The following is a 95205-nucleotide window of genomic DNA, read 5'->3' as shown; positions in this document are numbered from 1 at the left end:
TGGTTTGAAATATCTACTTCAATGCAGTCTAAACCTAGTGATAATCCAATTCCCCGATATTTCATATAAGACTCTTTTAAGGTCTAGAGCCTCCAAAAATAAGATACGCCATCATTGTAAGGAAGAGATGATATTTTTTTATATTCATTTTTGGTAAAGTAATTTTTACTTATCTCAAGATGAGAAATAGACATTTCTGGAAATGAAATAATCGCAAGATTTCTGATTTTTTCAATATCTACACCAACGTCACTTGTTTGACTTACGGCTACTGCAACAGCATCGAGAGTATGTGATATATTGAAATACAATGGTTTTTGTAATTCCGGATAAATAATAATGGGTTTGCCATAGCTGTTTTTGGTGAATTTCCAACTTTTTCTGCTAATGTTTGGATAGAGTTTTTGCAAAGCTGATTTTAATATTTTTCGGGAGGTGATGTAGTTGTTTTTGTCTTGTTTTATTTTTATTTTATTATATGATTCTAACTCATCGCTATTTAAGTAATGGCGATAGTCAAGAATTCCATCGTGATTAAAGTCATGAGTTTTTGCAATAAACAAAGATGTTTCCATATTATATAATTTCCATTTTATGGGCTATATAAATAGCATTCTTTATATTTTTGGCATTTATTTTACGTACGATGTTATGAGAGTGAAATTTTACTGTATTAATTGAGATGTTAAACTTTTCAGATATTTCGGTGCAGCTATATCCTTGCGATAACAAATATATAACTTCCACTTCACGCTTTGATAATTTATATACATCCATATAACCCCCAGTATCTTTGCTAAGATGCCATATTGTATATTTTTTGACTACTTAAATCCATTGTCAAAAATAGAATGTCCCAACACTCAGAGCTGGCAAAGGCGTACGCGCTGAACCAGTGGCAGGCGCTGACGTACTATGCAGAAGATGGCTGGGTGGAAGCGGATAACAACATCACTGAGAATGCTGTTTTCTGGCCACTGCAAAAGTTTAAGCAGTGCGAAACGAGGCTGATAAATATACCCCAAGCCTTGTTCACCGGCAGCGTATTGATCGTTGGATACTCCAGTCATGCTTTAGTCCCTGAGTCGATTGAGCTTTTAACTGAACGGCTAAAATGACTCACGAAAGCAACGAGCTGCCATTCAACGTTCGGCGTTAGATATCAACATCATCTGTATTGGCTTAAAACACTACCACTGCGTCAATTGGATGAATAGAAAAAGTAAGTACTTAGGGATGAAAAGTTTGAAGTGGCTGACGTTCAGCACCGAGATTTACCTTACTGATTAGGTATTTAGTAATCTGAATGGAAAACAGCGCTCGGTTAAGTAAAGACAGTAGGGATGTGAATAACGGGAATTGACGGACTCCAGTAAGATCGCTTAACCTATCTATGTTGTATCGTCGTCCTCGGGCGACCATCCAATGTCTCAGCACTCTGTGAGAGGCGCCTTCGGGTGAGTGCCATCCAATGTTTCATGTGACCTGTGAGAAACGCCTTCGGGTGGTCACAATATCCTCGTAGCCTGGAAGAGGATGCCCATGTGGCGGTACCTCCGTTTACCCTTTGAGAACGGAGATCACGATTGTGATGAAGGTTCATTAACGACTCAACCGCGCCAGTCCTGGTACGGTTCTTTTCACTAATAACGTATGTGTTACGTCTTTCAGCTATAAAGCTCGCCAAGGCGAGGTTTTACGCTTCAACGTTTTGATTATTTTATCTTTTTCGACGTGTTGCTGACGATGCGACTTTTGAACGCACGTATAAGGCCATTTGGTACATTTGGCCGCTTACGTGAGTCTCATTAGGAGCAGAGGAGCGCGCGTCACTTGTGAAGTGGCGAAGACACTACCAAGTGACGCGCGTAGCGCATAACGTCTCAAACCACGCACGACGTGGCTTTCAACGTTTTACTACCATCTGACCAACATGTAGTCCGTGTCAGTACGGTCTTAAACACTCATTCACTTCAACGTAATTACGACGGGAAATCCGTTTTGAACGTTTCACTATCTAAAAAGGAGGAAATCGACTCGGTATCGATGGCGACACTACGAACAGTAGTGTTGGAGGCAGCTTGACGAAAGTCAGCTCTGCATAAGCAGCAAACAGATCAGAGATCTGGGGTGCCTCGCAAGAACTCAACATTTCGCCGCCCCGATGCACAGATACCAGTCGAGACGCAGGAAGCGCAAAAGCAACCGTGTCGTCGGGGTTGAAATTACTGGGGTACAGATCCGTCTGCTTCTTTTAAAGCAGAAGGACGTGTATCCCATTGGAGATGTTAAGATGTCCAGATTCGGTAAACAGCTGGGAAAACAACTTGTCACGCTAGCTCGTCAGGGACGAGGGAGTTTTAAAACCGTTGCTGACCGTTCCAGAATTGCAGACCGTTTTTCTGAACGTCTGGCAAAGTTGAATATTCAAATTCGTGATGTAAAACACATTAAAACGACCCATATCGAAAAGTACATTCATAGCCGGAAGGCTGAAAATATATCGCTTCGCACATTACAAAACGAGATGGCAGCAGTGCGTTCAATCATGTCAGTTGCGGGCCGGAATAAGCTTGCTGATCCCCATCATGAGAAATTGAGCAACCAGGCTCTCGGGATTTCAGGTGCTAACCGTGATGGGACAAAAGCTCCTATTTCGGATGAAAAATTAACTGCTGTCATAAATTACGTCTTAAAAAAAGATGCAGGGGTAGCATTGGGTGTTCAGTTGTCTCGCTATGTAGGTTTGCGAACGGAAGAAACTGTTCAGTCAGCAAAGTCATTAAAAACATGGCGGCAGGCTTTAATTAATGGCGATGAGCGTGTTCGGGTTGTGTTTGGCACGAAAGGAGGTCGCCCTCGCGATACAACTATTTTTAATCGTGAGAAGGTTTTATCTATTTTAGATGCTGCAATAAAGCATTGTGATGACCATAATGGAAAATTGATTGATAAACCTTCATTGCATACAGCAATAGAACGTTATCGAAATATTGTTCGTGAGGCAGGAATGACAGGGAAAGATGCTCCCCATAGTTTGCGATACGCGTATTCACGCGATGCGGTGACTCATCATGTTAAAAATGGAATGAGTCGTGTAGAAGCAGAGGCATTGGTATCGATGGATTTGGGCCATGGTGATGGCCGAGGACGTTATATTAAGCAAGTCTATTTTAAAGGTGATGTGGAGTAACGGATTAATTGCATTTAGTATGCGGGATTTTATTAATTTAAAATTTTCTCAACGGTATACGTGAATATGATGGTTCGTACATAAGGTCGCAGCTCTCACAGGGCTGCGACCTCAAAATGATAATGGTACTGAGATGTTACGTTATTAGGATAATAGGAAAAATTAATCCAAAAACAGGTGCGCATGGCCTCTTGACAGATCAGCGATTTGCTCGGAAAATAAACATGCTTACTCGTTGTCTTCGGACAACCAGCCAATGCTTCAGCACTCTGTGAGAAGCGCCTTCGGGTGAGTGCCAACCAAAGTTTCAGCGGTCTGTGAGAAACGCCTTCGGGCGACTGCGAATATCCTCGTAGCCTGAAAGAGGAAGCCCCAGTGGCGGTAACCCTGTTTAACCTTTGAGAACAGGGATCACTTAACGGTGATGAAGGTATTGACCGATGTCATAACGACTGCGGTTGCTGCAATCTGATCCCCCGGGGAAATACCTTTCCCTTGGGAGCGGTGTTTCCCTTTTTTACAGGAGAAACACCATGTCTGTTTTTACTTCTTCAGTTGTTCCTGATTTCTTCTCAACCCTGCACCGTGTCAAATCGGCTGTCCAGCGAATACCTTTTCGCATGGCGCCGCCGCGTTTTACTGACTGGTACGTCAATGCAGCAGGTAATTTTGCCGTTCGCGCGCATGTTATCTGCAGTGATGATGGTTCGGTCAGCGCGTTACTGACGCTGCGCAAAGGTTGGTACAAAGGCGAATATACCTACGCAAGCACCCACGTTGTGCTGTCTTGCAAGCATACCGAGCGCAGAAAAGCTTACCGACTCGCCAGCCAACATGCTGAGCATTTGGCCAGACTGCGTTACCGCTTTTAGAGCGGTCGGTTTACCCACTTAATACCCTGACGGGGATTTACACCCGTTATGGGGATAAATCCCTCGGCATTTTATGGAGGATTTATCGATGCATACCCCGTTACCCAACGTACTTGACGTGAAAACCGCGCTTGATGCGTTTCATTTCCTTTGCCTGGTGGAAGGCAAGCTCATGAGTATCCGGGCTTGCCAGCGTCTGGGACTGGGTCTTGAACGTGAAGACCCCACTGAGCTGAATGATGTGGAAAATGCCGTTATCAATGCGGGTGAGGCCTTTGGGGGTTTCCTGCTGGTCATGCAGTACGGCTATATATCGACACTTTCCGCTAACGGGCAAGCGCTTATGGCTCGTCTGGATACACTGAGCAAAGATATTTACGCGTCTTATTGGGCGCAGGCCGTGGAGCAAGGCAAGCGCGATGTCGAAGCCGACATTGCGATTGGCGAGCTCGAGGTTTGGTGATCGGCACGGCAGCCTGACAGACACACACCCTGACGGGGATTTATTCCCGTCCGGGGGATAAATCCCCCCAATTTTTTGTTACCGGAGGATTTATCGTGAGTATGAACGTTTATTTTGTCGCATCACCGTCCCAGGACGCATGGATTGATTTCACCCTGGCGGTGACCGAGGTGTTCTGGTTGTTGCCTGAAGAGGCCCGGCCAGAAGGTATCACGGAAGCCGGTCAGCTGTTTGATGGCATGATCTTCGAAACGGCCGGTTTACGTGTATCACCGGTAGCAGAGGTAAATATCCCGATGCAACCGATGCCTTACGTCGAAGAACGTGTGGGGTTCTTTCAGCGCCCTGATTTTTTTCACCGACTGGTTCTGATACTGATTCATAACCTGTGCCCTGGCTCTGTACGGATAGAGCGGAACGACTCCAGACTTTCCAAAAATCCAGGATGGGAGTTGCCACTACTCTGGTTGCGCCACCACCTTAAACGCCCGGAACTTCTTGCTCCGGGTGAAGTGGATGAGGCGGCACTGGCTGATGACTCCATTCTTTACCATTTGGAAGGGTATAGCAGTCATAACGATGATCCCGATGAATTGCTTTGTCGCTGGCGCGTTATTGTCGGCATGGATGAAGTGCTGGCCGTGCGTCTGAATCAGGCGCATTCGGCGGCATAGTCGCGATTTTTTGATTCACCCGGCAGGGCTTCCCTGCAGGGGAGCTCCTGTCCGTATACCGAGAGGAGTGACCCATGGGGCTTGATATCAACTTTTTCCGTCAGCGTAAGGCTGACTATCCAATGTTGCCGGTAAACGGCGACTGGACACCCGTCGGTGACTGGGTGCCGTGTTCACCAGCGTGGCTGGAGGACGGCGGTGATTGTGCGCAGGCGCCGCGAATATACAACCACAAAACGTGTAACCACTACCATCCGCCGCTGCTGGTTCACACCTGTCATTTTCGCGGGTTTACTGCGTTGATGCATTGGGTGGACAACAGTGTCGGGGAGGTCACAAGCGGTGAGCTGATGGCGTTCGACCGCAACGACGTCCAGATGCTGGATTTGTGTCTGTCGCGGCTGAATGAAGCGAACTGCCATGAAGAGTTTCCTTCTGAATCGCGTGACTACGGCGGTATTTACTGGACGCAGGTCGATTTACTGAGGGAGTACGTTAACAGCGTTCTTGCCGGTTTTGATTTCAGTCTGGACCACCTTTACTTCCGGGCTTCGTGGTAACACCACCCACTGACCATAACGTTTCATTTCCCTGGAGGGGCTTTCCCTCCCGGGGAAGTCCGTCTCCGCAACTCAGGAGACTTATCATGTTGCATTTTAACCCTGCAGAACTGCGCGCCGTGGTGGCTGAAGTGCGCGCCAATCAGTGTGCGCTGGTGTTGGCCAAGGATAATGGCGTCTATCTGATGCCGGCCGTGGGCGAACGAAACGCCACCGGCCGTATCAAACACCTGGCGTATGCCGACGGGTGTCATCCTGACAAGGATGAGGCCTGGTATGAAACGTCCCGGCAGCTTGCCGGCGGCGACGACTTTGGCGAGGAGCTGGTGCTGAACGACAGTTGTATCGAACGAATACTGTCGCAAGGCCATGAGCTCTGGATCCACCTGTTACCCGAAACGGTCTATATGCACGTTGCCACGGTTAACTGGGTGTGTGTCGCCGATTATCGCCGGGTGACCGCGCGCATGCTGCAGCTGGCCGAGGTCCATTACTCGGTCTGCGTCAGCCAGGATGAGTTTAAACACTGGCGTGAGCGGGCCATCAACCTGCTGGCCACGGCCTGTCATACCGATTGCAAAAGGGCAAAACCCGCCGATCGGGCTGATTACCTGGCTCTGTTCGAACGGCTGAAACAGCGTGTTGACACAGTGAATCCGAAAGGGGCGCTGCGTTACCCCGCGCTCTAACCACTTTTCCTGTCCCCTGGGGCGTATTCTTCGCCGCCAGGGGAGGAATGCGCCTTTTTCATTGAGGAGCATTCCATGAAGAAAACATCACCATCACGCCGGCCGGCAAAAGCCCGTCGCGAACGACCAGACCTGTACCAACAGGTCACGGACAGTATCATCGGCGCCATTGAGCGTGGCACCTTACCCTGGCGCAAACCCTGGCGAACTGACCGGAAGCGGATTTATACCACCGGGTCGGTCATGCCACAGAACGGCACGACGGGGTACCATTATAGCGGCGTAAACGTGCTGCTCTTGTGGATAGCTGCGGAAGAGCGCGGTTTTCACTCCAATCGCTGGCTGACTTATAAACAGGCGGAAGCCGTCGGTGGCCATGTACGTGCCGGCGAGACGGCAACCCTGGCTGTGGTATTCAAACCCTGGGATAAGCAGGTGGAGGATGCTGATGGTCGGCAGCTGTTTGACGAAGAGGGGAAACCGCTGAAAACGCGAATACCCATGCTGAAGCCGCTGTACCTGTTTAACGTTACCCAATGCGACAACCTCCCGGAGACGGTTGTCGGCGTTATGCCGACAACCGAGACGGATGAGGGGGATGCGTTGGTTGATGCGAAAACGCAGGCTCAGGTTAACACCCTCGTTGAGGCCTGCGGTGTTCGGGTTGAACAGGTCTACCAGGACAGGGCGTTTTACTCCCCGCTCCGGGACCAGATTGTTCTGCCACAGGCTCAACAATTTCGGACTGAGGCGGATTACTGGTCAACGTTATTGCATGAACTGGTGCACAGCACCGGCCATGCTAAACGGCTTAACCGGGTAGGGATCACGTCTTCTTCCCGACGGTTCGGTGACCCGGTGTACGCGTTCGAAGAACTGGTGGCGGAGTTGGGCAGTGCCTTTATGTGCGCGCAGCTTGGCGTCTTTGGCGACGTCCAGCACGACAGCTACCTCGATAATTGGCTCAAGGTATTGCGTGAGGATAAGCGCGCGCTCTTTCGGGCGGCAAAACAGGCCCGTGAGGCATCAGAGTTTTTGCTGAAGCCCCTGGCGGACCCGGTGACAACCGATCCAGCCGTTGCGGCATGAGGAGTCTGGTGATGACGATTGAACAACGTTACTGGCAGACCATTGCCGGCAGGTTACTGGCCAAATATTTTGGCCTGGCGTTAAACGATACCGATCTGTGTGAAGCGGAGTGCGTGATGGCTTTACAGGAAGCGGGAGTGCGGCCGTTTGAGGCGATCAACAACCTGGTGGATAAATACCACCTGGTACGCCTCGGCGCCAATCCCTTTACCTCATCATCACCGTATCTGCGCCAGGTGGAAGAGCTGGGCGTGATCGGTGAAACAGAACAGGAGATAACCGGTGACTAAAGCCACCAACAAGGGGCTGCAGATAACCGTTGATCCTGAGATTGCCAGCGAGCTGGCCTACATGCTGAAGCTTCAGCAGACCTGTGGCGCCGCTGTTCAGCTTGAGAATGTCGAGGGCCTGATCCATTACATTCTGGCGAGTATCGCCGATGGTAGCCGACGTCCGGGCTCGTGGGAGCGCGGAATATTGTTACAGCTGGGATTGGTCGTTAATGGCGACGAACATCAGGTATACCGGGCTCACTATGGCGAGCAAGACCACTAAGTGCTGGGCAGTATCATCGTCCTGGCCATCATGAGGTAACACCTAACCCAACGGGGGAGACTTTCCCCCGTTGGGGAAAGCTCCCTCTTTTTCTTGTAAGAAGAGGAGAACGACCATGTCGAACTGGTGCAATAACCGTTTAGTGATCACTGGCCAATCCGTTTTTGTGGATGAACTGCAGCAATGGGTCAATGGCCATGTTGTTCCTGACTACCGTCATGCGATCCAACAAAGCTGCCGGCTGTTCCTGGCAGGCTACGCCGGCATACTGAAGCCGGCGACGACAAAACCCGGTGTTTATGTGCCTTATCCGGCACTGTTAACGCAGCCGGGGATTGCATCGCCTCAGAACCTGGCCTTTGAACACTGGTTCGGATTGCTGAAGGCGGATGTGCCGTTAACGGGTGAGAACATTCGCCTGATAGAGAGACTCTACCGTCAGTCGGGTATCGATGCGGTGAAATGGGAGAACATCCCCAACGTGGCGAAGGAACGTATGGCGGATGTACTGTCGCGCCAATATGCGGACTGGTTCGGACTGGTGGGGGTAGGCTCTGACATCGATGCCGGCATCTGCTGGGAACGTTTGGGCGTGATGCCCGAGTATACCGCGCCATGCGATATGCTGATGTTGATCCCGACGCGTCTGGCGACCGAACTGAATGGCTCAGGCGGGCTGCTGCGTGATGTGCCGACCACCACTGATCTCTATGGTCGGCAATACGGCGTCGAGTGGCCGGCCGGCCATAATGTCGGTTGCGTACGTGATGGCATCAACACGTTGACGGTACACTTCGATTCTCCGTGGTACCCGCCGGCCGGCGAGGTTATTGGGAGAGTGTCTGAGTTGTTCAGCTGCCAGGTGGAGCATGCCTGGTATATGTCCGATGCGGAACGCAGCGGTTACGATCGCTACGACCGTGGTGAGCATGTTGACGGTGGACGAATAGCGGCTGAAGGTGGGGCGGGTGAGGTGATCCAGCTGACCTACGCCGACAAGGATTCTGTGCCGTTGTCACCGAATGCAGCCGCCGGCTAATCACCGTCTTTTGTTGAAGCACTAACGTATGGCCACCGGTATCCCGGTGGCCTTTTTTTCCCGTGGGGGAGTTCTCCCACTGCGGGTGAACTCCCTTTATTAATGGAGTTCACCATGCTGACGTTTACTGAAGCACAAAACCAATTCATCGGCCTCTTTGGCCAAACGGCACGCTACCATCACCGGTACAAGGTCTTTTCTGACTTTGTTCAGTGCAGCGCGATAGCAATACACAACCGCTTTTGTCCGGACGAGGCGCTGGAGAAGCAGTACATGTCGCTCATCAAAGGGTATGAACGTGAGGATGTTGAACGCCTGGCGCACCTACTTGCTCTGGTCCGAATAGCACTGGCCGCTAAACCTTGTGATTTTTTGGGCATGGCTTTCATGAACCTGGAACTCGGTGATAAACATCGTGGGCAGTTTTTTACGCCCTGGAGTGTGGCATCCATGATGGCCAAAGTGCAATTCACCGGACTGGAGCAACGGTTGTTGACCCAACCGTTCGTGACGATCAGTGAGCCTGCGTGTGGTGCCGGCGCCATGATGATCGCGGCCGCAGTCGAGATTCAGGCGTTGGGGTATATGCCTTCACAGCATATGTGGGTTTCCTGCGTTGATATCGATGTGGTAGCGATGTCGATGGCATATATTCAGTTGTCTTCGCTTGGCATTCCTGGAGAGATTGTGTTGGGGAATGCACTGGCGGATGAACGGCGATTGGTGATGTGTACCCCGATGCATTGGTTAGAACAATGGCAACTTCGATTACAGACGCTTAGAGAGTTTAAAGCGATTAGTTGACAACAATCGCCCCTGACTGGGGCGATTATCTTCAATACGTATTAATTAAGAGGCCTGTTTTACGAGGCGGTATTATTGGCCAAGACTGATTCTATAGCTTTTTTGATATCATTTAATCTGACCGGTTTAGTTAAAATAGCCACATCTTTGATTGGGCTTTCACTCGTATATGCACTAATAAATATGAAAGGCGTATTTTTATTTGGTCCTTTATTCTCTTTGACTCTTTTATATAAGTCATCACCTGTCATTATAGGCATCTGCAGATCGCTCAAAACAAGATCGAATGATTTTCGATATAATTTCTCCAAAGCCCGCTCTGGGGAGGTCGTATACTCGACTGTAAACTCATGCTGAAGAATTGACACCAATGATTCACAGGCCATTTCGTTATCATCGATAATTAAAACCCTGATCTCTTTGGCTGAAAAAATGATATTATCCATATCGGCGGGAATGACCGTTTCTTCATGTTTTGAAAACTCAATGGGTAATGAAACAGTAAATGTGCTCCCTTTACCCACCTCACTCTCTACATCAATAGTCCCGTTCATGGCTTTAACAACACCGTGGACAATGGCCAATCCCATCCCAAAGCCTGGAACCTTGTTATCGCCGCCAACCCTGATGAACGGAAAGAAGATTGTATCAATTTTATCTTTCGGAATACCCCGACCCGTGTCTCTTACCGTAATGACCAGTCTGGACTTGTCGCGGATGACTGCGCTTATCTGTACATTTCCATTCTCAGTATACTTTATAGCATTGGTGACAATGTTCTCTATGATTTGCATAATCCTGGAGGGATCGCTTTTTACATATATATTTTCAATTCCATCTATGCTTACATTGATGTTTTCCTTGTTCAAAATAGTGATGCTTTGCTCAACAGTATCATGCACGAGCTTGTGTAAGTTGAATGATGAGATTTTTATTTCAACATTGCCATTGTCAACTTTGGCAAACTCAGCGAGGTCTTTCATTTGACGTTCCATTTTCATGGCAGCATTCTCTAATCGCTCAAAGTGAGAGAATGCTACGACGTCTTTTTGCTGGGTAATCACCTCCACCGATGAGATTATTGCCTGAAGTGAAGTTCTCAATTCGTGACCTAATACACCAAGGAATGCATTCTTGTTGTTAAATGATTTCTTCTCGGACTCCAGCTGCTTGTTAATGGATTTTACCTGCCGATATGAAACGAAAAGCATCAATGAAAAAATAACGTACAGGATGGCAATGGGAAACCGCATCGAATTGGCTTTGTTAATATAATCCTGCTGTATAATGTCTCTTTGCCTGACTTCAGCATGGTCCGAGATAACGATGAGATCTTTGTTGTCCAGACCTATTAACTCAATGATTTCAAGCAGGTTCGAGTAGTTCGTGTTTTTCTTTTTTAATTCGATATCGATTTTCTCAAGATTTGAATGTATTTGTTCAACCGTTCTAGCATACCCAGCTTCGTCATATAAATATCTGGTCGATATACTTTTATGGAGCAGTACATTAGAGCTTGAGAAAAGAATATCCAATTCTTTTTGCAACTCGTCTTTGTCATCGATCCCTAGCCGTAACTGGTGTTCAATTTTGGCATTAAATCCAGCCAGTCGGATAGCAAACTTTGCAATTGCCCAGGCATAGTTTTCTTGTGGACCCGCTGAGTTAATATTATGGCGCGTGGAAAAGTATTGCTCATACATCCACACAAATCCACCTGTTAGCACAAGGAAAACCAATAAGTATTGAATGATGAGCTTTTTTAGTTTCATTTATCTAGTACCGTTATGCCGCTTACCTGCCAGATATGACGAGCCTGATAAACGGGCGTATTGAGTTTACCGTAAAACTTGTCCATGGGGTAAATGACGAAGTACGGGCCAAAGTCTCTAACTTTCAATTGTTTCCCATCCATTTTATTTGCCAGCAGCATATCGAATTCCTCGACGTCAGAGACCGGAATGTCAACCCAGTAATCATTTAATGCCCTCATTCTTAAAGTTTTCCCACGTGCGCCGACCACATTTAACAAATCTTTGAATTTTACACCTTCGAAATCCACGACGTGACCCAACTCAGTCCAGGATGTTGTTGTTTTTATGTGGTGTTTTTCCAGTGTGTTAAATTCCGCCTCTGTCAAAATGTATCCTGCTCCATAATTTCTGTGGGTTATATCTCCGTCAATATAGATATCTCCTGTTTTCGAGAAAGAAGGGAGGGAAATGAATAAAGTAACTAAGCAGAATATTCCGGATAACATCAATTTACGCATAATAAACCTCAAACTCCTTATTGATTAAGTCAAGTAAGCGTACATTTTCACTGTTATGAACGCCCTCTGTTTCATTATTTCCTATGTAAATGGATTTACAGTTTTTATAGTATAAGCTACGAAGCTCAGGTTTCACTGTGGTGAATATACACGTGGTGGGCGTGTTAAATCCTGCGCCAATGTGTAAGGCTGCTGAGTCACATGTGTAAAGATGCTTCGCATTTTTAATGATGGAGGCAAAGGAAACGGTGTTTTTTGACAATCCTGTGATATTCGTATAGTTTTCATGGCTGATTTCACTGAAACCAAGGACTTTAACTCTGAACCTTCCACTCAGATAAGAGATGATGTTCCTGTGGTATCGCGTGGGGATGCTTCTTATCTTTGTGCTTGCATATGGACAGAAGAGTACATACTCACCCAGGTTCAGATCTTCAATGGGCGAGTACCTGAGCCAGGCATTACTTTTTAATGAGGTTGAAACCTGGCTGTGCTCGACACCCAGATTCCTTAAAAAGAAATCGTGCATCTCCAATGTATCAAAACCTTTCCAGTACAACTGATTTCCTATATCTATAACGAGGTCTGCGCCTGAAAAACTGGTAATGTCAAACGGCATATAGGAAATGTCATCTATAATATGCTTCGCGAGCGTATAAATTTCATTTACATAGTCAGGACAATTTTCGGGGCGAATGACTCTGATTGCAATTCTTGGATTGATTTTCTTTATTGCATGTAGGGCAGATATTCCAACAACTGAGTCACCTAGCGTTACGCCTAACCCATTGATGACAGTCAGGCTTTTGACCTTTGAATAGTCTACGGAAACTTCATTGATTGAGTTATTGAAAATCGTAGGGTTGTTCAGTGGGGAAAGATCACCACAGGGGCTTTCTTTACTCACTCCATAGGGCGATACGATGTATCTTCCGTCCAGCAATAGACTGCCTGTATACGTCAACAAATAATCATCCATAATCATTCACTCAGGGAAATGTTTATCCACCAATGACTTTATTACACTGGCTTTTATCGGTTTTTCGTGAGGGCCAGTGATATCATAATCATTTATTGCGCTGGCGATCTCACTATCTACAATTCCAGGCAGTTGCCCGGTAAGAACCAGTATCATAGCGTTATTATTCTCTGTCTTCCTTATCTCTTTTATCGTATTGAAAGCGGTTTTTTCCCCAACGACCCAATCCAGGATGTATGCATCATAAGGGGTGTTTATCAGACGTTCTTCTAATGACTCAATGTCATAAAATGCATCAACAAGATATTCATTATTGGCAATTATTTCTTTGAGACTGTCTACAATGTTTTTGTCATCATCAAGAATTGCGATTCGGTGTTTTTTTAGACTCTGCTTTTGAGGGTAGAGTTGAATTATATCAATGTTGCGCTTCGACTCAAACAATACATCGTCCTTTATATCGTTAGTGTGAAAAACAACCCATTCATCGTTGATTTTCACGGCTGAGTATTCAGTTGCATCATTGGTTTTTACTTCGGATAAATATATTTTGCATTTAACATGGGTCTTGCCATCATTCCAGACGGCATCATGCACTTCATTTATTGAATAATTATAGATGTCGAAGAAGTCACTCGTTGTCATACCGATAGAGTCAACTACTTTAACCAGTTGCGATACCTCCCAATTTGATGCGCCGCTCATCTTTTTCTGTGCTGCAGCTATGGTGATCTCCAGAACGCGGCTGGTGTGGCTAATATGCTTTTGTTTTGGAATGCCTTTCATCGTCATCGCTTTGGCAATGACTTCCCCCAGGGCAGTTTTATTGTTGATTGCCATCTCCCACCTTCAGCCTGTTTCGGTTTAAAAAACAGCCATCATTGTACACTCAAAGTTGTTTTTTTCAATAAAGCTGCACTCTGTAATGTCTCAAAATGATTTAAATAATCGCCATAGTGTCATTTGTATTGACAGAGAGTCACATTGGTTGTTAAAAAGAAGTCTGAGTGTGGAGGCTCGCGGTGCTTAACTGAGGCTTCTAAGCGTTATGTTCATCTCCTTTCGGGAGAGCATAACGCTCAGGTGATGCTATAGCGCACAACACCAGAGAAAGCGCCCACTCAGCGTTTGGGGGTATAACCAAACGATGCGGAGGGATGCGCAAAAATCATGAGGGTGGACTTTTCATGTGTAGATGCATTTTGTGAATCGTCGGAACGCCCCGTAATAAAATCACCTGATATTTGTTGTTCTTGGCACCAGGGAAACCTGATAAAAACACAATAAAACAATAGATTGTTAGCTTTGGGGTTGCCTTCGGAGGTATAGGCTTCCCCACTGTTTTGCCCTAAGAGACTCCAGCAATGAGGGGTTGATAGCTGTCTATCAACCTGAACACGGCTGACTGCGGGAATCTATTTCTTTCGGGAAAAGGTTTTTCTGTGGTACTGGCCGTACTGACCTGCGCAGGATAAGCGCCGGTCAAGTTTTACGGAGTGCTGCTTATGTCTTATTGTGATACACCTGAACAGGCCGCCATCATTGGTTGGTCCGGCCATCGCCTGGTGGTCAGGGCGTTTGCCGGCACCGGTAAAACGTCTACATTGGTCCGTTTTGCCCAGGCAAACCCGGATTGCAGGATGCTTTATCTTGCCTATAACCGTGCAGTCAGGGATGAGGCTGAGCAAAAATTCCCGTTTAACGTTGAATGTAAGACGTCGCATCAGCTGGCCTGGCCTAACTTCGGGCGCCATTATCAGCGGCGGTTGACAGCTAACCTGCGGATCACTGACGTTGCTCGCCAACTCAATACCCGCTATTGGCCGCTGGCACGCACATCTATCACGACCTTTAACGCTTTCCTCTGCAGTGGGGATGGCGAATTGGGTTTGCAACACTTGCCTGATGAAGACTCACGCAGTGGTTTGTCGCCAGATAAAATCCTGGCAGCGGCGCAATTGCTCTGGCGTGAGTCTGCACGCCAAGATGGTACTTTCCCTGTCACCCATGACGTTTACCTCAAGCTGTATCAGCTCTCTCAGCCCGACCTTTCCAAACGCTGGCAGACGCTCCTGTTTGACGAGGGGCAAGACGCGAATCCGGTGACGCAGTCACTGGTACTGGCGCAGGGTTGTAATGTGGTGTTGGTTGGCGACCGGCATCAACAAATCTACCGATTCCGTGGCGCGGAAAATGCCCTCGATGCTCCTGAGTTGGCCGATGCGGACCAACTTTACCTGACACACAGTTTCCGTTTTGGTCCTGCCGTGGCCCAGGTGGCCAATATGCTGCTTGCGCGGCAAGGCGAAACGCTATCTGTGGTCGGGGAGGGGGGAAACGACAGGGTTGTTGGGTGCATACCTGATGACGTGAAGGGTCAGCCTGTTGCCATATTGAGCCGAACGGTGGCTGGGGTCATCGGCGCTGCGCTGGATGCCAGCCTGGCAGGGAAGAAGGTCTACTGGGTTGGGGGTATCAGCGGCTACAAAACGGAAGAACTGGAAGATCTGTACTGGTTTTCGGCGGACATGCCTGAGCGAATGCAATCTCCGCGGCTGGCGCGAGAATACCGCAACTTTGAGGAATTTGAGTCGGTTGCCAGAGCTACCCGGGATGTTGAAATGAACCAAGGCCTCCGGTTACTCGAACAGTACTTCCCGCTGCCACAAAAGCTGCAGGTGATGCGTGAGCATGCAGTGACTGATGAATGCCAGGCTCAGGTAACCGTTTCGACGGCGCATCGAAGCAAAGGGCTGGAGTGGTCTGTGGTGGTGTTGAATCATGATTTTGCCGATATCACAGATCCCCTGATGGCCGACTGCGAACGTACCGATGAAACCAACCTGCTGTATGTCGCTGTGACCCGGGCCCGGCAAACGCTGGTACTGAATGAATTGCTCCAGATGTTGATGGACAGCGAGGGTAATGATATCGCCGGAGGCCTGGCATGCTGAAGGCTATCAAAGAACTGCTGGTTGGAACCCGGGTTATGCCGGCAAATCCAACGGCAAGCATTTCAGCCTCTCAATGTCCTGTAGGTTATTTTATGCCGGCATCCGCAGAGCAGCTTTTGAGCACGGCCTCTCGTCAGCAGTGTTTGCAGCAGCTGTGGGAGAACAGCGCACTGCCCAAAGATCTCTATGAACATTTCTATCTGCAACCCTTGAAGCAGCTTGTTACGCTGATGCAGGTACTTCCGGCCTCGTCCCAGGGGGAGTATGCCAGGGAAGGAGGGCTGGTCGATGTTACCCTGCAGACGACGACGTATGCGGTTCGACTGGCCAAGGGGTACATGTTGCCCCCAGGGGCTGCGCCTGAAGAACAATCCGCCCAGAATGTGCAGTGGAATGTCGTGGTGTTTTATGCAGCTCTATGGCACTACCTGCCGCTGTTGAGCCAGCTGCAGGGTGAGTTCCAAAGTGGCCGTGCCTGGTTACCTGGTTTGACGGTACCGGGTGAACCTTACCGTTTTCGCTTCAGAGCCACTCCGTCAGCCTCTACCCTGGCCAGCAGTCAGAGCGCAATGATTGCGGCACGACTGCTGCCTGAAGAGCTTATTGAATGGCTGTCAACATTACCGGCTGCGATACATTCGTTGATGACGATATCGTCCAGGCAACCGAGCACATTACCTGCAATTGACGACATTATTCTGGAGGCAGCCAAACTGGCTCGTGGCGATGGTTTGTCCGTATCGCTTTTGCCGATATCCAACTCCGACACATTGGCAATAACCTTACAGTCAGTGGCGCCGGCGACAGAACATATCACTTCTTCAGTACCCGAGACTGATTTGCAAAGCGCAGTCAGCAGTACCCATCCTCCACTCGCTCAGGAGCAACTGCCGGCAGAGACATTAGATCAGCCCAACGAAAATGCACCGTTAGTCACGGAAGTGTTACTTAGCTCGGCCCTGGATGCGCCGGCTAACGATAAGCCTTTGGCTGAGAGGGTCCTGGCACCAGAAACGGTGGCTGGTGTAGAAGAAGATATGCAGGCTCTGTTGTCTTTAATGGCGGTTGAGATGTCTGCTCCGGGGAACCGGTCTGAACAGGAACTCGGGGACGCCCCTCACGAAGATGAAGGCCCACTGCTTGCCGATAATCCTGCGCTTACTGCTGAAGTGACTCAGGCAGTTGAAGCTGCAGAACTAAACCAGGAGTCAGACGCCATTGATGATATCGCTTCGGAAGCGGCATTTTCAACTCCCGAATTTTGTGTCCCTCAAACTACAGATCTCGCTTCTTCGCAATCACAGAAACTGAGTATTGAAGGCGATGAGGGGATAACTCGCGGAGAAGTCTTTTGGCGTTGGTTAGTCGATGGGCTCAATTCTAATCAGATCCTCATCAACACTGTAGAGGCGAGGGTTCATCTTGTTTCTGGTTTTGTTTTTATCACTGTGCCTGGGATTTTTTATTTGTATTTGAAGCAGTTTGGTTTGGATGGTTCTAAACGAGAGGCTCTCCAGGAGGATTTTGAACGTCTGGATATACATCGACGAATAAAGGGTAAGCGATTTTATTTTGCTCACCTGTATGAAACATCAGAACATACAGGGGCATTTAAACGAACCAAAGGTTACCTCGTTAAAGCAAGTTTGCTCTATCGAGGGGGGAACCTACCTGACGACAGTCCGGTGCTGGTGATCCCTTAACAGGGATTAATCGTGTCTTGCGGTCATATTAAGTTCGCAGGACTTCTATTTATGCTAGGGAGATATCATGCATATACCACGTGTAATGGATTGGGATACTTTGCTCGAAGAGTATTTTTTCTCAAAGGCGTTACGTCCAGAAACTGAAAAAAGTTATCGTCGTGTAGTCGCCGTTTTCAGGAAATTTATTGGATATGACACGTTACCGGATGAAGTTACGAACCGAGAGCTGATTTTGTGGCGTAGAGATATGCTGGGAAGAGGAATTACCACGAGTACCTGGAATAATAAGGCTCGCCATTTGCGGGCGATTTACAATCAGGGAATAAAGAAAAAATGGTTAAATATAGAGGAGAATCCCTTAAACGAAACGCAAGTACCACCGGGTAGTAAGCGTAAAAAAATACTGAATCGTGATCAGTTGGTCAGGATTAATCTGGTGTTAGAGCAATTTGAAGAGCGCGAAAAACATCAAGTGGGCAAAAGTCGCTCATGTGCTCTCTTTCCTGTTTGGTATTGGCGGACAGTTATCGATATTTTGCGTTCGACGGGGATGAGACAAAACCAGTTATTGCATATACGAGTGATGGACGTTGATCTTGAGGCAAACTCGATGTTGCTGTGTAAAGAAGGGAGTAAAACGCATCGCGAGTGGTTAGTTCCTATCGTCACTTTTGTTCGGGACCGCATGCGAATACTTGTTGAGCGCGCAATAGAACAGGGGGCCGAACCTGCTGATTACCTGTTCGATGTGGCGCGATTCTTGGCGCCATTGGGTGAGGTTGACTCCGAGCCGGCAATACAACCTGTCCGCTCGTTTTTCACCAGACTAACAAAAGAGTGTGGTTTTAAGGTAAGTCCACATCGGTTCAGGCATACACTGGCGACTGAGATGATGAAGTCACCTGATCGTAATTTGGCAATGGTTAAAGGTCTGCTGGGACACCGAAGTGTCAGTACAACGATGGAGTATGTTGAACTGGATTTAAAGATTACAGGGCAAGCACTTGAGAATGAATTGTCACTGTATATGGATGTCGCGCCCAACGTTAAAGACGGGCGCAGACACGCCTTGACATAACTTTAACAAGCTGTAAAAATCACCAGTGATCGAGAAAAGGACGCCTGTGGGCAAACACAGGCATCCCTTTTAAGAGGAACCTAGTTATTAACATCGAGTGTGCAAATTCGAAAAACACTGCGATATCAACCTGCTAGTTCCTTTGTTCCGCCCGTTAAAGGGGTTACCTCTAACCAGCGTGCTTTCATGCAGAATTAGTGGTGCCCGGACTCGGAATCGAACCAAGGACACGGGGATTTTCAATCCCCTGCTCTACCGACTGAGCTATCCGGGCAACGGGGCGCATTAAACCGTATTGGCCGGATGGCGTCAATCGCTTTCTGTCACAAAGCCGATCGGTTGCTCTATTTTCAGGCAGATAACCAAAAGGGGAGTGGCGCAGGGAGCCAACGCTACTCAATAAATATGCATATAAAACGTGTATTTATACCACTTTAAAATGCGTGATTTCTTGTTTTTAAATTAAATAACAATTAGTTATGCTTGGTTCAATAGGCGTTCAATCAAGACGATTCTTGCTTGAACCCCGCAACGAATCATGCAATCATTGCGCAAATTTTAGCACTCTCCGTTCCCTGACGGTGTTCCCGCTTCTTATAAGCCAGAGGGTTATTGGCATGACTGGTTTTGTTGCTCAAGCGCTGCTGAGCACCAGACATCTGACGCCGTCACCGTTCCGTCGTTGTTTCCTCCGCACGTCCTCCGCCCGAATACGCCTGCCGGCCATGCGGTAAGGCCGCCTGATGCTCGCTGTTAGGCATGCGTAAAGCCAGCGCTTCTGCCCTGATTTTACTGATGCCTGTCGGATGCTGCCAAGACCAGTTCCCCCGATAGCCGCCTGATGATCCCCCGATCATGAGCCGGTCACGCACGCCGCTTATGCTGCCGTGCCCGGGTATCGCTTTTACCGGGATAACCGCGTTATCTCATTACCGTGCCGGTGGCACACCCTCATCCTTCACCGTTTGAGAGTCAGCATGATGAAAGAATTGAAAATCGCGACCAGCGCCAGCCTGGTCGCCACCATTGAGACGCTGCGCCAGATCGTGCGCGTAGAGCAGACGGACTACACCGACGTGGCGGCGGTGGTGGTGTCGGTCGCCGACGTGGACGCCGGCATTCTGGCGCGCTTGCAGGCGACGGGGTTCGATATTCCGACCTTCGTGGCGGTGGAAGGGGACGAGCATCTTTCCCCGGATTATCTGCCGTTTGTCAGCGGGGTCTTCGCGCTGCTGGCCGGCGCCAGCAAGCCATTCTACATGGCGCAGCTGGAGGCCGCCGCAGACGCCTACGAGCAGGCGCTGCTGCCGCCGTTCTTCAAAACGCTGAAGACCTACGTCGAGATGGAAAACTCGACCTTTGCGTGCCCGGGGCATCAGGGCGGAGAGTTCTTCCGCAAACACCCGGCCGGCCGGCAGTTCTTCGATTTCTACGGTGAAACCCTGTTCCGTTCCGATATGTGCAACGCCGACGTCAAGCTGGGCGATCTGCTGATCCACGAAGGATCGGCCAAGGATGCGCAAAAGCACGCGGCGCGGGTGTTCAACGCCGATAAAACCTACTTCGTGCTCAACGGCACCTCGGCGGCCAACAAGGTGGTGACCAACGCGCTGCTGACCCGTGGCGATCTGGTGCTGTTCGATCGCAACAACCATAAATCCAACCACCACGGGGCGCTGATCCAGGCCGGCGCTACGCCGGTCTATCTGGAAACCGCCCGCAACCCGTTCGGCTTTATCGGCGGTATCGATGCGCACTGCTTCGATGAACGCTACCTGCGCGAGCAGATCCGCGAAGTGGCGCCGGAGAAAGCCGCAGCGGCACGGCCGTTCCGGCTGGCGATCATTCAGCTCGGTACCTACGACGGCACTATTTACAACGCTCGCCAGGTGATCGACACCATCGGCCACCTGTGCGATTACATCCTGTTCGACTCCGCCTGGGTGGGCTACGAAGGCTTTATTCCGATGCTGAAAGAGTGCTCGCCGCTGCTGCTGGAGCTGGACGAGCACGATCCGGGCATTTTTGTCACCCAGTCGGTGCATAAACAGCAGGCGGGGTTCTCGCAGACCTCGCAGATCCACAAGAAAGACGACCATATCAAAGGGCAGAAGCGCCACTGCAACCATAAGCATCTGAACAATGCGTTCATGCTGCATGCGTCGACCAGCCCGTTCTATCCGCTGTTCGCCGCGCTGGACGTCAACGCCAAGATGCATGCCGGCGCCGCCGGACGTCGCATGTGGATGGACTGCGTCAAGCTGGGCATCGAGACGCGTAAACAGCTGCTCACGCGCTGCTCGCAGCTGAAGCCGTTTATTCCGCTGCAGGTGGCGGGCAAGGACTGGCAGGATTACGATACCGATCTGATTGCCAACGACGCGCGTTTCTTCACCTTCGTACCGGGGGAAACGTGGCACGGCTTCGAAGGCTATGCCCAGGATCAGTATCTGGTGGATCCGTGCAAGTTGCTGCTGACCACGCCGGGGATTGACGCCGCGACTGGCCAATACACCGAGTTCGGCGTGCCGGCCACCATTCTGGCCAACTTCCTGCGCGAGAACGGCATCGTGCCGGAGAAGTGCGATCTCAACTCGATTCTGTTCCTGCTGACTCCGGCGGAAAACCCGGCCAAGATGGAACAGCTGGTGGAGATGCTGGCGCAGTTCGAGCGCTATGTTGCAGAAGACGCGCCGCTGAGCGTGGTGCTGCCAACGGTATACCGCAAGAACGAGCAGCGCTATCGTGGCTACAGCATTCGCCGGCTGTGCCAGGAGATGCACGATCTGTACGTCAGCTTCGACGTCAAGCAGCTGCAAAAAGAGATGTTCCGCCAGGATCATTTCCCGCCGGTGGTGATGAACCCGCAGGACGCCAACGTGGAGTTTATCCGCGACAACGTCGAGCTGGTGCCGATCGGCCAGGCGGAAGGGCGCATCGCGGCGGAGGGGGCCTTGCCGTACCCGCCGGGCGTGCTGTGCGTGGTGCCGGGCGAAGTGTGGGGCGGCGCGGTGCAGCGCTATTTCCTGGCGCTGGAAGAGGGCATCAACCGCCTGCCGGGCTTCTCGCCGGAGCTGCAGGGGGTCTACATCGAGAAAAAAGATCACGGCTGGAAGCGCATCTTCGGCTATATGATCAAGCCATAGAAAAAGGGCCGGTTCGCACCGGCCCTTCTCATTTATCCACGCGGGAAGCGTTACTTTCTGCGGTAGCTCTTCTGCGCGGTATTTACTTTCACCAGATAGCGGCGCGACTCGGCGGCCGGGTGCTTGGTGGTCAGCGTTTGGTACACGTCGCCCGGCTGCATGCCGTTGATGATGCCCACCGCACGCGTTCTGTCGCTGGAGAACACCCGCAGCACGCTGCCTGCGCCGCCGTTGTAAGCGGTGATCACCGCATAGCGGCGCGAGGTCGGGTTCTGAATGCCGCCCAGGTAGTTGTTCTGCAGGATAGCCAGATAGGCGGTGCCGGTGTCGATGTTGTTCTCCGGATCGAACAGGTAGCTGCGGCTCGGGGTGCCCCATTTGCCGCGCATCTGGAACACATCCTTACCGGCGGTGTGCTGCACCACCTGCATCAGGCCCAGCGCGTCCGAACCGCTCACCGCATACGGGTTGAAGCTCGATTCGGTCTGCATGATAGCCAGGATCAGCGACTCGTCCACGCCGTATTTTTCCGACGCCTTGCGCACCATCGGCAGGTATTTGTGCGCACGTTTGTCCAGGTGGTTCGGCACCAGCTGGATGGTGACCGAGTAGATCACGTGCAGGCCGGAGGTGCGTTTTTGCAGCTTGGTCTGCAGCAGGTAATCGGCGAAGTGCGCCGCGCGCCATTCCCAGCGGATCGGCGCGCCCTTGTTATCCAGCACTTGGCCGTACAGGAACGGCTCTTTGCTGATCTGGATATCGTTGGCGTCGGAATAGAGGTCGATCGAACCCGGATCGTCACCCATCAGCAGCGTGCTGATGATCGCCTGGCGCAGGTGCGCAGCCGGATCGGTGGTGGCGATGGTCTCGATGGTAATGGCGCCGGTGTCGAAGTTGATGTGGCTGCGGGTTTGGTATTGGTCGGTATATTTAACGTAGTCTTTCGGCCCGGCGATCAGAACTTCATTCAGACCCCAGATGTTCTCGATGTTGTGGGCAAATTGGCCCATCAGAATGTCGAAGCCGTTGGTATCTTTGATCCAGGCTTCGTTGATTTCTTCACTTTTTTTGCCGGAACAGGAGATCAGCAAAGGCGCTATTACGAGCAAAGCTAAAATTTTCTTCATCTTAAAGCCGTTTGGAAGAAGTATAAGAGGATTGAAGCGGGCCAGCGCCTGGCCCCAACAGCATTATTCGCTCGGCGGCGTATAGCCTTCGATGTGTACGTCGTGCCCTTCGAACAGGAACTTGATCATTTCCTCTTCCAGCAGCTTGCGGTCATCCACGTTCATCATGTTCAACTTCTTCTCGTTGATCAGCATGGTCTGCTTCTTCATCCACTCGCCCCAGGCTTCCTTGGAGATCTCGTTGTAGATGCGCTTGCCGACGTCGCCGGGATAAAGCTGGAAGTCCTGGCCTTCGGCGTCGCGCTGCAGGAAAGTACAAAAAATGGTGCGGCTCATGCTAATTCCTCATCGATGGCGCTATCGCCATATAAGTTTTGTTGGATCGGGGGCTGCTTCGCCAGCTGTTGCAACAGGCGATCTACCGGCGCTGCCAGCCCGACCGACGGCGGCTGCGCTAAGTTATACCAGAGACCCGCGCCCTCATCCATGCCGCTGCCCGCCGCGTCGAGCGACAGCCACATCGGCACGATATCGAGATGGAAATGGCTGAACGTGTGGCGAAACGCGGTCAGCTGTTCCAGGCGCTTGCCTTTCAGACCGCGCTGCTGCAGCCAGAGTTCCAAATCCACGCGCGCGCTGAACTGCGGGAAGCAGAACAGGCCGCCCCACAGGCCCACCGCCGGGCGCTGTTCCAGCCACACGCGGTCGCCGTATTGCAGCAATAAGAAGTAGGCGGTTTTTTCCGGCAGGGTCTGTTTGGGTTTCTTGCCGGGATAGTTGGCCCAGCTGTGATTGGCGTAAGACAGGCAGCCGACGTTGAGCGGGCAGAGCTCGCACTTGGGCTTGGAGCGAGTGCAGACCATGGCGCCCAGATCCATCATCGCCTGGTTGAACTGGCCGACGCCCTGCGCCGGGGTCACCTCTTCGCTGATTTTCCACAGCCGGTTTTCGACCTCTTTCTTGCCCGGCCAGCCTTCCACTGCGTAGCAGCGGGCCAGCACGCGCTTCACGTTGCCGTCGAGGATCGGATAGTGTTGGCCCAGCGCCAACGACAACACCGCGCCGGCGGTAGAGCGGCCGACGCCCGGTAAATCGGCGATTTCTGCGAAGGTTGTCGGGAACTCGCCGCCGTGCTGTGAGACAATGGTCTGCGCAGCCTTGTGCAGGTTACGGGCGCGGGCGTAATAGCCGAGACCGGTCCACAGATGCAGCACTTCGTCCAGCGGGGCCTCCGCCAGCGCGCGCACGTTAGGAAAACGGGCCATAAAGCGCTGAAAATAAGGAATGACGGTGGCAACCTGGGTCTGTTGCAACATCACCTCGGAGAGCCATACTTGATAGGCGGTTTTCTCCAGCTGCCATGGCAGGGTCTTGCGGCCGTAGCGCTGGTACCAGTCAAGCACCACCTGTGCGAATTGTTGTGCTTGCATCATGAGCAGCGTCGTTATCCGGCAGAAAATGAAGCGAGATTGCAGCATAGAGTCATGATGCTGTAAACCGGAACTTTCCGACGCCGCACGGCGGGTACAGAAGATGAACACTTGCTAAACCAATGTATCTTTGCATAATGCGCGTTTCCCTAATTGGCAGCCAAACAGACAGAAAGCACTATGATTAATGACGTCATCTCCCCGGAATTTGATGAGAACGGCCGCGCGATGCGCCGTATCCGCAGTTTTGTCCGCCGCCAGGGGCGGCTGACCAAAGGCCAGCAGCACGCGCTGGAGAACTATTGGCCGGTGATGGGCGTGGAGTATCAGACTGACGCTGTCGATCTCACCGCGCTGTTTGGCCGCGAAGCGCCGACGGTGCTGGAGATCGGTTTTGGCATGGGCGCCTCGCTGGTGACCATGGCGGGTAACAACCCGCAGCAGAACTTTTTAGGGATCGAAGTGCACTCGCCGGGCGTGGGCGCCTGCCTGGCCGACGCCCACGAGGCGAAGCTGAGCAACCTGCGCGTGATGTGCCACGATGCGGTTGAAGTGCTGGAAAACATGATCCCGGACGGCTCGCTGGACATGGTGCAGCTGTTCTTCCCCGATCCGTGGCACAAGGCGCGCCACAACAAGCGCCGCATCGTGCAAACGCCGTTTGTCGAACTGGTGCTGCGCAAGCTGAAGACCGGCGGCGTCTTCCACATGGCCACCGATTGGCAACCTTATGCGGAACATATGTTAGAGGTTATGAACGGAGTCGCAGGCTACCGTAATCTTTCCAGCGATAATGATTACGTGCCGCGTCCGGATTCGCGCCCACTGACGAAATTTGAATTACGCGGCCAGCGCCTGGGACATGGCGTTTGGGACTTGATGTTTGAGAGGAAAGAATAATGGCTAAGAACCGCAGTCGTCGTTTACGTAAAAAGTTGCACATTGAAGAATTTCAGGAGCTGGGTTTCTCCGTAGCCTGGCGCTTCGCCGAAGGCACGTCGGTGGAAGACATCGACAGCACGCTGGATACCTTCATCGATGAAGTGATCGAGCCGAACGGCCTGGCGTTTGACGGCAGCGGCTACCTGCAGTGGGAAGGTCTGATCTGCCTGCAGAAGATCGGCCACTGCACCGACGAGCAGCGCGAGCTGGTGAAAAACTGGCTGGAAGCGCGCAAACTGACCGACATTAAGGTCAGCGATCTGTTCGATATCTGGTGGGATTGATCGCGCTTGCCCGATGAGCGCGGCTTCGCGCCGCTTATTTCCCCCTAAATAATTGGATTTGCATCACGGCGGCAAGAGTGTGAGTCCCCAGGAGCTTACTTCAGTAAGTGACTGGGGTGAAAAATCTGCCGGGAGCAGATTTAAACGCTGCTTGCAGCGGCCCCGAAGGGGTGAGGCCCACGGATGGGCCGAGTAACTGCGCAGCCAACACAGATGCGGATTCAAGTATGACGGGGATGGATTTAAGGTGCCTTAACGGCGCCTTTGTTTTGCCCGGAGTGTGACCGAGGTGGTAACAACATTGGATAACGCGCTGCTGGAGGAGATCCTGCAACAGGTGCGCCCGCTGATTGGCCAGGGGAAAGTGGCCGACTACATCCCGGCGTTGGCGGAAGTGCCCGCCGATCGGCTGGCGATCGCCGTCTGCACGGTGGACGGCGAACTGTTCCAGGCCGGCGACGCCGCGGAGCGCTTCTCCATTCAGTCGATCTCCAAAGTGCTGAGCCTGACGCTGGCGCTGACGCGCTATCAGGAGCCTGAGATCTGGCGGCGCGTCGGCAAAGAGCCTTCCGGCCTGCCGTTCAACTCGCTGCTGCAGCTGGAGATGGAGCAGGGTAAACCGCGTAATCCGTTTATCAACCCCGGCGCACTGGTGGTGTGCGACATGCTGCAAACTCGGCTCAGCGCCCCCAAGCAGCGCATGCTGGAGGTGGTGCGCCAGCTGGCCGGCGAAGACGACCTGGCCTATGACCTGCGGGTGGCGCGCTCCGAGTTCGAACACTCCGATCGCAATGCGGCCATCGCCTATCTGATGAAGTCGTTCGGCAACTTCGAGAACGATGTGATTACCGTGCTGCAAACCTATTTCCACTACTGCGCGCTGCGCATGAGCTGCGTGGAGCTGGCGCGCAGCTTCGTCTATCTGGCCAATCACGGCCGCGATCTCAGCGGCGAGGCGGTGATCAGCCCGCTGCAGGCCCGGCAGATCAACGCCCTGATGATGACCAGCGGCATGTACGACGGCGCCGGCGAATTCGCCTATCGGGTGGGGATGCCGGGCAAGTCCGGCGTGGGCGGCGGCATCGTGGCCATCGTGCCGGACGAGCTGTCGATCGTCGTCTGGTCGCCGGAGCTGGATGCCTCCGGCAACTCACTGGCGGGAACTGCGGCGCTGGAACTGTTGTCTCAACGTATCGGTCGTTCGATTTTTTAATCCCAATCTGGATGGGAGTCAGGAGAAGCTATGTTGAAGAAAACCGGGTTAGCCTTACTGCTGCTGGCGGCGACTGCCGCACAGGCCCACGCCGAGTACCAATGCAGCGTTAAACCCCAGGATGATGTGATCATCAGCCCGCAGAGCGTGCAGGTGAAAGGCGCCAGCGGCGACCTGCAAATTTCGCCGGATGGCGACGTGATCCGCAACGGCCAGGCGCTGAGCCTGAGCGACAGCCAGCGGCAGAAAGCCTTCAGTTACCAGAGCGCCTTGCGCAAGCAGCTGCCGTGGATCGACGACGGCGCGCAGAAGCACCTGGAGAAAGCCCGCTCGGCGCTGGATAAGGTGATCGTCAAAGAGCTGGGCAGCAACAGTAACGTGCGCAACCGGCTGACCACCCTGAATGGCCAACTGAAACAGCAGATGAACCGCATCATCGAACACCGCAGCGACGGTCTGACCTTCCACCACCAGGCGATTGACCAGGTGGAACAGGACGGCCGCAACATCGTGCAGCAGAGCATGGGCGGGGTGCTGCAGGACAGCCTGAACGAGATGGGCGTCAAACAGGCCGCCAACAGCGGCGGCAACCCGCTGCAGGCGATCATGGGCAACCTGGGCGGCTTGCAGAAGGCGATCCAGAACGAATGGAACAACCAGGAGCAGGACTTCCAGAACTTCGGTCATGACGTGTGCAACCGCGTCACCGCACTGGAAACCCAGCGCAAGGATCTGCTGAAGGCGTTGAAGTAACGGATAGGCATAGCCGCCGTGCGTTCTTTGACCTCACGACGGCTATCTGAGAAACTGGCTAAACTATAATCAATCGGCAAAAGGATTTTGCATTGATGCCAGTGATATTCCGTTATAAAGGCTATAGGTTCTTTTTTTATTCAAATGAGGGTGACCCGCTTGAGCCGCCGCATGTTCATATCAGAGACGCTGAGGCTGAAGCGAAATTTTGGTTGGTTCCTGGCGTGCAGTTGGCGCGTAATGATGGCTTTAACGCCAGAACGCTAAAAGAGTTGGCTGGTCTGGTTGATACCTATCAGGCATTGTTTTTGGAGGCTTGGCATGAGTATTTCGGCTAAACGCGTCAGCTTTGACGATACGACGATGTGGGTCGAACTAAGTGACGCCAGAATTATTGGCGTGCCGCTGGCCTGGTTTCCCCGTTTGTTGAACGCGACGGAAGAACAGCGGGTGGGGTATGAGCTCAGCGCTCGCGGCATCCATTGGGACGCGTTGGACGAGGATGTTTCCGTTGAGGGATTGCTGAAGGGGCGTGGCGACGTGACGCACCGCCCTCATAATGCCGCCGAACATGAAAAAAAGCGCTGGTCATTCAGCGCTTTTTTTTTACTCGTCGTCCGCCAGGAACAGTTCCAGCAGCGAGTTGAGGAACAGTTTGCCCTTCTCGGTAATTTGCCAATGCTCCGCGGTTTCTTCCAGATAGCCTTTGGCCAGCGCTTCGTCCAGCTGCGGGCGAATGACGCTTTCCGCCAGCCCGGTGTAGTTGACGAAGTCGGCGCGCGGCGCGGCTTCCAACAGGCGGAAGCGGTTCATGAAGAACTCGAACGGCCGATCCGCCGCCGCCACCTCATGCTGCTTGTCCATGTAGTCGCCGCGCATAAAGCCGCGCGGGTGCTTGGTCTTGGCGGTGCGCAGGATGCGCCCGTCGCTGAAGGTCACCTTGCCGTGCGCGCCGCAGCCGATCCCCAGATAGTCGCCGAAGCGCCAGTAGTTGAGGTTGTGCTGGCATTGGAAGCCCGGCTTGGCGTAGGCCGAGGTTTCATACTGTTGATAGCCGGCGGCGCTCAGCAGCTGGTGGCCGCGTTCGAAGATGTCCCACAGCGCGTCGTCGTCCGGCAAAACCGGCGGGCGCGAGCTGAACAGGGTGTTCGGCTCGATGGTCAGCTGATACCACGATAGGTGCGGCGGATTGAGGGCGATCGCCTGGCGCAAATCGTCCAGCGCCTCTTCCAGCGACTGATCCGGCAGGCCGTGCATCAGATCGAGGTTGAAGCTGCGCAGGCCAAGGCCGGTCGCCAGCGTCGCCGCGCGTTTGGCCTCTTCCGGGCCGTGGATGCGCCCCAGGCGGGTCAGCTTCTCGGCGCTGAAGCTTTGCACCCCAATGGAGATGCGGTTGACGCCGGCGCGCTGGTAGCCGCTGAAGCGATCGGCCTCGACGGTGCCGGGGTTGGCCTCCATGGTGATTTCGGCGTCGTCGGCGACGTGAATGCGCGCCCGCACGCCGTCCAGCAAGGCCTGCATCGCCTCGGCGCTCAGCAGGCTGGGGGTGCCCCCGCCGATGAAGATGGTGCTTATCTCCCGGCCGCCTGCCAGCGGCAGGTCGGCATCCAGATCCGCCAACAGATGATCGACGTACTCCTGATGCGGCACGTCCCCCTTCAGCGTATGGGAGTTGAAGTCGCAGTACGGGCATTTCTGCACGCACCACGGGATGTGGATGTAGAGACTCAGCGGAGGCAGCTTAAGCATTGCGCATGGCTTCCAACATCAGCTTCAGCGCCTTGCCGCGGTGCGAAATCGCCCGCTTCTCGTCGCGGCTCAGCTCGGCGGCGGTGCGGCCCAGCTCCGGTACGTAGAAGACCGGATCGTAACCGAAGCCACCTTCACCGGCGGCCTGTTCGGTGATTTCGCCGGCCCAACTGCCGTGGAACACCAGCGGCGTCGGGTCTGCCGCATGGCGCAGATAGACCAGCACGCAATGGAATTGAGCGCCGCGCTTGCCCGGCGCCACGTCTTTCAACGCCGCCAGCAGCTTATCGAGGTTCTGCCGATCGTCGGCGTCTTCACCGGCATAGCGTGCAGAGTAGATGCCCGGCGCGCCGCCCAGCGCGTCGACCGCCAGACCGGAGTCGTCGGCGATCGCCGGCAGGCCGGTGACCTGTGCCGCATGGCGCGCTTTGAGAATGGCGTTTTCAATAAACGTCAGCCCGGTTTCTTCGGCGGATTCCACGCCCAGATCGGTTTGCGCGACCACGTCCAGGCCGAAATCGGCCAACAGGTCGGCAAGTTCGCGCACTTTGCCCGGGTTACCGGTGGCAAGAACGACTTTTTGCATAATGACTACCTTGAAAATTATTCGATGAGCGCCGCGACCACGGCGGGGATCTGTTGCGGATTCACGATGCGTAACTGTTTATGCCGCCCCAGTTCGCCTTTCTCGATGGTGACGTTGCTTTTCGCCACTTTGAACTGCTTGGCGATAAACTTGATCAAATGGGCGTTGGCTTGGCCGTCGACCGGCGGGGCGGTGATGGCGACTTTTAGTTCGTCGCCATGCAAGCCGATAATTTGGTCGCGGCTGGCTTTCGGCTGAATATATAGCCTGATCGCCAGCCCGTCCAGCACCGGAGTGACGGCACTCACAGCAGGAACCAGATCTCGCCGAACAGATCCATGCCCAGGTAGTTGATCAGATAGAGGATCAGGATCACCACCATGGCGGAAAAGTCGATACCGCCCATCGCCGGAATGATGCGACGGATCGGCGCCATCAACGGTTCGGTCAGCTGGTACATCACGTAGTCGATCGGGCTGCGGCCCTGGCTTACCCAGCTCATCAGCGCACGAATGATCATCACCCAGAAGATCAGGTAGCCGGCGGACTTGACCAGCGAGATCAGGCCGAACAGCAGGTTATACGGGCTGAGCGATATCGCGCCGCCCTGGATCAGCAGCAGCAGCGGGTACTTGATGGTCATCAAAAGGAACGCCAGCAGCAGAGAAGCACTGTCGATGGGCCCCAGCGATGGGATGATGCGGCGCAGCGGGCCGACCACCGGTTGGGTGATCTTCACCACAAACTGCGAGAACGGGTTATAAAAATCGGTGCGCGTCCATTGCATCCAAATGCGCAGCAACAGCACCATCACGTACAGATCAATAACGGTCTTGACCAGGAAAGTCAGCGTTAGCATGAAGTGGTCCTTCTCCTTAACTCATGGTTATTTAAAATAATTTTTCCATTTCTTGCGCACGAGAAACGGCGGCCTGCATTGCTTGCGCCACGGTTTCCGGCAGTTGGCGTTCGTTGAACACCCGCAGCGCTTCGGCGGTGGTGCCGCCTTTGGAAGTCACCTGCTCGCGCAGCGTGCCCAGCGGCGTATCCGGGTTGGCTTCCACCAAGGCGGCAGCACCGGAAGCGGCCTGCTGCACCAGATCGCGCGCGGTCTGGCTGTCGAAGCCCATGCGTTCGGCCTCTTTTTGCATCGCTTCCATAAACAGGAAGAAATAAGCCGGGGCGCTGCCCGCGGCGGCGATCACGCCGTTGATGCCATTTTCGTCATCTACCCAGCAAACTTTACCGACCGACGCCATTAAATCGCCGGTGTAGTCGCGATCCTGTTGGCTGACCTGCGCCGGCGCGTACAGCCCGCTCATGCCCTTGCCGACCAGCGACGGGGTGTTGGGCATGATGCGCACGATGTCCAGTTGGTCGCCGAGCAGCTGATAGAAACGGCTGACCTGAATACCGGCGGCGATCGACAGCACCAGTTTGCCGCCGAAATCGACCTGTTCGCGCAGCGGCTGACACACGTCGGCCATCATCTGCGGTTTGACCGCCAGCACCACCACCTCGGCTTCACGCGCGCAGGCGACGTTGTCGCCGCTGCTGACGATGCCGTAGTCCGCCGCCAGCGCGTCACGGTTTTTCGCCGAAGGGGCGCAGACGCTGATGGATTTGGCCGGATAGCCGCCCGCCACCAGGCCGGCGATGATTGCACGCGCCATGTTGCCGGCGCCGATAAAGGTAATCTTGCGATGTTGCATCAAATCCCTCGTCTGTTTGTCAGGCCTGCGAGTAGTCGCGGGCGCCAAAAATTGCGGTGCCGATGCGCACCAGGGTGCTGCCTGCGGCAATCGCTGCCGCCATATCGTCCGTCATGCCCATCGACAGCGTATCGGCCTGCGGATAACGCTGGCGCAGGGCGAGAAAGGCGTCGTTCATCTGGTTGAATACCGCCAACTGCCGCTGGTAATCCGCTTCCGGCGCCGGGATGGCCATCAGGCCGCGCAGCGTCAGGTTCGGCAGCGCAGCGAGCGCCTCGGCCAGCGCTGGCAGTTCGCTTAATGCAATGCCGGATTTGCTCTGCTCATCGCTGATGTTGATTTGAATCAGCACGTTGAGCGGCGGCAGGTCGGCCGGGCGCTGATCGCTCAGGCGCTGGGCGATGCGCAGCCGATCCACGGTATGACACCAGGCGAAATGTTCCGCCACCAGCCGACTCTTATTGGATTGCAGCGGGCCGATAAAGTGCCACACCAACTCACCGCCCTGCGGCGACTCGGCGAAATGCCGGATCTTGTCTACCCCTTCCTGCACGTAGTTCTCGCCGAAGGCGCGCTGGCCGGCGGCGATGGCTTCTTCGATCGCCGCCACAGGTTTGGTTTTGCTGACTGCAAGCAGAGCAACTTCTTCCGGCGCCCGTGCGCAGTTTTGCGCGGCGGCCGCGATGCGGTTTCTGACATCCTGCAGGTTCTGTTGGATAGTGCTCATTATTGACCCGGGAGAGTGATATGGATATCGATGAATTCGTGGCCCTTAGTGTAAAGCATAATGCTTCCGATCTGCACCTTTGTGCCGGTCATCCGCCGATGTTGCGCATCGACGGTGAACTGCAGCCGCTGGCGGCGGCGCAAACGCTGACGGCGCAAGGCGCGCAGGCCCTCTGCGATGGATTGCTGAATGCGCAGCAGCGCGAGAGCCTGCGGCGGCTGGGGCAGGTCGATCTGGCGTTGCACAGGCCGGGCGGGGAGCGGTTGCGCGCCAACATTTTTCAACAAAGCGCGGGGATTTCTCTCGCGTTGCGGCGCATTGCCGGGCAATCGCCTTCGCTTGCCGAGCTGGCAGCGCCGGCCATCGTGCCGGCGCTGCTGCGGCGCGACGATGGGCTTCTCCTGGTCACCGGCGCCACCGGCAGCGGCAAGTCCACCACGCTGGCAGCGATGATCGACGAGATCAACCGGCACCAGCAGCGGCACATTTTGACGCTGGAGGATCCGATTGAATTCCTGCACCGCAGCCGGCGATCGCTGATCCAGCAGCGGGAGATCGGCCGCGACAGCCACAGCTTTGATGCGGCGTTGCGCGCCGCGCTGCGCGAAGATCCTGATGTGATCCTGCTGGGCGAGCTGCGCGATACCACCACCATCCGGCTGGCGCTCACCGCGGCGGAGACCGGCCACCTGGTGCTGGCGACGCTGCACACCCGCAGCGCGTCGCAGGCAGTGGAACGGTTAGTGGACGTGTTTCCGGCGGAAGAAAAACCCTATGTGCGCGCCCAGCTGGCCGGCAGTCTGCAGGCGGTGATCGCGCAAAAGCTGATGAGGCGGCCCGGCGGCGGACGCGTGGCGATCTTCGAAGTGCTGACGGCGACGGCGGCGGTCAGCAACCTGATCCGCGAAGGGAAAACGCATCAGTTGGCGAGCGTGTTGCAAACCGGCGCACAGTCCGGCATGCAAACCTTTGAGCAAGGTTTGCAGCAGCGGATTGACGCCGGTGTGTTGGGGGACTGTGCGGGGGAGGGAACGGGTGTTTAGCCCAGCTGCCGTTCGAACCAGCTCTCGAGGATCACTACCGCGGAGGCGGAATCCACGCTGCCTTTATCAAGGGCGCGGAAGCCGCCGCGGTCGAACAGGTTGGCGCGCGCTTCCACGGTGCTCAGGCGCTCGTCATGCAGATCGATCTGGATGCCGAAGCGGCCGTGCAGGCGGTTGGCGAACTTGCGCGCCTGGGCAGTAACGGGTTGTTCGGTGCCGTCCATGTTCAGCGGCAGGCCGACCACCACCAAATCCGGCTGCCACTCCTTCAGCAGTTTTTCAATTTTCAGCCAGTCCGGCGAGCCGTCCTGCGCTTTGAAGGCCGGCAGGGCGCGGGCGCTGCCGGTCAACTCCTGGCCGATGGCCGCGCCAATGCTTTTGGTGCCGAAGTCGAAGGCGATAATGGTGCGGTTGCTCATCAGGCGTGTCCTGCGTGGTTGGCGATGCTGCGAATGTCGATACCCAATAGGTTCCCCGCCTCGCGCCAGCGGCTGGCGATCGGCGTGCGGAACAAAATGTCGGTGTTGGCTTCGATGGTCAGCCAGGCGTTTTCCAATACTTCCTGCTCCAACTGGCCCTTTTCCCAGCCCGCATAACCCAGCGCCACCAGCACGTCGTCCGGTTGCTCTGGCGTGCCGAGCGTTTCCAGCACGTCTTTCGAGGTGGTGATCATGGTGTTGGGCGAAATTTGAATGCTGGCGCCGAAGCCGTGGCGCGGCGTATGCAGGATAAACCCGCGATCGTCCGCCAGGGGGCCGCCGGCGAACACCGGCTTGTCCAGGCTGATGGCCGGATCGCGCGCAGGCGGCATGATCTTCAGCTTGCTCAGCACCGTGGCTACCGTGAACTGCTCCACCGGTTTATTGATCACCAAACCCATGGCGCCTTCTTCATTGTGCTCGCAAATGTAAATCACCGAGCGCTTGAAGCGAGGATCCTGCAGCGTTGGCATGGCGATCAGAAAATGGTGCTGTAAATTCATGGCGTTAGTATAAGGTAATCAATGGGTGAGAAAATAAACAGCCGCCAGTATGCGGCTATACCCGCCGCCTTTCAAGCCGCTGCCGGAAAGGCGGGCTTTGGCGGGCGCGATACAGGATAGCGGGCGGCATGCCGCCCGCATGACGCATTACTTCGCCGCCAGGCGCTTTTCAATCGCGTCCATCAGCATGCCGGTAATCGAAATCGGGAATGCCGCCTCGATCTCGCGCGCGCAGGTTGGGCTGGTCACGTTGATTTCGGTCAGGCGATCGCCGATCACGTCCAGGCCGACGAAGATCAGCCCTTTCTCTTTCAGCGTCGGGGCGACGGTACGGGCGATTTTCCAGTCGCTCTCGCTCAGTGGACGCGCTTCGCCGCGGCCGCCGGCCGCCAGGTTGCCGCGGGTCTCGCCCTGCGCCGGAATGCGCGCCAGGCAGTAAGGCACCGGCTCGCCGTCCACCACCAGGATGCGCTTGTCGCCGTCCTTGATCGCCGGCAGGAAGTTCTGCGCCATGCAGAAACGGCTGCCGTGTTCGGTCAGGGTTTCGATGATCACCGACAGGTTAGGATCGTCCTGCTTCACGCGGAAGATAGACGCGCCGCCCATGCCGTCCAGCGGTTTCAGGATGATGTCGCCGTGCTGTTGGTGGAATTTGCGGATGTGTGCGGCGCTGCGGCTGACCAGCGTATCCGGCGTCAGCTCAGGGAACCAGGCGGTGAACAGCTTCTCGTTGCAGTCGCGCAGGCTTTGCGGCTTGTTGACCACCAGCGTGCCTTTGACTTCGGCGCGCTCCAGAATGTAGGTCGCGTAGATGTATTCGGTATCGAACGGCGGATCCTTGCGCATCAGGATCACGTCCAGATCGTGCAGCGCCAGATCCTGCTCGGCGCCGAAGCTGAACCAGCTCTCCTTGTCTTCCTTCACGCTCAGCAGGCGGGTACGGGCGCGCCCGTCGCCGGCGTGCAGATAGAGATCGTTCATCTCCATGTAGTGCAATTCGTAACCGCGGCGCTGCGCTTCGAGCAGCATGGCGAAGCTGGTGTCTTTCTTGATGTTGATGGAATCGATAGGATCCATCACGATGCCGAGCTTAATCATCTTTTCTCCTTTAACCCAGGTCGCCGAAGCGGACCTGCAGAGCGGTAATGGCGGTGAGCGCTGTGGTTTCGGTACGCAGAACGCGTGGTCCCAGCAGAATATCAGTAAATCCGTGGTCGGTGGTCATGGCGATTTCGTCGGCGGACAAACCGCCTTCCGGGCCGATCAGCAGGCGGACGCGGTCTACCGGCTGCGGCAGCGTGTTGATGCTGTGGCTGGCGCGCGGATGTAGGTTGAGCTTCAGGCTGCCGTCCTGCTCGGCGCACCAGGCCTCCAGCGACATCGCCTCGCGGATTTCGGGAATGCGGTTGCGGCCGCACTGCTCGCAGGCGGCGATGGCGATCTTTTGCCATTGCTGGATTTTCTTCGCCAGACGCTCGCCGTCCAACTTGACGCCGCAGCGCTCGGAAAACAGCGGGGTGATGACGTTGACGCCCAGCTCGATGGATTTCTGGATGGTGAACTCCATCTTCTCGCCGCGCGAGATCACCTGGCCCAGATGCAGGTTGAGCGGCGATTCGATGTCCTCCACGCGGCCGTCGCCGAGGCGCACCAGCACGCTCTTTTTGTCCACCCGGACTATCTCGGCGTCGAACACCTGGTTGCTGCCGTCGAACAGCTGCAGCGCCTGGCCGGCGCTCATGCGCAGCACGCGCCCGACGTGGTTGGCGGCGTCCTCGCTGAGGGCGATCTCCGCCCGATCGGTCAACGGCTGCGGATGGTAAATGCGGGGTATGCGCATGGGTAGTCTGATCCTGACGAAACGGCGCCGCGGGTTGGCGGCGCCATGAAAGATAAAGGCTATAGTAGGTTAGCTTTTCCGCTGCTGACAAGCCTGTTGAATATAGGGGTTGTGGTTGCCCTGCACCTTGGCGATACGTGCTTCACGCTGACATTCCCATTGGCTCACCGGATATTGCCGGTTCCACACCTCGAACAGCTGGGTTTGCTGGCGTGACAGCCGCAGCTGGTAGCGATCGCGCATGTAGAAGTAGGTGCGGGCAATGGCGCCGCGGGCGCGGGCGGGCGGCTCCGCCTGTTTATTCTTGAAGTCCACCTTCATTGGGCATTGCCCGTACTGGCCTGCGCCGCCGTTCCATTGGCTGTACATGAAGTTGTTGCGGTCGCCGTTCACTTCGCCGATCGCCGGCTGCAGGTTGTGCAGATCGGTTTCTATCTGGCGATAGGTGGCGTCCTTGTTGCAATTTTTGCGCCCGCCGTCCTGCCAACACTGCAGCTGGTGACCGAACTGCCAGGCCGGCACTACGTGTTCCCATTCGATGCGCTGTGCGCGCTGGGCGTTTTTACGCACCTGATAGCCGCAGCCGGCGAGATCCGGGATGCCCTTCTTGCCCTGCCAGTCGATGCGGCAGCCGCAGTAAAAGCTGCCCGGCGCATCCTGATTAATCTTGACCGCCGCCGCTTTGGCCTGAGAGAAGTTATTGATGCCGTGCGCCTGTACGGCGCCTGCGGCGAAAACCGCCATAAACAAAATTCTGCGAAGCATATTCCAAAACAGCTCAAAATTGGAAAAGCAGGCAGGGTAACGGAACTTGCCGGCAGTGGCAAATGGCGATATTTGCTTGTTTTAACGTATAAATCGTTTAACTAAATGTTCTCGCTAGCAAGAAATTTCAGTTTTTCGCCGCACCGGCGGCAGCGGTATTCGCTTTCGCCGCGCAGCACGCGGTTATGGCGGCGAATGGTGAGCTGGTGCTGTCCGCAGCCGCAGCGGTAGGGGAAGGTTTTGCTTTGCACCGAGGCGGTTTCGAAACGGTGAGTGCGGCTGGCGGGGGTCAGCAGTACGCTTTCCATCATCCAGCGCCATTCGCGGCCGTGCGGCGCCACCCGGCCGAATTGGCGAAACACCAGCAGGTGCGCCAGCTCGTGCGGCACCACTTCATCGATAAACGGCTGTTGGTTTTCCAGCAGCAGCACCGGGTTCAGACGGATTTCCCAGCTTTGCAGCCAGGCGGTGCCCGCGCTGGTGCCGCGTTGCTGATAGACGATGCTGGGTTCGGGGAACTCGACGGCAAAATGCTGGCGTGCCAACTGCAGCTTTTCTCGCAGGCAGCGCATCACCGCTTGTTGCAGCGCGATGGGGATTCTTGGTTTGTTCATTGCGGCCTAGCTTAAGCAATGGCACGGCGGCTGACAATATGCCCCGGCCTAAATCCGCATCCGACGCTTTCTTGGCGCTGTGCGCCGGTTTTTCGCCACATTGATAAGACGATCGCCGCCGATGGATTGTAATCAATGTGTTAACTGCGGGATAATAAAGCGTGCATGATGAGCCTGTACCCGCAGTTCTCACCGAGCAAGGTTGAAACGCCGCCTGTGGTAATCCCTTACGCAAAGAACGGTTATTTTGCGATTTGGCGCAATAACTGACTGATTAAAAATACGTAAGGTGGAGGCAGTTTTTTGACAAGGCGCCGAGCCGTGCGCCGCAAGTGTGAATTTAACGCAGCTGATGTTGCAAGTGAGAGATCAATGTCGAATAAACCGTTCCACTATCAAGATCCGTTCCCGCTGAAGAAAGACGATACCGAATACTACCTGCTGAGCCGCGACCACGTTTCCGTGAGCGAATTTGAAGGCCAGGAAATTCTGAAAGTTGCCCCTGAAGCGTTAACCCTGCTTGCCCAGCATGCGTTCCACGACGCCTCGTTCATGCTGCGCCCGGCGCACCAGCAGCAGGTGGCCGATATCCTCGACGATCCGGACGCCAGCGAAAACGACAAGTACGTTGCGCTGCAATTTCTGCGTAACTCAGAAATCGCCGCCAAGGGTATTTTACCGACCTGCCAGGACACCGGCACGGCGATCATCGTCGGCAAAAAGGGCCAGCGCGTCTGGACCGGCGGCGGCGATGAAGCGGCGTTGTCGCGCGGGGTGTACAACACCTACATCGAAGAGAACCTGCGCTATTCGCAGAACGCCGCGCTGGATATGTATAAAGAGGTCAATACCGGCAGCAACCTGCCGGCGCAGATCGATCTCTACAGCGTGGACGGCGAAGAGTACAAGTTCCTGTGCATCGCCAAGGGCGGCGGTTCCGCCAACAAAACCTATCTGTATCAGGAAACCAAGGCGCTGCTGTCGCCGGGCAAACTGAAAAACTACCTGGTCGACAAGATGCGCACGTTGGGCACCGCGGCTTGCCCGCCGTACCACGTGGCGTTCGTCATCGGCGGCACCTCGGCGGAAGCGACGCTGAAAACCGTCAAGCTGGCCTCGACCAAGTATTACGATGGCCTGCCGACCGAAGGCAACGAGCATGGCCAGGCGTTCCGCGATCTGGAACTCGAAGCGGAACTGCTGCAAGAAGCGCAGAACCTGGGTCTGGGCGCGCAGTTCGGCGGCAAATACTTCGCGCACGATATCCGCGTGGTGCGCCTGCCGCGCCACGGCGCGTCCTGCCCGGTCGGCATGGGCGTCTCCTGCTCGGCGGACCGCAACATCAAAGGCAAGATCAACCGCGACGGCATCTGGCTGGAAAAACTGGAGCACAATCCGGGTAAATTCATTCCTCAGGAACTGCGTCAGGCCGGGGAAGGCGAGGCGATCAAAGTCGATCTCAACCGCCCGATGGCCGAGATCCTTAAACAGCTGTCGCAGTACCCGGTTTCTACCCGCCTGTCGCTGAGCGGCACCATCATCGTCGGCCGCGATATCGCGCACGCCAAGCTGAAAGAGCGTCTGGATCGCGGTGAAGGCCTGCCGCAGTACGTCAAGGATCACCCGATCTACTACGCCGGCCCGGCCAAAACGCCGGAGGGCTACGCGTCCGGTTCGTTGGGGCCAACCACCGCCGGGCGTATGGACTCTTACGTCGATCTGCTGCAATCCCACGGCGGCAGCATGATCATGCTGGCGAAAGGCAACCGCAGCCAGCAGGTGACGGATGCCTGCCACAAGCACGGCGGCTTCTATCTCGGCAGCATCGGCGGCCCGGCGGCGGTGCTGGCGCAGCAGAGCATCAAGAGCCTGGAGTGCGTGGAGTACCCTGAGCTGGGCATGGAAGCGATCTGGAAAATCGAAGTGGAAGATTTCCCGGCGTTTATCCTGGTGGATGACAAAGGCAATGACTTCTTCCAGAAGATCCAGGCCGGTCAGTGCTCCAGCTGCCTGAAATAAGCGCGGCCCCCTTCGCCGCCTGCGGGCGGTGAAGGGGAGTGTGTAAAGTCCTGTAGCTTGCTGGACGTCGAGTTTTAACCTGTATACCCTACGCGGATAGCACTAAAATTCGACTAATGGAATATCGGCAACAGAAGGTTCGGCAAGCACATGGGTACGCAGGAAAGTCATATCAAGGAATTGCTGGTCTGGATTGAAGATAACCTGACCAATCCGCTGTCGTTGGATATCGTTTCTGCCAAGTCAGGCTATACGAAATGGTACCTGCAGCGCATGTTCAAGAAGCAGACCGGATTGTCGTTAGCCTCGTACATCCGCGCTCGCCGCCTCTACCTCGCCGCTTTCGCCTTGCGTTTCACGCAGAAGAGCATTCTTGATATCTCGGTCGAATACCAATTCGATAACCAGCAGACGTTCTCGCGCTGTTTCAAGAAACACTTCGCCGAATCGCCCAGCGTGTATCGCCATGCCCGCAAGCAGGACTTCAGCAATCTGGTGCGTTCGCTGGCGGCCAGCCAGCCCGGCGATATTCAGGTCGAACGCGTCAGCATCGCCAGAGGGCAATATGCCTTTCACGGCAAACATTACGCGTACCATCTGGATATCGAGAAGCTGGACAAGTCGCACCTGCCGCAGCGCAGCGCGCTTCGGGCGCAGTTCTACACCTTGTTGGGCGAGCGCCCGGCACAAACCTATTCGTTTACCCAACTGGTGCCGGACGGCGAGCGGGTCAGGGTCGACTATACCCTGGGCGTGACGACGGACTACCCGCTGCGCGAAGGCGTGGCGCTGGAGCCGCTGCCGGAGATCCACGGCGAGTTTTGCCGTTTTCGCTATTCCGGCAAGCCGGTGGCGCTCAACGACCACATCATTAAAATTTACACGCAGGTGCTACCCGAAATGGGGCTGGCCCGCGGTGACGGGCCGGACATGACGGTGTTCAGCTATTCGCTGAGCGGGAAAGAGGAGCTGTATCTGGAGCTGCAGCATCTGGTGCCGGTGGTGCCGTTGCACTGATCCCGTCGGCGGCCGGCCGCCGGTTTTTCTGCTGCACGATCGCCGCCATCACTGCCAGGGCGATCTCCGCCGGGGTTTTGCTGCCCAGCGGCAGGCCGATCGGCGCATGAATGCGTTCCAGCTCCTGCGGCGTGAATTCGGCAATCTGCTGCAAACGCTGGCGCCGCCGCGCGCTGTTTCTGAGCGAGCCCATGGCGCCGATGTAAAACGCCGGGGTGTGGATCGCTTCCATCAGCGTCAGGTCGTCCATGCGCGGATCGTGGGTCAGCGCCACGACGGCGGTATTGGCGTGGCAACCGCCGTCCTCAATGAACTTGGCCGGAAACTGGCGCAGCAGCGTCACGCCCGGTTTCAGCTCGGCGGCGAAGTTATCCAGCGCCTCCGGGCGGCTCTCGCACACCAGCACCTCAAACCCCAGCGCCACGGCGAAGTCGGCGCAGTACAGCGCCACGCTGGACAACCCGGCGATCAGCAGGCGTGGCGCGGCCGCGATGTGCAGGGTGATCTGCTCGAGCCGGCGTTCGACCTGGGTGGCGCTGGTGAAGTGGCTCTGCTCAAGGCTGTGGCAGGCGTGGGGCAGCGTCAGGCGTTTGATCAACGCGTGATGCCCTTCCAGCGCGCCGGCGATGCGTTGCAGATAAGCGACGCTGGCTTCTCCCGCCGGCAGATACTCGATCAGCACGTCCAGCACGCCGCCGCAGGGCAGCGCCACGTTGGGCGTCATGCCGCCTTCGCCATAACGGATCACCTGGCTGGGCGCCTGATACTCCCCGGCGGCTACGCGCCGTAGAAAGTCCTCCTCCACGCACCCGCCCGACAATGAACCGCTGTAGCGGCCGTCTCGGGTCGCGGCCATCAACGCGCCCGGCGACCGCGGCGAAGAGCCGTAGGTACTGAGCACGGTGCATAACCAGACCGGCTGTTGCTGCAGCCAGCTTATCGCCTGGCTGACCACGGTGACATCAAGATGTTGCATAGGTGAGTTTACTCGCTGGCCGGGAGTTGCGATGGAAGATCAATATCCTGCACGACGCCGGGGTACTCAAGCGGCAGCAGGTGTACCGCCGCGCCTTGCAGCAGTTCACGCGCGCCATTATCGCCGCGCAGTTGGCAAAGCGGTTTGCGCAATCGGGCGGAAAAGCCGACCGGGTGACCGGGCTGTTGCGCATAGCAGGGGCGCACGATCGAGTGCTGCCGTAAGGCATCCGCCACCTGTCGGAAAACGTCGGCGCCGACGAACGGCATATCGGCCAGGTGGATCAGCCAGCCCTGCCAGTGCGGCGTGGCCGCAACGCCCGCGGCGATCGAGTCGCCGAGGCCCGCGCTGGTGAGCAGGGTGACCGGTACTTGCTTGGCGGCGCAGGCTGCCAGCACCGGCAGATTATCCGGCCGGGTTACCACCTGTACCGGCAGGCCGGAAGCCAGCGCCTGGCGCAGAGTGTGTTCGAACAGCGATCGCTGCTCGCCCGCCGCATCGGCGAATCCGGCGTTCAATTTGTTGCCCTGGCCGCCGGCCTGGATAAAGCGCTCCCCGCGTCCGGCGGCGGTAATGACAATGCCCGTGGTCATGGTTGAAGTCCGCGTTTGCGCAAATTATTTATTAGCCTACAAACTACCTGTGTTTTGCAAATGTTTTTTTGTTGAAAACAGTCTGTTAATCATCACATAATTTTAGTTATAAGCATATGCTTATGACGTCTACGGCAAGGTCGTCAGCGTTTGCGCAACAACACCGCGAACAAAAACCAATTACAAGAAAGACGTGAAGGACTTATTTATGAGCAATTTCAACCCGTCGCGGCGCCGCTTTATCAAAAGCGCCGTGATTGCGGGGGTCTCCGTGTACCTAGCCCCCCTGTACAGCCGCGCCTACGCCGCGCTGTTCGAGCAAAAAATCCTCCAGTCGCCTAACTGGGATCCGCAGACCAAACGCGTCCGTTTCCGCATCGATGGCCGCGCCAAGGTCATGGGGCAGAAGGTGTTCGCGCGCGATATCCGCGCGGTGGACATGCCGCACTGGCCGCAGAAACAGGCGCACGCCTTCATTCTGCGCGTCACCAAAGCCGACCGGCTGTTCGAAGGGGTCGATCTGTCGCTGTTGGGGGACGACCTGCAGCCGGATCGCCTGGTGACGGCGGAAGATCTGGCGCGCGATGGCCTGGCCTTCCCGGCCTTCTACGGTGACGACATGCTGCTGCCGAGCGGCAAAACCCCGGCCTACCTCGGCCAGGCGGTGGCGATCCTGATCTATCACGACTTCGCCCGATTCCGCTTTGCCAAGGACAAGCTGAAATTCCGTGAAGAGACCATCAAATTCGGCGCGGTCACCGGCCCGCTGGAGCGCGATCCCTGGGGCAGCTTCCGCTATGTGCGGGTGGGGGGCGATCAACCGTTCGACGACGATCGCTTCTCCAGCCTGAAGGACACGCCAATCTTCCCGGTATCGATGAAAAAGCACCTGCCGGTGTGGCCGGAAGGGCGCGAGGGCGGCAAGCTGGATCAGGAAGGCATGCGCTATGCGGGCCAGATCGCCGACGAGATGGCCAACCCGCCGGCCGACTGGCTGGTGATGTCACGCCGCTACACCACGCAGTCGATCGATACCTCGGCGCTGGAGCCGGACAACGCCAACGGCTGGTTCGACGCGCAGACGCAAACCCTGCATCTGGTGGTGCCGACCCAGTCGCCGCAGGAAGTGGCCGACGAGATGCCGCGCATGCTGGCCAAGCGCAACCCGCCGGTGAAACAGCTGATCCTGCACCCGTGCTACACCGTGGGCTACGGCTCGAAAGATCACTACAACTTCCCCTATTACGGCGCAGTGGCGGCGATGTACGGCGACGGCCACCCGGTGCGCCTGGCCAATGACCGCTTCGAGCAGTTCCAGACGGCGCTGAAGCGCCACGCGTTCGACATGAACTATCGCATCGCGGTGAATCGCCAGACCGGCGTTATGCAGTCGTTCCTCGGTGACATGACGGCGGACGGCGGCGGCCGCAGCAACTTTACCCCTTCGGTGGTGATGGTCGGCGCGACCGCCGCCCAGTCGATTTACTACTTCCCAAAAAGCGATCTGTCGTCGGTCGGGCTGGCCTCACGCGCCATCGACGCCGGTTCGGCGCGCGGTTACGGCACGCTGCAGAGCATGGCCGCCACCGAGATGATGGTGGATGAGCTGGCCGCCGAGCTGAAGATCGACCCGATCGAGTTCCGCCTGCGCAACGTGCTGAAATCCGGCATGAAAAATACCCAAGGGGCGATCCCGGCCGGTGCGATCCGCGCCGATGAAGTGCTGGAGAAGGCGGCGAAGCATGAGATGTGGCTCAAGCGCGCCGAACGCAAGGCCAAGTTTGAGAGCCGCTATCCCGGCAAGCGCTATGGCGTTGGCTTCGGCTGCGTGCAGAAAGACTTCGGCACCGGGGCGGAAACCTCGTTCGCCCGGGTGGAGCTGAGCGAAGACGGGCGCATCACCCTGCATCACAGCGGCGCGGAGATGGGCACCGGCATGTCGACCTCGCAGTCGGTACTGTGCGCGCAGTGGCTGGGCAAACCGGCCGACGAAGCGCACTTCTCGGTCACCGACTGGTCGGTACTGCCGATGGTCACCAGCGGCGATCCTTACCTGATGTCGCAAGAAGAGCAGGACAAGCTGCAAACCAACCCCAACTGGACGCCGAGCTACTGTTCGCCGTCGAGCGCCAGCAATTCGGCCTATTACTTCTCGCACAGCACCCGCGAAGCGGCGCGCCTGATCTTCGATCACGGCCTGTGGCCGGCGGCGATGGCGCTGTGGCAGGCCGGTATCGGCGGCGGCCAGGCGGCGCCGCTGGTGGTGCGGCGCGAAGATGCGCGTTGGGTCGAAGGCGGCCTGACGGCGGCGGGCATGTCGGTGCTGAGCCTCGAGCTGCTGGCCAAGACGGCTTATCAGATGGGCGGCGTCACCGGCGCGGCGGTGCACGTGTTCAACCGCTGGCAGTGGGCGGAGGCCGATTTCACGTTGAACGGCAAAAGCGAGCGCCTGCCGGTTGACGGCATGGCGCTGCGCAACGCCGGCGGCGAATTCAAACCGCTGGCGCGCGGGCAGGTCTATTATCCGCCGACCCAGCGCAACAATGCGGCGGTGACCTACTACAGCGCCGTTGGCACGCTGGCGGAAGTGGCGGTGGATATCGCCACCGGCCAGGTGGAATTGCTGAATCACCACTCGATCATGGAGTGTGGCAACCTGATCGTGCCGGAACTGGTTTCCGGCCAACTGCAGGGCGGGCTGGCGATGGGGATCGGCCATGCGCTGCACGAATATTTACCACTGTACGAAGACGGCCCGGGCAACGGCACCTGGAACTTCAACCGTTACCACCTGCCGCGCGCTAGTGACGTGGCGGTGTGGAAGCAGAGCGGCGACATCCTGCCGGCGCTGTCGGAAACCGATCCGCCGAAAGGCATGGCGGAGGTGGTGATGATCCCGATCGTGGCCGCGCTGGTCAACGCCATCGCCGACGCCACCGGCCACCGTTTCCGTGATTTGCCCGTTCGTGCAGAAAATATTCGTGAGGTATTACAATGAGCATTAAAACCCAGCCGATTTCCCTGACCATCAACGAAAAGCAGTACGGCCCGATCGAGGTGCCGGAAGGCTTGATGATGATCGATTTCCTGCACGAGTACCTTGACCTGACCGGTTCGCGCCTCGGCTGCGGGCAGGGCATTTGCCACGCCTGCGTGGCGATCGTCGATCACCCTAGCGGCACTAGCGAAGAGGTGCGCACCTGCATCACCGGCGCGCATTTCTTCAACGGCAAGAAAGTGCGTACCGTCGAAGGCCATGCCAAGGTGGACGAGCAGGGCGAGGTGGTTGAGCTGTCGCCGATCCAGCAGGCGTTTCTGGAGCACTACAGCTTCCAGTGCGGCTACTGCACGCCGGGCTTCGTCAACGCCGCCACCATTTTCGTGGAAAAGCTCAAGCGTGAACCTATCGCTCGCGAGCAGCTGGAAAGCGCCATCGAGCAGGCGCTGGACAGCCACATCTGCCGCTGCACCGGCTACGTGCGCTACTACGAAGCGGTGCGCGACGTGGTGCTGAAAACGCCGGGCCTGCTGAAGGAGACGGCGCAATGAAAAAACGTCTCTCAGTGTTGATTGTGCTGGTGGCGATCGTGGTGATTGCGCTGCTGTGGTGGCGGGAAAACCGGCGTTACGACGGCCCGGTGCAGCAGGTGAGCGCCGGCGCCGAACAGATCGCCCGCGGCCGCTATCTGGCGCAGGCCGCCGACTGCGCCGCCTGTCATACCGCCAGCGGCGGGGCGCCGTTGGCCGGCGGCTATCCGCTGGACACGCCGTTTGGCACGATTTACGGCAGCAACCTGACGCCGTCGGCCGACCACGGCATCGGGCGCTGGACCAAGGACGACTTCTTCCTGGCGCTGACGCAGGGCGTGGCGCCGGGCGGACGGCACCTGTACCCGGCGATGCCTTACACCTCGTACAAGGGCATATCGCGTCAGGATGCCGACGACATCTACGCTTACCTGATGACGCGCCCGGCGGTGGACGTCGCCATTCCGGCCAATGAGATGCCGTTCCCGTTCAACCAGCGCATGGCGCTGATCGGCTGGAACCTGCTGTTCCGTAGCCAGGATCCGCTGCCGGCCAGTTCGCAGGGCAATTCGCCGCAATGGCAGCGCGGCCGCTATCTGGCCGACGTGCTGGGCCACTGTGGCGAATGCCACACGCCGCGCGGCGCACTGGGGCAGATGGATCTCGCTAAGCCGATGCAGGGCGGAGATCTCGGCCGCTTCACGGCGCCGGACATTACGCCGCACGGCCTGGCGCAGCGCGGCTGGACGCCGCAGGACGTCAGCCGCTTCCTCAGCACCGGCCTCGCGCCGCAGGGTTCGGCCTTCAGTGAGATGCATATGGTGGTGGATCTCAGCACCCGTCATTTGACGCCGGAAGACCATCAGGCGCTGGCGCTGTATCTGATGGGCGAGCAGCCGCCAGCGGCGGTGCCGGTGAAAATGGGGCAGGGCAGCGATGCCGGGCGCATGACCTATCTGGATCAGTGCGCCGGCTGTCATGCGCGCGAAGGCGAAGGCAAACCGCACGTCGCACCGGCGATGCGCGATAACGCCACGCTGCGCCAGGCGGACGGCAAGAACCTGATCGTGTCGGTGCTGGACGGCCTGCCGGCCCAGCAGTTCCCGAACGGTGAAAGCATGCAGAGCATGCCGGGCTTCGGCGAGCGTCTGAGCGATGCCGACGTGGCGGAACTGGTAAATTACCTGCGGGTGACCTGGGGCGGTTTGCCGGCGGACGTCACCGCCGAGCAGGTGAAAGCGCTGCGCAAGTAAGCGGCGTTCAGACGAAAAAAATGGCCCGCATCTGCGGGCCATTTTATTGCGCGGTCACGGGATTCAACGGCTGGTGACGCCGTCGACGCGTTGGCTGCGCTGTTTGATGGCGTAACCGACGGCCAGGATCGCCACCCATACCGGGATCAGCAGCACCGAGATTTGAATGCCCGGCGTCAGGTACATGATCACCAGGATGCCGGCCATGAACAGCAGGCACAGGTAGTTGCTGAACGGGTACCAGAACGCTTTGAACTTCGGCACCACGCCTTCGCGGTTTTTGGCGGCGCGGAACTTCAGGTGCGCCAGGCTGATCATCGCCCAGTTGATCACCAGCGCCGACACCACCAACGCCATCAGCAGTTCGAAGGCACGGCCCGGGATCAGGTAGTTAATCAGCACGCACAGCGCGGTGGCGAGGGCGGAGATGCCGATGGCCACCACCGGCACGCCGCGGCCGTCGACCTTCAGCAGGCTTTTCGGGCCGTTGCCCTGCTGCGCCAGACCGTACAGCATGCGGCTGTTGCAGTAGACGCAGCTGTTGTACACCGACAGCGCGGCGGTGAGCACCACGACGTTCAGCACGGTCGCCACCAGGTTGCTGTTCAGCGCGTGGAAGATCAGCACGAACGGGCTGCCGCCTTCGACCACTTTGCCCCACGGGTACAGCGACAGCAGAATGGCCAGCGAACCGATATAGAAGATCAGGATGCGGTAGATCACCTGATTGGTGGCTTTCGGAATGCTCTTTTGCGGGTTGTCGGCTTCGGCGGCGGTGATGCCAACCAGTTCGAGGCCGCCGAAGGAGAACATGATCACCGCCATCGCCATCACCAGGCCCATGACGCCGTTCGGGAAGAACCCGCCCTGCGCCCACAGGTTGGTGACGGTGGCTTCCGGGCCGCCCATGCCGCTGAACAGCAGGTAGGCGCCGAACACGATCATGCCGATAATCGCCACCACCTTGATGATGGCGAACCAGAACTCCATCTCGCCGTAAACTTTAACGTTGGCGAGGTTGATGGCGTTGATCGCCAGGAAGAATACCGCGGCGGAGACCCAGGTCGGGATCTCCGGCCACCAGTACTGCACGTAGATGCCGACCGCGGTCAGCTCCGCCATCGCCACCAGGACATACAGCACCCAGTAGTTCCAGCCGGAGGCGAAGCCGGCGAAGTTGCCCCAGTATTTGTAGGCGAAGTGGCTGAAGGAACCGGCGACCGGCTCTTCCACCACCATTTCCCCCAGCTGGCGCATGATCAGAAACGCGATGAAGCCGCCGATGGCGTAGCCGAGAAGCACTGACGGGCCGGCCATTTTTATTGTTTGAGCGATACCGAGAAATAACCCGGTACCGATTGCGCCACCTAAGGCGATGAGCTGAATATGGCGGTTTTTCAGGCCGCGTTTCAGCTGGTCACCCTGCTGTTGACCATCCATCAATCTAACCCTCTGTCGTTGTGAATGCCCATCTGCCTGTAAAGCAGTGGTTACGATGTGTGTTTTGTTTTATTTACGGCGTTATAGCTATTAATTCCACGGCGCCGCTACCGTTTGGCAGAGAATAATGTTATGCGCGTCGGTTTGCACCTGCTTTGTCGTGTGAGTGATTAAGATTGCAGCAGTTTAGGAAACAAAATGCGGGTTGTGTGACGGCGGGGGGGATTCAGTGCATGAAATAAGCAACAAATCACATAATGCGCAAAAATAACGTAGAACTGAACGGTGGGGTGCGTTCAAATAATGAACGAACCGCCGTTGCGCTGCTCGCCAAATAGCCATTCATTAAAGCGTCATAACCATGCAATAAAACTCGGGCAAAAAGTTTGCACTCTGCCTTGCGTAAGGTTTGGTAAAAGTTAAATCCCAAACCCATCGCGTAAATGGTAATACCATCACGGCGTTACCGGTTTGCAGCGGGGTTTTCAGCGGGGTGTTAAAATGTGCGGGTAACCTGATTTCGATCAAGGCCCGTATGGACAGGAGGTGAATACTTTGTTACTTTACCGTCACGTTTTTGAAATTGGTATTACCAATTGACTCCGCGCCATTCGCAGAGAAGAATTCACTCATGGCCTACAGCAAAATCCGCCAACCCAAGTTGTCAGATGTTATCGAGCAACAGCTCGAATACCTGATCCTCGAGGGGACACTGCGCCCAGGCGAAAAACTGCCTCCGGAGCGCGAGCTGGCGAAACAATTTGATGTCTCCCGTCCTTCTCTGAGAGAGGCCATTCAGCGCCTTGAAGCGAAAGGGCTGCTCCTGCGCCGTCAGGGCGGCGGCACCTTCGTGCAAACTAATCTGTGGCAGAGCTTCAGCGATCCGCTGGCCGAGCTGCTGGCCGACCATCCCGAATCACAGTTCGATCTGCTGGAAACCCGTCACGCGCTGGAAGGCATTGCCGCCTATTACGCGGCGCTGCGCGGCACCGATGAAGATCTGGCGCGCATCCGCGATTGCCACATCGTGATTCAACAGGCTCAAGACAGCGGCGATCTCGACGCCGAGGCCGATGCGGTCATGCAGTATCAAATCGCCGTGACTGAAGCCGCTCACAACGTTGTGTTACTTCACCTGCTACGCTGCATGGGGCCGATGCTGGAACAGAACGTGCGTCAGAACTTTGAATTGCTCTACTCGCGCCGTGAGATGTTGGCAAAAGTGAGCAGCCACCGCGCCGGAATTTTTGAGGCGATTGTGGCACGCGAGCCGGAAAAGGCCCGTGAAGCCTCGCATCGCCACTTGGCGTTTATCGAGGAAATCTTGCTGGATCTCAGCCGGGAGCATACTCGGCGCGAGAGATCGCTACGGCGTCTCCAGCAACGCAAGGATTAAGAGCTGTCCTCTTCAGGGTACACCAGCCTGCGGGGGTTAAGTTCGAGGTACTTAGTTAAGTACTTAAGCGGCAACTAAACTGATGGGCCTGTCTTCGTGTGTTTTTGCACAGAGCACAGGAAGACAGGCTCCAAACAAACCATTAGACAGATAAGGAATACCACCATGTCAGAACGTTTAAACAATGACGTGGATCCGATCGAAACCCGCGACTGGCTGCAGGCGATCGAATCGGTCATCCGTGAAGAGGGTGTTGAGCGAGCTCAGTTTCTGATTGATCAGGTATTGGGAGAAGCCCGCAAAGGCGGCGTTAACGTTGCGGCCGGTGCTGCAGCGCACAACTACGTCAACACCATCGCGGTAGAAGACGAACCGGCCTACCCAGGCAACCTGGATCTGGAACGCCGCATTCGCTCTGCGATCCGTTGGAACGCGATCATGACCGTTCTGCGCGCATCCAAAAAAGACCTGGAGCTGGGCGGCCACATGGCTTCCTTCCAGTCTTCCGCGACCTTCTATGAAGTCTGCTTTAACCACTTCTTCCGCGCACGCAACGAGAAAGACGGCGGCGACCTGGTGTACTTCCAGGGCCACATCTCTCCGGGCGTTTACGCGCGTGCCTTCCTTGAAGGCCGCCTGACCGAAGAACAGATGAACAACTTCCGTCAGGAAGTGCACGGCAACGGCCTGTCCTCTTACCCGCATCCTAAGCTGATGCCGGAATTCTGGCAGTTCCCGACCGTATCCATGGGCCTGGGCCCAATCAGCGCCATTTATCAGGCGAAGTTCCTGAAATACCTGGAACACCGCGGCCTGAAAGACACCTCTGAGCAGACCGTTTACGCCTTCCTGGGCGACGGTGAGATGGATGAGCCGGAATCCAAAGGCGCCATCACCATCGCGACTCGCGAGAAGCTGGACAACCTGGTGTTCGTCATCAACTGCAACCTGCAGCGCCTGGACGGCCCGGTCACTGGTAACGGCAAGATCATCAACGAACTGGAAGGTATCTTCTCCGGCGCAGGCTGGCAGGTGCTGAAAGTGATCTGGGGCGGCCGTTGGGATGAGCTGCTGCGCAAAGACACCAGCGGTAAACTGGTTCAGCTGATGAACGAGACCCTGGACGGCGACTACCAGACCTTCAAATCCAAAGACGGCGCTTACGTGCGCGAGCACTTCTTCGGCCGTTACCCGGAAACCGCGGCGCTGGTCAAAGACATGACCGACGACGAAATCTGGGCGCTGAACCGTGGTGGTCACGATCCGAAGAAAATCTTCGCTGCACTGAAAAAAGCGCAGGACACCAAAGGCAAACCGACCGTTATCCTGGCCCACACCATCAAAGGTTACGGCATGGGTGAAACCGCGGAAGGTAAAAACATCGCTCACCAGGTGAAGAAAATGAACATGGAAGGGGTTCACCACTTCCGCGATCGTTTCAATGTGCCGGTTGCCGATGCTGACATCGAAAAACTGCCGTACATCACCTTCGAGAAAGAATCCGAAGAGTACAAATACCTGCACGAACGTCGCCAGGCGCTGAAAGGCTACGTGCCAACCCGTCTGCCGGAGTTCACCCAGAAGCTGGAAATGCCGGCGCTGGAAGATTTCAGCTCGCTGCTGGAAGAGCAGAACAAAGAGATCTCCACCACTATCGCCTTCGTGCGTGCCCTGAACGTGATGCTGAAGAACAAGTCGATCAAAGATCGCCTGGTGCCAATCATCGCCGACGAAGCGCGTACCTTCGGTATGGAAGGTCTGTTCCGTCAGATCGGTATCTACAGCCCGAACGGCCAGCAGTACACCCCGCAGGACCGTGAGCAGGTTGCTTACTACAAAGAAGACGAGAAAGGTCAAATCCTGCAGGAAGGCATCAACGAACTGGGTGCAGCCTCTTCCTGGCTGGCCGCAGCGACTTCCTACAGCACCAACGATCTGCCGATGATTCCGTTCTACATCTACTACTCGATGTTCGGTTTCCAACGTATCGGCGACCTGTGCTGGGCAGCGGGCGACCAACAGGCGCGTGGCTTCCTGATCGGCGGGACCTCGGGCCGTACTACCCTGAACGGCGAAGGTCTGCAGCACGAAGATGGCCACAGTCACATTCAGTCTCTGACCATCCCTAACTGCATCTCTTACGATCCGGCTTACGCGTACGAAGTGGCGGTGATCATGCACGACGGTCTGGTGCGCATGTATGGCGACAACCCAGAAAACGTGTACTACTACCTGACCACGCTGAACGAAAACTACCACATGCCTGCGATGCCGCAGGGTGCGGAAGAAGGTATCCGCAAGGGTATCTACAAGCTGGAAACGCTGGAAGGCAGCAAAGGCAAGGTACAGCTGCTGGGCTCCGGCGCTATCCTGCGCCACGTGCGCGAAGCTGCGCAGATCCTGGCGAAGGACTACGGCGTGGGTTCCGACACCTACAGTGTGACCTCGTTCACCGAACTGGCGCGCGACGGCCAGGATTGCGAGCGTTGGAACATGCTGCACCCAACCGAAACGCCACGCGTGCCTTACATCGCTCAGGTGATGAGCGACGCGCCAGCGGTAGCGTCTACCGACTACATGAAACTGTTCGCTGAACAGGTTCGTACTTATGTGCCGGCCAGCGATTATCGCGTACTGGGCACCGACGGCTTCGGTCGTTCGGACAGCCGCGAAAACCTGCGTCACCACTTCGAAGTCGATGCATCTTACGTGGTGGTTGCTGCTCTGGGTGAACTGGCTAAACGCGGTGAGATTGAAGCTTCTGTGGTTGCTGATGCAATCAAGAAATTCGATATCAACCCGGAAAAAGTTAACCCGCGTCTGGCCTAAGAGGTACTGAATAATGTCTATCGAAATCAACGTACCGGACATCGGTGCAGATGAAGTCGAAATCACCGAGATTCTGGTGAAGGTCGGCGATAAAGTTGAAGCGGAACAATCGCTGATCACCGTGGAAGGCGACAAGGCTTCCATGGAAGTGCCATCCCCTCAGGCGGGCGTGGTGAAAGAGATTAAAGTGGCGGTCGGCGATAAAACCGAAACCGGCAAACTGATCATGATCTTCGAAGCGGCAGGCGCAGCGGAAGCTGCACCGGCGGCGAAAGCGGAAGAAAAACCGGCGGCAGCAGCTGCCCCGGCCGCCGCTGCGGCCAAAGACGTTGCCGTGCCGGACATCGGCGCCGACGAAGTCGAAGTGACCGAGATCCTGGTGAAAGTGGGCGACAAGGTGGAAGCCGAGCAGTCCCTGATCACCGTAGAAGGCGACAAGGCTTCCATGGAAGTGCCTGCGCCGTTCGCGGGCACCGTGAAAGAGATCAAGATCGCGACCGGCGACAAAGTGAAAACCGGTTCCCTGATCATGGTGTTCGAAGTGGCCGGCGCCGCTTCCGCTGCGGCCCCGGCTGCGGCGCAAGCCCCTGCTGCCGCTGCAGCACCTGCGGCCTCTGCGGCCAAAGACGTCGCCGTGCCGGATATCGGCGGTGACGAAGTCGAAGTGACCGAAGTGATGGTTAAGGTGGGCGACAAGGTTGCCGCCGAGCAGTCTCTGATCACCGTGGAAGGCGACAAGGCCTCCATGGAAGTGCCTGCGCCGTTCGCCGGTACCGTGAAAGAGATCAAGATCGCGACCGGCGACAAAGTGAAAACCGGCTCCCTGATCATGGTGTTCGAAGTGGAAGGCGCTGCGCCTGCCGCTGCCGCCGCTCCAGCCGCTAAAGCGGACGCTGCGCCGGCGCCGGCCGCCGCTAAAGCCGCCGCTCCGGCTGCGAAAGCTGACGACAAAGGCGAGTTCGCCGAGAACGCGGCATACGTGCACGCGACCCCGGTCATTCGTCGTCTGGCGCGTGAATTCGGCGTTAACCTGGCGAAAGTGAAAGGCACCGGTCGTAAAGGCCGCATCCTGCGCGAAGACGTTCAGACTTACGTGAAAGACGCGGTGAAACGCGCTGAAGCAGCTCCGGCTGCTGCCGGCGGCGGTCTGCCAGGCATGTTGCCATGGCCGAAAGTGGACTTCAGCAAGTTCGGCGAGATCGAAGAAGTCGAAATGGGCCGCATCCAGAAGATCTCTGGCGCGAACCTGAGCCGCAACTGGGTGATGATCCCGCACGTGACTCACTTCGACAAAACCGACATCACCGATCTGGAAGCGTTCCGCAAGCAACAGAACGAAGAAGCGGCCAAGCGCAAGCTGGACGTGAAGTTCACGCCTGTCGTGTTCATCATGAAAGCCGTTGCTGCCGCTCTGGAGCAGATGCCGCGCTTCAACAGCTCGCTGTCCGAAGATGGCCAGAAGCTGACGCTGAAGAAATACATCAACATCGGCGTGGCGGTAGATACCCCGAACGGCCTGGTGGTTCCAGTGTTCAAGGACGTGAACAAGAAGAGCATCACCGAGCTGTCTCGCGAACTGATGGCCATCTCTAAGAAAGCGCGCGACGGCAAGCTGACCGCGGGCGAGATGCAGGGCGGCTGCTTCACCATCTCCAGCCTGGGTGGCATCGGGACGACCCACTTCGCGCCGATCGTCAACGCGCCGGAAGTGGCTATCCTGGGCGTCTCCAAGTCTGCGATGGAGCCGGTCTGGAACGGTAAAGAGTTCATGCCGCGCCTGATGATGCCGATGTCGCTGTCCTTCGACCACCGCGTTATCGACGGTGCCGATGGTGCGCGCTTCATCACCATCATCAACAACATGTTGTCCGACATTCGCCGTCTGGTGATGTAATGCAAAAGGGGCGCAGCATGCTGCGCCCCTGATGATTCTGTAGCAGTTTTGTCGGATTTTGCACAACTCGACAAAATTGTTGAGACACGGGTCACTCGAACACGCTTTGCAGATTATTAACAATTCTGTAAACTGCTCGCGGTGTAAGCGTCCCGGTGGATGAAGGGCGTTATGAGATCGATTAGCAATAAAAATGACGTCTGACCCGCCGGACAATCAATTAAGAGGTCATGATGAGTACTGAAATTAAAACTCAGGTCGTGGTACTTGGGGCGGGCCCGGCAGGTTACTCTGCAGCCTTTCGTTGCGCTGACTTAGGTCTTGAAACCGTTCTGGTTGAACGTTATTCCACTCTGGGCGGGGTTTGCCTGAACGTGGGATGTATCCCTTCCAAAGCACTGCTGCACGTTGCCAAAGTGATCGAAGAAGCCAAAGCGCTGGCCGAACACGGCATCGTTTTCGGCGAGCCGAAAACCGACATCGACAAAGTGCGCGTCTGGAAAGAAAAAGTCATCACTCAGCTGACCGGCGGTCTGGCTGGCATGGCGAAAGGCCGTAAAGTGAAAGTGGTCAACGGCTTGGGCAAGTTCACCGGCGCTAACACCCTGGTTGTGGAAGGCGAAAACGGCCCAACCACCATCAACTTCGACAACGCCATCATCGCTGCAGGTTCTCGTCCGATCCAACTGCCATTCATTCCTCATGAAGATCCACGCGTGTGGGATTCCACCGATGCGCTGGAGCTGAAAACCGTCCCAGAGCGTCTGCTGGTTATGGGCGGCGGCATCATCGGCCTGGAAATGGGCACCGTATACCATGCGCTGGGTTCACAGATCGACGTCGTTGAAATGTTCGATCAGGTTATCCCGGCGGCAGATAAAGACGTGGTGAAAGTCTTCACCAAACGTATCAGCAAGCAGTTCAACCTGATGCTGGAAACCAAAGTGACCGCAGTAGAAGCCAAAGAAGACGGCATCTACGTCACGATGGAAGGTAAAAAAGCGCCGGCAGAACCACAGCGTTACGACGCGGTGCTGGTGGCGATCGGCCGCGTGCCGAACGGCAAACTGCTGGATGCCGGTAAAGCCGGTGTTGAAGTTGACGAGCGTGGCTTCATCAACGTCGACAAACAGCTGCGCACCAACGTGCCGCACATCTTCGCTATCGGCGACATCGTCGGTCAGCCGATGCTGGCGCACAAAGGCGTGCACGAAGGCCACGTTGCCGCAGAAGTTATCGCCGGCATGAAGCACTACTTCGATCCGAAAGTGATCCCATCCATCGCTTACACCGAGCCGGAAGTGGCATGGGTGGGTCTGACCGAGAAAGAAGCGAAAGAGAAAGGCATCAGCTACGAAACCTCCACCTTCCCGTGGGCGGCTTCCGGCCGTGCGATCGCTTCCGACTGTGCAGACGGCATGACCAAACTGATCTTCGACAAAGAAACTCACCGCATCATCGGTGGCGCGATTGTCGGCACCAACGGCGGCGAGCTGCTGGGTGAAATCGGTCTGGCTATCGAGATGGGCTGCGACGCGGAAGACATCGCGCTGACCATCCACGCTCACCCGACCCTGCACGAATCCGTGGGCCTGGCGGCGGAAATCTACGAAGGCAGCATCACCGACCTGCCTAACCCGAAAGCCAAGAAGAAGTAATTCTGCTGGCTTGACCGGTTAACAAGCGGCTCCTGAGAAGGGGCCGTTTTTTTTTTGCTCAGATGCACCAAGCGGTATTTTTGTGGCCGCTGCGCCAAATTCCGATCCTCCTGCTTATATCCACTCTAACTATATGGATATAATGCCCTGCTAGTCCGGCAGCCGATTACGCTGCGCTCAACGATTCAGCAAAGATTTAATGTTGCTTTTATGTGAACGAATTAACAACCGTTTCAAATCCTGATATGCTGGCTGAGCGGAACCGGGCACTGTACCTTACAGTCCAGGACATCGACAGCAGTGCCCCGTCAGGATAGATGGCATCAATATCGCCGTGCGCTCTACCCATCAGTCTTTCATGCTGTAACGCTGTTTGACCGTGCTTGTTTGCCCCAATCACCGTTTCGGGGCCTTTACGGGCCGATCGCCTAGCCACAGAGTGAAACCCCAAGGGTATAAACCCGGTTTGCATATACGCCAGGCACAATAAATGACAATGAGAGCGAGGAGAACGTCGTGCTAGAAGAATACCGTAAGCACGTAGCCGAGCGTGCTGCTGAGGGCATCGCCCCTAAGCCGCTAGACGCCACCCAAATGGCCGCGCTGGTCGAACTACTGAAGAATCCGCCAAAAGGCGAAGAAGAATTCCTGTTAGACCTGCTGATTAACCGTGTTCCACCGGGCGTCGACGAAGCCGCCTACGTCAAAGCAGGTTTCCTGGCGGCCATCGCCAAAGGCGAAGCGACATCCCCCCTGGTTACCCCCGAGAAAGCCATTGAACTGTTAGGCACCATGCAGGGCGGTTATAACATTCATCCGCTGATCGATGCCCTGGACAACGAAACGCTGGCGCCTATCGCCGCTAAAGCGCTGTCCCACACGCTGCTGATGTTCGACAACTTCTACGACGTGGAAGATAAGGCCAAGGCCGGTAACCCGCACGCCAAACAGATCATGCAGTCCTGGGCCGACGCCGAATGGTATCTGTCGCGCCCTGAGCTGGCGGAAAAGATCACCGTCACCGTGTTCAAAGTCACCGGTGAAACCAACACCGATGACCTTTCTCCGGCGCCGGACGCCTGGTCGCGCCCGGACATCCCGCTGCACGCGCTGGCGATGCTGAAAAACGAACGTGAAGGCATCGTGCCGGATCAGCCGGGCAGCGTCGGCCCGATCAAACAGATCGAGCTGCTGAACAAGAAAGGCTTCCCGCTGGCCTACGTCGGCGACGTGGTCGGCACCGGTTCTTCCCGTAAATCCGCCACCAACTCCGTGCTGTGGTTTATGGGCGATGACATCCCGCATGTGCCGAACAAGCGCGGCGGTGGCGTGGTGCTGGGCGGCAAGATTGCGCCTATCTTCTTCAACACCATGGAAGATGCCGGCGCCTTGCCGATCGAAGTGGACGTGTCCGAGCTGAACATGGGTGACGTGATCGACGTTTACCCGTACAAAGGTGAAGTGCGCAACCACGAGACCGGTGCGCTGATCGCCAACTTCGAGCTGAAAACCGACGTGCTGCTGGATGAAGTGCGCGCCGGCGGCCGTATCCCGCTGATCATCGGCCGCGGTCTGACCACCAAGGCGCGCGAAGCGCTGGGTCTGCCGCACAGCGAGGTGTTCCGTATCGCCAAACCGGTTGCCGCGAGCAGCAAAGGCTTCTCGCTGGCGCAGAAAATGGTCGGCCGCGCCTGCGGCGTCGCCGGTATTCGCCCTGGCGAATACTGCGAACCGAAGATGACCTCCGTCGGTTCTCAGGACACCACCGGCCCGATGACCCGCGATGAGTTGAAAGACCTGGCCTGCCTGGGCTTCTCTGCCGATCTGGTCATGCAGTCGTTCTGCCACACCGCCGCGTATCCGAAACCGGTCGACGTGACCACGCACCATACGCTGCCTGACTTCATCATGAACCGCGGCGGCGTCTCGCTGCGTCCGGGCGACGGCGTGATCCACTCCTGGCTGAACCGCATGCTGCTGCCTGACACCGTCGGCACCGGCGGCGATTCCCACACCCGCTTCCCGATCGGTATCTCCTTCCCGGCCGGTTCCGGCCTGGTGGCATTTGCCGCCGCGACGGGCGTGATGCCGCTGGATATGCCTGAGTCGGTGCTGGTGCGCTTCAAAGGCAAAATGCAGCCGGGCATCACCCTGCGCGATCTGGTGCACGCCATCCCTTACTATGCGATCCAGCAAGGGCTGCTGACCGTCGAGAAGAAGGGCAAGAAAAACATCTTCTCCGGCCGCATTCTGGAGATCGAAGGCCTGCCGGACCTGAAGGTCGAGCAGGCGTTTGAGCTGACCGATGCGTCCGCCGAACGTTCCGCCGCCGGTTGTACCATCAAATTGGACAAGGCGCCGATCGAAGAGTACCTGAACTCCAACATCGTGCTGCTGAAGTGGATGATCTCCGAAGGCTACGGCGATCGCCGTACGCTGGAGCGCCGTATTCAGGGCATGGAAAAATGGCTGGCGGATCCGCAGCTGCTGGAAGGCGATGCGGATGCGGAATACGCAGCGGTGATCGACATCGATCTGAACGAGATCAAAGAGCCGATCCTGTGTGCGCCGAACGATCCTGATGATGCACGCCTGCTGTCCGACGTGGCCAACAGCAAAATCGATGAAGTGTTCATCGGTTCTTGCATGACCAACATCGGCCACTTCCGTGCGGCCGGCAAACTGCTGGATCAGCACAAGGGCCAGCTGCCGACCCGTCTGTGGGTGGCGCCGCCAACCAAGATGGATGCGGCTCAGCTGACCGAAGAAGGCTACTACAGCGTCTTCGGCAAGAGCGGTGCGCGTATCGAGATCCCGGGCTGCTCGCTGTGCATGGGCAACCAGGCGCGCGTGGCGGACGGCGCGACGGTGGTCTCCACCTCGACCCGTAACTTCCCGAACCGTCTGGGCACCGGTGCCAACGTCTATCTGGCGTCTGCCGAACTGGCAGCGGTTGCGTCCCTGCTGGGCCGCCTGCCGACGCCGGACGAATACCAGACCTACATGGCGCAGGTCGACAAGACGGCGGCGGATACCTACCGTTACCTGAACTTTGACCAGTTGGGGCAGTACACCGAAAAAGCCGACGGTGTGATCTTCCAAACCGCCGTGTAAGCCGCTATATTGCGCAACTGTTTAACGGGAGGCCTTGGCCTCCCGTTTTATTTTGCTCAGTTGCCAACTTTGCGAGCGCTCACTGAGTTAGTCCGCCATTTATGTTTACACTAAGAAAAAGGGCTCAGGAGGGCATGCTATGGATTACGAATTTCTGCGTGACGTCACCGGTCAGGTGATCGTCAGATTTTCGATGGGGCATGAAGCGATTGGCCACTGGATCAACGAAGAAGTTAAAGGCGATTTCAACCTGCTGGACCGGATTGAAGCCGGTGCGGCCGAGGTCAAAGGCAGCGAGCGTCAATGGCAGCTGGAAGGCCATGAATATACGCTGCTGATGGATGGTGAAGAAGTGATGATCCGCGCCAATCAGCTGGAGTTTGAGGGCGATGAAATGGAAGAGGGGATGAACTACTACGACGAAGAAAGCCTCTCATTCTGCGGCGTTGAGGACTTTCTGCTGGTGTTGAAGGCCTATCGTTCTTTCATGCTGAAGTACTAAGCATCAGGGCGCGGCGTGCCGCGCCCTTTCCATCACAGATGCGGAATATTGCGGCCGTAATAGATTTCCTGCATCTCTTTCCATAACAGATCGGTGATCTGCTTGCGTTCGGCTGCGCTCAACGCCTCCGGCTCCGCGTTAAACAGGTAGTGCTTCAGATCGAAATCTTTCAGCAACATCTTGGTATGGAAGATATTTTCCTGGTAAACGTTCACGTCCATCATGTGGTACAGCGCCTTGATGTCTTCCGACATAAAGTTCTGGATCGAATTAATCTCATGATCGATGTAATGTTTCACGCCGTTCACGTCGCGGGTAAAACCGCGCACGCGATAGTCCATGGTGACGATGTCGGATTCCAGCTGGTGAATTAAGTAGTTCAGCGCCTTGAGGGGCGAAATGACGCCGCAGGTCGAGACCTCGATATCGGCGCGAAAGGTGCATAGCCCGCCTTCCGGATGGCTTTCCGGGTAGGTATGTACGCAGATATGGCTTTTGTCCAGATGCGCGACGACCGTATTCGGCAACGGGCCTGGGTGTTCCGACGTATCGACGTCTTTCGGATCGATGGGCTCTTCGCTGACCAGGATGGTGACGCTGGCGCCCTGCGGCTCGTAGTCCTGACGCGCGATGTTCAGAATATTGGCGCCGATGATCGAGCAGGTCTCGCTCAGGATCTCGGTCAGCCGGTTGGCGTTATATTGTTCGTCTATGTAGGCGATATAGCCGTCGCGATCGTCCGCGGTTTTGGCATAACAAATATCGTAAATACAAAAACTCAGGCTCTTGGTCAGGTTGTTGAAGCCGTGCAGTTTTAGCTTATGCAATTTAGGCCACCTCCTTTATCTTCTCGCTTAACGTGTTACGTTCAGGGCATTGAGCAAATATTGCGGCAGGGCAAAGCTGCCGACGTGAATTGCCGGGTTGTAATAACGGCAGTGTAGGCCGCTTTGGTTAAAGCGCTGTTGCAGGGTAGGCAGATCGCGCTGGCGCAGTGCCGGGTTCTGGCTCGCCCAGGCAAAGGTCATGATGCCGCCGTAATAGGTCGGGATCGCCGCCTGATAGAAGCTGACGTCGCTAAAGTAGCGGCTCAGTTTGGCGTGGCTGTTGATTGCCTCGTCCTGTTGCAGGAAGCAGACGCCGTTCTGCGCAACGAAAATGCCGCCCTCATTCAGGCAGCGGGCGCAGCCTTCATAAAACGCTGAGGTGAACAGGCTTTCGCCGGGGCCGATCGGATCGGTGCAGTCGGAGATGATCACATCGAACGTTTCGTCGGTTTGATTCACGAAGTTGACGCCGTCGTCGATCACCAACTTGAAGCGCGGATCGTCATAGGCGCCGGCGCTGTGGTTGGGCAGGTATTGGCGGCAGAACTCGACGACACCGGCGTCGATCTCGACCATGGTGATCTGCTCCACGCCAGGATGCCGGCTGACTTCGCGCAGCATGCCGCCGTCGCCGCCGCCGATGATCAGCACTTTCTTCGCCTGGCCATGCGCTAGCAGCGGCACGTGGGTCAGCATTTCGTGATAGATGAACTCGTCACGCTCGGTGGTTTGCACCACGCCGTCGAGCGCCATCACGCGCCCCAGGACCGGGTTCTCGAAGATCACCAGATCCTGATGATCGGTCTTCTCGCGGTACAGCACCTTCTCTACCGAGAAATACTGGCCGAAGCCCGTATGCAGCGTTTCGTACCAAATTTCTTTCTGGGTCATGTGCGGGAAACTCCGTAATAACAGCCATGAAAAATCGGCGCAACATCATAGCTAACTCTGTCTGGCGATGCACGGTTGAATTTCAGACAGAGAGAGCGAAAGGCGGGTGGGGGAGAAGGGCGGAATTAGTTGGCGTAGGCCAGCAGGCTCAAAGAGTCGCGCGCCAGCGATTTGCACTTCTTAGGCGTTGGAATGGCGATGCCGCTGAGATCGCGATAGCTGTCTTCGCCCAGCGCCTTCATGTTAAAGCTGTTGTAGTTGCTCAAATCCCAGCGGTTTTGTTGCGCGAAATAGACAATGGCGCGTTTGATTTGCGCATTTGGCAAATCGTTGTAGCCGCAATCATTTTTCAAATAAATAAATACCGCCGTCAGATCGGCCAGATCTTCCGCCTCGGATTCATTCAGCGCCAGACTGGCGTTGGAGAAGCCCAGCATCGCCAGCAACAGCATCGATAACGTTGTTTTTTTCATCATGAAATAGGCCTGTTTGTCGTCTGCTGACGTTACCACACTTGCCTGTAAAGGCACCAAATTTTATTGCTGCCGGGCCGGCGTCGCGCGTGCCGGTCATACTCTCTTGATTGTGAGGCATAGCTTAAAATACCGCCAGGAAAGGCTTGACCTTCCGCCTGGGGGAAGGTTTAGGCTGACGGCATTGAGTTATGTCACTGAGAAAAGGGAGTCAGCGATGTTACGCCGTGATTTTATTAAATTAACCGCTGCGCTGGGCGCGGCGAGCGCATTGCCGTTATGGAGCCGGGCCGCTTGGGCGGCCGATCGGCCGGCCTTGCCGGTACCGCCGCTGTTGATGCCGGACGCGCAGGGAAAGATTGCGCTGGCGCTGCAGGCGGGTGAAACCCGCTGGTTGCCCGGTGCCGCCACCAAAACCTGGGGATTCAACGGCGCGCTGCTCGGGCCGGCGGTGAAGCTGCAGCGTGGCCAGCCGGTGACGGTCGATATCAAAAACAGCCTGGCGGAGGCCAGTACCGTCCACTGGCACGGGCTGGAAATTCCCGGCGACGTCGATGGCGGCCCGCAGGCGCTGATCCACCCCGGCGCGACGCGCACGGTGAATTTCACCGTCGAACAACCGGCCGCTACCTGCTGGTTCCACCCGCACACGCACGGTAAAACCGGCAGCCAGGTGATGATGGGGCTGGCGGGGTTGGTGCTGCTGGAAGACGATGAAAGCGCCAAACTGCCGCTGCCGAAAACCTGGGGGCAGGATGATATTCCGGTGATCCTGCAGGATAAGCGGCTGGGCAAAGACGCGCAGATCGAATACCGCCTGGACGTGATGAGCGCGGCGGTGGGCTGGTTTGGCGATCGCATGTTCACCAACGGCGCGCAGTATCCGCAACATCTGGCGCCGCGCGGCTGGCTGCGTCTGCGTTTTCTCAACGGTTGCAACGCCCGCTCGTTGAATCTGGCGGCCAGTGACAACCGTCCGCTGTATGTTATCGCCAGCGACGGCGGTTTCCTGGCTGAGCCTGTGAAGCTGACCGAGCTGCCGATGCTGATGGGCGAACGCTTTGAAGTTCTGGTGGATGCCTCCGACGGGAAAGCGTTCGATATCGTGACGCTGCCGGTGAAACAGATGGGCATGACGCTGGCTCCGTTCGATCAGCCGCTGCCGGTGTTGCGCATTCAGCCGTCGTTGGCACAGGGTATCAAAACCATGCCGGACAGCCTGGTGAAGCTGCCGACATTGCCTGCCACCACTGGTATCCAGGAGCGTTGGCTGCAGCTGATGATGGATCCGCAGCTGGATATGCTCGGCATGCAGGCGCTGATGGATCGTTATGGTCACCAGGCGATGGCTGGCATGAGCATGAATCATGGCGCGACGGGTGCTGGAGACATGAAAGGCATGGAGAAGGGCGGCATGCAGGGCATGGACCACGGCAACATGAAGGGCATGGATCATGGCAAGATGGCCGGGATGGATCACGGCGGCGCGCAGAGCAAAGCCAAACCGTTCGATTTCAGCCACGGCAACATGATCAACGGCAAGGCCTTCGACATGAACAAACCGATGTTTGCCGCCAAACGGGGCCAGTATGAAAAATGGACCATTTCCGGTGAGGGCGACATGATGCTGCACCCATTCCACATTCACGGCACCCAGTTCCGTATCCTTTCGGAAAACGGCAAACCGCCGGCGGCGCATCGCAGCGGCTGGAAGGACACGGTGCGCGTCGAAGGTTGGCGCAGCGAAGTGCTGGTGCGTTTCGATCATCCGGCAAGCAGCGAACATGCGTATATGGCCCACTGCCACCTGTTGGAGCATGAAGATACCGGCATGATGATGGGCTTTACCGTCGACGACTGATCGCGGTTCATCGCTCAGGTGGCGGTGCGCTCGCGTCGCCACCGCTTGGTTCAATGAAAGGAAGCCGTTATACTGATTAAAATATCAGCTGTTGAGGAGCGCGTCATGCCGACAAAATTGGATCCCATCGTCTCTGAGTTTGAGACTCAAGAACAGGCTGATAGCTACGATCGTTGGTTCAGAAGCACCGTGGAATCTTCTGTCAATAGCGACACCCCCCGTATCCCCCATGATGAAGTCATGGCTGGTGCTCGTCACATTATCGAGCAGGCGAAAGCCAAAAGAAAATCGGCCTGACCCTTATGTTAACCGTTAAATGGACTGACGAAGCAAAAACGGGTTTATATACGCTGCTGGCTTTTATCGCTGAGCGAAATCCACTTGCCGCTGAGGCTTTGTTGCAACGTATCGAAGAGTCGGTTATCCCGTTAGCGGAGCATCCTTATCTATTCCGGCCTGGCAGGGTGAACGGGACTCGTGAAATGGTTGTTCATCCTAATTACATTGTGGTTTACCGCGTGCTGGCTGCACATATTGAAATAGTGAGTGTCCTGCACGCTCGTCAGGAATACCCTTAATAAAGAAAACTCCCCTGTCCGGGAGAGAGGCAAGTCGTAACGGCCTATGCTAAACTCTGCGCCTTTCTTCCGGCAACTGACCTGAATACTATGAAACACACTGTAGACGTAATGATTTCCGAGCAGGAAGTTAAGACCCGTATCGCCGAACTTGGCCACCAGATCACCGAACATTACCGCGACAGCGGCAGCGACATGGTACTGGTCGGGCTGCTGCGCGGCTCCTTCATGTTCATGGCCGATCTCTGCCGCGCGATCGACGTGCCGCACGAAGTCGACTTTATGACCGCCTCCAGCTACGGCAGCGGTATGTCCACCACCCGCGACGTGAAGATCCTCAAGGATCTAGACGAAGACATTCGCGGCAAAGACGTGCTGATCGTGGAAGACATCATCGATTCCGGCAACACGCTGAACAAAGTGCGCGAGATTTTGGCGCTGCGCGGGCCGAAATCGCTGGCGATTTGCACCTTGCTGGACAAACCTGAGCGCCGTGAAGTGCAGGTGCCGGTCGAATATGTCGGCTTCTCGATCCCGGATGAGTTCGTGGTGGGGTATGGCATCGACTACGCTCAGCGCTACCGTCACCTGCCGTACGTCGGCAAAGTGGTGCTGCTGGACGAGTAATTGGATGTGGGGCGCGGCAAGCCGCGCCCGCGGCGGGGTTATACGCCTTTATCCTGCTTCAGTTTGGCTATCGCTTTGCGGTAGCCCATCTCCAGGCTCTCGCGGCTGGTCGCCAGCACTTCCATATCGCGCAGACGGCCGTCCTGAATGCCGTACACCCAACCGTGGATCATCACCTTCTGGCCGCGCTTCCAGGCGGACTGCATGATGGTGGAGTGGCCCAGGTTGTACACTTGTTCAATGACGTTGATCTCGCACAGCATGTCGAAACGCTGTTCCGGCGGCAGCTCGCCCAGCAGCGAGCTGTGCTTGTACCACAGATCGCGAATGTGCAGCAGCCAGTTGTCGATCAACCCCAGTTCCGGGTTTTCCACCGCCGCCTGCACGCCGCCGCAGCCCAGGTGGCCGCAGATGATGATGTGTTCGACTTCCAGCACATCTACCGCATACTGCACCACCGACAGGCAGTTAAGATCGGTGTGGATAACGAGGTTCGCCACGTTGCGATGGACGAATAGTTCACCCGGCTCGAGGCCGGTCAGGCGTTCTGCGGGAACGCGGCTGTCAGAGCAACCAATCCATAAGAAGCGGGGCTTTTGCGCCTGGGCTAAACGTTCAAAAAATTCCGGGTCTTCCTGACTGATATTGGCCGACCAGGCCTGGTTGTTGGCGATAAGCTCTTCGATTTCTTTCATGAAGGTGATTGACCCGTAACGAACAGATTGCGTTGGAGTAATATAGGGTAAGCGTCACAATTTGGAAATCGGAACAGTGGTGCAACCTCATTTACCGCACGGATTCGACGCAGTGAAAACGCCGTCGATGCTAGGATTATTGTTAGTGTTTCAAGCCTCGCAAACAGGGGCGCGGCGGCATACTCATCGTCATAAGGTACTATTTTACATATGAATTATGCACTGGAATTAGCGCAGCTGACCAAGACTTACGCCGGTGGCGTCAAGGCGCTGCGCGGCATCGACCTGAGCGTCGAGGCGGGGGATTTTTATGCTCTGCTGGGGCCAAACGGCGCCGGAAAGTCCACCACCATCGGCATCATCAGCTCGCTGGTGAACAAAACCGCCGGCAGCGTGCGGGTGTTCGGTTATGACATCGATAAAGACATCGTCAACGCCAAGCGCCAGCTCGGCCTGGTGCCGCAGGAGTTCAACTTCAACCCGTTCGAGACCGTGTTGCAGATCGTGGTGAACCAGGCGGGTTACTACGGCGTCACGCGGCGTGAAGCGATGGCACGCGCCGAGAAATACCTCAATCAGCTGGATCTGTGGGGCAAGCGCAACGAGCGCGCCCGTATGCTGTCCGGCGGCATGAAGCGCCGTCTGATGATCGCCCGCGCGTTGATGCACCAACCGAAGCTGCTGATCCTCGATGAGCCGACCGCCGGGGTGGATATCGAACTGCGTCGCTCTATGTGGGGCTTCCTGAAAGAGCTGAACGCCCAAGGCACCACCATCATCCTCACCACCCACTATCTGGAAGAGGCGGAAATGCTGTGCCGCAACATCGGCATCATCCAGAACGGGGAACTGGTGGAAAACACCTCGATGAAAGGGCTGCTGGCCAAGCTGAAGTCGGAAACTTTCATCCTCGATCTGGCGGCGAAGAGCCCGCTGCCTAAGCTGGACGGTTACCACAGCCGCCTGACGGATACCTCGACGCTGGAAGTGGAGGTGATGCGCGAGCAGGGGCTGAACGGCCTGTTCGCCCAGTTGAGCGCGCAGGGCGTGCAGGTACTGAGCATGCGCAACAAGGCGAACCGCCTGGAAGAGCTGTTTGTCACCCTGGTTAACGGCAATGGAGAAAAAGCATGACGCGTTTGTATTGGGTGGCCTTACAAAGCATCTGGGCCAAAGAGGTAAACCGCTTCGCGCGCATCTGGATCCAGACCCTGGTGCCGCCGGTGATCACCATGACGCTGTACTTCATCATCTTCGGTAACCTGATCGGTTCGCGTATCGGTGATATGCACGGCTTCAGCTACATGCAGTTCATCGTGCCCGGCCTTATCATGATGGCGGTCATTACCAACTCCTATGCCAACGTCGCCTCGTCGTTCTTCAGCGCCAAGTTTCAGCGCAACATTGAGGAACTGCTGGTGGCGCCGGTGCCGACCCACGTGGTGATCGCCGGCTATGTCGGCGGCGGCGTGGCCCGCGGTATCTGCGTCGGCGTGCTGGTGACCATCATCTCGCTGTTCTTCGTGCCGCTGCAGGTACACGCCTGGTGGGTGATTGCGCTGACGCTGTTGCTGACGGCGATCCTGTTCTCGCTGGCGGGGCTGATCAACGCGGTGTTTGCCACCACTTTCGATGATATCAGCCTGATCCCGACCTTCGTGCTGACGCCGCTGACTTACTTGGGCGGGGTGTTCTACTCGCTGTCGCTGCTGCCGCCATTCTGGCAGGCGGTGTCCAAGCTGAATCCGATCGTCTATATGATCAGCGGCTTCCGCTACGGCTTCCTCGGCATCAACGATGTGCCGCTGGCGTTCACCATGGCGGTGCTGGTGGCATTTATCGCGGTGTTCTATCTGCTGTCCTGGTATCTGATCGAGCGCGGCCGCGGCCTGCGCAGCTGATCATATCACGCTCCCGCTTTCCCGGCGGGAGCGCCTTTCTTGATTTGGCGCAGGCGGCGCGTAAATCAATAGAATTGCTCAAATAACCGCTAGTTCCCCGCTGTTCAAATCGTGCTATGCTGGCGCTCCACATTTCCTTCACTTTTGTCATTACGCACTCGTAAGCAGAACATCATCATGCGGTCTCAATACACGTTAACGGCTGGGTTACTCGGCATTCTGATGTCGTTGGTTTCCCCTGTGAGCCTGGCTAATCTGCTGTCGGAAGACGGCGCGGTTAAATCTGAATACATGGAAGCGCAGCGCGATAGCGAAGTCTATGCGTTGGTGGGCGAGCATGTGATCCCGGTAGGGGAAGTGAAGCGCGGGCAGCTGATCCAAGTCTTCCCGGCGGATGCGGAATACTACGAATTCAAATTCGGGCACGGTACCGGCTTTATCGATAAAGACGACGTGCGTGAATTGAAGAAGTCGCGCAAGGTGCAAGACGATTTGGGCGAGCTGAACAAACCGCTGACCAACCAGAATCTGATCACGCAAAAAACGATAGACGTATACACCGCAGCGGACAAGGACAGCGAGGTCTTGGGCACGCTGGAAGGCAACCTGCGCTATCCCATCATCGGCAAGCTGAAAGATCGCCTGAACAACACCTGGTACGAGGTCAACATCGGCGAGCGGCTGGGGTTCATTAATGAGTTGGACTGCGAGATCGATAACGGCATACCGGTGCTGACTTACCACCACCTGCTGAAAAACGAAGAGAACAAACGCTTCCGCCACACCTCGACCACCACCTCAGACGTGGCGTTCAGCAACCAAATGACCTATCTGAAGCAGGCGGGCTACGACACCATTTCGCTGTATCAGCTGGAAGCCTACCTGAAAAATCAGATCAACCTGCCTGGCAAGGCGATCGTGCTGACCTTCGACGACGGGCTGAAGTCGGTTTATCGCTACGCTTACCCGGTGCTGAAGGATTACGGTTTCCGCGCCACGGCGTTCATCATCTCTTCGCGCATCAAACGCCACCCGCAGAAATGGAACCCGGACTCGCTGCAGTTTATGAGCGTTTCGGAGCTCAAGCAGATTCAGGACGTGTTCGACGTGCAGTCGCATACCCATTTTCTGCACCGCACCGACGGCAACCGCCAGCCGATTTTGCTGAGCCGTTCGTTGCACAATATCGAGTTCGATTTTGAGCGCTCGCGCCGCGCGCTGTCGCAGTTCAATCCGCACGTGCTGTATCTGTCTTATCCGTTCGGCGGCTATAACCAACGGGCGATTCAGGCGGCGCAGGACGCCGGGTTCCATCTGGCGGTGACCACGGTGCAGGGCAAGGTGAAGCCGGGGGATAACCCCTATACGCTGAAGCGGCTGTATATTCTGCGCACCGACTCGATCCAGACCATGGCGGATCGGATAGCCAACAAGCCGGGTACGGTGGTGGTGCAGTAGGGAAGAACGGGCGCGTAAGGCGCCCGTTTTATTGTCAGGCGACCTGAACCGGCACGGCTTTCGCCTTGCGCTGCAGGTTGTTGTCACCTTCGAAATAGGCGACTTTCGGGTGGTGCTGGCGGGCGTCGGCGTCGGTCATTTGCACATAGGAGCAGATGATCAGTTTGTCGCCCACGCAGGCGCAGCGCGCGGCGGCGCCGTTGACCGAAATGATGCGCGAACCGCGCTCGGCGGCGATGGCGTAGGTGGAGAAGCGCTGGCCGTTATCCACGTTGTAAATATCGATCGCTTCATATTCCAGAATGCCGGCGGCCTCCAGGAAATCCTGGTCGATGGCGCAGGACCCTTCATAGTGCAAGTCAGCCTGAGTGACTTTGACGCGATGCAGCTTGCCTTGCAGCATAGTACGTATCATAGCTTTACCTAACTGAATATCGGCCTTCACAGGCGCTGGGGTTGAACATCTCTCCTGCATCCCTGCAATCTCTATCGTCACCGATTGCCCCGCCATTGTCTACCAATGGCCTGGGTTTCAGGGTGACGATAGTATAAAAAACGGCTTACAGCGTCAGGTCGACCTGCTGGTTGTCGATAAGACGCGCCTTGCCCAGCCAGGCGGCCATCAGCACCACCGCCCGCTGGCTATCTACCGTCAGCGGCTGCAGGCTGTCGGCGTCGCGAATAAACAGCTCATCCGGCGTAAAGCCGGCGGCGCGCAGTTGCTCGGCGGTCTGCTCCAGCAGCGTTTCAACATGGCGTTCGCCATTGGCCAACTGCTGCGCCAGCGCGTTCATGATCTTGCTCAGTTGCGGCGCTATCTTGCGCTCTTCGGCGGTCAGGTAGCCATTGCGCGAACTGAGGGCCAGGCCGTCTTTGGCGCGCACGGTCGGCACGCCGACGATATCGATGTCGTAACCCATGTCCGCCACCATTTTGCGGATCAGCGCCAGCTGTTGGTAATCCTTCTCGCCGAAGCAGGCCAAATCAGGCTGTACCAGGTTGAACAGCTTGCTGACGATGGTGGAAACGCCACGGAAGTGGCCCGGCCGGCTTGCGCCTTCCAGGATGCTGGAGATGCCGGGCACGTCGACGTAGGTCTGCTGCTCCAGCCCCTGCGGATAGACCGCGGCCGGGGCCGGGGCAAACACCAGATCGACGCCGCGGCGGGTCAGCTTCTCGCTGTCTTCCTGGAGCGTGCGCGGGTAGCGCGCCAGATCGTCCGGCCGATCGAACTGCATCGGGTTGACGAAGATGCTCACCACCACCACGTCGGCGCGGGCGCGCGCTTCATCGACCAGCGTCATGTGGCCGTCGTGCAGGTTGCCCATGGTCGGCACCAGCGCGATGCGTTTGCCTTCCTGGCGCCAGCGGCGGATCTGCTGACGCAGCATCGGCAGGGTTTCGATAATAATCATTGGGTGACTCCTGGAACCATCGCTTAGTTAAAAGAGTGTTCAGCCGCCGGGTAGAGGCCTTGCTCCACTTCCTGAATGTAGTGCTGCACCGCCGTGCGGATATCGCCGCTCTGCGCCAGGAAGTTCTTGGCGAACTTCGGCGTGTGGCCGCCGGTGATGCCGAAGGCGTCGTGCATCACCAAGATCTGGCCGTCGGTGCCGTTGCCGGCACCGATGCCGATGACCGGAATGGACAACGCTTCGGTGATCTGGCGCGCCAGCTCGGTCGGCACGCATTCCAGCACCAGCAGCTGAATGCCGGCCAGTTCCAGATTCTGCGCGTCCTGCAGCAGCTGTTTGGCGGCCAGTTCGTCGCGCCCTTGCACCTTATAGCCACCGAACACGTTGACCGACTGCGGCGTCAGGCCCAGGTGGCCGCACACCGGCACGGCGCGCTCGGCGAGCATTTTCACCGTGTCGCACAGCCAGCTGCCACCTTCCAGTTTCACCATGTTGGCGCCGGCGCGCATCAGCTCGGCGGCGTTGGCGAAGGTCTGTTCCGGGGTGGCGTAACTCATGAACGGCAGATCGGCCAGCAGCAGGCAGGCCGGCGCGCCGCGGCGCACGGCGCGCGTGTGGTAGGCCACGTCGGCGACGGTGACCGGCAGCGTGGAGTCGTGGCCCTGCAGCGTCATGCCCAGCGAATCGCCCACCAACAGGACTTTGATGCCTTGCTCTTCAAACAGTTTGGCAAAGCTGGCATCGTAGGCGGTAAGGGTAGCAAACTTGCGCTGCTCCTGTTTCCACTGGCGCAAATGGGTCACGGTGGTGGGTTTCATCACAACGTCTCCTGAAACGGGCCGTGCGGCTTACGCAGGCCCAGGCTGCAAAAAAGTGCAGCCATTCTACTGTAACCCGATCGGGGTGGGTAGCGCGGATCGCCATGCTTAAGCGGTTCTTAAGAACCTTGTGGTGCAATGGCGCCAAGACTCAAAAGGGATACTCATGCGAATTCTGTTGATCGAAGATGACAAACTGATCGGTGACGGCATCAAGGCCGGGCTGACCAAACTCGGCTTCAATCTGGACTGGTTCACCGACGGCGCCGTCGGCAAAAATGCGCTGGACAGTGCGCCGTACGACGCGGTGATCCTCGATCTCAGCCTGCCGGGCCTCGACGGCCTGGATCTGCTGCGCCAGTGGCGCCAGGCGGGGCAGGACGTGCCGGTCCTGATCCTCACCGCCCGCGATGCGCTGGAGCAGCGGGTTAGCGGGCTGCAAAGCGGTGCCGACGATTACCTGTGCAAGCCGTTCGCGCTGGCCGAAGTGGCGGCGCGCCTGCAGGCGCTGATCCGCCGTCGCCACGGCCAACTGATGCCACAGCTGACGCACGGCAACGTGGTGTTCGACAGCGCCACCCGCAGCGTGAGCTGCAACGGCGAGCCGGTGACGCTGACGCCGCGCGAATTGGCGGTACTGGAGCTGTTTCTGCACAACAAGGGGCGGGTGCTGGCGCGGCCGTTGATCCAGGAGAAGCTGTACAACTGGGATGACGAGGTGAGCAGCAACGCGGTGGAGGTACATATTCACCACCTGCGGCGCAAGCTGGGCAACGGCTTCATCCGTACCATCCACGGCGTGGGTTACACGCTGGGGGATGCGCCGTGAAGCGTCTCAGCCTGCGGCTGCGCCTGATCCTGATCTTCAGCCTGCTGGCGCTGCTGACCTGGAGCACCGCCAGCGTGGTGGCCTGGGTGATGTCGCGCAACACCATCAACGAAGTGTTCGATACCCAACAGATGCTGTTCGCCAAACGGCTGGCGACCGCCAACCTCGGCGATCTGCTGGCCGATGAAAGTGCGCGCAGCCTGCCGAAAACCAAGAAGCTGGTGCATCATGGCAAGCGCGGCGAGCAGGACGACGACGCGCTGGCGTTCGCCATCTTCGATCGCGACGGCAAGATGCTGCTCAACGACGGTGAGAACGGCGCTGATTTCCTGTTTGACGGGGAGCGTGAAGGTTTTACCGACGGTGAGCGCAAAGGCGATGATGACAGCTGGCGCCTGGTATGGTTGACCAGCCCCGACGGGCGCTATCGCATTGTCGTGGGGCAGGAGTGGGATTACCGGCGCGATATGGCGCTGGGCATGGTGACAGGCCAATTGGTGCCCTGGCTGGCGACGCTGCCAGTGCTGATGCTGCTGATCGCGCTGATGGTTGGGCGCGAGCTGCGGCCGCTGCGTGCGGTGGCCGCCGGTTTGCGTCGGCGTGCACCCGATGACGCCACGCCGCTGGATGCGCGCCAGGTGCCGACCGAGGTGCGCCCGCTGGTGGATGCGCTCAATGCGCTGTTCTCTCGCATCAACGCTTTGCTGGTGCGAGAGCGACGCTTCACCTCCGATGCCGCGCACGAATTGCGCAGCCCATTGGCGGCATTGCGGGTGCAGACCGAAGTGGTGCAGTTGGCGGGGGATGATGCGCCGATGCGCGAGCACGCGCTGGACAATCTGACGGTCGGCATCGATCGCGCGACCCGGCTGGTGGATCAACTGCTGACGCTGTCGCGGCTGGATTCGCTGTCGGATCTGGCCGAGCTGGCGCCTATCGACTGGAACGATCTGGTGACGATGACCCTGGCGGAACAGGATCGGCAAGCCCATGCGGCGGGTGTGACGCTGCGCTATGAACATCGGGGAACGCCACCGCCGCGTCAGGGGGAAACCTTGCTGTTGTCGCTGCTATTGCGCAACTTGCTGGACAACGCGGTGCGCTATACCCCGCAGGGCGGCGTCGTCACCGTGACGCTGAGCGAACGTTCGCTGACGGTAGAGGATGACGGCCCGGGGGTGACCGCGGAGCATCTGGCGCGGCTGGGAGAACGTTTCTATCGCCCGCCGGGACAGGAACAAACCGGCAGCGGGCTGGGGTTATCGATCGTGCAGCGTATTGCCGGCTTGCATGGTTTACAGATCAGTTTCGCCAATCGCTCGGCGGGGGGATTCGTTGCGCGGTTGGCACTGTAGGTGAGTCAGGATTTCGGTTTTGGCTGATGCCATAGCGCCATGCCGTTTTCCGGCACGCGCTTGAGGCAGCTGGCGAGCGGTTCGCCATCGGGGAAAATCAGATCGGGGGCGATTTCCGCCAGCGGGTAGAGCATGAATTCGCGCTCTTTCAGGCCGTAATGCGGTACCGTCAGGCGCTCGGTATGGATCACCTTGTCGCCGTACAGCATGATGTCTAAATCGAGCGTGCGCGGCCCCCAGCGTTCATCCTTGCGCACGCGCCCCTGATTGCGTTCTATCGCCTGGGTATGGTCGAGCAGCTGTTCGGGCGGCAACAGGGTATCCAGCGCCACCACCGCGTTGAGGAAGTCCGGCTGGTTTTGCGGCCCCAGCGGCTTGGTGCGGTAAAACGAAGAACAGGTGACCAGCCGGGTGCGCGGGAGATGCTCCAGCGCCTCCAGCGCGGCGTTAACCTGTTGCAGCGGCTGCGCCAGGTTGCTGCCCAGCGCGATATAAACGCGGATCATTATGCCCCTTCTTTACGCGGTGCCCGGCGACGAGGACGGCGTTGACGCGCGCGGCGCGGCGCCGGATCGTCACCCAGGGTGCTCAGCATGGCTTTCTGCCGCGCCGGCGTGGCGTCTTGGAACTCACCCCACCACTCGGCCAGACGCAGCATCTCCTGATTGTCTTCCACTTCCGCACGCAGCGCCAGCAAATCATAGGCGGCGCGGAATTTCGGATGTTCCATCAGTTTGTGCGCGCGTTTGCCCTGACGGCGGGACAGGCGCAGCTGCAGCTGCCAGATATCGCGCACCAGCGTGGTGATGCGTTTCGGGATCGCCAGCGAGCGGCACTGCTCGTCGAGTACGTCGTTCATCGCCAGCGCGAAGGCGTCGTAGTACGCCAGGCCGCTTTCCTGCGCCAGCTTCTGCGCGTGCTCCAGCAGCGGGTACCACAGCATGGCGGCAAACAGGAAGGCTGGGTTGACGCGCATGTCGTTCTGCAGACGGTGATCGGTGTTCTTCAGCACCTGCGCCAGAATGCGCTCCATCGGCGTATCGTGGTTCGGCGTGAAGTTGCGGGCGATCAGCGGGAACAGCGGTTGGAACAGCTGGTATTCGCACAGCTTCAGGTAGGTCTGGAAACCGTAACCCGCCTGCAGCAGCTTGAGGGATTCTTCGAACAGGCGCGCCGGCGGGATCTCGTGCAGCAGCGAGGCCAGGCGCGGGATCGGCTCGGCGGTCTCTTCGCTGATGCGCATATCCAGCTTGGCGGCGAAGCGCACCGCGCGCAGCATGCGCACCGGATCTTCGCGGTAGCGGGTTTCTGGATCGCCAATCAGGCGGATCACGCCTTGCTTCAGATCGTTCAGGCCGCCGACGTAATCGCGCAGGGTGAAATCCGCCACGCCGTAGTACAGGCTGTTGATGGTGAAATCACGGCGCTGGGCGTCCTCCTCGATCGAACCGAAGATGTTGTCGCGCAGCAGCATGCCGTTTTGCGCCTGCTGAGACGAGTTCTTGTCGGATTCCTGATTCTGTTCGTGGTGACCGCGGAAGGTGGCCACTTCGATGATCTCCGGCCCGAACATCACGTGCGCCAAGCGGAAACGGCGGCCGACCAGGCGGCAGTTGCGGAACAGCTTGCGCACTTGCTCCGGCGTGGCGTTGGTGGTGATGTCGAAGTCTTTCGGCTTTTTGCCGAGCAACAGATCGCGCACCCCGCCGCCGACCAGATAGGCCTCGTAGCCGGACTTGTTCAGGCGATAAAGCACTTTCAGCGCATTTTCGCTGATGTCTTTACGGGAGATCGAGTGCTGTTCGCGCGGGATCACGGTCATCGAGTCGTTGCTCTCGGCGATAGGAAAAGGCGGACGCTTGCGCGGCGTTGAGCGGCGGGCAGGGGCGTTGCTGCCGTTATCGGCGGCGCGCGGCTGCGGCGCAGGGCGGCTTGGCGCCGCGGCACGCTCTTCGCGGACTACGTTTTTATCGCCGGCCGCCGCGTCGTCGCGGGGCAGCTTGTCATCGCGGGTCAGTACCTTACGACAGAAGTTGGCTACTCGGGTAAAAATGGTACACCTCGATAGTGACTGATAAAAATGGAGCTAACAAAAAATAGCGGCTAATCATAGCTCACCATGGCTCCTTTGAGAATGCCGGCGTGTTTTCATCCAGAGGGATAGCCTCCTGACGCGGCACGTTTTCCAACCGCCAGTGTTCGATCGCCCAGCTCAATAATAATGGCAGGTCAAGATCTTGCCAGCTTTCCGGCAGCGGTTGGCGCAGAAATTTCAGCGCGGCGATCAGCACCGGCCGCGGATCGCCAGCGGGCAATGCCGGCGCATGGTTTTGCTTCGACAGCTTGATGCCGTTGGCACCCAGCGCCAGCGGCAGATGCACATAAGTGGGCACCGGCGCCTGCAGCTGGCGGTAAAGGGCAATTTGGCGCACCGTCGGTTCGATCAGATCGGCGCCGCGGACAATCTCGGTCACGCCCTGAAAATGGTCGTCGATCACCACCGCCAGATTGTAAGCGAACAGCCCATCGCGGCGGCGAATGATAAAGTCTTCCCCCGCCAGCGCCGGATCGGCGTGCAATTCTCCCTGCAGGCGATCGTGGAACCGGTAAACGGGGGCGGTCTGACACAAGCGGATGGCGGCACCCTGCGGGCCGAGCTGCAAATCGCGGCAGTGGCCGTCGTACAATCCGCCGATGTGCTGGATGCGGCTGCGGGTGCAGGTGCAGTAATAGCTGAGCCCCTGGCGCTGCAACAGATCCAGCGCGGCGCGATAGGCGTCGTGACGTTGGGATTGATAGATAACCTGGCCGTCCCAATGGAGACCATAATGTTCCAGCGCGGACAGGATGCGAGCGGCGGCGCCGGGGACTTCGCGCGGCGGGTCGATATCTTCGATGCGAACCAGCCACTGCCCGCGTTGGGCGCGAGCCTGAAGGTAGCTTCCCAGAGCGGCAATCAGCGAACCGAAATGCAGATCCCCGGAAGGCGATGGGGCAAAGCGCCCCACATAATGACTTTCTTGCATATCAGAGGGGAGAGGTTCCCTTTTCTCTGTGCGGCGCACGCAGGTGCGCACGCCGCAGCGGTAACAACGGTATTAGCCGGCCATCTGCTTTTCGCGGATCTCAGCCAGTGTCTTGCAGTCGATGCACAGATCGGCGGTCGGACGCGCTTCGAGGCGACGAATGCCGATCTCCACGCCACAAGATTCGCAGTAGCCGAAATCATCGTCTTCCACTTTCTTCAGCGTTTTCTCGATCTTTTTGATCAGTTTGCGTTCACGGTCACGGTTACGCAGTTCAAGGCTGAACTCTTCTTCCTGGGTAGCGCGGTCGGCCGGATCAGGGAAGTTGGCTGCCTCTTCTTGCATATGCGATACAGTACGGTCCACTTCGTCCCTGAGCTGGTTGCGCCACGCTTCAAGAATGCGCTTGAAATGCGACAACTGGGCGTCGTTCATGTACTCTTCGCCCGGCTTCTCTTGGTACGGCTCCACCCCAGCGATGGCGAGAATGCTCAAGGACGAGGTTTTACGGTTTTGCCCTTCTTGCATGTTGCTTCTCCTACATACACACGCACTATCGAATCCCCAATGCGGGGGAAAAACAGGCCGCTATAAATAACAGAAGGAAGGTAGGTTGGCAATTATTCCTGTCGCCCGCTTGACAATCGTGTGAAGGAGGGCGTATTTGGCGATCGTGCTGGCCGGTTGTCTATTTATAGGGACCCGACTGCGCTAATCGATAAAAAACGGCAGCTTATCGCAGAGATAAATACCGTCAGGTGATAATTTTGCCCCATAGCAAACCACTTCCACTCCCAACTGCCGGACCTGTGCCAACAGCGCCGCATAGCGCTCATCTATATGATGTGCCGGTGCGACCTGCTCAATACCGCTGTGTAACACGGCAAAGAACAACACCGCCCGTTGCCCGCTTTCAACCACGCTGAGCAACTCACGCAGGTGCTTTTGCCCTCTGAGCGTTACCGCATCAGGAAAGTAACCACGTTGTTGTTGCAGTAATGTGACTGACTTAACTTCAATATAGCAGTTAACCCGATTTTCTGCCTGTAATAACAAATCGATACGGCTGTTTTCACCGCCGTATTTCACTTCGCCACTAATTTTACTGTAACCGGATAATTCATTGATTAAATTGTGTTCAATCGCCTCGCGCACCAGCGCGTTGGCGCGCAGGGTGTTGACGCAGATCCAGTGTCCCTGTTGGGTATGGGTCAGCTCCCAGCTGTGGGCGTATTTACGTTTGGGGTTGTCCGAGGTGGAGTACCAAACGGTATCGCCGGGCGTGGCGCAGCCGGTCATGGCGCCGGTATTGGCGCAGTGCAGCGTAAAGGTTTCCCCTTCCGGGGTGATCACGTCCGCCAGAAAGCGCTTGTAACGTTTGATCAGCGTGGCGGAACGCAGCGGTGGAGAGAAAATCATGCGGATGCCTGCTTGGCCAGCGGCCACTGTTCGAGGTGTTGATAACGGGTGCGGCCGTTTTCGAACACCGACTCATATAAGGAAAAGGCGTCGGCGCTGAACGCCCAGCCCGGCGTCGCCGGCGGGATGGCTACCGGCTGGGTGGCGGCGCGCAGCAGCGTGATGTGCGGATGGAACGGCAGCGCGCTTTGGTGGCAGCCGCTGCGGGCGGCCTGCGAACGCAGCAGCTCGGCCAGCTGCAGCAGCCCGCGCGGTGCGCGGCGGGTGCCGAGCCAGACCACGCCGGGGCGCGGCCAATGGCCGAGATCGTCGAGCCGCATGCTGAAGCCGGGTTGAACGATGCGGCCGGCCAATTTGCGCAGCGCCAGCTCTTTCTGCGCGGTGACCTCGCCAAGAAACGCCAGCGTCAGGTGCAAATTGGCCGCCGCCACCGGTCGGCCGGCCTCCGGCGCAAACGCCTCGGCGCGCCAGCGGATCACCTGCTGTTGCAGGGCATCAGGCAAAGACAGGGCGAAAAACAGGCGGCGCGAATTGGACATGGGGGCTCGGTAAATAATGACAAATCCGTCAGGAACAGACTTGAATGCGGTTTGCAACGGTCTCGCGCGAAGCGGGGCGCATGGATGAGCTCCGTACTATAGCTAACGACGCCGCAGTTTGAAAGGCTACGGGGGCAAAGCTAATGCTACACTGTACGCCGTTTAACGTTAACCACCACGGAGAGTACAGTGTCTTCATTGCCCGTCAGCGCGGTGCTTGATGAGTTGCTGGCTGCGCTGCAGTCCGCTCCTCAGGTGCTGTTGCACGCCCCGACCGGCGCCGGTAAATCCACCTGGTTGCCGCTGCAGATCCTGGCTAAGGCCGGGTTGCCGGGGCGCATTATCATGCTCGAGCCGCGGCGGCTGGCGGCGAAAAACGTCGCCTATCGCCTGGCGCAGCAACTGGGGGAGGAGCCCGGCCAGACCGTGGGCTACCGCATGCGCGCCGAAAGTAAAAGCGGGCCGCAGACCCGGCTGGAAGTGGTGACGGAAGGCATTCTCACCCGCATGCTGCAGCAGGATGCCGAGCTGCAGGGCGTGTCGCTGGTGATCCTCGATGAATTCCACGAACGCAGCCTGCAGGCCGATCTGGCGCTAGCGCTGCTGCTCGACGTGCAGCAAGGGCTGCGCGACGATCTGAAACTGCTGATCATGTCGGCCACGCTGGACAACGTCCGTATGACGCAGCTGTTGCCGCAGGCACCGGTGGTGGTGTCAGAGGGACGCAGCTTTCCGGTTGAACGTTTATATCAGCCGTTGGCCAGCCATCAGCGGCTGGAGGATGGCGTAGCGGCGGCGGTGAAGCGCATGCTGGCCGAACAGCCGGGGTCTTTGCTGCTGTTCCTGCCGGGCGTAGCGGAGATCAATCGGGTGCTGGAGCGATTGACCGGCGAGGTGGCGAGCGATACCGATCTTTGCCCGCTGTATGGTGCCCTGCCTTTGGCGCAACAGCAAAAAGCGATTCAGCCGGCGGCACCTGGCCGCCGCAAGGTGGTGCTGGCGACCAACATCGCCGAAACCAGCCTGACGATCGAGGGTATCCGGCTGGTGGTGGACAGCGGCCTGGAACGCGTGGCGCGTTACGACGTGCGCAACGGTTTGACGCGGCTGGCGACGCAGCGCATCAGTCAGGCCTCAATGGTGCAGCGCGCCGGGCGCGCCGGGCGCCTGGAGCCGGGCCTTTGCTGGCACCTGTTCGCCAAAGAGCAGGCGGAGCGTGCGGCCGAACATGCCGAACCGGAAATTTTACAAAGCGATCTCACCGGCTTCTGGCTCGAGCTGTTGCAGTGGGGGTGCCATGATCCGGCGCAGCTGACCTGGCTTGATGCGCCTCCGACGGCGGCATTGGCAGCGGCCAGGGCACTGTTGCACCGGCTGGGAGCCACGGATGACGGCGGCAAACTTACCGCGCCGGGGCGCCAGATGGCCGCGCTGGGGTGCGAGCCGCGGCTGGCGGCGATGCTGGTCGCCGGGGCGGCACTGAGCGCCGACGGCCTGGCGACGGCGGCGTTGCTGGCGGCATTGCTGGAAGAACCGCCGCGCGGCGGGCAGATGGATATCGGCTACTGGCTGAGCCGCCCGCAACCGAACTGGCGGCAGCGCGCCGCGCAGTTGACCAAACGCCTGCCGCAACGTGCGGGGCAAGTCGACGTCGATCTGGCGCCGCGCCTGTTAGCGCAGGCGTTTACCGATCGCATCGCCCAGCGCCGTGGCCAGGACGGCCGCTACCTGCTGGCCAACGGCCTGGGCGCGGCGATGAACCAGGACGAGGCGCTGTCGCGCGCCCCCTGGCTTATCGTTCCCAGCCTGTTGCAGAGCCACAACAGCCCCGATGCGCGTATCCTGCTGGCGCTGCCGGCGGACATCGAAGCCCTGGCGGCGCAGCTGCCGGCGATCGTCACGCAGCGCACGGCGGTGGAATGGGATGAAGAGAAGGGCACGCTGCGCGCCTGGAAGCGCCAGCAGATCGGTCGTCTGACGCTGCGCGCTCAGCCGCTGGCCAAACCGGCGGACGAAGAGCTGCAGCAGGCGCTGCTCGACTGGGTGCGCGCACAGGGGTTGGCGGTGCTCAACTGGGAGGGGGCCGCTGAACAATTGCGGGTGCGCCTGCAGTGCGCGCAAGCCTGGCTGCCGGAGGCGGAGTGGCCGGCGATGGATGAAGAGCCGCTGCTGGCGGCGCTGGAGCAGTGGCTGTTGCCGTCGCTGAACGGCGTGCGCGATCTGCGCGGATTGAAGCAGGTCAACATCGCCGAGGCGCTGTCCCGTCTGCTGGACTGGCAGCAAAAGCAGCGGCTGGATAATGCGCTACCCACTCATTACACTGTGCCGACCGGCAGCCGCTTACCGATCCGTTATGAGGCGGGTAAACCGCCGGCGCTGGCGGTGCGTTTGCAGGAGGTGTTCGGCGAGCAGCGCAGCCCGATGTTGGCGGAGGGTCGCATCCCGGTGGTGCTTGAGTTACTCTCACCGGCGCACCGGCCGTTGCAAATCACCGGCGATCTGGCGGCCTTCTGGCAAGGCGCCTATCGCGAGGTGCAAAAAGAGATGAAGGGCCGCTACCCTAAACACGTTTGGCCGGACGATCCGGCCACGGCGGTACCGACGCGCCGAACGAAGAAATATCAGTAGGTCGCGATCATTTAAGGTTTGGAATTCAGATGTTTCTTCTGGTCAGCGCTGCGGCGTAGGCACAGATTAAGCGACTAATCATGGCCGGCAGTGTCGGCAAGCTCGGAGAACAACAGCCATGGCTGGGGATGACCGCGAGCCCATCGGGCGCAAAGGAAAACAACCAAAAAGCACCGCGTCGCGCAAGCCGCCGCGCCGTCGCCGAGACGACGATTATGACGATTACGAAGAAGACGAGTATGACGATGATGAGTATGAAGAGGAGGAGGAACGCATGCCGCGTAAGGTAAAAGCGACTCCGCCGCGTAAAAAACGCCGTTGGCTTGGCCTGTTTATCAAACTGATCCTGGTGATCGCCGTCCTGTTGGCGATCTATGGCGTCTACCTGGACTCGCAGATCCGCAGCCGCATCGACGGTAAAGTCTGGCAGCTGCCGGCGGCGGTGTACGGCCGCATGGTCAACCTGGAACCGGGCATGCCGTACAGCAAGAAGGAGATGGTCAACCTGCTGGAGGGCATGCAGTACCGTCAGGTCAGCCGCATGACGCGACCAGGCGAGTTTACCGTGCAGGCCAACAGCATCGAAATGCTGCGCCGCCCGTTCGACTTCCCGGATGGTAAAGAAGGGCAGATCCGCGCCCGCCTCGATTTCCAGAACAACCGTCTGGCGAAGATCGAAAATCTGGACAGCGGCCGCAGCTTCGGCTTCTTCCGCCTCGATCCGCGTCTTATCACCATGCTGCAGTCGCCTAACGGTGAACAGCGCCTGTTCGTGCCGCGTTCCGGTTTCCCGGATCTGTTGGTAGACACGCTGATCGCCACGGAAGACCGCCATTTCTATGAGCATGACGGCATCAGCCCGTACTCCATCGGCCGCGCGGTGCTGGCCAACCTGACCGCCGGTCGTGCGGTGCAGGGCGGCAGTACCCTGACGCAGCAGCTGGTGAAGAACCTGTTCCTGACCAACGAACGTTCGCTGTGGCGTAAGGCCAACGAAGCCTATATGGCGCTGTTGGTGGATTACCGTTACAGCAAAGACCGCATCCTGGAGCTGTATCTGAACGAGGTGTACCTCGGCCAGAGCGGTAGCGACCAGATCCGCGGCTTCCCGCTGGCCAGCCTGTATTACTTCGGCCGTCCGGTGGACGAGCTGAGCCTCGATCAGCAGGCGTTGCTGGTCGGCATGGTCAAGGGCGCGTCGCTGTATAACCCGTGGCGCAACCCGAAACTGGCGCTGGAACGCCGCAACCTGGTGCTCAAACTGCTGCAGAACCAGGGCGTGATCGACGGCGAGCTGTATGACATGCTGAGCGCGCGTCCGCTGGGCGTGCAGCCGAAAGGCGGCGTCATTACGCCACAGCCGGCGTTTATGCAGATGGTGCGTCAGGAACTGCAAACCAAGCTGGGCGATAAGGTCAATGACCTGTCCGGCGTGAAGATCTTCACCACGCTGGATCCGGTGTCGCAAGACGCGGCGGAAAAAGCGGTCGAAGACGGCATCCCGGCGCTGCGCGCTGCGCGTCACCTGCAGGATCTGGAAGCGGCGATGGTGATCGTCGATCGCTTCAGCGGTGAAGTACGCGCCATGGTCGGCGGCGCCAACCCGCAGTTCGCCGGTTTCAACCGCGCCATGCAGGCGCGACGCCTGGTCGGCTCGCTGGCCAAACCGCCAACGTACCTGACCGCGCTGTCCGAGCCGGACAAATACCGCCTCAACACCTGGCTGGCGGATGCGCCGCTGTCGCTGAAACAGCCGAACGGCGCCGTCTGGCAGCCGAACAACTACGATCGCAAATTCCGCGGTCAGGTGATGCTGGTGGATGCGTTGGCCAACTCGCTGAACGTGCCGACGGTGAACCTCGGCCTGTCGGTCGGGCTGGATCAGATCAGCGCCACGCTGCAACGCCTGGGGATCCCGAAAGCGGAGATCAATCCGGTGCCTTCGATGCTGCTGGGGGCGATCGGCCTGACGCCGATGGAAGTCGCGCAGGAGTACCAGACCATCGCCAGCGGCGGTAACCGTGCGCCGCTGTCGGCGGTGCGTTCGGTGATCGCCGAAGACGGCACGGTGCTGTACCAGAGCTTCCCGCAGGCGGAGCGCATGGTGCCGGCGCAGGCCGCTTACCTGACGCTGTACGCGATGCAGCAGGGCGTGGCGCGCGGGACCTCCCGCTCGCTGTCGGTGAAGTTCCCGAACTACAACCTGGCGGCGAAAACCGGTACCACCAACGATCTGCGCGACAGCTGGTTCGCTGGCATCGACGGCAAGGAAGTGGCGATCGCCTGGGTGGGGCGCGACAACAACGGCCCGGCCAAGCTGACCGGCGCCAACGGCGCGTTGACCCTGTATCGCCGCTATCTGGAAAACCAGACGCCGCTGCCGCTGATGCTGCAGCCGCCGGAAGGCATAAACCAGATGAGCATCGACTCTGCCGGCAACTTTATCTGCGGCGGCGGCAGCTGGCGCACCATCCCGGTCTGGACCGACAATCCGCAGGGATTGTGCCAGGCCAGCCAGGCGGCGGTGCAGCAACAGCAGCAACCGGCGGCGGGTGAGCAAAAAGATGGCGATGGCGTCGCCGGCTGGATCAAGGATATGTTCGGTCAGTAATCGCTACCGGGGCGTCGGCCCCGGTGAAAATTTTTTCTTTGTTATTAGGCCCGTAACCGTGGTTGCGGGCTTTTTTGTTTTTCCGCTCGTTTTATTTCCCTGTTAACTACATGGCTAAGCGCCTAATCCTTAACCTATTTGCCCTATGAATTCGGCTTGCAGTTTAATTTGGCTTCTGCATAAAATGCGACGCTTATAATAATTATTATCGTTTACATTCGTCATTTAATTATTCATCAGAGAAATCAACTATGCCGACCAAGCGTCTTTCATCATCCGCGGCCAAGCAGGGCCGCACCCCCGTCAGCGCGTTAGCGATCACCGTCGCTGCGGCGTTGGGCACGCTGGCGATGCCGGCTTTTTCCGCCGACGCCAAGCCGGCCGCCAAGGAAGACACGATTACCGTTGTGGGCGGTAGCAACACCGCCCAGCAGGAAAGCGCCTGGGGGCCGGTCGGCACCTATGTCGCCAAACACAGCGCCACCGGCACCAAAACCGATACGCAGTTGGTAAAAACACCGCAGTCAGTGTCGGTTGTGACACGTGAGCAGATGGACATTTTACAGCCAACCTCCGTCAAGGAAGCTCTGGGGTACACACCTGGGGTGATGGTCGGTAGCCGCGGTAGTTCCAACGTATATGATGCAGTCTACATTCGCGGTTTTGGTTCAGTTAACCAGAATGAATATCTGGATGGATTGAAGCTGCAGGGGGACTACTTTAACGAAGCCTCTATTGATCCCTATTTCCTGGAGCGTGCAGAAGTTTTACGTGGCCCTTCTTCTGTGTTGTATGGTAAGAGCAGCCCTGGCGGAATCGTTTCTCTAGTGAGTAAGCGTCCAACGAATGAGCCTATTCGTGAAGTGCAGTTTAAAATGGGCACTGACAGCCTGTTCCAAACTGGTTTCGACTTCAGCGATGCGTTAGATGAAGAGGGCAAATATGCGTTCCGTCTGACTGGATTGGCGAAAGATGCTAATGACCAGCAGGACATGGCTAAAGTCAAACGCTATGCTGTTGCACCATCATTCAGTTGGCAGCCAGATGATCATACTAATTTAACCTTATATTCTTACCTGCAAAACGATCCTAATATGGGCTACTACGGTTGGCTGCCAATGCAAGGAACGGTGCAACCTGCACCTTATGGCAAGCTGCCCACTAATTTCAATGAGGGTGAGAAGAGCAACTTTTATTCCCGCCAGACGCGAATGTTTGGTTACAGTTTCTATCATGACTTAAATGATACTTGGACTGTGCGTCAAAACTTACGGTATATGCAACTGCATACCAATCAAAATAATGTCTATGGTAATGGAGTTGCAGCCGATAACGTTACTTTAAACCGTAACTATATCGTTTCTAATGAGCGGCTGAACAACTTCAGTGTGGATACTCAAGCTCAGGCTAAGTTCGCTACAGGCCAAGTGGAACATACGTTACTGAGTGGCGTAGATTTCATGCGCATGAGCAATGATATTGAGGGCGGTTGGGGTGTTGCAAGTACGCTTAACCTTGCCAACCCACAATTCGGTAATTATACAAAAGGTGCATTGAATCGTACTAGTAAAGTCGATGGGCAACAGCAAATCGGTATTTACATGCAAGAGCAGGCCGAATGGAATAATTGGGTTCTGACAGCCGGCACTCGTTACGATTGGGCCAAAAGTACGGTCGAAGATCGTGTCGCAGACAGTTACAGTAAGCAAAAAGATCACCAGTCTACAAACCGTATTGGTCTTAACTATCTATTCGATAATGGCATTTCTCCATATGTCAGCTATGCACAGTCCTTCGAGCCAAACGTGGGAGCTGCATATGGCGGTAAAGCTTTTGTTCCATCCAAAGGGGAGCAATATGAAGCTGGCTTGAAGTTCATGCCTAAAGATAAACCAGTTTCTGCAACCATCGCGATCTATCAACTGACTAAGTCGAACAATCTGGTAACGGACGTTCAACACGCCAATGAAGGCTGGTATCAGCAGCAAACGGGGAAAATTCGTTCACGGGGCCTTGAGTTGGAAGGCAAAGCTGCATTGAATGCCAACGTTAACCTATTGGCTTCATATACTTATACCAATGCAGAGTATACCGAGGACACCACGAATAAAGGTAATACGCCAGCTATCATTCCTAAACATATGGCATCTCTGTGGGGAGATTATACTTTCCATGAGACGGCGTTGAGCGGTCTAACCTTTGGTGCGGGTGTTCGTTATACGGGGTCATCATTCGGTGATGAAGCCAATACTTTTAAAGTACCGGCTTCTACCGTGTGGAATACCGTACTTAAGTATGACTTGGCTCGTTTTAACTTGCCGGGTTCTTCGATCGCTCTTAACGTGAACAACCTGTTTGATAAGCAATATGTGTCCAGTTGCTTTGCTACATATGGTTGTTTCTGGGGCGCAGAACGCCAGGTGGTCGCCACCGCAACCTTCCGTTTCTAACCGGATAGCCGGGGCGGCGCCGCGTCGCCCCGGACAAAGCAGGATCTATGCAGGACAAACTTCTTAATCCCGGCGCGGCCTTTGCGCTGGATAACGCCAGCTTCGCCGTCCCCGGCCGGGTGCTGCTGCAACCGCTGTCGCTCAGTTTTCCCCAGGGCAAAGTCTGCGGCCTGATCGGCCATAACGGTTCCGGTAAATCCACCCTGTTGAAACTGCTCGGGCGGCACCATGCGCCCAGCGGCGGCCAGGTCTTGCTCAATCGGCAGCCGTTGGCGCAGTGGGACAGCAAATCCTTCGCCCGCCAGGTGGCCTACCTGCCGCAGCAGTTGCCGGCGGCGGAAGGCATGACGGTGCGCGAGCTGGTGGCCGTCGGCCGTTATCCGTGGCATGGCGCGCTGGGGCGTTTTGGCGCCAACGATCGTCAACAGGTGGAAGAGGCCATCGCGCTGGTGGGCTTGAAGCCGTTCGCCAACCGGCTGGTGGACAGCCTGTCCGGCGGCGAGCGCCAACGCGCCTGGTTAGCGATGATGGTGGCGCAGGACAGCCGCTGCCTGCTGCTTGACGAACCGACGTCGGCGCTGGATATCGCGCACCAGGTCGAGGTGCTGGCGCTGATCCAGCGCTTGAGCCGCGAACGCGATCTCACGGTGATCGCCGTACTGCACGACATCAACATGGCGGCGCGCTACTGCGACCATTTGGTGGCACTGCGCGGCGGTGAAATGATCGCCCAGGGCGGCCCGCTGGAGCTGATGCAGGGGCCGGTGCTGGAGCAAATTTACGGTATTCCTATGGGCACGTTGCCGCATCCGAGCGGCGGCGCGCCGGTGAGTTTTGTCTACTGATGTCCTCTGCATTCACTTCTTCTCACGATCCGCTGCGCCGCCGTTTGTTGATGGCGCTCGCGCTGTCGCCGCTGTTGGGTTCGTTGCCCGGGCGGGCGGCGGAGGCGCCGCCGGATATCGCGCGCGTTGCGGCGCTGGAATGGCTGCCGATCGAGCTGCTGTTGGCATTGGGCGTGACGCCGCTGGCGGTGGCCGATGTGCATAACTACAACCTGTGGGTGGCGGAGCCGAAGCTGCCGGCGAAGGTGGTCGACGTCGGCCAGCGCACCGAACCGAATCTCGAACTGCTGCAGCAGCTCCAGCCTTCGCTGGTGTTGCTGTCGCAGGGCTATGGCCCGACGCCGCGAAAAATCCAACCCATCGCGCCAACCATGAGCTTCGGCTTCAACGACGGCAGCGGCAAACCGCTGACCGTCGCCCGCCAGTCGCTGCTGGCGCTGGGCCAGCGGTTGGGCATAGAAAGCCGGGCGGTAAACCACCTGGCGCAGTTCGACCGCTTTATGCAGGACGCCCGTCAGCGCCTGCAAAGCTACACCCGCCAACCGTTGCTGCTGTTTTCCCTGATAGACACCCGCCATGCGTTGATCATCGGCCAGAAAAGCCTGTTCCAGGAAGCGATGGACCAACTGGGCATCCGCAATGCCTGGCAGGAGCCAACCGACTTTTGGGGCACGGCGGTGGTGGGGATTGAACGGTTGGCCACGGTGCGTAACGCCCGAGTCATCTATCTCGATCACGGCAATCAGGCGATGATGGACAAGGTCAGCGCGACGCCGCTGTGGCAGTCATTGCCCTTCGTGCGGCAAAACCAGCTGCGGCAGGTGCCGGCGGTGTGGTTCTACGGTGCCACGCTGTCGACGATGCGGTTTTGCCGCCTGTTGGCGCAGGCTCAGGAGAGTGCGGCATGAATGCTGGCATCCGGAAATTACCGCTGACGCTGATCCTGCTGTTGCTGGCGGCGGCAGGTGGCCTGACGATATACAACCTGACGCAGCAGCTGCCGCCGGCGCAATGGGCGCGGGCGCTCAGCGCACCGGACATCGACGACGTGCGGCAAATGCTGTTCCATTACAGCCTGCTGCCTCGGTTGACGGTGTCGCTGTTGGCCGGCGCCGGCCTGGGGTTGGTCGGCGTGCTGTTCCAGCAGGTGTTGCGCAATCCGTTGGCGGAACCGTCGACGCTCGGCGTGGCCGCCGGTGCGCAGCTCGGCCTGACCATCGCCACGCTGTGGGTGCTGCCGGGGGGCGAATTTACCCGCCAGCTGGCCGCTATGGTGGGTGCGATTGTGGTGGGCGGGCTGGTGTTCGGCGTCGCCTGGGGCAAGCGGATGTCGCCGGTGACGCTGATTCTGGCCGGGCTGGTGTTGGGACTGTACTGCGGCGCGGTCAACAGCTTGTTGGCGCTGTTTCATTACGATCAGCTGCAGGGCATGTTCCTGTGGGGCACCGGCGCGCTGAACCAACAGGATTGGAGCGCCGTACAGTTCCTCCTGCCGCGTTTGCTGGTGGCAGGCCTGCTGGCGGCGCTGTTGCTGCGCCCGCTGACGCTGCTGGGGCTGGACGACGGCGTGGCGCGCAACCTGGGGTTGGGGCTATCGATGGCGCGCTTCTGCGCCTTGGGGCTGGCCATTATCTTCAGCGCCATGTTGGTGAGTGCGGTGGGCATTATCGGCTTTATCGGCCTGTTTGCGCCGCTGATGGCGAAGATGCTGGGCGCGCGCCGCCTGGCGCACCGCATGATGTTGGCGCCGTTGCTGGGGGCGCTGCTGCTGTGGCTGACCGATCAGGTGATGCTCGGGGTGACGCAGGTGTGGCGTGAGATCCCGACCGGCGCGGCCACTGCGCTGTTCGGCGCACCGCTGCTGCTGTGGCTGTTGCCGCGTTTGCGCAGCGCCACCACGCCGCCGCCGATGAACCTTGGCGACAAGGTGCCTGCCGAGCGCGGGAATCTGCCCGGCTGGATCCTGCTGGGTGGCTTCGTATTGCTGATCGGTCTGACGCTGGCGCTGATGCTGGGCAAAAATGCCGGCGGTTGGCACTGGAGCCTGGGTGCGGAGCTGGATTCCCTGCTGCCGTGGCGCTGGCCGCGGGTGCTGTCGGCGCTGGCGGCGGGCATGATGCTGGCGGTCGCCGGCACGTTGATCCAGAAATTGACCGGCAACCCGATGGCCAGCCCGGAAGTGTTGGGGATCAGCTCCGGCGCCGCTTTTGGCGTCGTGATGATGCTGTTTATGGTGCCGGGCGACGCCTTCGTTTGGCTGCTGCCCGCCGGCAGTTTGGGAGCGGCCGCTACGCTGCTGATCATCATGATCGCCGCAGGCCGCGGCGGTTTCTCGACGGAACGCATGCTGCTCGCCGGTATCGCGCTCAGCACCGCCTTTACTACCGTCATCTTCCTGCTGTTGGCCAGCGGCGATCCGCGTATGGGGGGCTTGCTGACCTGGCTCTCCGGTTCGACCTATTCGGTGGAGCCGGCGCAGGCGCTGCGTACCGCGCTGGTGGCCGCCGGCCTGATGGTATTGGCGCCGCTGTGCCGCCGTTGGTTGACCATCCTGCCGCTCGGCGGCGCCACCGCCCGCTCGGTGGGCATTGCGCTGACGCCGGCGCGGTTGACCATTTTGTTGCTGGCTGCCACCCTGACCGCCATGGCGACCCTGACCGTCGGGCCGCTGAGCTTTGTCGGGCTGATGGCGCCGCATATGGCGCGTATGCTGGGCTTCCGCCGCGCGCTGCCGCAAATGGTGATCGCCGCGCTGCTGGGCGGCTTGCTGATGGTGTTTGCCGACTGGTGCGGGCGGATGCTGCTGTTCCCGTATCAGATCCCCGCCGGGTTATTGGCGACCTTTATCGGTGCGCCGTACTTCGTTTATCTGTTGCGTAAGCAGACGTCGTAAGCTTCAGCCCTACTTTGCTTTCTCCGCCATCAAAGGCCCAGCGTTGCTGGGCCTTTTTTCAACGCCTTGCAAGGCGTTGCGTGCCGCTACGCAAGAAAGACATTTAACGTGAAAAGGAACGCGGGAAGAGAGGGGGAGGTGAATATACTGCGGGCGGGTGCTCTGGATCTTTGTCTCTGGAGCCTGCGTGAAAGATACAAAGAGAAAAGCCCCGAGTCGATATCCATCAACCCGAGGCCTACTCTAACGCACGACAACGTTAAGTTAGCCTCTTACCCGCCGCGAGGCAAGGAGAAGAAGGCATGATGCCGAACAAACGGAGCCTGTTAAAATTGGTGGTTATTTGTGCCACGGTAATATCACTGGCATGGATAACCCGCAGCACGCTGTGTGAGCTGCGTATCCGATCGGGCACTACGGAGGTTGCGGCCATTTTGGCTTACGAATCCGAACGGTAAGGCAACCCGGTGGCGGGGGCTTTGCCTCCGCTGGCCGGCAGTCGATGCGTTGATCCAGGAGCACCCATCTGCTCAAAAAAAACGGCGAGCCCAGGCTCGCCGTTTTCATGTTGATGTCGGGGCTTATTTCAGGCCGGCGGCATCGCGCAGCAATGCGGCTTTGTCGGTCGCTTCCCACGGGAAGTGCTCGCGGCCGAAGTGGCCGTAGGCGGCAGTTTCGCGGTAGATCGGCTGCAGCAGATCCATCATCTGGATCAGGCCGTATGGGCGCAGATCGAAGAATTCGCGCACCAGCAGCGTCAGCTGTTCGGTTGGCACTTTCTCGGTACCGAAGGTTTCCACCATGATGGAGGTCGGTTCCGCTACGCCGATAGCGTAAGACACCTGAATCTCGCAGCGATCGGCCAGGCCGGCGGCAACGATGTTTTTCGCCACGTAGCGCGCCGCGTAAGCCGCGGAACGGTCAACCTTGGACGGATCCTTACCGGAGAAGGCGCCGCCGCCGTGGCGAGCCATGCCGCCGTAGGTGTCGACGATGATCTTACGGCCGGTCAGGCCGCAGTCGCCCATCGGGCCACCGATAACGAAACGGCCGGTCGGGTTGATGTGGTATTTGGTGCCCGCCGTCAGCCATTCCGCCGGCAGCACCGGCTTGATGATCTCTTCCATCACCGCTTCTTGCAGATCTTTCAGCGAGATGTCTTCTGAGTGCTGGGTGGACAGCACCACGGCGTCGATGCCGACGATTTTGCCGTCGTCGTACTGGAAGGTCACCTGGCTCTTCGCATCCGGGCGCAGCCACGGCAGGGTGCCGTTTTTACGCACTTCGGACTGGCGCTGCACCAGACGGTGCGCGTAGGTCACCGGGGCCGGCATCAGCACGTCGGTTTCGTTGGTGGCGTAGCCAAACATCAAGCCCTGATCGCCGGCGCCCTGCTCGAGAGGATCGGTACGGTCAACGCCCTGATTGATGTCAGGGGATTGTTTACCGATGGCGCTCAATACTGCGCAGGAGTTGGCGTCAAAGCCCATGTCCGAATGAACGTAGCCGATCTCGCGCACGGTCTTGCGGGTGATCTCTTCGATATCGACCCAGGCGCTGGTGGTGATTTCACCGCCGACCAGCACCATACCGGTTTTCACGTAAGTTTCGCAGGCGACGCGCGCTTTCGGATCTTGTTCCAGGATGGCGTCGAGGACGGCATCGGAGATCTGGTCGGCGATTTTATCTGGATGTCCTTCGGAGACGGATTCGGACGTGAAGAGGTGTTTAGCCATTGTGTTCTTTACCTTGCATAAGACGGGTTAGAAATTACTGCACAGCGCTGGAGATCCGGCATCGAAGCGAAGGGTCTTCCGCTGATGGCGCGAGATGCATCCTGCAACGCCCCTCAGGCAAAGCCGTTAAGCAGTTTATCAGTTAACCAGTATAGATGGATTAACATCTGGACGTCTATTTTAGGTCAGGGTTTAGCCAGATTGCCAGTAATTTTTTGCGCTTTCGCTCTTTTGCGCAAACGGGTTGGCGCCATTTTCATCGCTTGAAACAGTTTTCGGCGAATTTTCATTTTGCTTTTTCACCTGCTTACCGGTATAAACTGCGCGCGCGGTTCATTTGCTGCACAGTACGGCGGTCTGGCGTGGGGGAAGGTGCGATAAACTTCCGCTTCGCATTCGCCAGCGTTGCGCTATTATCCGTCGCGGGCGTTCGCCGCTTCATCGAACGGTCACGTTCTTACACTATATTTAGAGGCTGGGTCGTTCACTCCGAACGGCGCGCGTGGAGGTGGTTGGATTAATGATCCGTTGTCTACCGGTTGTTGGTTCTCAACAGCAGTGCCGTTCTGGCGCACATTCTTCTGCTATTTCCCGTCTTGTCTCTCTGTCACTTACCAGGTGCGATAAACACTTGGCCGCTACTCAGGATTCTCGGGCCGGCTAACGGTCGTCTGAAGAACTGAACAAGGGTAGCCTGCAGCCTTCCTGTGGGATGTTTCTTGGCCCGATTCACGAGGTTTGAACAGGGTGTCTTACAATTATATGAGTGATAAACCGATCGCTGACCGCGAACGGCAGTTCTCTTCGCTGCCGCGGCTTGTTGGGTTGTTCTCGCGGGTTGTAGCTGCGATAGTGGCTGACGGTTTCGTCAGTAGGGAATGTGAGGCGAACCATGTCTGATGATCTGTTGATTCACCGTCCGCCGGTTGCGGGCGAGTCTTTATCTTTGCGCTCCATGCAGGAGGTTGCCATGAATGATCGTAATGCCAGCAAGATGCTGCGTACTTATAACGTCGCCTACTGGGGCAACAATTACTATGACGTCAACGAGCTGGGCCATATCAGCGTGTGCCCGGATCCGGATGTCCCGCAGGCGCGCGTCGATCTGGCAGAACTGGTGAAAACGCGCCAGCAAGACGGCCAACGTCTGCCGGCGCTGTTCTGCTTCCCGCAGATCCTTCAGCATCGCCTGCGCTCTATCAACGCCGCGTTCAAACGCGCGCGTGAATCCTTCGGCTACCAGGGCGGTTATTTCCTGGTGTATCCGATCAAGGTGAACCAACACCGCCGCGTGATTGAATCGCTGGTGAACTCCGGCGAACCGCTGGGGCTGGAAGCCGGTTCCAAGGCCGAACTGATGGCGGTGCTGGCGCATGCCGGCATGACCCGCTCGGTGATCGTCTGTAATGGTTATAAAGATCGTGAATATATTCGTCTGGCGCTGATCGGGGAAAAGCTGGGGCACAAGGTGTACCTGGTGATCGAGAAGATGTCCGAGATCAACCTGGTGCTGGAAGAGGCCGAGCGGCTGAACGTCATACCGCGCCTGGGCGTGCGTGCGCGTCTGGCATCGCAAGGCTCCGGCAAATGGCAGTCGAGCGGCGGGGAAAAATCCAAGTTCGGTCTGGCGGCGGTGCAGGTGCTGAAGCTGGTGGAAACCCTGCGTGAAGCGGGCCGCCTCGACAGCCTGCAACTGCTGCACTTCCACCTGGGCTCACAGCTGGCCAACATTCGCGATATCGCCACCGGCGTGCGCGAATCGGCACGCTTCTACGTTGAGCTGCACAAGTTGGGCGTCAACATTCAGTGCTTCGACGTGGGCGGCGGCTTGGGCGTCGACTACGAAGGCACCCGTTCGCAGTCCGATTGCTCGGTCAACTACGGCCTGAACGAATATGCCAACAACGTGATTTGGGGCATCGGCGACGCCTGTAACGAACACGGCCTGCCGCACCCGACGGTGATCACCGAGTCCGGTCGCGCCGTGACCGCGCACCACACGGTGCTGGTCTCCAACGTGATTGGCGTCGAGCGCAACGAGTTCAGCGAACCGCAGCCGCCGGAAGCCGACGCGCCGCGCGCGCTGGAAAGCATGTGGGAAACCTGGCTGGAAATGAACGAGCCGGAGAACCGCCGCTCGCTGCGCGAATGGCTGCACGACAGCCAGATGGATCTGCACGACGTGCATACCCAATACGCGCACGGCATGCTGGACCTGACCAAGCGCGCCTGGGCCGAGCAGCTGTATCTGAACATCTGCAACAAGATCCAGCAGCAGCTCGATCCGAGCAACCGCGCGCACCGTCCTATCATCGACGAACTGCAAGAGCGCATGGCGGACAAGTTCTACGTCAACTTCTCGCTGTTTCAGTCGATGCCGGATGCATGGGGCATCGACCAGCTGTTCCCGGTGCTGCCGCTGGAAGGGCTGGATAAGCCGCCGGAAGGCCGTGCGGTGCTGCTCGACATCACCTGCGACTCCGACGGCACCATCGATCATTACGTCGACGGCGACGGCGTGGCGACCACCATGCCGATGCCGCCGTACGATCCGGAGAACCCGCCGGCGTTGGGCTTCTTCATGGTCGGCGCGTACCAGGAGATCCTTGGCAACATGCACAACCTGTTCGGCGACACCGCCTCGGTTGATGTGTACGTGTTCCCGGACGGCAGCGTCGAGACCGAGCTGTCCGACGAGGGCGATACCGTGGCGGACATGCTGGAGTATGTGCAGCTCGATCCGAGCGCGCTGCTGTCCAAGTTCCGCGATCAGGTCAAAGAAACCGATCTGGACAGCGAGCTGCAGGCGCAGTTCCTGGAAGAGTTTGAGGCCGGTCTGTACGGTTATACGTATCTGGAAGACGAGTGATGAAATGAAGAAAGGCCGGGCGTCGTTAAGGCGCCTGGCCTTTTCTTTTCTGTTGCACGACTATGTTACGGATGGCGTGTAGGTTGCAGACCGCTATGCTGCCGTTCGAACGGCGGCGCAGAGCGTACCGGGCTTTTGCCACCCTGATACCACGCCTAACTCTGCAGCAGTGAGCTCAACGCGTTACGAAAAGTCTGTTTTCTTTCATCTTTTTTATTGAAGTTATCCTTCCAATAAATTTACTTCCTAAATACAAGAAATCTCTGAAATTAACCTTTTCATTCACAAATTAGATTTTTAAATTAAAAAATATAATCAATATTAGTTATTGGTGTTCATTATAAATACGATAATTGATCAGTTTATCTTTCATTATGTGTTGTACTTGTGATGGTTTTAAGT

The 95205-nt window shown here is 57.4% G+C and carries 87 protein-coding genes, 1 tRNA gene and 2 pseudogenes; 51 read left to right on the top strand and 39 right to left on the bottom strand.

The window, feature by feature from the left end; genetic code table 11:
• Positions 1-83: 83 nt before the first annotated feature.
• Together ACJ8IL_RS22280 and ACJ8IL_RS22275 are read right to left on the bottom strand one after the other, a co-directional pair.
• Positions 84-575 (bottom strand): 4'-phosphopantetheinyl transferase family protein, encoded by a 492-nt coding sequence (locus ACJ8IL_RS22280; RefSeq protein ID WP_442516842.1) that lies wholly within the window; start codon positions 573-575, stop codon positions 84-86.
• A 1-nt stretch (position 576) separates the two neighbouring features.
• Positions 577-777 carry a helix-turn-helix transcriptional regulator gene (locus tag ACJ8IL_RS22275; protein ID WP_442516841.1) on the bottom strand — a complete coding sequence of 67 codons (201 nt, stop codon included), beginning with the start codon at positions 775-777 and terminating at the stop codon, positions 577-579.
• Between the two features lie 74 nt (positions 778-851).
• On the opposite strand from ACJ8IL_RS22275, the pseudogene ACJ8IL_RS22270 reads away from it, so the two are divergent.
• From ACJ8IL_RS22270 to ACJ8IL_RS22215, 12 genes and pseudogenes are all read left to right on the top strand, one after another.
• Positions 852-968: pseudogene (locus ACJ8IL_RS22270) on the top strand (IS66 family transposase); the annotation flags it as partial.
• A gap of 1325 nt (positions 969-2293) precedes the next feature.
• The gene (locus ACJ8IL_RS22265) at positions 2294-3193 is read left to right on the top strand and encodes an integrase domain-containing protein (RefSeq protein ID WP_442516840.1); all 900 of its coding nucleotides are present in this window, start codon (positions 2294-2296) and stop codon (positions 3191-3193) included.
• 533 nt (positions 3194-3726) lie between these two features.
• On the top strand, positions 3727-4065 hold the full coding sequence (locus tag ACJ8IL_RS22260) for a hypothetical protein (RefSeq protein WP_072008249.1): 339 nt from the start codon (positions 3727-3729) through the stop codon (positions 4063-4065).
• Between the two features lie 88 nt (positions 4066-4153).
• A complete protein-coding gene (locus tag ACJ8IL_RS22255; protein WP_442516839.1) occupies positions 4154-4528 on the top strand; it encodes a hypothetical protein in 375 nt (124 codons plus the stop codon).
• A gap of 95 nt (positions 4529-4623) precedes the next feature.
• Positions 4624-5202, top strand: a complete 579-nt coding sequence (locus ACJ8IL_RS22250) for a hypothetical protein (protein WP_180547767.1) — start codon at positions 4624-4626, stop codon at positions 5200-5202.
• Between the two features lie 74 nt (positions 5203-5276).
• Complete coding sequence (locus ACJ8IL_RS22245) at positions 5277-5762, top strand: hypothetical protein (RefSeq protein WP_180547766.1); 486 nt, start codon at positions 5277-5279, stop codon at positions 5760-5762.
• Between the two features lie 86 nt (positions 5763-5848).
• Positions 5849-6451, top strand: a complete 603-nt coding sequence (locus tag ACJ8IL_RS22240; protein ID WP_100395943.1) for a DUF3085 domain-containing protein — start codon at positions 5849-5851, stop codon at positions 6449-6451.
• A gap of 75 nt (positions 6452-6526) precedes the next feature.
• Positions 6527-7540, top strand: coding sequence for an ArdC family protein (locus tag ACJ8IL_RS22235; protein ID WP_442516838.1), 1014 nt, complete (start codon positions 6527-6529; stop codon positions 7538-7540).
• Positions 7541-7551: 11 nt separating this feature from the next.
• The gene (locus ACJ8IL_RS22230) at positions 7552-7830 is read left to right on the top strand and encodes a TA system toxin CbtA family protein (protein ID WP_142002981.1); all 279 of its coding nucleotides are present in this window, start codon (positions 7552-7554) and stop codon (positions 7828-7830) included.
• Positions 7823-8095 carry a hypothetical protein gene (locus ACJ8IL_RS22225; protein WP_442516837.1) on the top strand — a complete coding sequence of 91 codons (273 nt, stop codon included), beginning with the start codon at positions 7823-7825 and terminating at the stop codon, positions 8093-8095. The genes ACJ8IL_RS22230 and ACJ8IL_RS22225 overlap by 8 nt, the downstream gene beginning before the upstream one ends.
• A gap of 115 nt (positions 8096-8210) precedes the next feature.
• Entirely contained in the window at positions 8211-9134 is a 924-nt protein-coding gene (locus tag ACJ8IL_RS22220) for a DUF1281 domain-containing protein (RefSeq protein ID WP_442516836.1), read from the top strand.
• Positions 9135-9248: 114 nt separating this feature from the next.
• Positions 9249-9938, top strand: coding sequence for an N-6 DNA methylase (locus tag ACJ8IL_RS22215; protein ID WP_442516835.1), 690 nt, complete (start codon positions 9249-9251; stop codon positions 9936-9938).
• A gap of 59 nt (positions 9939-9997) precedes the next feature.
• On the opposite strand, the gene ACJ8IL_RS22210 is transcribed toward ACJ8IL_RS22215, so the two are convergent.
• The 4 genes from ACJ8IL_RS22210 to ACJ8IL_RS22195 are packed head-to-tail and all read right to left on the bottom strand — an operon-like array spanning position 9998 to position 14029.
• Positions 9998-11710 (bottom strand): ATP-binding response regulator, encoded by a 1713-nt coding sequence (locus tag ACJ8IL_RS22210; protein WP_241169196.1) that lies wholly within the window; start codon positions 11708-11710, stop codon positions 9998-10000.
• On the bottom strand, positions 11707-12210 hold the full coding sequence (locus ACJ8IL_RS22205; protein ID WP_147840622.1) for a molybdopterin-dependent oxidoreductase: 504 nt from the start codon (positions 12208-12210) through the stop codon (positions 11707-11709). Before ACJ8IL_RS22205 ends, ACJ8IL_RS22210 begins: the two co-directional genes overlap by 4 nt.
• Positions 12203-13189, bottom strand: coding sequence for a glycosyltransferase family 9 protein (locus tag ACJ8IL_RS22200; RefSeq protein ID WP_147840623.1), 987 nt, complete (start codon positions 13187-13189; stop codon positions 12203-12205). The genes ACJ8IL_RS22205 and ACJ8IL_RS22200 overlap by 8 nt, the downstream gene beginning before the upstream one ends.
• Before the next feature lie 6 nt (positions 13190-13195).
• Complete coding sequence (locus ACJ8IL_RS22195) at positions 13196-14029, bottom strand: helix-turn-helix domain-containing protein (RefSeq protein ID WP_143779445.1); 834 nt, start codon at positions 14027-14029, stop codon at positions 13196-13198.
• Between the two features lie 665 nt (positions 14030-14694).
• Here ACJ8IL_RS22195 and ACJ8IL_RS22190 point away from each other — a divergent pair.
• From ACJ8IL_RS22190 to ACJ8IL_RS22180, 3 genes are all read left to right on the top strand, one after another.
• Positions 14695-16143 carry a UvrD-helicase domain-containing protein gene (locus ACJ8IL_RS22190; protein ID WP_442516834.1) on the top strand — a complete coding sequence of 483 codons (1449 nt, stop codon included), beginning with the start codon at positions 14695-14697 and terminating at the stop codon, positions 16141-16143.
• Complete coding sequence (locus ACJ8IL_RS22185; RefSeq protein WP_442516833.1) at positions 16137-17846, top strand: TraI domain-containing protein; 1710 nt, start codon at positions 16137-16139, stop codon at positions 17844-17846. The genes ACJ8IL_RS22190 and ACJ8IL_RS22185 overlap by 7 nt, the downstream gene beginning before the upstream one ends.
• A gap of 67 nt (positions 17847-17913) precedes the next feature.
• Complete coding sequence (locus tag ACJ8IL_RS22180; RefSeq protein ID WP_442516832.1) at positions 17914-18927, top strand: tyrosine-type recombinase/integrase; 1014 nt, start codon at positions 17914-17916, stop codon at positions 18925-18927.
• A 198-nt stretch (positions 18928-19125) separates the two neighbouring features.
• Here ACJ8IL_RS22180 and ACJ8IL_RS22175 read toward each other — a convergent pair.
• A tRNA-Phe gene (locus tag ACJ8IL_RS22175) sits at positions 19126-19201 on the bottom strand.
• Between the two features lie 706 nt (positions 19202-19907).
• Here ACJ8IL_RS22175 and speF point away from each other — a divergent pair.
• Positions 19908-22073, top strand: a complete 2166-nt coding sequence (gene speF / locus ACJ8IL_RS22170; RefSeq protein ID WP_049208424.1) for an ornithine decarboxylase SpeF — start codon at positions 19908-19910, stop codon at positions 22071-22073.
• A 50-nt stretch (positions 22074-22123) separates the two neighbouring features.
• Here speF and mltC read toward each other — a convergent pair whose 3' ends face one another.
• The 3 genes from mltC to mutY form a co-directional block, all read right to left on the bottom strand.
• Entirely contained in the window at positions 22124-23200 is a 1077-nt protein-coding gene (mltC, locus tag ACJ8IL_RS22165) for a membrane-bound lytic murein transglycosylase MltC (RefSeq protein WP_004937402.1), read from the bottom strand.
• Positions 23201-23263: 63 nt separating this feature from the next.
• Complete coding sequence (locus tag ACJ8IL_RS22160) at positions 23264-23536, bottom strand: oxidative damage protection protein (RefSeq protein WP_004937404.1); 273 nt, start codon at positions 23534-23536, stop codon at positions 23264-23266.
• Positions 23533-24633 carry an A/G-specific adenine glycosylase gene (gene mutY / locus ACJ8IL_RS22155; RefSeq protein WP_197811735.1) on the bottom strand — a complete coding sequence of 367 codons (1101 nt, stop codon included), beginning with the start codon at positions 24631-24633 and terminating at the stop codon, positions 23533-23535. The genes ACJ8IL_RS22160 and mutY overlap by 4 nt, the downstream gene beginning before the upstream one ends.
• Positions 24634-24810: 177 nt before the next feature.
• On the opposite strand from mutY, the gene trmB reads away from it, so the two are divergent.
• The 6 genes and pseudogenes from trmB to ACJ8IL_RS22125 all read left to right on the top strand — a co-directional run.
• Positions 24811-25530, top strand: a complete 720-nt coding sequence (trmB, locus tag ACJ8IL_RS22150) for a tRNA (guanosine(46)-N7)-methyltransferase TrmB (RefSeq protein ID WP_043141355.1) — start codon at positions 24811-24813, stop codon at positions 25528-25530.
• Positions 25530-25856 (top strand): YggL family protein, encoded by a 327-nt coding sequence (locus ACJ8IL_RS22145; RefSeq protein WP_308369900.1) that lies wholly within the window; start codon positions 25530-25532, stop codon positions 25854-25856. The genes trmB and ACJ8IL_RS22145 overlap by 1 nt, the downstream gene beginning before the upstream one ends.
• A gap of 289 nt (positions 25857-26145) precedes the next feature.
• Positions 26146-27069, top strand: a complete 924-nt coding sequence (glsB, locus tag ACJ8IL_RS22140) for a glutaminase B (RefSeq protein ID WP_004937414.1) — start codon at positions 26146-26148, stop codon at positions 27067-27069.
• A 30-nt stretch (positions 27070-27099) separates the two neighbouring features.
• Positions 27100-27822 (top strand): DUF2884 domain-containing protein, encoded by a 723-nt coding sequence (locus ACJ8IL_RS22135; RefSeq protein WP_025304254.1) that lies wholly within the window; start codon positions 27100-27102, stop codon positions 27820-27822.
• A gap of 95 nt (positions 27823-27917) precedes the next feature.
• Positions 27918-28160, top strand: coding sequence for a DUF4160 domain-containing protein (locus tag ACJ8IL_RS22130; RefSeq protein WP_004937418.1), 243 nt, complete (start codon positions 27918-27920; stop codon positions 28158-28160).
• Positions 28144-28389: pseudogene (locus ACJ8IL_RS22125) on the top strand (DUF2442 domain-containing protein); the annotation flags it as partial. The gene ACJ8IL_RS22130 and the pseudogene ACJ8IL_RS22125, both read left to right, overlap by 17 nt.
• Before the next feature lie 39 nt (positions 28390-28428).
• On the opposite strand, the gene hemW reads toward ACJ8IL_RS22125, so the two are convergent.
• The 6 genes from hemW to ACJ8IL_RS22095 are packed head-to-tail and all read right to left on the bottom strand — an operon-like array spanning position 28429 to position 32596.
• A complete protein-coding gene (gene hemW, locus ACJ8IL_RS22120) occupies positions 28429-29571 on the bottom strand; it encodes a radical SAM family heme chaperone HemW (RefSeq protein ID WP_442516831.1) in 1143 nt (380 codons plus the stop codon).
• Entirely contained in the window at positions 29564-30157 is a 594-nt protein-coding gene (locus ACJ8IL_RS22115) for an XTP/dITP diphosphatase (protein WP_025304251.1), read from the bottom strand. The genes hemW and ACJ8IL_RS22115 overlap by 8 nt, the downstream gene beginning before the upstream one ends.
• Positions 30158-30174: 17 nt before the next feature.
• Complete coding sequence (gene yggU, locus ACJ8IL_RS22110) at positions 30175-30465, bottom strand: DUF167 family protein YggU (RefSeq protein WP_004948014.1); 291 nt, start codon at positions 30463-30465, stop codon at positions 30175-30177.
• The gene (locus ACJ8IL_RS22105; protein ID WP_025304250.1) at positions 30462-31016 is read right to left on the bottom strand and encodes a YggT family protein; all 555 of its coding nucleotides are present in this window, start codon (positions 31014-31016) and stop codon (positions 30462-30464) included. Before ACJ8IL_RS22105 ends, yggU begins: the two co-directional genes overlap by 4 nt.
• Before the next feature lie 31 nt (positions 31017-31047).
• Positions 31048-31869: a pyrroline-5-carboxylate reductase gene (proC, locus tag ACJ8IL_RS22100; protein ID WP_025304249.1), complete on the bottom strand. Its 822-nt coding sequence runs from the start codon at positions 31867-31869 to the stop codon at positions 31048-31050.
• 19 nt (positions 31870-31888) lie between these two features.
• Complete coding sequence (locus ACJ8IL_RS22095) at positions 31889-32596, bottom strand: YggS family pyridoxal phosphate-dependent enzyme (RefSeq protein ID WP_025304248.1); 708 nt, start codon at positions 32594-32596, stop codon at positions 31889-31891.
• 20 nt (positions 32597-32616) lie between these two features.
• On the opposite strand from ACJ8IL_RS22095, the gene ACJ8IL_RS22090 reads away from it, so the two are divergent.
• Positions 32617-33639: a type IV pilus twitching motility protein PilT gene (locus ACJ8IL_RS22090; protein WP_049204215.1), complete on the top strand. Its 1023-nt coding sequence runs from the start codon at positions 32617-32619 to the stop codon at positions 33637-33639.
• Here the strand turns inward: ACJ8IL_RS22090 and ruvX are convergent.
• The 6 genes from ruvX to ACJ8IL_RS22060 all read right to left on the bottom strand — a co-directional run bounded on the left by ruvX (position 33636) and on the right by ACJ8IL_RS22060 (position 37840).
• Positions 33636-34058, bottom strand: coding sequence for a Holliday junction resolvase RuvX (ruvX, locus tag ACJ8IL_RS22085; protein WP_025304246.1), 423 nt, complete (start codon positions 34056-34058; stop codon positions 33636-33638). The genes ACJ8IL_RS22090 and ruvX overlap by 4 nt on opposite strands.
• Complete coding sequence (locus ACJ8IL_RS22080; RefSeq protein ID WP_004937452.1) at positions 34058-34621, bottom strand: YqgE/AlgH family protein; 564 nt, start codon at positions 34619-34621, stop codon at positions 34058-34060. Before ACJ8IL_RS22080 ends, ruvX begins: the two co-directional genes overlap by 1 nt.
• Before the next feature lie 147 nt (positions 34622-34768).
• Positions 34769-35719 carry a glutathione synthase gene (gene gshB / locus ACJ8IL_RS22075; protein WP_025304245.1) on the bottom strand — a complete coding sequence of 317 codons (951 nt, stop codon included), beginning with the start codon at positions 35717-35719 and terminating at the stop codon, positions 34769-34771.
• Between the two features lie 10 nt (positions 35720-35729).
• On the bottom strand, positions 35730-36461 hold the full coding sequence (gene rsmE, locus ACJ8IL_RS22070; protein WP_025304244.1) for a 16S rRNA (uracil(1498)-N(3))-methyltransferase: 732 nt from the start codon (positions 36459-36461) through the stop codon (positions 35730-35732).
• 69 nt (positions 36462-36530) lie between these two features.
• A complete protein-coding gene (gene endA / locus ACJ8IL_RS22065; RefSeq protein ID WP_043141331.1) occupies positions 36531-37226 on the bottom strand; it encodes a deoxyribonuclease I in 696 nt (231 codons plus the stop codon).
• Positions 37227-37327: 101 nt separating this feature from the next.
• Entirely contained in the window at positions 37328-37840 is a 513-nt protein-coding gene (locus tag ACJ8IL_RS22060; RefSeq protein WP_100397091.1) for a SprT family zinc-dependent metalloprotease, read from the bottom strand.
• Between the two features lie 372 nt (positions 37841-38212).
• Here ACJ8IL_RS22060 and fumA point away from each other — a divergent pair, with 372 nt between their 5' ends.
• Both fumA and ACJ8IL_RS22050 read left to right on the top strand, forming a co-directional pair.
• A complete protein-coding gene (gene fumA, locus ACJ8IL_RS22055; protein WP_033635936.1) occupies positions 38213-39859 on the top strand; it encodes a class I fumarate hydratase FumA in 1647 nt (548 codons plus the stop codon).
• Between the two features lie 150 nt (positions 39860-40009).
• Entirely contained in the window at positions 40010-40876 is an 867-nt protein-coding gene (locus ACJ8IL_RS22050) for a helix-turn-helix domain-containing protein (RefSeq protein WP_043141326.1), read from the top strand.
• On the opposite strand, the gene ACJ8IL_RS22045 is transcribed toward ACJ8IL_RS22050, so the two are convergent.
• Positions 40800-41852: an XdhC family protein gene (locus ACJ8IL_RS22045; RefSeq protein WP_043141323.1), complete on the bottom strand. Its 1053-nt coding sequence runs from the start codon at positions 41850-41852 to the stop codon at positions 40800-40802. The two genes, ACJ8IL_RS22050 and ACJ8IL_RS22045, sit on opposite strands and share 77 nt — an antisense overlap.
• Positions 41853-41860: 8 nt before the next feature.
• Positions 41861-42445 (bottom strand): nucleotidyltransferase family protein, encoded by a 585-nt coding sequence (locus ACJ8IL_RS22040; protein WP_043141320.1) that lies wholly within the window; start codon positions 42443-42445, stop codon positions 41861-41863.
• Positions 42446-42653: 208 nt separating this feature from the next.
• On the opposite strand from ACJ8IL_RS22040, the gene ACJ8IL_RS22035 reads away from it, so the two are divergent.
• From ACJ8IL_RS22035 to ACJ8IL_RS22025, 3 genes are read left to right on the top strand one after another with little or no spacing between them, the layout of a single operon-like run.
• Entirely contained in the window at positions 42654-45443 is a 2790-nt protein-coding gene (locus ACJ8IL_RS22035) for a xanthine dehydrogenase family protein molybdopterin-binding subunit (protein WP_147823231.1), read from the top strand.
• On the top strand, positions 45440-45994 hold the full coding sequence (locus ACJ8IL_RS22030; RefSeq protein ID WP_038879260.1) for a (2Fe-2S)-binding protein: 555 nt from the start codon (positions 45440-45442) through the stop codon (positions 45992-45994). The genes ACJ8IL_RS22035 and ACJ8IL_RS22030 overlap by 4 nt, the downstream gene beginning before the upstream one ends.
• Positions 45991-47226, top strand: coding sequence for a cytochrome c (locus tag ACJ8IL_RS22025; protein WP_173889752.1), 1236 nt, complete (start codon positions 45991-45993; stop codon positions 47224-47226). The genes ACJ8IL_RS22030 and ACJ8IL_RS22025 overlap by 4 nt, the downstream gene beginning before the upstream one ends.
• Positions 47227-47289: 63 nt before the next feature.
• On the opposite strand, the gene ACJ8IL_RS22020 is transcribed toward ACJ8IL_RS22025, so the two are convergent.
• Complete coding sequence (locus ACJ8IL_RS22020) at positions 47290-48666, bottom strand: amino acid permease (RefSeq protein WP_025304234.1); 1377 nt, start codon at positions 48664-48666, stop codon at positions 47290-47292.
• A 631-nt stretch (positions 48667-49297) separates the two neighbouring features.
• On the opposite strand from ACJ8IL_RS22020, the gene pdhR reads away from it, so the two are divergent.
• From pdhR to yacL, 6 genes are all read left to right on the top strand, one after another.
• Positions 49298-50062, top strand: a complete 765-nt coding sequence (gene pdhR / locus ACJ8IL_RS22015; protein WP_004937490.1) for a pyruvate dehydrogenase complex transcriptional repressor PdhR — start codon at positions 49298-49300, stop codon at positions 50060-50062.
• Positions 50063-50227: 165 nt separating this feature from the next.
• Positions 50228-52891 carry a pyruvate dehydrogenase (acetyl-transferring), homodimeric type gene (aceE, locus tag ACJ8IL_RS22010; RefSeq protein ID WP_025304233.1) on the top strand — a complete coding sequence of 888 codons (2664 nt, stop codon included), beginning with the start codon at positions 50228-50230 and terminating at the stop codon, positions 52889-52891.
• A gap of 13 nt (positions 52892-52904) precedes the next feature.
• Positions 52905-54785: a pyruvate dehydrogenase complex dihydrolipoyllysine-residue acetyltransferase gene (gene aceF / locus ACJ8IL_RS22005; RefSeq protein ID WP_173889750.1), complete on the top strand. Its 1881-nt coding sequence runs from the start codon at positions 52905-52907 to the stop codon at positions 54783-54785.
• Between the two features lie 233 nt (positions 54786-55018).
• Entirely contained in the window at positions 55019-56443 is a 1425-nt protein-coding gene (gene lpdA / locus ACJ8IL_RS22000) for a dihydrolipoyl dehydrogenase (RefSeq protein WP_004937500.1), read from the top strand.
• Positions 56444-56959: 516 nt separating this feature from the next.
• On the top strand, positions 56960-59557 hold the full coding sequence (gene acnB, locus ACJ8IL_RS21995) for a bifunctional aconitate hydratase 2/2-methylisocitrate dehydratase (protein ID WP_442516830.1): 2598 nt from the start codon (positions 56960-56962) through the stop codon (positions 59555-59557).
• A gap of 139 nt (positions 59558-59696) precedes the next feature.
• Positions 59697-60059: a protein YacL gene (yacL, locus tag ACJ8IL_RS21990; RefSeq protein WP_004937507.1), complete on the top strand. Its 363-nt coding sequence runs from the start codon at positions 59697-59699 to the stop codon at positions 60057-60059.
• A 32-nt stretch (positions 60060-60091) separates the two neighbouring features.
• Here the strand turns inward: yacL and speD are convergent, their stop codons facing one another.
• The 3 genes from speD to ACJ8IL_RS21975 form a co-directional block, all read right to left on the bottom strand.
• The gene (gene speD, locus ACJ8IL_RS21985) at positions 60092-60886 is read right to left on the bottom strand and encodes an adenosylmethionine decarboxylase (protein ID WP_004937510.1); all 795 of its coding nucleotides are present in this window, start codon (positions 60884-60886) and stop codon (positions 60092-60094) included.
• Positions 60887-60913: 27 nt separating this feature from the next.
• Positions 60914-61777: a polyamine aminopropyltransferase gene (gene speE / locus ACJ8IL_RS21980; protein ID WP_261425159.1), complete on the bottom strand. Its 864-nt coding sequence runs from the start codon at positions 61775-61777 to the stop codon at positions 60914-60916.
• A 125-nt stretch (positions 61778-61902) separates the two neighbouring features.
• Positions 61903-62250: a YacC family pilotin-like protein gene (locus tag ACJ8IL_RS21975; protein WP_004937515.1), complete on the bottom strand. Its 348-nt coding sequence runs from the start codon at positions 62248-62250 to the stop codon at positions 61903-61905.
• A gap of 217 nt (positions 62251-62467) precedes the next feature.
• Between ACJ8IL_RS21975 and cueO the strand changes: the two genes are divergently transcribed.
• From cueO to hpt, 4 genes are all read left to right on the top strand, one after another.
• Positions 62468-64111, top strand: a complete 1644-nt coding sequence (cueO, locus tag ACJ8IL_RS21970) for a multicopper oxidase CueO (protein WP_025304229.1) — start codon at positions 62468-62470, stop codon at positions 64109-64111.
• A gap of 105 nt (positions 64112-64216) precedes the next feature.
• Positions 64217-64408, top strand: coding sequence for a type II toxin-antitoxin system RelB family antitoxin (relB, locus tag ACJ8IL_RS21965; RefSeq protein ID WP_049208400.1), 192 nt, complete (start codon positions 64217-64219; stop codon positions 64406-64408).
• A 5-nt stretch (positions 64409-64413) separates the two neighbouring features.
• Positions 64414-64689 carry a type II toxin-antitoxin system RelE/ParE family toxin gene (locus ACJ8IL_RS21960; RefSeq protein WP_049208401.1) on the top strand — a complete coding sequence of 92 codons (276 nt, stop codon included), beginning with the start codon at positions 64414-64416 and terminating at the stop codon, positions 64687-64689.
• A gap of 90 nt (positions 64690-64779) precedes the next feature.
• Positions 64780-65316 carry a hypoxanthine phosphoribosyltransferase gene (hpt, locus tag ACJ8IL_RS21955; RefSeq protein ID WP_072269872.1) on the top strand — a complete coding sequence of 179 codons (537 nt, stop codon included), beginning with the start codon at positions 64780-64782 and terminating at the stop codon, positions 65314-65316.
• A 38-nt stretch (positions 65317-65354) separates the two neighbouring features.
• Here hpt and can read toward each other — a convergent pair whose 3' ends face one another.
• Positions 65355-66011, bottom strand: a complete 657-nt coding sequence (gene can, locus ACJ8IL_RS21950) for a carbonate dehydratase (RefSeq protein WP_016930066.1) — start codon at positions 66009-66011, stop codon at positions 65355-65357.
• 210 nt (positions 66012-66221) lie between these two features.
• On the opposite strand from can, the gene ACJ8IL_RS21945 reads away from it, so the two are divergent.
• From ACJ8IL_RS21945 to ACJ8IL_RS21935, 3 genes are all read left to right on the top strand, one after another.
• Positions 66222-67145, top strand: a complete 924-nt coding sequence (locus ACJ8IL_RS21945; RefSeq protein ID WP_015379030.1) for an ABC transporter ATP-binding protein — start codon at positions 66222-66224, stop codon at positions 67143-67145.
• Complete coding sequence (locus tag ACJ8IL_RS21940; protein ID WP_004937535.1) at positions 67142-67912, top strand: ABC transporter permease; 771 nt, start codon at positions 67142-67144, stop codon at positions 67910-67912. The genes ACJ8IL_RS21945 and ACJ8IL_RS21940 overlap by 4 nt, the downstream gene beginning before the upstream one ends.
• Positions 67913-68089: 177 nt before the next feature.
• Positions 68090-69370, top strand: a complete 1281-nt coding sequence (locus ACJ8IL_RS21935; RefSeq protein ID WP_049208402.1) for a polysaccharide deacetylase family protein — start codon at positions 68090-68092, stop codon at positions 69368-69370.
• Between the two features lie 34 nt (positions 69371-69404).
• Here the strand turns inward: ACJ8IL_RS21935 and panD are convergent, their stop codons facing one another.
• The 3 genes from panD to panB form a co-directional block, all read right to left on the bottom strand.
• Complete coding sequence (gene panD, locus ACJ8IL_RS21930) at positions 69405-69785, bottom strand: aspartate 1-decarboxylase (protein WP_004937544.1); 381 nt, start codon at positions 69783-69785, stop codon at positions 69405-69407.
• Between the two features lie 145 nt (positions 69786-69930).
• Positions 69931-70785 (bottom strand): pantoate--beta-alanine ligase, encoded by an 855-nt coding sequence (gene panC, locus ACJ8IL_RS21925; protein WP_049296228.1) that lies wholly within the window; start codon positions 70783-70785, stop codon positions 69931-69933.
• A 23-nt stretch (positions 70786-70808) separates the two neighbouring features.
• Positions 70809-71603, bottom strand: coding sequence for a 3-methyl-2-oxobutanoate hydroxymethyltransferase (panB, locus tag ACJ8IL_RS21920; protein WP_004937548.1), 795 nt, complete (start codon positions 71601-71603; stop codon positions 70809-70811).
• Positions 71604-71769: 166 nt separating this feature from the next.
• On the opposite strand from panB, the gene qseB reads away from it, so the two are divergent.
• Positions 71770-72432, top strand: a complete 663-nt coding sequence (qseB, locus tag ACJ8IL_RS21915) for a quorum sensing response regulator transcription factor QseB (RefSeq protein WP_004937550.1) — start codon at positions 71770-71772, stop codon at positions 72430-72432.
• Entirely contained in the window at positions 72429-73787 is a 1359-nt protein-coding gene (gene qseC, locus ACJ8IL_RS21910) for a quorum sensing histidine kinase QseC (protein WP_261127565.1), read from the top strand. The genes qseB and qseC overlap by 4 nt, the downstream gene beginning before the upstream one ends.
• Positions 73788-73792: 5 nt before the next feature.
• Here the strand turns inward: qseC and folK are convergent, their stop codons facing one another.
• The 6 genes from folK to thpR form a co-directional block, all read right to left on the bottom strand.
• On the bottom strand, positions 73793-74293 hold the full coding sequence (folK, locus tag ACJ8IL_RS21905) for a 2-amino-4-hydroxy-6-hydroxymethyldihydropteridine diphosphokinase (protein ID WP_442516829.1): 501 nt from the start codon (positions 74291-74293) through the stop codon (positions 73793-73795).
• Complete coding sequence (pcnB, locus tag ACJ8IL_RS21900) at positions 74293-75840, bottom strand: polynucleotide adenylyltransferase PcnB (RefSeq protein WP_071826146.1); 1548 nt, start codon at positions 75838-75840, stop codon at positions 74293-74295. Before pcnB ends, folK begins: the two co-directional genes overlap by 1 nt.
• 61 nt (positions 75841-75901) lie before the next feature.
• Positions 75902-76813 (bottom strand): tRNA glutamyl-Q(34) synthetase GluQRS, encoded by a 912-nt coding sequence (gene gluQRS / locus ACJ8IL_RS21895; protein WP_147823236.1) that lies wholly within the window; start codon positions 76811-76813, stop codon positions 75902-75904.
• 72 nt (positions 76814-76885) lie between these two features.
• Positions 76886-77341 (bottom strand): RNA polymerase-binding protein DksA, encoded by a 456-nt coding sequence (gene dksA / locus ACJ8IL_RS21890; RefSeq protein WP_004937569.1) that lies wholly within the window; start codon positions 77339-77341, stop codon positions 76886-76888.
• A 183-nt stretch (positions 77342-77524) separates the two neighbouring features.
• Positions 77525-78232, bottom strand: coding sequence for a DNA/RNA nuclease SfsA (sfsA, locus tag ACJ8IL_RS21885; RefSeq protein ID WP_004937572.1), 708 nt, complete (start codon positions 78230-78232; stop codon positions 77525-77527).
• Complete coding sequence (gene thpR / locus ACJ8IL_RS21880) at positions 78229-78771, bottom strand: RNA 2',3'-cyclic phosphodiesterase (RefSeq protein ID WP_025304220.1); 543 nt, start codon at positions 78769-78771, stop codon at positions 78229-78231. Before thpR ends, sfsA begins: the two co-directional genes overlap by 4 nt.
• A 189-nt stretch (positions 78772-78960) precedes the next feature.
• Between thpR and hrpB the strand changes: the two genes are divergently transcribed.
• From hrpB to ACJ8IL_RS21845, 7 genes are all read left to right on the top strand, one after another.
• The gene (hrpB, locus tag ACJ8IL_RS21875) at positions 78961-81399 is read left to right on the top strand and encodes an ATP-dependent helicase HrpB (protein ID WP_187181932.1); all 2439 of its coding nucleotides are present in this window, start codon (positions 78961-78963) and stop codon (positions 81397-81399) included.
• A 118-nt stretch (positions 81400-81517) separates the two neighbouring features.
• Positions 81518-84010, top strand: coding sequence for a bifunctional glycosyl transferase/transpeptidase (gene mrcB, locus ACJ8IL_RS21870; protein ID WP_025304218.1), 2493 nt, complete (start codon positions 81518-81520; stop codon positions 84008-84010).
• 251 nt (positions 84011-84261) lie between these two features.
• Positions 84262-86460 (top strand): ferrichrome porin FhuA, encoded by a 2199-nt coding sequence (fhuA, locus tag ACJ8IL_RS21865; protein WP_197781674.1) that lies wholly within the window; start codon positions 84262-84264, stop codon positions 86458-86460.
• Positions 86461-86507: 47 nt separating this feature from the next.
• Positions 86508-87305: a Fe3+-hydroxamate ABC transporter ATP-binding protein FhuC gene (fhuC, locus tag ACJ8IL_RS21860; RefSeq protein WP_099817512.1), complete on the top strand. Its 798-nt coding sequence runs from the start codon at positions 86508-86510 to the stop codon at positions 87303-87305.
• Positions 87305-88213, top strand: coding sequence for a Fe(3+)-hydroxamate ABC transporter substrate-binding protein FhuD (gene fhuD, locus ACJ8IL_RS21855; protein WP_442516828.1), 909 nt, complete (start codon positions 87305-87307; stop codon positions 88211-88213). Before fhuC ends, fhuD begins: the two co-directional genes overlap by 1 nt.
• Positions 88210-90198 (top strand): Fe(3+)-hydroxamate ABC transporter permease FhuB, encoded by a 1989-nt coding sequence (fhuB, locus tag ACJ8IL_RS21850; RefSeq protein ID WP_173889738.1) that lies wholly within the window; start codon positions 88210-88212, stop codon positions 90196-90198. The genes fhuD and fhuB overlap by 4 nt, the downstream gene beginning before the upstream one ends.
• Positions 90199-90503: 305 nt before the next feature.
• Positions 90504-90656, top strand: a complete 153-nt coding sequence (locus ACJ8IL_RS21845; protein ID WP_004937610.1) for a Hok/Gef family protein — start codon at positions 90504-90506, stop codon at positions 90654-90656.
• Between the two features lie 123 nt (positions 90657-90779).
• On the opposite strand, the gene metK is transcribed toward ACJ8IL_RS21845, so the two are convergent.
• Positions 90780-91934: a methionine adenosyltransferase gene (metK, locus tag ACJ8IL_RS21840; protein ID WP_016926681.1), complete on the bottom strand. Its 1155-nt coding sequence runs from the start codon at positions 91932-91934 to the stop codon at positions 90780-90782.
• An 892-nt stretch (positions 91935-92826) separates the two neighbouring features.
• Here metK and speA point away from each other — a divergent pair.
• Positions 92827-94803 (top strand): biosynthetic arginine decarboxylase, encoded by a 1977-nt coding sequence (speA, locus tag ACJ8IL_RS21835; RefSeq protein ID WP_004937600.1) that lies wholly within the window; start codon positions 92827-92829, stop codon positions 94801-94803.
• Positions 94804-95205: the final 402 nt, after the last annotated feature.

Source organism: Serratia sp. CY47444 (assembly GCF_052168635.1).
Classification (GTDB): Bacteria; Pseudomonadota; Gammaproteobacteria; order Enterobacterales; family Enterobacteriaceae; genus Serratia; species Serratia bockelmannii.
This window is presented reverse-complemented; position numbering and strand designations above follow the sequence as displayed.

Bases quoted from the DNA above. Each gene is read 5' to 3' on its own strand.
- panB (WP_004937548.1), bottom strand. From the start codon at position 71,603: ATGAAACCCACCACCGTGACCCATTTGCGCCAGTGGAAACAGGAGCAG.
- mrcB (WP_025304218.1), top strand. From the start codon at position 81,518: ATGGCTGGGGATGACCGCGAGCCCATCGGGCGCAAAGGAAAACAACCA.
- fhuC (WP_099817512.1), top strand. From the start codon at position 86,508: ATGCAGGACAAACTTCTTAATCCCGGCGCGGCCTTTGCGCTGGATAAC.
- ACJ8IL_RS22195 (WP_143779445.1), bottom strand. From the start codon at position 14,029: ATGGCAATCAACAATAAAACTGCCCTGGGGGAAGTCATTGCCAAAGCG.
- rsmE (WP_025304244.1), bottom strand. From the start codon at position 36,461: ATGCGCATACCCCGCATTTACCATCCGCAGCCGTTGACCGATCGGGCG.
- ACJ8IL_RS22090 (WP_049204215.1), top strand. From the start codon at position 32,617: ATGGATATCGATGAATTCGTGGCCCTTAGTGTAAAGCATAATGCTTCC.
- fhuB (WP_173889738.1), top strand. From the start codon at position 88,210: ATGAATGCTGGCATCCGGAAATTACCGCTGACGCTGATCCTGCTGTTG.
- ACJ8IL_RS22235 (WP_442516838.1), top strand. From the start codon at position 6,527: ATGAAGAAAACATCACCATCACGCCGGCCGGCAAAAGCCCGTCGCGAA.
- ACJ8IL_RS21960 (WP_049208401.1), top strand. From the start codon at position 64,414: ATGTTAACCGTTAAATGGACTGACGAAGCAAAAACGGGTTTATATACG.
- dksA (WP_004937569.1), bottom strand. From the start codon at position 77,341: ATGCAAGAAGGGCAAAACCGTAAAACCTCGTCCTTGAGCATTCTCGCC.
- ACJ8IL_RS22230 (WP_142002981.1), top strand. From the start codon at position 7,552: ATGACGATTGAACAACGTTACTGGCAGACCATTGCCGGCAGGTTACTG.
- hpt (WP_072269872.1), top strand. From the start codon at position 64,780: ATGAAACACACTGTAGACGTAATGATTTCCGAGCAGGAAGTTAAGACC.
- ACJ8IL_RS22060 (WP_100397091.1), bottom strand. From the start codon at position 37,840: ATGAACAAACCAAGAATCCCCATCGCGCTGCAACAAGCGGTGATGCGC.
- ACJ8IL_RS22050 (WP_043141326.1), top strand. From the start codon at position 40,010: ATGGGTACGCAGGAAAGTCATATCAAGGAATTGCTGGTCTGGATTGAA.
- qseB (WP_004937550.1), top strand. From the start codon at position 71,770: ATGCGAATTCTGTTGATCGAAGATGACAAACTGATCGGTGACGGCATC.
- ACJ8IL_RS22210 (WP_241169196.1), bottom strand. From the start codon at position 11,710: ATGAAACTAAAAAAGCTCATCATTCAATACTTATTGGTTTTCCTTGTG.
- sfsA (WP_004937572.1), bottom strand. From the start codon at position 78,232: ATGATTTTCTCTCCACCGCTGCGTTCCGCCACGCTGATCAAACGTTAC.
- trmB (WP_043141355.1), top strand. From the start codon at position 24,811: ATGATTAATGACGTCATCTCCCCGGAATTTGATGAGAACGGCCGCGCG.
- thpR (WP_025304220.1), bottom strand. From the start codon at position 78,771: ATGTCCAATTCGCGCCGCCTGTTTTTCGCCCTGTCTTTGCCTGATGCC.
- fumA (WP_033635936.1), top strand. From the start codon at position 38,213: ATGTCGAATAAACCGTTCCACTATCAAGATCCGTTCCCGCTGAAGAAA.
- lpdA (WP_004937500.1), top strand. From the start codon at position 55,019: ATGAGTACTGAAATTAAAACTCAGGTCGTGGTACTTGGGGCGGGCCCG.
- hemW (WP_442516831.1), bottom strand. From the start codon at position 29,571: ATGCTTAAGCTGCCTCCGCTGAGTCTCTACATCCACATCCCGTGGTGC.
- gluQRS (WP_147823236.1), bottom strand. From the start codon at position 76,813: ATGCAAGAAAGTCATTATGTGGGGCGCTTTGCCCCATCGCCTTCCGGG.
- ACJ8IL_RS22255 (WP_442516839.1), top strand. From the start codon at position 4,154: ATGCATACCCCGTTACCCAACGTACTTGACGTGAAAACCGCGCTTGAT.
- ACJ8IL_RS21975 (WP_004937515.1), bottom strand. From the start codon at position 62,250: ATGAAAAAAACAACGTTATCGATGCTGTTGCTGGCGATGCTGGGCTTC.
- proC (WP_025304249.1), bottom strand. From the start codon at position 31,869: ATGCAACATCGCAAGATTACCTTTATCGGCGCCGGCAACATGGCGCGT.
- speA (WP_004937600.1), top strand. From the start codon at position 92,827: ATGTCTGATGATCTGTTGATTCACCGTCCGCCGGTTGCGGGCGAGTCT.
- can (WP_016930066.1), bottom strand. From the start codon at position 66,011: ATGAAAGAAATCGAAGAGCTTATCGCCAACAACCAGGCCTGGTCGGCC.
- fhuD (WP_442516828.1), top strand. From the start codon at position 87,305: ATGTCCTCTGCATTCACTTCTTCTCACGATCCGCTGCGCCGCCGTTTG.
- endA (WP_043141331.1), bottom strand. From the start codon at position 37,226: ATGCTTCGCAGAATTTTGTTTATGGCGGTTTTCGCCGCAGGCGCCGTA.
- ACJ8IL_RS21945 (WP_015379030.1), top strand. From the start codon at position 66,222: ATGAATTATGCACTGGAATTAGCGCAGCTGACCAAGACTTACGCCGGT.
- ACJ8IL_RS22160 (WP_004937404.1), bottom strand. From the start codon at position 23,536: ATGAGCCGCACCATTTTTTGTACTTTCCTGCAGCGCGACGCCGAAGGC.
- ACJ8IL_RS21940 (WP_004937535.1), top strand. From the start codon at position 67,142: ATGACGCGTTTGTATTGGGTGGCCTTACAAAGCATCTGGGCCAAAGAG.
- relB (WP_049208400.1), top strand. From the start codon at position 64,217: ATGCCGACAAAATTGGATCCCATCGTCTCTGAGTTTGAGACTCAAGAA.
- ACJ8IL_RS22020 (WP_025304234.1), bottom strand. From the start codon at position 48,666: ATGGATGGTCAACAGCAGGGTGACCAGCTGAAACGCGGCCTGAAAAAC.
- aceF (WP_173889750.1), top strand. From the start codon at position 52,905: ATGTCTATCGAAATCAACGTACCGGACATCGGTGCAGATGAAGTCGAA.
- ACJ8IL_RS22025 (WP_173889752.1), top strand. From the start codon at position 45,991: ATGAAAAAACGTCTCTCAGTGTTGATTGTGCTGGTGGCGATCGTGGTG.
- ACJ8IL_RS22145 (WP_308369900.1), top strand. From the start codon at position 25,530: ATGGCTAAGAACCGCAGTCGTCGTTTACGTAAAAAGTTGCACATTGAA.
- ACJ8IL_RS22190 (WP_442516834.1), top strand. From the start codon at position 14,695: ATGTCTTATTGTGATACACCTGAACAGGCCGCCATCATTGGTTGGTCC.
- ACJ8IL_RS22180 (WP_442516832.1), top strand. From the start codon at position 17,914: ATGCATATACCACGTGTAATGGATTGGGATACTTTGCTCGAAGAGTAT.
- ACJ8IL_RS22185 (WP_442516833.1), top strand. From the start codon at position 16,137: ATGCTGAAGGCTATCAAAGAACTGCTGGTTGGAACCCGGGTTATGCCG.
- ACJ8IL_RS22045 (WP_043141323.1), bottom strand. From the start codon at position 41,852: ATGCAACATCTTGATGTCACCGTGGTCAGCCAGGCGATAAGCTGGCTG.
- panC (WP_049296228.1), bottom strand. From the start codon at position 70,785: ATGATTATTATCGAAACCCTGCCGATGCTGCGTCAGCAGATCCGCCGC.
- ACJ8IL_RS22115 (WP_025304251.1), bottom strand. From the start codon at position 30,157: ATGCAAAAAGTCGTTCTTGCCACCGGTAACCCGGGCAAAGTGCGCGAA.
- ACJ8IL_RS22275 (WP_442516841.1), bottom strand. From the start codon at position 777: ATGGATGTATATAAATTATCAAAGCGTGAAGTGGAAGTTATATATTTG.
- ACJ8IL_RS22215 (WP_442516835.1), top strand. From the start codon at position 9,249: ATGCTGACGTTTACTGAAGCACAAAACCAATTCATCGGCCTCTTTGGC.
- ACJ8IL_RS22040 (WP_043141320.1), bottom strand. From the start codon at position 42,445: ATGACCACGGGCATTGTCATTACCGCCGCCGGACGCGGGGAGCGCTTT.
- fhuA (WP_197781674.1), top strand. From the start codon at position 84,262: ATGCCGACCAAGCGTCTTTCATCATCCGCGGCCAAGCAGGGCCGCACC.
- mltC (WP_004937402.1), bottom strand. From the start codon at position 23,200: ATGAAGAAAATTTTAGCTTTGCTCGTAATAGCGCCTTTGCTGATCTCC.
- mutY (WP_197811735.1), bottom strand. From the start codon at position 24,633: ATGATGCAAGCACAACAATTCGCACAGGTGGTGCTTGACTGGTACCAG.
- metK (WP_016926681.1), bottom strand. From the start codon at position 91,934: ATGGCTAAACACCTCTTCACGTCCGAATCCGTCTCCGAAGGACATCCA.
- ACJ8IL_RS22205 (WP_147840622.1), bottom strand. From the start codon at position 12,210: ATGCGTAAATTGATGTTATCCGGAATATTCTGCTTAGTTACTTTATTC.
- ACJ8IL_RS22265 (WP_442516840.1), top strand. From the start codon at position 2,294: ATGTCCAGATTCGGTAAACAGCTGGGAAAACAACTTGTCACGCTAGCT.
- ACJ8IL_RS22035 (WP_147823231.1), top strand. From the start codon at position 42,654: ATGAGCAATTTCAACCCGTCGCGGCGCCGCTTTATCAAAAGCGCCGTG.
- ACJ8IL_RS22105 (WP_025304250.1), bottom strand. From the start codon at position 31,016: ATGCTAACGCTGACTTTCCTGGTCAAGACCGTTATTGATCTGTACGTG.
- panD (WP_004937544.1), bottom strand. From the start codon at position 69,785: ATGATACGTACTATGCTGCAAGGCAAGCTGCATCGCGTCAAAGTCACT.
- ruvX (WP_025304246.1), bottom strand. From the start codon at position 34,058: ATGAGCAACCGCACCATTATCGCCTTCGACTTCGGCACCAAAAGCATT.
- pdhR (WP_004937490.1), top strand. From the start codon at position 49,298: ATGGCCTACAGCAAAATCCGCCAACCCAAGTTGTCAGATGTTATCGAG.
- gshB (WP_025304245.1), bottom strand. From the start codon at position 35,719: ATGATTAAGCTCGGCATCGTGATGGATCCTATCGATTCCATCAACATC.
- ACJ8IL_RS22130 (WP_004937418.1), top strand. From the start codon at position 27,918: ATGCCAGTGATATTCCGTTATAAAGGCTATAGGTTCTTTTTTTATTCA.
- ACJ8IL_RS22200 (WP_147840623.1), bottom strand. From the start codon at position 13,189: ATGGATGATTATTTGTTGACGTATACAGGCAGTCTATTGCTGGACGGA.
- aceE (WP_025304233.1), top strand. From the start codon at position 50,228: ATGTCAGAACGTTTAAACAATGACGTGGATCCGATCGAAACCCGCGAC.
- ACJ8IL_RS22240 (WP_100395943.1), top strand. From the start codon at position 5,849: ATGTTGCATTTTAACCCTGCAGAACTGCGCGCCGTGGTGGCTGAAGTG.
- ACJ8IL_RS22080 (WP_004937452.1), bottom strand. From the start codon at position 34,621: ATGAATTTACAGCACCATTTTCTGATCGCCATGCCAACGCTGCAGGAT.
- yacL (WP_004937507.1), top strand. From the start codon at position 59,697: ATGGATTACGAATTTCTGCGTGACGTCACCGGTCAGGTGATCGTCAGA.
- ACJ8IL_RS22095 (WP_025304248.1), bottom strand. From the start codon at position 32,596: ATGAGCACTATCCAACAGAACCTGCAGGATGTCAGAAACCGCATCGCG.
- ACJ8IL_RS21845 (WP_004937610.1), top strand. From the start codon at position 90,504: ATGCCGAACAAACGGAGCCTGTTAAAATTGGTGGTTATTTGTGCCACG.
- ACJ8IL_RS22030 (WP_038879260.1), top strand. From the start codon at position 45,440: ATGAGCATTAAAACCCAGCCGATTTCCCTGACCATCAACGAAAAGCAG.
- ACJ8IL_RS22245 (WP_180547766.1), top strand. From the start codon at position 5,277: ATGGGGCTTGATATCAACTTTTTCCGTCAGCGTAAGGCTGACTATCCA.
- folK (WP_442516829.1), bottom strand. From the start codon at position 74,293: ATGATCCGCGTTTATATCGCGCTGGGCAGCAACCTGGCGCAGCCGCTG.
- ACJ8IL_RS21935 (WP_049208402.1), top strand. From the start codon at position 68,090: ATGCGGTCTCAATACACGTTAACGGCTGGGTTACTCGGCATTCTGATG.
- cueO (WP_025304229.1), top strand. From the start codon at position 62,468: ATGTTACGCCGTGATTTTATTAAATTAACCGCTGCGCTGGGCGCGGCG.
- speE (WP_261425159.1), bottom strand. From the start codon at position 61,777: ATGACCCAGAAAGAAATTTGGTACGAAACGCTGCATACGGGCTTCGGC.
- ACJ8IL_RS22135 (WP_025304254.1), top strand. From the start codon at position 27,100: ATGTTGAAGAAAACCGGGTTAGCCTTACTGCTGCTGGCGGCGACTGCC.
- speF (WP_049208424.1), top strand. From the start codon at position 19,908: ATGAAAGAATTGAAAATCGCGACCAGCGCCAGCCTGGTCGCCACCATT.
- ACJ8IL_RS22220 (WP_442516836.1), top strand. From the start codon at position 8,211: ATGTCGAACTGGTGCAATAACCGTTTAGTGATCACTGGCCAATCCGTT.
- ACJ8IL_RS22280 (WP_442516842.1), bottom strand. From the start codon at position 575: ATGGAAACATCTTTGTTTATTGCAAAAACTCATGACTTTAATCACGAT.
- ACJ8IL_RS22260 (WP_072008249.1), top strand. From the start codon at position 3,727: ATGTCTGTTTTTACTTCTTCAGTTGTTCCTGATTTCTTCTCAACCCTG.